At 59.9% G+C, this 115,343-nt stretch carries 92 protein-coding genes and 2 pseudogenes (1 of these 94 running past the window's edge); 58 read left to right on the top strand and 36 right to left on the bottom strand.

Annotated features, from left to right (window positions below; genetic code table 11):
- Positions 1–453, top strand: the 3' end of a protein-coding gene (locus tag ACERK3_13850; GenBank protein MFA9479369.1) for a reverse transcriptase domain-containing protein. The gene continues 618 nt to the left of window position 1, outside the view; the window shows 453 of its 1,071 coding nt (coding positions 619–1,071); its start codon lies beyond the left edge, outside the window; the stop codon is at positions 451–453.
- 233 nt (positions 454–686) lie between these two features.
- Positions 687–1,922, top strand: a complete 1,236-nt coding sequence (locus ACERK3_13845; protein MFA9479368.1) for a DUF4365 domain-containing protein — start codon at positions 687–689, stop codon at positions 1,920–1,922.
- A gap of 246 nt (positions 1,923–2,168) precedes the next feature.
- On the opposite strand, the gene ACERK3_13840 is transcribed toward ACERK3_13845, so the two are convergent.
- A complete protein-coding gene (locus ACERK3_13840; GenBank protein ID MFA9479367.1) occupies positions 2,169–3,398 on the bottom strand; it encodes a DNA polymerase in 1,230 nt (409 codons plus the stop codon).
- 365 nt (positions 3,399–3,763) lie between these two features.
- Here ACERK3_13840 and ACERK3_13835 point away from each other — a divergent pair, with 365 nt between their 5' ends.
- From ACERK3_13835 to ACERK3_13825, 3 genes are all read left to right on the top strand, one after another.
- Positions 3,764–5,014: an MBL fold metallo-hydrolase gene (locus tag ACERK3_13835; GenBank protein MFA9479366.1), complete on the top strand. Its 1,251-nt coding sequence runs from the start codon at positions 3,764–3,766 to the stop codon at positions 5,012–5,014.
- Positions 5,002–5,268 (top strand): DUF3006 domain-containing protein, encoded by a 267-nt coding sequence (locus ACERK3_13830; protein ID MFA9479365.1) that lies wholly within the window; start codon positions 5,002–5,004, stop codon positions 5,266–5,268. Before ACERK3_13835 ends, ACERK3_13830 begins: the two co-directional genes overlap by 13 nt.
- 777 nt (positions 5,269–6,045) lie before the next feature.
- Positions 6,046–6,879 (top strand): thermonuclease family protein, encoded by an 834-nt coding sequence (locus tag ACERK3_13825; protein ID MFA9479364.1) that lies wholly within the window; start codon positions 6,046–6,048, stop codon positions 6,877–6,879.
- Positions 6,880–6,940: 61 nt separating this feature from the next.
- Here ACERK3_13825 and ACERK3_13820 read toward each other — a convergent pair whose 3' ends face one another.
- Together ACERK3_13820 and ACERK3_13815 are read right to left on the bottom strand one after the other, a co-directional pair.
- Entirely contained in the window at positions 6,941–7,516 is a 576-nt protein-coding gene (locus ACERK3_13820; GenBank protein MFA9479363.1) for a hypothetical protein, read from the bottom strand.
- A 914-nt stretch (positions 7,517–8,430) separates the two neighbouring features.
- Positions 8,431–10,551 carry a recombinase family protein gene (locus ACERK3_13815; protein MFA9479362.1) on the bottom strand — a complete coding sequence of 707 codons (2,121 nt, stop codon included), beginning with the start codon at positions 10,549–10,551 and terminating at the stop codon, positions 8,431–8,433.
- A gap of 715 nt (positions 10,552–11,266) precedes the next feature.
- On the opposite strand from ACERK3_13815, the gene ACERK3_13810 reads away from it, so the two are divergent.
- The 8 genes from ACERK3_13810 to ACERK3_13775 all read left to right on the top strand — a co-directional run bounded on the left by ACERK3_13810 (position 11,267) and on the right by ACERK3_13775 (position 18,769).
- Entirely contained in the window at positions 11,267–11,833 is a 567-nt protein-coding gene (locus ACERK3_13810; protein MFA9479361.1) for a reverse transcriptase-like protein, read from the top strand.
- A gap of 2,479 nt (positions 11,834–14,312) precedes the next feature.
- Positions 14,313–14,705 (top strand): DUF6573 family protein, encoded by a 393-nt coding sequence (locus tag ACERK3_13805; GenBank protein MFA9479360.1) that lies wholly within the window; start codon positions 14,313–14,315, stop codon positions 14,703–14,705.
- Positions 14,706–14,709: 4 nt separating this feature from the next.
- Positions 14,710–15,762 (top strand): DEAD/DEAH box helicase, encoded by a 1,053-nt coding sequence (locus ACERK3_13800; GenBank protein MFA9479359.1) that lies wholly within the window; start codon positions 14,710–14,712, stop codon positions 15,760–15,762.
- 82 nt (positions 15,763–15,844) lie between these two features.
- The gene (locus tag ACERK3_13795) at positions 15,845–16,138 is read left to right on the top strand and encodes a hypothetical protein (GenBank protein MFA9479358.1); all 294 of its coding nucleotides are present in this window, start codon (positions 15,845–15,847) and stop codon (positions 16,136–16,138) included.
- Positions 16,139–16,233: 95 nt separating this feature from the next.
- Positions 16,234–17,430 carry a DUF932 domain-containing protein gene (locus ACERK3_13790; GenBank protein ID MFA9479357.1) on the top strand — a complete coding sequence of 399 codons (1,197 nt, stop codon included), beginning with the start codon at positions 16,234–16,236 and terminating at the stop codon, positions 17,428–17,430.
- Positions 17,427–18,038 carry a recombinase family protein gene (locus ACERK3_13785; protein ID MFA9479356.1) on the top strand — a complete coding sequence of 204 codons (612 nt, stop codon included), beginning with the start codon at positions 17,427–17,429 and terminating at the stop codon, positions 18,036–18,038. The genes ACERK3_13790 and ACERK3_13785 overlap by 4 nt, the downstream gene beginning before the upstream one ends.
- Positions 18,039–18,041: 3 nt before the next feature.
- On the top strand, positions 18,042–18,422 hold the full coding sequence (locus ACERK3_13780) for a hypothetical protein (GenBank protein ID MFA9479355.1): 381 nt from the start codon (positions 18,042–18,044) through the stop codon (positions 18,420–18,422).
- Positions 18,419–18,769 carry a hypothetical protein gene (locus tag ACERK3_13775; GenBank protein MFA9479354.1) on the top strand — a complete coding sequence of 117 codons (351 nt, stop codon included), beginning with the start codon at positions 18,419–18,421 and terminating at the stop codon, positions 18,767–18,769. Before ACERK3_13780 ends, ACERK3_13775 begins: the two co-directional genes overlap by 4 nt.
- A 384-nt stretch (positions 18,770–19,153) precedes the next feature.
- On the opposite strand, the gene ACERK3_13770 is transcribed toward ACERK3_13775, so the two are convergent.
- Together ACERK3_13770 and ACERK3_13765 are read right to left on the bottom strand one after the other, a co-directional pair.
- A complete protein-coding gene (locus ACERK3_13770; protein MFA9479353.1) occupies positions 19,154–20,011 on the bottom strand; it encodes a hypothetical protein in 858 nt (285 codons plus the stop codon).
- A 51-nt stretch (positions 20,012–20,062) separates the two neighbouring features.
- Positions 20,063–20,305, bottom strand: coding sequence for a helix-turn-helix domain-containing protein (locus ACERK3_13765; GenBank protein ID MFA9479352.1), 243 nt, complete (start codon positions 20,303–20,305; stop codon positions 20,063–20,065).
- A gap of 265 nt (positions 20,306–20,570) precedes the next feature.
- Between ACERK3_13765 and ACERK3_13760 the strand changes: the two genes are divergently transcribed.
- Complete coding sequence (locus tag ACERK3_13760) at positions 20,571–21,644, top strand: hypothetical protein (protein MFA9479351.1); 1,074 nt, start codon at positions 20,571–20,573, stop codon at positions 21,642–21,644.
- 206 nt (positions 21,645–21,850) lie between these two features.
- Positions 21,851–22,288, top strand: coding sequence for a hypothetical protein (locus ACERK3_13755; GenBank protein MFA9479350.1), 438 nt, complete (start codon positions 21,851–21,853; stop codon positions 22,286–22,288).
- 1,915 nt (positions 22,289–24,203) lie between these two features.
- Here the strand turns inward: ACERK3_13755 and ACERK3_13750 are convergent.
- The gene (locus tag ACERK3_13750) at positions 24,204–24,359 is read right to left on the bottom strand and encodes a hypothetical protein (protein ID MFA9479349.1); all 156 of its coding nucleotides are present in this window, start codon (positions 24,357–24,359) and stop codon (positions 24,204–24,206) included.
- A 1,001-nt stretch (positions 24,360–25,360) separates the two neighbouring features.
- Here ACERK3_13750 and ACERK3_13745 point away from each other — a divergent pair.
- The 5 genes from ACERK3_13745 (at position 25,361) to ACERK3_13725 (ending at position 35,854) form a co-directional block, all read left to right on the top strand.
- Positions 25,361–28,141 (top strand): type I restriction-modification enzyme R subunit C-terminal domain-containing protein, encoded by a 2,781-nt coding sequence (locus ACERK3_13745; GenBank protein ID MFA9479348.1) that lies wholly within the window; start codon positions 25,361–25,363, stop codon positions 28,139–28,141.
- Positions 28,138–29,655: a restriction endonuclease subunit S gene (locus tag ACERK3_13740; GenBank protein MFA9479347.1), complete on the top strand. Its 1,518-nt coding sequence runs from the start codon at positions 28,138–28,140 to the stop codon at positions 29,653–29,655. Before ACERK3_13745 ends, ACERK3_13740 begins: the two co-directional genes overlap by 4 nt.
- The gene (locus tag ACERK3_13735) at positions 29,652–30,980 is read left to right on the top strand and encodes a hypothetical protein (GenBank protein MFA9479346.1); all 1,329 of its coding nucleotides are present in this window, start codon (positions 29,652–29,654) and stop codon (positions 30,978–30,980) included. The genes ACERK3_13740 and ACERK3_13735 overlap by 4 nt, the downstream gene beginning before the upstream one ends.
- Positions 30,970–32,475, top strand: coding sequence for an N-6 DNA methylase (locus ACERK3_13730; protein ID MFA9479345.1), 1,506 nt, complete (start codon positions 30,970–30,972; stop codon positions 32,473–32,475). The genes ACERK3_13735 and ACERK3_13730 overlap by 11 nt, the downstream gene beginning before the upstream one ends.
- A 634-nt stretch (positions 32,476–33,109) precedes the next feature.
- A complete protein-coding gene (locus ACERK3_13725) occupies positions 33,110–35,854 on the top strand; it encodes a hypothetical protein (protein MFA9479344.1) in 2,745 nt (914 codons plus the stop codon).
- Here the strand turns inward: ACERK3_13725 and ACERK3_13720 are convergent.
- From ACERK3_13720 to ACERK3_13675, 10 genes are all read right to left on the bottom strand, one after another.
- Positions 35,832–36,668 (bottom strand): DUF6602 domain-containing protein, encoded by an 837-nt coding sequence (locus ACERK3_13720; protein MFA9479343.1) that lies wholly within the window; start codon positions 36,666–36,668, stop codon positions 35,832–35,834. The two genes, ACERK3_13725 and ACERK3_13720, sit on opposite strands and share 23 nt — an antisense overlap.
- Positions 36,669–36,734: 66 nt before the next feature.
- Positions 36,735–37,418, bottom strand: a complete 684-nt coding sequence (locus ACERK3_13715) for a magnesium chelatase domain-containing protein (GenBank protein ID MFA9479342.1) — start codon at positions 37,416–37,418, stop codon at positions 36,735–36,737.
- A gap of 35 nt (positions 37,419–37,453) precedes the next feature.
- Entirely contained in the window at positions 37,454–37,867 is a 414-nt protein-coding gene (locus tag ACERK3_13710) for a hypothetical protein (protein ID MFA9479341.1), read from the bottom strand.
- A 1,325-nt stretch (positions 37,868–39,192) separates the two neighbouring features.
- On the bottom strand, positions 39,193–39,564 hold the full coding sequence (locus ACERK3_13705; GenBank protein MFA9479340.1) for a hypothetical protein: 372 nt from the start codon (positions 39,562–39,564) through the stop codon (positions 39,193–39,195).
- Between the two features lie 191 nt (positions 39,565–39,755).
- Positions 39,756–39,833, bottom strand: coding sequence for a magnesium chelatase domain-containing protein (locus tag ACERK3_13700; GenBank protein ID MFA9479339.1), 78 nt, complete (start codon positions 39,831–39,833; stop codon positions 39,756–39,758).
- 214 nt (positions 39,834–40,047) lie between these two features.
- Positions 40,048–40,776 carry a PEP-CTERM sorting domain-containing protein gene (locus ACERK3_13695; GenBank protein ID MFA9479338.1) on the bottom strand — a complete coding sequence of 243 codons (729 nt, stop codon included), beginning with the start codon at positions 40,774–40,776 and terminating at the stop codon, positions 40,048–40,050.
- Positions 40,777–40,883: 107 nt separating this feature from the next.
- A complete protein-coding gene (locus tag ACERK3_13690) occupies positions 40,884–41,561 on the bottom strand; it encodes a type II secretion system protein (GenBank protein MFA9479337.1) in 678 nt (225 codons plus the stop codon).
- Positions 41,562–41,692: 131 nt separating this feature from the next.
- On the bottom strand, positions 41,693–44,191 hold the full coding sequence (locus ACERK3_13685) for a DUF4838 domain-containing protein (protein MFA9479336.1): 2,499 nt from the start codon (positions 44,189–44,191) through the stop codon (positions 41,693–41,695).
- Positions 44,192–44,310: 119 nt separating this feature from the next.
- On the bottom strand, positions 44,311–45,348 hold the full coding sequence (locus ACERK3_13680) for a LacI family DNA-binding transcriptional regulator (protein MFA9479335.1): 1,038 nt from the start codon (positions 45,346–45,348) through the stop codon (positions 44,311–44,313).
- Between the two features lie 170 nt (positions 45,349–45,518).
- The gene (locus tag ACERK3_13675) at positions 45,519–46,493 is read right to left on the bottom strand and encodes an alpha/beta hydrolase family protein (GenBank protein MFA9479334.1); all 975 of its coding nucleotides are present in this window, start codon (positions 46,491–46,493) and stop codon (positions 45,519–45,521) included.
- A gap of 339 nt (positions 46,494–46,832) precedes the next feature.
- Between ACERK3_13675 and ACERK3_13670 the strand changes: the two genes are divergently transcribed.
- Positions 46,833–47,135 (top strand): tyrosine/phenylalanine carboxypeptidase domain-containing protein, encoded by a 303-nt coding sequence (locus ACERK3_13670; GenBank protein MFA9479333.1) that lies wholly within the window; start codon positions 46,833–46,835, stop codon positions 47,133–47,135.
- Positions 47,136–47,247: 112 nt separating this feature from the next.
- On the opposite strand, the gene ACERK3_13665 is transcribed toward ACERK3_13670, so the two are convergent.
- A complete protein-coding gene (locus ACERK3_13665) occupies positions 47,248–47,304 on the bottom strand; it encodes a hypothetical protein (GenBank protein ID MFA9479332.1) in 57 nt (18 codons plus the stop codon).
- Positions 47,282–47,494, bottom strand: coding sequence for a hypothetical protein (locus ACERK3_13660; GenBank protein ID MFA9479331.1), 213 nt, complete (start codon positions 47,492–47,494; stop codon positions 47,282–47,284). The genes ACERK3_13665 and ACERK3_13660 overlap by 23 nt, the downstream gene beginning before the upstream one ends.
- A gap of 298 nt (positions 47,495–47,792) precedes the next feature.
- Here ACERK3_13660 and ACERK3_13655 point away from each other — a divergent pair, with 298 nt between their 5' ends.
- The gene (locus ACERK3_13655; protein MFA9479330.1) at positions 47,793–47,936 is read left to right on the top strand and encodes a hypothetical protein; all 144 of its coding nucleotides are present in this window, start codon (positions 47,793–47,795) and stop codon (positions 47,934–47,936) included.
- A 243-nt stretch (positions 47,937–48,179) separates the two neighbouring features.
- Here ACERK3_13655 and ACERK3_13650 read toward each other — a convergent pair whose 3' ends face one another.
- Positions 48,180–48,809, bottom strand: coding sequence for a helix-turn-helix domain-containing protein (locus ACERK3_13650; GenBank protein ID MFA9479329.1), 630 nt, complete (start codon positions 48,807–48,809; stop codon positions 48,180–48,182).
- A 186-nt stretch (positions 48,810–48,995) separates the two neighbouring features.
- Between ACERK3_13650 and tdh the strand changes: the two genes are divergently transcribed.
- Positions 48,996–50,030, top strand: a complete 1,035-nt coding sequence (tdh, locus tag ACERK3_13645) for an L-threonine 3-dehydrogenase (protein MFA9479328.1) — start codon at positions 48,996–48,998, stop codon at positions 50,028–50,030.
- 34 nt (positions 50,031–50,064) lie between these two features.
- Complete coding sequence (locus ACERK3_13640; GenBank protein MFA9479327.1) at positions 50,065–51,255, top strand: glycine C-acetyltransferase; 1,191 nt, start codon at positions 50,065–50,067, stop codon at positions 51,253–51,255.
- A gap of 715 nt (positions 51,256–51,970) precedes the next feature.
- Here the strand turns inward: ACERK3_13640 and ACERK3_13635 are convergent.
- Entirely contained in the window at positions 51,971–52,372 is a 402-nt protein-coding gene (locus ACERK3_13635) for a transposase DNA-binding-containing protein (GenBank protein MFA9479326.1), read from the bottom strand.
- Between the two features lie 251 nt (positions 52,373–52,623).
- Between ACERK3_13635 and ACERK3_13630 the strand changes: the two are divergent.
- The 17 genes and pseudogenes from ACERK3_13630 (at position 52,624) to ACERK3_13550 (ending at position 73,668) form a co-directional block, all read left to right on the top strand.
- Positions 52,624–52,803 (top strand): annotated as a pseudogene (locus ACERK3_13630) (LacI family DNA-binding transcriptional regulator).
- Between the two features lie 45 nt (positions 52,804–52,848).
- Entirely contained in the window at positions 52,849–53,772 is a 924-nt protein-coding gene (locus tag ACERK3_13625; protein ID MFA9479325.1) for a LacI family DNA-binding transcriptional regulator, read from the top strand.
- A gap of 69 nt (positions 53,773–53,841) precedes the next feature.
- A pseudogene (locus tag ACERK3_13620) lies at positions 53,842–53,916 on the top strand (type II secretion system protein).
- Positions 53,917–53,928: 12 nt separating this feature from the next.
- The gene (locus ACERK3_13615; protein ID MFA9479324.1) at positions 53,929–54,558 is read left to right on the top strand and encodes a DUF1559 domain-containing protein; all 630 of its coding nucleotides are present in this window, start codon (positions 53,929–53,931) and stop codon (positions 54,556–54,558) included.
- A 166-nt stretch (positions 54,559–54,724) separates the two neighbouring features.
- On the top strand, positions 54,725–56,605 hold the full coding sequence (locus tag ACERK3_13610) for a family 10 glycosylhydrolase (protein MFA9479323.1): 1,881 nt from the start codon (positions 54,725–54,727) through the stop codon (positions 56,603–56,605).
- A gap of 277 nt (positions 56,606–56,882) precedes the next feature.
- A complete protein-coding gene (locus ACERK3_13605) occupies positions 56,883–58,094 on the top strand; it encodes a Gfo/Idh/MocA family protein (GenBank protein MFA9479322.1) in 1,212 nt (403 codons plus the stop codon).
- Between the two features lie 125 nt (positions 58,095–58,219).
- Positions 58,220–58,426: a hypothetical protein gene (locus ACERK3_13600; GenBank protein MFA9479321.1), complete on the top strand. Its 207-nt coding sequence runs from the start codon at positions 58,220–58,222 to the stop codon at positions 58,424–58,426.
- A 51-nt stretch (positions 58,427–58,477) separates the two neighbouring features.
- Complete coding sequence (locus tag ACERK3_13595; protein MFA9479320.1) at positions 58,478–60,505, top strand: alpha-galactosidase; 2,028 nt, start codon at positions 58,478–58,480, stop codon at positions 60,503–60,505.
- Positions 60,506–60,579: 74 nt separating this feature from the next.
- Positions 60,580–61,503: a metallophosphoesterase gene (locus ACERK3_13590; protein MFA9479319.1), complete on the top strand. Its 924-nt coding sequence runs from the start codon at positions 60,580–60,582 to the stop codon at positions 61,501–61,503.
- Positions 61,504–62,237: 734 nt separating this feature from the next.
- Positions 62,238–64,733: a glycoside hydrolase domain-containing protein gene (locus tag ACERK3_13585; GenBank protein MFA9479318.1), complete on the top strand. Its 2,496-nt coding sequence runs from the start codon at positions 62,238–62,240 to the stop codon at positions 64,731–64,733.
- 59 nt (positions 64,734–64,792) lie between these two features.
- A complete protein-coding gene (locus ACERK3_13580; protein MFA9479317.1) occupies positions 64,793–65,623 on the top strand; it encodes a DUF1559 domain-containing protein in 831 nt (276 codons plus the stop codon).
- A 40-nt stretch (positions 65,624–65,663) separates the two neighbouring features.
- The gene (locus ACERK3_13575) at positions 65,664–66,521 is read left to right on the top strand and encodes a DNRLRE domain-containing protein (protein MFA9479316.1); all 858 of its coding nucleotides are present in this window, start codon (positions 65,664–65,666) and stop codon (positions 66,519–66,521) included.
- A gap of 188 nt (positions 66,522–66,709) precedes the next feature.
- Entirely contained in the window at positions 66,710–67,759 is a 1,050-nt protein-coding gene (locus tag ACERK3_13570; protein ID MFA9479315.1) for a glycoside hydrolase family 130 protein, read from the top strand.
- 74 nt (positions 67,760–67,833) lie between these two features.
- Positions 67,834–69,153 (top strand): DegT/DnrJ/EryC1/StrS family aminotransferase, encoded by a 1,320-nt coding sequence (locus ACERK3_13565; GenBank protein MFA9479314.1) that lies wholly within the window; start codon positions 67,834–67,836, stop codon positions 69,151–69,153.
- Positions 69,154–69,353: 200 nt separating this feature from the next.
- Positions 69,354–70,277 carry an amidohydrolase family protein gene (locus tag ACERK3_13560; GenBank protein ID MFA9479313.1) on the top strand — a complete coding sequence of 308 codons (924 nt, stop codon included), beginning with the start codon at positions 69,354–69,356 and terminating at the stop codon, positions 70,275–70,277.
- A gap of 218 nt (positions 70,278–70,495) precedes the next feature.
- Positions 70,496–71,605: a LacI family DNA-binding transcriptional regulator gene (locus tag ACERK3_13555; protein MFA9479312.1), complete on the top strand. Its 1,110-nt coding sequence runs from the start codon at positions 70,496–70,498 to the stop codon at positions 71,603–71,605.
- A gap of 788 nt (positions 71,606–72,393) precedes the next feature.
- Positions 72,394–73,668 carry a DUF2254 domain-containing protein gene (locus ACERK3_13550; GenBank protein MFA9479311.1) on the top strand — a complete coding sequence of 425 codons (1,275 nt, stop codon included), beginning with the start codon at positions 72,394–72,396 and terminating at the stop codon, positions 73,666–73,668.
- A 62-nt stretch (positions 73,669–73,730) separates the two neighbouring features.
- Here ACERK3_13550 and ACERK3_13545 read toward each other — a convergent pair whose 3' ends face one another.
- The gene (locus ACERK3_13545) at positions 73,731–74,858 is read right to left on the bottom strand and encodes a substrate-binding domain-containing protein (protein ID MFA9479310.1); all 1,128 of its coding nucleotides are present in this window, start codon (positions 74,856–74,858) and stop codon (positions 73,731–73,733) included.
- Positions 74,859–75,373: 515 nt separating this feature from the next.
- Here ACERK3_13545 and ACERK3_13540 point away from each other — a divergent pair.
- From ACERK3_13540 to ACERK3_13515, 6 genes are all read left to right on the top strand, one after another.
- Positions 75,374–76,183 (top strand): DUF1559 domain-containing protein, encoded by an 810-nt coding sequence (locus ACERK3_13540; GenBank protein ID MFA9479309.1) that lies wholly within the window; start codon positions 75,374–75,376, stop codon positions 76,181–76,183.
- A 194-nt stretch (positions 76,184–76,377) separates the two neighbouring features.
- On the top strand, positions 76,378–79,314 hold the full coding sequence (locus ACERK3_13535; protein ID MFA9479308.1) for a chondroitinase family polysaccharide lyase: 2,937 nt from the start codon (positions 76,378–76,380) through the stop codon (positions 79,312–79,314).
- Between the two features lie 141 nt (positions 79,315–79,455).
- The gene (locus tag ACERK3_13530; protein ID MFA9479307.1) at positions 79,456–81,078 is read left to right on the top strand and encodes an FAD-dependent oxidoreductase; all 1,623 of its coding nucleotides are present in this window, start codon (positions 79,456–79,458) and stop codon (positions 81,076–81,078) included.
- A 58-nt stretch (positions 81,079–81,136) separates the two neighbouring features.
- The gene (locus ACERK3_13525) at positions 81,137–82,174 is read left to right on the top strand and encodes a Gfo/Idh/MocA family protein (GenBank protein ID MFA9479306.1); all 1,038 of its coding nucleotides are present in this window, start codon (positions 81,137–81,139) and stop codon (positions 82,172–82,174) included.
- Positions 82,175–82,425: 251 nt separating this feature from the next.
- Positions 82,426–82,941, top strand: coding sequence for a hypothetical protein (locus tag ACERK3_13520; protein ID MFA9479305.1), 516 nt, complete (start codon positions 82,426–82,428; stop codon positions 82,939–82,941).
- Positions 82,942–83,027: 86 nt separating this feature from the next.
- Entirely contained in the window at positions 83,028–84,296 is a 1,269-nt protein-coding gene (locus tag ACERK3_13515; protein MFA9479304.1) for a CCA tRNA nucleotidyltransferase, read from the top strand.
- A 92-nt stretch (positions 84,297–84,388) separates the two neighbouring features.
- Here the strand turns inward: ACERK3_13515 and ACERK3_13510 are convergent, their stop codons facing one another.
- Complete coding sequence (locus ACERK3_13510; protein ID MFA9479303.1) at positions 84,389–86,911, bottom strand: cation:proton antiporter; 2,523 nt, start codon at positions 86,909–86,911, stop codon at positions 84,389–84,391.
- 92 nt (positions 86,912–87,003) lie between these two features.
- Entirely contained in the window at positions 87,004–88,056 is a 1,053-nt protein-coding gene (pdxA, locus tag ACERK3_13505) for a 4-hydroxythreonine-4-phosphate dehydrogenase PdxA (GenBank protein ID MFA9479302.1), read from the bottom strand.
- An 89-nt stretch (positions 88,057–88,145) separates the two neighbouring features.
- Between pdxA and ACERK3_13500 the strand changes: the two genes are divergently transcribed.
- From ACERK3_13500 to ACERK3_13490, 3 genes are read left to right on the top strand one after another with little or no spacing between them, the layout of a single operon-like run.
- The gene (locus ACERK3_13500) at positions 88,146–89,219 is read left to right on the top strand and encodes a Gfo/Idh/MocA family oxidoreductase (protein MFA9479301.1); all 1,074 of its coding nucleotides are present in this window, start codon (positions 88,146–88,148) and stop codon (positions 89,217–89,219) included.
- A 9-nt stretch (positions 89,220–89,228) separates the two neighbouring features.
- Positions 89,229–90,551 (top strand): hemolysin family protein, encoded by a 1,323-nt coding sequence (locus ACERK3_13495; GenBank protein ID MFA9479300.1) that lies wholly within the window; start codon positions 89,229–89,231, stop codon positions 90,549–90,551.
- Complete coding sequence (locus ACERK3_13490; protein MFA9479299.1) at positions 90,548–91,543, top strand: CNNM domain-containing protein; 996 nt, start codon at positions 90,548–90,550, stop codon at positions 91,541–91,543. Before ACERK3_13495 ends, ACERK3_13490 begins: the two co-directional genes overlap by 4 nt.
- 149 nt (positions 91,544–91,692) lie before the next feature.
- Here the strand turns inward: ACERK3_13490 and ACERK3_13485 are convergent, their stop codons facing one another.
- Positions 91,693–92,166 carry a hypothetical protein gene (locus ACERK3_13485; GenBank protein ID MFA9479298.1) on the bottom strand — a complete coding sequence of 158 codons (474 nt, stop codon included), beginning with the start codon at positions 92,164–92,166 and terminating at the stop codon, positions 91,693–91,695.
- A gap of 204 nt (positions 92,167–92,370) precedes the next feature.
- Between ACERK3_13485 and ACERK3_13480 the strand changes: the two genes are divergently transcribed.
- Positions 92,371–93,012, top strand: a complete 642-nt coding sequence (locus ACERK3_13480; protein MFA9479297.1) for a hypothetical protein — start codon at positions 92,371–92,373, stop codon at positions 93,010–93,012.
- Positions 93,013–93,022: 10 nt separating this feature from the next.
- Here ACERK3_13480 and metG read toward each other — a convergent pair whose 3' ends face one another.
- Together metG and ACERK3_13470 are read right to left on the bottom strand one after the other, a co-directional pair.
- Positions 93,023–93,373, bottom strand: coding sequence for a methionine--tRNA ligase subunit beta (gene metG, locus ACERK3_13475; GenBank protein ID MFA9479296.1), 351 nt, complete (start codon positions 93,371–93,373; stop codon positions 93,023–93,025).
- A gap of 87 nt (positions 93,374–93,460) precedes the next feature.
- A complete protein-coding gene (locus tag ACERK3_13470; GenBank protein MFA9479295.1) occupies positions 93,461–94,645 on the bottom strand; it encodes a tyrosine/phenylalanine carboxypeptidase domain-containing protein in 1,185 nt (394 codons plus the stop codon).
- Between the two features lie 469 nt (positions 94,646–95,114).
- Here ACERK3_13470 and ACERK3_13465 point away from each other — a divergent pair, with 469 nt between their 5' ends.
- Positions 95,115–98,429 (top strand): valine--tRNA ligase, encoded by a 3,315-nt coding sequence (locus tag ACERK3_13465; protein MFA9479294.1) that lies wholly within the window; start codon positions 95,115–95,117, stop codon positions 98,427–98,429.
- 186 nt (positions 98,430–98,615) lie between these two features.
- Here ACERK3_13465 and ACERK3_13460 read toward each other — a convergent pair whose 3' ends face one another.
- A complete protein-coding gene (locus tag ACERK3_13460; GenBank protein MFA9479293.1) occupies positions 98,616–99,896 on the bottom strand; it encodes a hypothetical protein in 1,281 nt (426 codons plus the stop codon).
- Positions 99,897–100,190: 294 nt separating this feature from the next.
- On the opposite strand from ACERK3_13460, the gene ACERK3_13455 reads away from it, so the two are divergent.
- Positions 100,191–101,021, top strand: coding sequence for a class I SAM-dependent methyltransferase (locus ACERK3_13455; protein MFA9479292.1), 831 nt, complete (start codon positions 100,191–100,193; stop codon positions 101,019–101,021).
- Positions 101,022–101,140: 119 nt separating this feature from the next.
- Here the strand turns inward: ACERK3_13455 and ACERK3_13450 are convergent, their stop codons facing one another.
- The 5 genes from ACERK3_13450 to ACERK3_13430 form a co-directional block, all read right to left on the bottom strand.
- Positions 101,141–102,244 carry an alpha/beta hydrolase family protein gene (locus tag ACERK3_13450; GenBank protein ID MFA9479291.1) on the bottom strand — a complete coding sequence of 368 codons (1,104 nt, stop codon included), beginning with the start codon at positions 102,242–102,244 and terminating at the stop codon, positions 101,141–101,143.
- 187 nt (positions 102,245–102,431) lie between these two features.
- Positions 102,432–102,905 (bottom strand): dUTP diphosphatase, encoded by a 474-nt coding sequence (gene dut, locus ACERK3_13445; GenBank protein ID MFA9479290.1) that lies wholly within the window; start codon positions 102,903–102,905, stop codon positions 102,432–102,434.
- Positions 102,906–103,061: 156 nt separating this feature from the next.
- The gene (locus ACERK3_13440) at positions 103,062–103,919 is read right to left on the bottom strand and encodes an HAD-IIB family hydrolase (protein MFA9479289.1); all 858 of its coding nucleotides are present in this window, start codon (positions 103,917–103,919) and stop codon (positions 103,062–103,064) included.
- A gap of 83 nt (positions 103,920–104,002) precedes the next feature.
- Positions 104,003–104,425, bottom strand: a complete 423-nt coding sequence (locus ACERK3_13435; protein ID MFA9479288.1) for a YraN family protein — start codon at positions 104,423–104,425, stop codon at positions 104,003–104,005.
- Positions 104,426–104,453: 28 nt separating this feature from the next.
- Positions 104,454–105,629: a peptidyl-prolyl cis-trans isomerase gene (locus ACERK3_13430; protein ID MFA9479287.1), complete on the bottom strand. Its 1,176-nt coding sequence runs from the start codon at positions 105,627–105,629 to the stop codon at positions 104,454–104,456.
- A 155-nt stretch (positions 105,630–105,784) separates the two neighbouring features.
- Here ACERK3_13430 and ACERK3_13425 point away from each other — a divergent pair, with 155 nt between their 5' ends.
- The 4 genes from ACERK3_13425 to ACERK3_13410 all read left to right on the top strand — a co-directional run bounded on the left by ACERK3_13425 (position 105,785) and on the right by ACERK3_13410 (position 109,579).
- Positions 105,785–107,101: a tagaturonate epimerase family protein gene (locus ACERK3_13425; protein MFA9479286.1), complete on the top strand. Its 1,317-nt coding sequence runs from the start codon at positions 105,785–105,787 to the stop codon at positions 107,099–107,101.
- A gap of 87 nt (positions 107,102–107,188) precedes the next feature.
- A complete protein-coding gene (locus tag ACERK3_13420) occupies positions 107,189–107,761 on the top strand; it encodes a 3-isopropylmalate dehydratase (GenBank protein ID MFA9479285.1) in 573 nt (190 codons plus the stop codon).
- A 67-nt stretch (positions 107,762–107,828) separates the two neighbouring features.
- Positions 107,829–108,434: a thioredoxin family protein gene (locus ACERK3_13415; protein ID MFA9479284.1), complete on the top strand. Its 606-nt coding sequence runs from the start codon at positions 107,829–107,831 to the stop codon at positions 108,432–108,434.
- Positions 108,435–108,748: 314 nt separating this feature from the next.
- The gene (locus ACERK3_13410) at positions 108,749–109,579 is read left to right on the top strand and encodes a TraR/DksA family transcriptional regulator (GenBank protein MFA9479283.1); all 831 of its coding nucleotides are present in this window, start codon (positions 108,749–108,751) and stop codon (positions 109,577–109,579) included.
- 79 nt (positions 109,580–109,658) lie between these two features.
- Here the strand turns inward: ACERK3_13410 and ACERK3_13405 are convergent, their stop codons facing one another.
- The 4 genes from ACERK3_13405 to dnaK form a co-directional block, all read right to left on the bottom strand.
- Complete coding sequence (locus tag ACERK3_13405) at positions 109,659–110,114, bottom strand: Rieske (2Fe-2S) protein (protein ID MFA9479282.1); 456 nt, start codon at positions 110,112–110,114, stop codon at positions 109,659–109,661.
- A 37-nt stretch (positions 110,115–110,151) separates the two neighbouring features.
- Positions 110,152–111,258 (bottom strand): amidohydrolase family protein, encoded by a 1,107-nt coding sequence (locus tag ACERK3_13400; GenBank protein ID MFA9479281.1) that lies wholly within the window; start codon positions 111,256–111,258, stop codon positions 110,152–110,154.
- A gap of 29 nt (positions 111,259–111,287) precedes the next feature.
- The gene (locus ACERK3_13395) at positions 111,288–112,046 is read right to left on the bottom strand and encodes an IclR family transcriptional regulator (GenBank protein MFA9479280.1); all 759 of its coding nucleotides are present in this window, start codon (positions 112,044–112,046) and stop codon (positions 111,288–111,290) included.
- 298 nt (positions 112,047–112,344) lie between these two features.
- Positions 112,345–114,243 (bottom strand): molecular chaperone DnaK, encoded by a 1,899-nt coding sequence (gene dnaK, locus ACERK3_13390; GenBank protein MFA9479279.1) that lies wholly within the window; start codon positions 114,241–114,243, stop codon positions 112,345–112,347.
- Positions 114,244–114,738: 495 nt separating this feature from the next.
- Here dnaK and ACERK3_13385 point away from each other — a divergent pair.
- Positions 114,739–115,343 (top strand): OsmC family protein (locus tag ACERK3_13385; GenBank protein ID MFA9479278.1); only part of this gene is annotated, 605 nt, incomplete at its 3' end.

The raw sequence follows: 115,343 nt of genomic DNA, 5'->3' as shown, positions 1-115,343 counted from the left end.
GTTGGTGTCGAGGTTAATTCAAACAAAAAACGCAAGCGCGGTTTTCAGGGATTGGAGAAAGTAAAGGTTGTCCATGGCTGCATGGTATCCGGCGATGACTATGTATTACTCGCTCCGAACCATGAGACGCGTCTTATTGCACTCGCAGAAAAGTACCCAAGAAGGGCCAAAAGTGTATCAAGCGAGGGACTTCGTCTGTTCTGGAAGAAGAGGTCGCAACTAGTCGGATTCGCTTGGTGCGCCAGCCAACTCGATGACCGTCAACTCGTAAAGCATGTTTGGCAGAAAATTTACTTGGGCGACCGCATACTAGATAATCGCCTCGTCCGTGACGGAGCCATCCGTGCGGGCGAACGATGGTTCATGATGGCTATCGATGGCGTAGTAAATCGGTGGATGAAAGTGAGGCGTGTGCATCGCCCGCGAGCGCTTGGATTAGAAAGCGTAAGCTAGTTTTCCTGAACAGGTCGGGTGCGCGGCGGGAATGCAAGGCTGACACAGTAATCCTGACCTGGTTCGCTGCGGTGTAGCCCACTTTGAAGCTGGTATACTCATTCTGTTATGATCCGGAGAGATTTTCCGGCGGCGTCATCGCTCACCGATCCATGGCATCACAACGAGTCATGGATTAGCGCCCTGATCGATAAACGATTCTATCGTTCACCGTAACTCTTATCGCACCAGCCATGAAAGCCAAGGAAACCGAACGCACAGATCGACGCGGTGTAGCATTAGTCATGAGCACATTCGAATCGTTGGGATTTGCCTTCCGTGAGCAATCGGAGAGCGATTACGGCATCGATGGCCATGCCGAGCTCATTGATGACGAGTGCCCGACGGGGCAGTTGCTCGGAATTCAAATCAAGACTGGGGCAAGCTATCTCTCCGAACGCAACGATACCACAATCGTCTTCCGCGCTGATGCAGACCACGTGGAATACTGGCTAAACCATGCTTTGCCCGTAATTATCTGTATTTGTGACCCAGACAATCGAACGATCTACTGGCAAGCCGTCACAAAGGAGACCGCGATATCGACTGGAAAAGGATATCGATTCGATCTCCCTATAACGCAAACCCTTGACGGATCGTCCATTCAGAAGGTGGCGGATCTACTGACGCCACTAGTGCCACCGGATCGATACACAATCTTCAAGACCGAGGACATCAGCCACGGACTCGCAAAAAGATACTCCTTCAAAGTAGTCATAAACGGATATGCGTCCAAAGCAGAAATAGCCTCAATTATTCGCCAAGTAACAATGGATGGGACAAAACGCCAGTATCACCGTAACCACTTGGTCGCAGGTCGATGGAGCGGTGCTGATGCGCATGTGGTATGGACCTTCGTATATCCCAGCGCTGAAGACGAAGCCCGTTGTAACCATATTTGTCGCAGCCTATGGATAGATGAATCACTCGATGGTACGGCACGTCCAGTGTCGATAAAAGGCGAAAACATTGGGGAGGGTATTATCGTTGAATGGCGTAAAGACTACAGCTTCCTTGCCCGTCACACGTCAACGAACACCATGACGAAGGAAGACTATTTCGGCGTCGTAATATCGAGGATTCATGAACTTAAGCAGCTACTTAGCGATATCGAATCGCACCTCCGTTCTCTCGAAGCTGGCAACATCACTGAAGGCGCGTTCATTGACGCCACTGACGGCTCAAGGGAGCAAATTAACGACATCTACATGTCGATTTCGGAAATGCCCCATGCGCCTTTCGAATGCAAGGAGATGGACAAATGTCTAGAATCCTTCATTGCATCCATGCATAACATTTATTTGCTTTACTCGGACAATGGGCGTCAAACGCGGACGGCACACAACCGTTTGGTATTGTCCCTGCAACAACGGACTTACGCCCGCGAGCAGCTTGGGGAGTTGGAATACGAAATGAGGAAGATCAGGTAAGGCCGGTAGTGACTCGTTAGTGCAACGCTACGACATGGGCGGAGAATGAAGTAGCTTAAACTGCGATTATGATGAATTGAGACATCAAGTTCACATATGCCAAACCGGCAGAGATCATCCACCATTCTCTTCCCACCCACATGATCGCACAACGAGCATCGACTTCGTCTGACGGCGTGCGATCTATTTGCTTTCATGGCAACTTCAGTGCGAATCACGATCGCGAATTCACGCGTTGTGTTGGTGTTAGCGATCCGTTTCGCCGAACTCCTCCAACGTTGGAATCTGCGTAAACGAAATTCGTGTCGGCGCTGCCTCCTGCGCCCCCCACATCGCGCCGAGGTAGAGCGTGTGCTTGCCATATTTGTGATCGATCGTGTCCATGCAGTCGGCCAACTTGTCCATGTGATTCTGCTCGGCGAACAGCGGCAGGGTCGCACCGCCGTCTGCCACCAGGTGCGTGAGCACCACGCCCACCTTCAGCGGCGTGCCTGGTGGCCGCTTTCGCCACATCGGCAACGCGACATGAATCATCGTCAGCGTATCCCGGCACAAACCCAATGACACTTGCTGCTCCCAACTGCGTCGTTCGATGTACGTCACCTGCATCGTCAGGTCGCCGGCACGATAGCCGAGCCGACGCATGCGGGCGGCGGCCTTGTGGATCATCCGCGCCAGCACCGCCCACGCCCGTTCGTCCGTGCGCTGGTCCGGCGGCAGTACATGCGAGTGGCTCACGGTCCGCCGGTGCGTCGGGCGGTATGGCAGGTCGATGCCACGCAACTGCTGCCACCAGATGCTGCCGAGCACGGTGCTGCCCCACGCCTGGCTGAGATCGGCTTCGGATGCCTGGCAAAGCTGCGCGATGCTGGTGATGTGCACCGCTGCTAGCCGGCGCTCCATGTTCTTCGCGATGCCCGGCAGGTCAGTGAGCTTGAGATGACAGATCACCTCGGGCAACTGCTCGGGTAGAAGCATGGTCAGCCCGTCGGGTTTGTTCATGTCGGACGCCACCTTGGCCAGCCACGGATTGGGTGCGAGGCCGATCGAGCAACGCACGCAGGGGCCTGCCGCCTGCCGAATGGCGTCTTTGACCAGGTAGGCGATCGTCGCAGCCTGTTCAGGTTGGCGTTCCTTGCCCAGCAGTTTGCCGTACATCTCATCGATCGAGCAGACTTGGTCCACATGCAGGCAGGATTCGACCGCTTCGATCACGCGGTGGTGATACTGCACATAGCACGCCGGCCGAGCTTCGATCAGGCGAATGTGCGGACAGCGCTGTTTCGCTTCGTGTACGGGCGTGCCGGTCTTGATGCCATAGCTTTTCGCCTCGTAGCTGGCGGCGATGCAGCAGGTGGTCTCGACCAGCGTCGGCACCACCGCGATGGGCAGGCCCCGCAGATCGGGTTGCTCCTGCTGCTCGACGGACGCGAAGAACGAGTTCATGTCGGCAAATAGATAGCGTACTCCCTCCACGGCAGTATCCTCCCTCCCGGCGAATAAGTACCCGATCAGATACCGAACAAGCGTAGCGGAAGATGAACTGCGCGCCAAGATGATCGAGATTAAATTCACCACTTCCCCACCGGGCACCGCTCACCCGACAGAAGGGCCCCTCGCTGCTCGATCGTCTCCTCGTCGGCCAGGCCCAAGTGTTTCACGCTATTGCAGCCGCAGCCCATGACTAGATGCCTTCCCCTGTTGATGGGCAATACTCCGTGGTAAGCTGAGGCTGTACCAGCATCAAGCACTGTCCTGTTAACTTATCAATCGGGGGCACCATGCAGAAACGGCTTTGGACTACTTGGGCCGGGGGTGGTCTGCTTGTCGCATTCATCGGAATGCTGCTGACAATCGGGGTCGCGGGGCAAGAGCCACAACCATCTAGCAAGTTACCACATGCAACAGTCGATACCGCACTTTCTGGCAGTGTGGTTCCCGTTGCTGTTGAGCTGGGTGAGGTGGCCGATAACACATTCTCGACCACCCACGATGATCCTCAGCCAAATGAGAGTTTGACGTCATCGGACGAGTCGCCACGAACCGGCACATCCTCGTCTAACCAGTCTCGTGGTCCACCGGAGGGCCAAGTCCTCCTGCGGCACCTGGATGTCGGGCAAGCCGACGCGACGCTCATCCAGAGTCCCGACGGCACCATTCTGATCGATGCGGGGCACTGGCAGCGGAACGACATCGTCCCGCACCTGCAACGGATCGGCATCGAGACGATTGACCTGATCATCCTCACACATCCCCATGCGGATCACATCGGTCAGGTGCCCCAGATACTAGAGGCCTTCCCGGTCACCGAGGTGTGGATGAGCGGGTGGGAACACACCTCGCAGACCTTTGAACGGGTTTTGGATGCAGTGCTTGCCAGCGAGGCGGGTTACCACGAGCCCCGGGCTGGTGAATCTGTGGAGTTCGGGGACCTGCGGGTTGAGGTCGTACATCCCGTCGATCCGCTTCGTGACATCCATGATAATCTGGCTGTTCGCATTGTCTTCGGTAACTTCGCGGCCTTGTACACCGGTGATGCCGAGGTTTCGCACGAGAGGGAAATGTTAGAGGGGGAACACGAGTTGCGCAGTCAAGTGCTGCAACTTGGTCATCACGGCTCCCGCACCTCCTCCAGCCGTCGATTTTTAGATGGAGTAGCCCCGGAGGTAGCTATCTACAGTGCCGGGACCGGCAACACCTACGGCCATCCCCACCGCGAGGTCGTCAACCGTGTCACCGGTTTGGGCATCACCCTCTACGGTACCGACATCCACGGCACGATCCTCGTGACCAGCGATGGCGAGGATTATCAAGTCGCTGTAGAGCGTCGGCCGGCGGAGAACCGCCTGCGTGAGGAGCAGCAGACTGCTACTTCTGACCACGGGCAGCAGTCACAGACTGACGACTGCGTGAACATCAACGAGGCCAGTGAGGAGGACCTACAGCAAATCATTCACATCGGCCCAGCCCGATCCAGTGAGATTGTGCAGTTGCGCCCGTTTGAGAGCGTCGATCAGCTCACCCGTGTAAGAGGGATCGGACCGGCTCGTCTACGTGATATCAAAGACCAGGGGATCGCATGCGTGAGGTAGCCGTTCTAGACCGGATCGTTGATGGCAAGCACGCGGTACTAATCGTGGGCGATCCGCCCGATCGGGAGGTGGCAGTACCGATCGAGACTTTGCCGGAAGGGGTACAGGAGGGGCATTGGCTCCGAGTCATTTTGGAAGGTGAGCATCTCGTTGATGCACAGATCGACCAGGTAGCCACGGATGCTGCGAAGCAACGGATCCACTCGAAGCTGGAGCAGCTGCGCCGCCGAGGACGCAGGCTGGGCGAATCATGACTGAAGACACAGGTTCCAACTCTGCGGAGAATACAAAGCCGAAACAGCCTTACCGGTGGCTAATCCCCTTAGCTGTCGCCTCGGTCTTGCTGGCGGGCATCATTGGTTTCGGGCTTGGGCGATCTACCGACACCGACAGTCCTACGACTCCGTCTCCACCAGCGGCGACATCACCCGGTACCGTAGCACCCCCGACATCGACATCGCCGCCCATCCAGGCGACGTACCTTGGCTCACGGAACAGTAATGTGTTCCACAGTCGTGGTTGCCACGCGGCGGATCGCATTCTGTCGTCAAACTTAGTTCGGTACGGGAGCCGATCTGATGCTGTCGCTGCTGGTCGTCGGCCGTGTCGTATCTGTAATCCTTAGCATTACTAATTACAATGGTGCCATGGATCCAGGTCTCGATCATCCAACATAACCTGCATGGAATGGTAAAAGTGGGTCAACTGTATTGATCCTAATGGCGATGAGGCTGCGCCTTTTTCCAATCGAAGCTTACGAACTTGCTTTAACACCACCAGAAGTTAGTTTTCCGGATTGGGCTAATCTGCATGAGTTGTTCCTCGTTCCTGAGAAGAGGCAATAACAGTTGAATTCAAACCATGATGCAAATGTCTGGGACCGAGGGACTGCCTGCGGCATCATCGTTGGTGCGATATTGTTCGTCGCACTCGGATTATCATGGATTAGTTACGCCCCATCATCGACCGCCGACGAGGCTCCGGCTGAACATATCTCGTTGGAGGATCGCAACCCTCTGCCCGAACCGGGAATGGCCGACACGGCTGGTGAGGATCACGATTCCGAAGATTCATACAGTCGGCGCGACCCCTTCACGGGACCGTACGTCAACGCCCAGCAGCCTGCTACTACTTCAGCCAATGCTGCACCGCCAGCATCCGACCCCAGGACTCAGGCGGATTGGCAGTTTCGCAGTGTCGTAGCGGGCCACCTGATTGAACTGGTAAATAGCAGGCGCTCCGTGGTCGTCCGGATCGAAGGTGTTATCGCTCCGCTGCCAGGTGAGGAAAATGCTGGAAGATCTCGTACAGCCCTAGCGCAGCTGGTTAACAACAAACGCATTACGTTTCGTGGAACGAGTCGCGACGAGGATGGACGAGTATCGGCGCGAGTCATCCTGCCCGATGGACGTGATGCTGGCGTTGAGATGGTGCGGAGCGGCTATGCTCGAATCGCCCGTTCGGAAGAGGCCACAGACGAACTGGTTCGTCTGGAACGAACGGCCCGTGAACGAGGTTTGGGATTATGGGCCGATTCGCAGTTCAGTTCCGCTTCGACCAACGAGAGCTCCATCGACATCGGCAGGGGAACCAGTCGCGAGGCAACACATCGGTTCCCGCATGGGGTCAACCGATCATCCCAAGAGTCGGTTCGGATATCGCGACCTGCTTACCACTCAGATCCTAATCGGTATGCATCACCGGAGTACAGGCAAGCCTCGCCATCGAGGGTTGCTGAGAACGGTAGCTACTACGGACAGCCGAATCAGAATGGCGTTCCCAAGACTGTGCGCGTCCGTGGCTACTATCGTGCCGACGGGACATATGTACGTGGTCACTATCGAAGTCCGCCGAACTCCAATTGACGGTGGTTGTTAAGGTCGTGAGGCATGTGGGCGATAGCCTGACGAGTCCGGTTTATAGTTGTCAGTCCAGCATCGAAGCGTAATGAGTGGCAAGAGCTTCGTGTGCTAGCGCTGCTACATCAGGTATGATAAACCATTCAGGGTAGTAGGAGAACGCGTACCCTTTGCTGTAGGGTGCACAGTCTGGTAGTAGGTAGCGATCGTTACCATGGTGTGGAGTCAAGTAGCCATTCTGGTGATACTCGAAGCGTTGGACTGGAGATATTGGGATATCGAATAAGTATTCAGTCACGATTGAAAAATGTACTTCACACAGTATACGTATCCGCCCATCTGTTTTAAATGACCACCATAATTGCAGGCCTGAAATTCCTCCGCGGAAGTTGGCGTCATACGTTTCGTCGTATCTGTCGTCAATAATGCGTTCTTTAAATACGCGGTTTGTAATAAATACCACTTGTGCGCGTGGATAGTCATGAACCTCAGAGGGCGGCAGTATAGTAATGCGTAGGCCGTCAAAAAATGGCAATATGAATTCATCATTATAGGATGGATGTAATCTGTTACTCATAGCCATATACTGGTTGTATCGTACATGGTGCAGTTTGTGGCGAATATTATTAAGGTCGTAAGGCATGTAGTCTCCTTTGTAAGCGTTATTGTGTGTTGTTGATCTGCGAAAGGTGTGAGGTGACACTGCCGCTGTATGACGATCAAGCCCACCTCGACGTGCTCGCGAATGCCATGGATCGTCTCGACCAAAAGTACGGGCGGCACTGCCTCTTCCTAGGCGGGATGTGGGGTGCACAGGCGACGTCCCGACACGGATCTCATTCACGCAGATTCCGGATCTGGGGGATTTCGAAGGGGAGGTAACTCGAACATAAATGGGTGATTGTATTTCGATGTAAAACATCGCTCCAATCGAATTGAGTATTTATATCGCTAATGTGTCATTTTTACCTTTCTCCGAGAAGGGAGGCATAGTGGTCCACGAGGGCTTCGTGCGCCAATGCTGCTGCATCAGGCATGATGAACCATTCTGGGCAAAAAGGGTACGCGTATCCGCTGCTATATGGCACGCATTCTGGTAAAAGGGGCCATTCTTCGTCAGGGCTTGGGGTCAAGTGCCCATCCAGATGGTACTCAAAGCGTTGGCATCGATCTGTTATAGGGTCGAAGGCGTGAAGTACCTCTATAGCGAAGTACACGTCGCACAGTATACGTATGTGGCCGTGAGCTTCGTGTGACCACCAGAGAATGAAATGTGAGATCGCGCCATCAATTCGGGGCTGGCCTATTTCCATATGGCACTTAATATGGGCGTATCGATCTAGTGCGTAAGTGCTATTGAAATACAATCTGGCGTAGGAATAGTCGCACGATGGATTAGGTTGTATTACTTCAAGCTTTATATTATCAAAGTCGGGAAGGATGAGTTCATTGTCGTCAAGGTCATCTAGTGGGTGGTCGGTTATGTGGTGGGTGTGGTATGCGCATAGCAGTTTGTAGCGTATTTCATCGAGGTTGTAAGCCATGTTTGCTCCTGTATTAGCTGGTTATTGCGTTGCTAAGTGAATCGATGCGTGGCGGCATGAGTCGGTCGATCGCCCTTCTGTCCCAAAGGGATAAGGAATTATCGACTACGATAGGCTTCGGGAGCTTGCCTGATTTCACCCATCGACTGACGGTTGTGCGGCCGATGCCGAGAAGTTTTGCCACCTCGTTTCCTGTGTAACCCTTCGGTCGTTGTTGTCGGCGTTGGACTGCGAGTTGCTGTGCCCAGCAGTGCTTGTGGTGTGTAGGCACGCCGCGCCAGTAATGTCGACGTTCTACCTGGATCGGTTTGTCGCAGATATGGCAGAAGTGTTTTCCCTGGTTGTCGTGGTGCCACTGAGTGATATTGTCGCTAGTTAGTCGCACTTCGACATCGAGAGGCGTCGTGTACGTGACGTCAGTTGTTGATGTTCCTGGTGGGGCAATGGCCAAGTGCACCTTCAGTGTATGTTCACTCGTCAACGTGACGGTTAGGCCATGATGATTAATCAGTGACGTGATCAGGTGTTTGCCCTGGTCCTCGCTGTTGTTTGCAAGTGTTGCGAGTGAAACCAGGTGGTGGGCCACCTGTTCTCGGGTGATGCGTAGGGGGTGGTCATTCTCGGGTGGTGTCTCCGGTGGTGAGTTGGCCACTTGCTCGTCTAGCTGCTTGATTCGGTTTGTAAGCTGGGTAATGCGTTGCCACGCAGCCTCGCGTTCAATGCCGGTGATTGCGTTGTCGTGGCGTTCATACCAGCGTTCGAGATTCAGGCGTACTCGCTCTAGCTCCTCGTCAGGAGTTGGCTTTATGTCGAGTAAATCCTCTTGTTGTGCAGCGGCGAGGCGCTCGGCGGCTTCGTAAACACGGTCCACCAGCGATTCAGAGCTTAAGAGCTGATTCAAAGCAGACCAGAATGTCTGGTCTGCGCGTTTGAGGTTAACACGTGGTCGATCGCAACCGCCTATTGCCTCGGGGCCGAAGGTGCGCCGTCGAATGCATGCGTAATAGGCATGGTCCGTCTTGTTGTGAGTGCTTGCGGCTCGCATTGGACTGCCGCAACTGCATTGCAAGACGCCAGAGAGGGCGTATCGGCGTGTTGCGGTGGAAGCGTTGCCGCGTCCGGATTTGTGCAGGATTCGTGACTCTCGGATGGCTTGGGCACGTTGCCACTCTGCTTCGGATATTAGGGCGTCGTGGCTTCCACGGTGACGCGATTGTTTCGGCCGGGCTGTATGTTGGCGGCCTCGTGTTTCAAAGTGCTTCGCATCGTGGGTAATGAAGCCTGCATACACGGGATGTTGAATCATACGGCGTAATTGGTCGGGCTGCCATAGTTTGCCGTTCCGGGTTCGCTGGCCTGCGGAGTTGAACTCGTTAGCAATTCGCCTCATACCCCATCCGCGACGCAGATAGGCCTCGAAAGCGAATCGAACTACATCGGCCTCGGTATTGTCCACATACAGGTGTCCCCGTAGGGGGTATTCACCCTCTGCCTGCTGGCGGGCAGCTTCCTCAGGAATTCCACTGTCTCGCAATTCTGCGGCCCGGCGAGCCTGCGTGATGTAGCCATAGGGGGGAGGGCCGCCTACATGCCGCCCCTTCCAGGCGACTTGGCGTTTGGCACGTCGGACGCGATCACCCACTTGTTTGCGTTCAAGTTGAGCTGCGGCGGCTCTAACCGTCCCGGCAAACTCATCCGTGGGGCTGTCCAGGGGCAAGGGGCCGGAAAGCGTGTGAACCTCGACACCGTTGTCTTGGCACGCCTCAACAAAGCGGAGCCACAAACGCACGTCGCGGGCGAGGCGGTCCATGTCACGCACCACGACGTGCCCAATATGCCCCGCTTGTAGATCCCCCAGTAACCGACGCCCCTCGATCCGTCGCTCAAACGCAACATCACCACCGACTGCCTCCGGTTCGTCGTAGAAGGTCAAATTCGGCAACTCGGCACGCGTGGCATATTCTTCGATATCCGCGCGTTGGGCGGCAGCCGACAACCCCTTCTTGAGAGATTCGTCGCGCGTCAAGCGTATATAGGCGGCCGTGGCTCGCGGTGCATTTTCAGTGCTGCCGTGGAGCGGTGCTGATGTTGCGGCCTGGCCTACCTCGTCAGGATGTACTGTTGCGGGTTTCAATGTTGAGTATCAAGTGGGCTAGTTGCTCGATTACGTCGGGAGCAATCTGGTGTGCCATGGGGATGTCCGTTTGGCCGTTATTGGAATCGTGCTGTCTCGACTGCGTAATTCTGTCGCCAGGCAGATTTCGTGACGGAGCGCGTGGCTCGTGTTGGTCTGGGATTGGTCGGGAAGGTGGTCGTTCATGACTGGCCATACCCCTTAAATACATCGGGCGCTCCGTACCCCCCCCCCCCTGACGTCGACAAATTTTGGATGTCGAATCCTGGGGCATGCCAAAACACCAGGGATTCGCATATCACGTAAGCCGGTCGAATTGTAGAAGGGAGGCCTGCGAGCGGGAACGTGTAAGGCCTCAAGCGTAGATCGGCGGAGCATTGAGCCGTGCGGTTCATGCTTTTGCAACATTCGTAAAAAGGGCGAAGGGGGGCATGGTTTTGGGCATTCACATGGCCTAAACCATATCGGTCTGGAGGGGTTGTAGCGAATAGGGATAGGCGAGGGAATTTAATCTTGGGAAATTAGGCCAACAGCCACGCGCGGAGGGGGGGTAGTGGCGCTTTGTTATTTATGGGAAGGCGATGATCTCGTCCTCAATCTCGTTGAACGAGCGGCGAATCGCACGCCCAAAAGCCGCTAGAAGAGGCATAGCCAAGCTCCGGCGTTGGAGTCTATGTAATTATGCATGGCGGCATAAAATTTAAGGAGATGCAGTATGAATCGTAATAAGTATGCAAAGGTAGTCGGGGATGTTCGGAAGCAACGGCGTAAAGGCGGTTGGCGTCAGGCAACAGCCAAATCCAAAGACCTGAACCAAGATCGTAAACCTCTATGGATTAGCCGGTCAAGCCCATCTGTGCAACCAAGCAATCTATATGAGATCTACGTGTCTGGGGTGTCGCAACGTGAATGGTGCAGTCGAGCCGCGGTTGCTTGGGGCCTGAAGGATCCCAACGAGTCTGGACAGCTGCATGTGGATTCCTGTGGGGTGGCCAAAGCGACGTGTATTACCGCAGAGTATGAGGCGTTGTGCAAAGGGCTGGAGGTATGTAGGACGCAAGGCATCAGGGAGGTCATGATGTACACGATGGCTCAGACCGTCATGTACCAGCTGTATCAAAAGTACGCAATTAGGAAGAAACGGCTGTACAAGTATGCGTTACGATTTGACGAGCTAGCGAATCAGTTTGATACGGTATCAATCAATCATGCTAGCTATAGTGATCAGAACATGAAAGATGTGTGCGATGATGCGTATGCGTTTATAGATGCTCTGACCTGATGATGGGACAAGAAGGGTCATGCGTGTTTACGCAGAAGTGAACGCAAACGAGTGGCTGCAAAGCTATAGCGGGCCTGCGTGGGTGCTCGTGTGGGTACCCATGCAGGTCCATTGCGTCGTACCGTATGGGCAGCGGGGGGAGGGGGCAAAATCTGTGGAACGTCGCGCGAGTCGGCGTGAGTATATAAAAGTATGGGAGTAGCCTCGAACATTGCAGCCTGGGTCGCCGACCTCTCCTCGTCCAGCGATGGGGAGTTTGATGAACGCCCCTTAATTCGGCACCTACTGCCGCGGCGACGGACCCATCGAGATGTGGTTGCCGATTCACGAGCCCGGTACGAACTGGCCTGGAGCCGTGCAGAACTACCCGAGTGGCAGATGCAAGCGGCCATCTGGCTGGCTGGACACATGGATGTGTCGAAGTGGGGTTTTTGGGGCCGTAGCGAACCATATGTCCGGCTGGGGAAAGTGGTGTACGCTACAGCTGGACCGCGGTTGCCGTACCATCTGACAAACATCTTGATTGACCCGACCGTATTCATTTCCCATTTTCAAGGTCGTGAAACAATTTACTACACCGCTTCGGACGACACACCGACATGTTTGGCCTGTATCGATCTTGATGATAAAGGGGGTAGCGACCCCGAGGGCGTGGCTAAGCTTGGGCAGATTGTTCGGCGTGTGTTCGCCGACTCCTCGTGTTACGAGGAGCCGTCTCGATCCGGCACCGGAACCCACTTCTATTTCCGCTGTCGTCACGATACTCAAACACTGCGGCAGCTGGGATGGTTGCTGGGGAATCTTGGGCACCGCCTCCATCCGGGTGAAGCGGGCATTGATGCAATATGCGGTACAGCATCTGCGTGTGTAAATGTGCCATTTTTACGGACTGAAGATGACTGGTGTCGGCTACGGCGATTAGGCGTGGTTGACTTGGACAAATTGATATTACGATTGTGTCGTAACCATCCTGCGGCAGCACGGGCGTACCTTCAGCAAACGGTGCAACGTGGAGGGGTGTGGGCTACGCCAATTGTGCAGCAGATGGGGTGGTCTACGGCGACTAACACTGTCGATCATGTACAAGGCCAACGGCAGGGGCAACAGAGAACGGACGAGCAGCACCGCACAGGTGAAGCTACAAAGGCTCCGGCACGATGCACGTACACCACAAGCATACGCGGATGTGCGACGTCTGAACCACGGCGATTGCCTGCCAGTTTCTACCGCTACGCCGATCACAGAGCATGTCCGGACCGTTGGGAGGCAATGCGGTGTACCGCATACATCGCTCAATGTTACGGTTGGGAAGTGGAATCGTATGTCGAACATTACCGCCGCACGATCAGTGATGATGCAGGGGCGGCGAAGGAGGATTTACGGCGGGCATGGGCACATGCGTCGGCACAGCCTAAACGTCGGGTCGTCACGAGAGGGCGAAGTGGCCCGAAGGGCGAATTCCGAATCCTGCCGGCCGCCTTTCATCGATTCTGGCGTGGTCTACGGCGAGAGCATCAGCTGAACCGCCGTGATGCCGAGCGGCTTGGCGCCTGGCTCTACATCGCGGCCTACTCAACAATTCACGGCGACGGGGGAGTAGGGCGAAGGCAATTTCTTCAAACAGCAGCGTTGGCCCACAGGGAAGGTCTAATTGCTTGGTCTCCGAGCCGCCGGGACTACGAGAGGGGGCGTGATCTAGCGACTCAACTCCAACTGCAGAGCATTGTGGCCGAATACCGATCGCCGGTAGGACGACTGCACGGACGGGCACGCTGTTACCAAGTTTTCAAACACGTGGTTGCCTTGTTTCGACGTTGTGTCGCAGGGGGCGGTTTGCTGTTGCAAACTCACGCAGCGGGGCGGCAAGCGCCCCGCCTAGGTGAACATGTGTCATCATCTTATCGCCACGCTAGTACGGTTAGCGTAGGGGTCCGGTCGGGACGGGGGCATTTATTATGTGATGTCGCTCCAGCCTCGTTTTGTCCTGCTATTTCCTCTCTCTCTCCCGCGCATTCTGTGGAGGTACACGATGGGAATCGAATTGGGGGGAGTTGCATTGGTATGGTGTTGAACAGGCTGCAAAGGACGCGTCCCCCGCCTTCAGACCCAGCAAAGCAAGCCAGAACAGCAACGAAACGACATATTGTACAGACGGTCGAGGGTGTCAGTCTGCGCTGATGGACAAGCGTGTATGCCATCTCTATCCCCGCGTCAGGTTAAGTTGGATCTTCACTATCCACGCCCTGCCCCACGGGAACTCCTGCTCTCGCCGAGAACCACATCGGCGGGGGCAGGGGGACAACCCCCGTGATTCCGCCATACTTCCCCCATCCCCTCCATCCCCCCAGGCAAGGCCCCGGCCTGCCTCTGCTGGCGACGCCCAGCAGCAACAACCACATTATCGCTGCCCCCACGTCGTGCCATGGATGGGTAAGCAGGCACCGGAGACCTGCGATTCTTCCCAACGACGGAGGGCCCCATGGCCGAGACGCACCCCGAACCCGATCCGATCATCTATCGCTACACCCGCCAGCAGGCCCTGAACGATGGCGTGCTCGTCGATCTCACCGAATGGGCGAAAGAGACCGGCTTCCACTGCCCGGTGGCCTGCACGGCAGCGGTGTGGCACGGCTACGTCGTCCCTCGCGAGGGGTTGCGGTCGCTGGGCCAATCCGAACGCGGGCGTGGGCATGACCTGTTGTGGATGCTCTACCACGCGATCCGCCGTTCCCGCCGCAAGGATCAGCTGCTGTTCCAGGTGATTTTCCTGATGGAGCCGGAACGCCAGGAGACCGTCACGCTCAAGGTCATCTGCGGCCCCGGCGACGAAGGCGAGCCGGTGCTCACCATCCTGCTGCCCAACGAGGATTGATGCCATGCTCGAACCACGCGACTATCAACAGCGAATCATCGAGCAGGCCCTGGCGGCGGTGGACGAGGGACACCGCAGCATCCTGATCGAGAGCCCCACCGGCAGCGGCAAGACGATCATGGCCCACCTGATCGCCCAGGCCCTGCACCGCCGCTACGGGTGGCGGTCGGGGTGGACGGCGATGCGGCGTCATCTGCTGCATCAGGCCGAGGCGGACAACCAGCGATTGATCGGCTTTGAGCCCATCCGCTACTTCAGCCTGTTTGAGCAGAACCCGCCCACCGATTTCGAGGTGCTCATCGAAGACGAGGGGCACCACGCCGCCAGCGACAGTTCCGCCTCGGTCTATGCCAAGGTCAAACCGAAGCTGCACCTGGCCACGACGGCCACGCCGTTTCGCACGGATCAGCTGGCGTTGTGTTTCAGCAAGGTCATCCGCGACGCGGGCTTGCCGCAGCTGATCGAAGCGGGCTATCTCTCGCCGTATCACCAGTACATCTTCGACGGGCCGTGGACGCCGGATCAGTTGGCCCGTCTCTACCTCGAACAGCGGCGACGGTGGGGTCAGAGCGTGGGCTATTTCCTCTCGCTCGATGAATGCTTCCGTTGTGCCCGGCTGCTTCGCGAAGGCGGCGTCCGCTGCGAGGTGGTGCACGGCCACAGCGAGCAGGATCGCCAGATCGACGCGTTCAACCGGGGCGAGGTCGATGTGCTGCTCAACGTGCAGGTGCTTACCGAGGGGTTTAACAGCCCGGCCCTGAAAACCGTCTTCGCCCGACCGGCCTCCAAAGGCCCCACCATTCAGATGGTGGGTCGGGCGTTGCGGCGTCACCGCGACAAGCCGCATGCCCAGGTGGTGCAGAACACCGCCAGCGTCTGGCCGTTCACACGAATCGCCGATCCGGCGGCGAAGTTCCGCTACACCGAAGGTCGCTGGCCGATCCTGCAGGATCGCACACCCCGGCTGCACGCCGCCCACGGCAACACGCTCTCGGCGATGGCGTCGCTGGATGTGGCGTTGCCGCGTTATCTCAAGCGGAAGCGTCGGCGACGGTAGCCCCCGGTTGCCCCCCGACCGCCCCCGCATACCCCTGGCTGTGCAATTGTGCCGCCGATTCGCCTGCCATCCAATGGCCATCATGATTCAACCACTGCATCCACCATCTGACGATTCGAACCCGGTGCGTCGCCTGTCGATCGTTCGCCTGACGCTGCACGGCATGCGAGGAGCGGTCACGCTCGAACGCGTGCATCGCGGCGTGATCCGTCTGATCGATCATCAGGGCGACCGCGAACAAAAGCACACGGTGGACCATCACCACGGCCAGGTCAACGCCGCCCGGCTGGCTTGTCACTGGCTGGATGGCGGAACGCCAGCGGGTAGCGAACTGGCGTTGCTGCTGGCCTACGTGCAGGTGGTCGCCGGTCTGTAGGGAAGAATCTCCCAGGGACATTATCTCGCTCGCGGGCTCGGGACATGGGTTGGTGGAGACCGATCAACCCCAACCTTATTTAGGAGAGCCGAATCATGGTCGCCAATCTTTCGAATCTGGAACTGGAATCGCAGACGCTACCGCTGAACGCCTTGCAGGTGGAATACGAAGGCGTGGGCCGATCGGCCAGCCGTCACGAACGGGATCGCCGCACGCGGGTCGTCCTGCCCGACGGCCGTCGCATGCAGGTCAGCGGTCGCTTCTGGAACTCGTTCTCGGCCCTGTACAACCTCAGCCGGAGCGTGTTCGACTACTTCGGCCACGACGAGGTGTTCGACCGCATCACCCGCACACGGCAGGACCGCGTCCGGCTTACCGCCCAGCTGGGCGAGCATGACGATGCCGAGGGTCGGCTGCTCAGTGCCACCAATCCCTCGCGGCCACTGTTGCAGGTCGGCGAAGTGCGGCAGCTGGTCGACGAGTTCGACGGCCAGCAGATCAGCTACGCCAACGGCGTCGCCTCGGCCACGTTCGAATGTCCGTATCCTGCCGCCTTCAACATCGGCGGCGATGCGTTCCGCACGCAGTTCAATGTGCAGATGCCCCTCGATGGCTATGGCATGCCGTCGGCTTACCTTTCGCTGCTGCGGCTGGTCTGCTCCAACGGCATGATCGGTCTGGCCCGCTCGTTTAAGACCACCTTCCCCTTGGGTCGGCAGGAGACGCGACTGCTGCCGGTGATGCAGCGAGCGATGGCGAGTTTTAACAACGAGGAAGGCTTCGCCGCCTACCGTCAGCGGGTCGAAGCGGCCAGCCGATCGTGGGCATCCTTATCTGAAGCCGGGCAGCTGCACCGCTTCATCGCCGACGCCTGCACGCGGGAAGGCATGGATCACGAGCAGCGGAACGGATTGCTCGATCGACTCGATCAGGTCTGCGGCAATCCGCTGCGGTTCTACGGCCTCGCGTCAGTCGACGAGTTGTCCAGCCGCCGCTCCCGCTCGGTGCCGGTGAAGGCGACGGTCTACGACCTGTTCAACTTCGCCAGCGAGGTGGCGACGCACCACCTCACCCATCGCCAGGCCCGCGAGACCTTGCAGGCGTGGATCGGCCAGAGCCTCGTGGACGAATACGACCTCGAAGGCACCGTCGAGAGTTTCCCCGACTATCAGGACTACTTCCTGCACACCCGCTCCGGCGAAGGCGGCGAGGGTGGCGAGCGGCTCACGGCGGACGCCGTGTCGGTCGACGGCGACGCCGCCCCCGGATCGGGAGAGGAAGGTGAAGCATGACCCGGCCTGTGCGGGTGGCCCTCTACGCTCGGGTCAGCACGGACGGGCAGTCCGTCGATCCCCAACTGGCCTGCCTGCGGGAGCATTGCCGCTCCCGTGGGTGGGAGCCGGTGGAGTTTATCGATGAAGGCATCTCCGGCACGCGGGACAGTCGACCGGGCTGGAACGCGTGCTGGGATGCCTTGAACAAGGGGCAGCTGCGGATACTGGTGGTCTACGCTCTTGACCGATTGGGCCGATCGCTGCCGCACCTGGTCCAGATCATCGAGTTCATGACGGCTCGGAACCTGGTGCTGGTCAGTTACCGGGAGAACATCGACCTGGCCAGTTCCACCGGCCGCATGCTCGCGGGCATCTTCTCAGTGCTGGCCGAGTACGAGCGGTCGATCATCAGCGAACGCACCAAGGCCGGGCTTCGCAACGCCAAGGCCAAGGGCAAGCGGGTGGGCAACGCCAAGCGGTATTTCGATAAGGGCAAAGCCACGCAGCTTCGCCAGGCTGGCTGGGGCCAGGTGCGGATCGCCAAAACGCTCGGCGTCGGCGTCGGCCGGGTCAATCAGTGGGTCCGGCAGGAATACAACCGCGACCATGCAACGGAAGGATCGTAGATCATGACACCATCGCGTAGTGCATCACCCCGCTCGTCGCTGCCCAACCCGCACGCCGTGCCGGTGCCCCGTAGCTATCGCGTGGCGACGCAGCTGTGGGAGCAGGCCAAGGCCAAGGCGAAAAGCCAGCAGCGTTCCGTCGCCGTACTGGTGCAGGAGGCGGTGGACGAGCAACTCGACGCCGTCGTGCAGGATTTAGAGCAGCTGGGCGTGTCCGACGTCACGCTGCCGGACAAGCGGGTACGAACGGCCCTCTCCCGACAACTGCTTCAAGCCTTGCAGCAGGCCCGCCGGCAAACCACCTTGCCCGGCAATCAGCTGCTGGGGTTGTGTCTCTACCGCCACCTTGATGGGCGTCGCCGACGCCGGAGCAAAGCCAAGTGACCCGCCGCTCGCGTTCACCGTTACCCATCGTCGTGCCCGGCATGCGGGTGTTCGATCATCGCCAGTGCGTCAAAGGCGTGGTGGTGGCAGTGACGCCGGACCGCTGCGTGTTCCGTGAGGCGGATCAACCTTCGCAGCTGATGGTCAGCCCCTGGTCGCACATCGCCCTGCTGGACGTCGGCCCCGACGAAGAAGCGTTGCCAGCGGCGTTGGAGGAACGGGACCGCCGCAACGCGTGGGCGTTCGTGCTTAAGGAACTGGTCTACCTTGAACAGTACGATCGCTCTTCGATCGTGAGAGGCATGAAGGATTACTTACTCAGCAAACTTCGGCGTCGACATACGTGAATTCATCGAAGGCACATACTCCGCCGCAAAGGCATGACGGTGTTCCGCCCCTAACCTCGGGAATCAGGAAAAGGTCGTGCGAGTCGATGCCCGCACGACCTGCTCTGCATCAGCAGCTACGTCTTCTTACTATTGCGATCGGCTGCACGCTGGGCACGGGTGACAAAACTCTTCGGTGGCGTGGTGCCACCATTCTGCTTGCAGGCATGGCGTTGAATAGCCGCCGCTCGTTTTGGGGTCATCGGCTTTTTGGACATAGTGGACTCCTTAAATAGTCTGGGCATCTCATTCGCCCATGATCGATCAAGCTGGCCAGACCACCTGGCCAGCGGAGCCCATTGTGTAACAAGCATGCCTCTGTTCCCCCGACAAAATTTACGAACATCAAGATTTTTCAATCTCGGGGCGTTTTCGGAGCAGCGACTGACTGTGGGTGTCGTTACGCTCGGGAAGTGTTGGATCGCTTTGAAACCCGAAACCTTGAACGAAGGCATCAAAAATGTCACGTAGCTCGGGTTCGTCCAAATCATGGCCCTGGTCAGCGAGAACTTGTTGCAACCGTGCGGTGAATTCTGTCTTCTTGGATCGGTAGGTGGCCACCTTCAACATCGGCCCGGTGTCGGTTCTCTCGATGGTTCGACGGATTCGTCGTTGCTTGGCATTCCACAAGGTATCGTAAAGAGGTGGGTTGACCTTCTTATGCTGCAGGACGGGCCAGCACACTTGCAAGCGGGGCATTCCCCAGATGGTTGCGTCGATCGTCAGCAGCCGCACCAAGGCATCTTCGTTACGGTTACACGCCAGGGTGTAATCGAGCCATGGTGTTCGCCCATACCAGAACATGTAGGGCGTGCACACCTGTCGTAAAAAACGACCCGCCAACGACGCGTGAAAGTCTTGAAGGGGTGCGAACGCAGCTGGATCATCCAAGGCCGTTACCTGGTCTATCAGATGTAGTTGTTCGCCATCCGCATTTGTGATTGGGGATGGCAGCTGCCGGGCGAATTGCTGCTTATCCGCGTAGAATCGCTCCCACTCTACCAGTTGCGATTCCGTTAGTGACGTCTCGTCGGCGGGTGCCAGTGTCGGATGCGTCATGAACGATGCATGCCAGAAAAGCAACAGGTCTTCCACGTCGCGAGCCAGCCGCGTATTGAATCCGATCTTGGTCAGCGTTTTACGGAGCGGCCCTGCATCAAAATTCTGTATTGGCGGCATGGCTTCATGGTAATGGCTATCCACCGCACTGCACGACGGCGAACCACCATGATCAACACGGGATTGGGGTCATCCCTAGCCTTGGATTTTGCGTTGACGTGAGGACGTGGTCAGGGTCGTAGCTTCAATCCGGCTTAACATCGCTCCCGCCGACGCATTCATCGCCTTACACAACCGCAGCAACGTGTCCACCGTGGGCGACTTCTGTCCACGTTCCAGCAGGCTCACATATTCGCGGGTGAGTTTGGCCTTGGCTGCGAGCTGCTCCTGCGTCAGCCCTGCCGCCAATCGAGCGTGTTTCAGTTCTTCGCCCAGCACGTCGCGACGGTAGAGCAGAAAACCGCCACCGTCTGTAAACTATAGTTCGCAATAAGCCGAAAACATCTACAGCGGAACGATCACACGCTTCCGCCACGATGTGGCCTGCACCGGGCAGCCACCGGCTTGTTTCTACTTCACGGGGAGACCCTTCACGATGACCACGACACCTGAACCCACACCGACGCCGGATTCGCATCCGGATGGCACGCCGTCGCCAACGCACGCCGTCAGGACGACCGCCGAGCCGCTGCCCAACGGTTCGATGGGGCTGCACATCGCCATCATGTTCGGCACCTGGATGATCGGCTCGATGTTTGCCATGGCCATCCCGACGCTGGGCTTGCTGGTGGCGTTGGGGATGCTGGGGTTGTGCGGGGCGTACCTGCTGAAACCCGCGATCCGCGAACGGCTGGACGACCTTTGGCACGGTCTTTCTCGCAATGGCCGATGGCCCACGCTCTCGTTCATCGGCGTATTCACCCTCATGCTCATGGCCGGTTGGGGCGTCCTGACAGGAGAGATATCCGATCAGCCACCTCGTGCCGCCAATGCCGCGTCGACGCCCGCCCCGACCGACCCACGGGAGTCGGCCCAGTACTTTCGTGCCTTGGATCAGCCGCTGAATTTCACCTTCACCGATCTGAAGGATGCTGCTCCGTTCTTTGATCGCGAGCCAAGCCTGACCCTGCCGGACTCGCCGGTGGGGCACCTGCGGGCATGGTTCGCCAGCGAGAGCTTGGAACCGACCAACGAGGACGCTTCGCTGATTGCCATTGCGATCGGCGAGGGAGAGACGTTGACGGGCATGATGGTGCTGATTCCGGACAAACGCAGCTTGGCGGCGATGACAGCGGCAAGCCGCGTCGCGGGACTCGCCATGAATGAAGAAATCACCGACATCGGCCAGTGGCTGATCCCAGGCATCGCGGCAGGCGACGAGGCGTTGCATCGCACGGCCGATGACATGGCCGTCGGCATCTACCAGCCGAGCAGGCAGCTTACGGCCGTCGTGATCGGTCACCGAGATCAGTTGACGTCATCCAAAGATACGCCGGTGCAGAATGCAATCGACACCCTGCACGGAGCAGCGGCAAACCAGGCGAAAGAAGCTGCCGCTGAGCGTCGGGTTGACGCCGCTCGCCAGCGATTCCTCGATATCGCCGAGGAAATGGGCGTGCCCGACCTGCCATTAGCCTACCGGGCCATTGAGATGGTCGAAGAAGAAGGCATCGGCTGGATGATCGTCGATGACATGATGGGACAGGCCGGTTGGGATACCCAGCGAGCTTATCACCGCTACCGACAAACACTCCGTGATTTCCGGGCTGCCCAGTAACCGGGGGGTCCGGCGGCGGATGATGCCGTCGGTCGATGCCGACATTCTCCCACGATCATCCGCCGTAACACCGCCGCCGGCCTGGCTTCCGCCAGGGCGGCGGTGGCATTGCAGGGCCAAACGTATCGGGATCACGTCCACGCGGACGGGATCGGGAAAGTCACGAGGGAGGAAGGAAGGCAAACATAGGGAAAGGAAGCACCACCATGGTTCGCAATTCTCGCCTGAACGATCTGCCTAGTCACCTGAACAACTACCGTCTTGGCTCGTGGTTTCGACAACAGAAGGTCAAAGCCAACCGCCATGGCGTCCTCGTGGACTGCACGTGGGAGCAGTTCCTTGACCTGATCATCGACCATCAAGGTCATTGTGCCTACTGCAACCGCCTGGCCGTGACCGCGTGCCGTCTGTTCCCCGCAACCGAGATGGCACCGCTGGTGCCAGCCAACATCGTCCCTGTCTGCCGGGCCTGCTCAATGTTGCACAACCCGGCCTACCAGCCTCGCTCGATTCTTGATCTCTACTGCGACGGCCAGGTGGAGAAAGCGGTCGTCTTCCGGATACTCAGCGGGGCGTTGAAGCGGCCCGGAGCGGATTTCCTGCTGCGTCGCATTCGCCTCAGTGCCAACCGCCGAATGCCTTGACCTGCTATTCCCGAACGTTCCCCGGCGACCCGCATTCCTGGCCTCGTCAAACGCCTTTCGGCGTCGGCGGGGCTGGTATTCTCAGACGGTCATTTGGGAATCTATGCGAACATCGTTCATAATCACCTGCAGTGCGGACGACGAATCGACATCACATAACATATGTGAATCGTATAGTGGGGCTCTTGGGCTAGGTCAGCCAACTGTGGTGGTTGTATGGGCGAAATCAATCACTCGAAATCGGCAGCAACATAATAAGACCACACATGTAGTAACGCGGCGACAATGTCGTCACACTGTATTCTGGACCATAATAGCTCACTCACGAGCCGCCCATAGATAGGGGATGAGGCTTTTGAAGGATGTAGTCTTGTGTGCTCGGTCAGAACTAACACACAAATAGTATCTGCGCATGTTTCAATCCATGAATCACGCATGTTAACTGCATGTCGGTCACTAGGATATCGATATGCCAAATGAATGGGCCAACCTTGGCGAGCTTGTGTGACTGTATCCTCTACGGCGTGGCGAACTTTGAGGGGAAACTGTCCCAGGTGAGTTGGGACTAGTGTCTTAGGGCGGTGATCGTGAAACGCGATTTCACCAGTCGCCGCAATCTGACACCATTTGCCTGTCAGTTGTTGAAAGTAGATAGGAGGGGCGGTGTTGTTGGTCGTTGAGTACAGTTGTGTATCGCACATAATTGGGTTCCATGGTGATAGTTGAGCCAGTAAAACCGTGCCCGTGCATTTGTAAGTATGCATGGGCACGATAGTGGCGGAAATCATCGTGTAGTGAAAGCCCGTCAGTTTCTGAAATTAAACCTATCGCCAATTGTCGCCCTAGGGGGTGTTTCGCCACTCCACAGCAAATATAGTGCAGTGGCGGCATCGGCTGATGAAAGGGCCGAAAAAAGGATCCTGTGCGTGGCGAACATGTACAAATCGGATCGGGCAACGTCCGTAACCAAGTTGGGGTCACGTGTTAAAAGGATGCCGTCGGATGCGCGTTGGCTCAAGGATAGAAGCAGGCGGGCGCAATCCATATCCTTCTGATGATCTTTGCCAAGCATATTTTTCATGTCCCGAACAATATATAATCGAAGTGTCTCAACAATCATTCGGTCTGCATGAGTTATTTGGCCGGCAAAATTACTGGTGTCTACGGGGGGTCCTACAGATGGGCGATTTGGAACACAGGTTATCGTACATCTGCGATCAATATGGCACCACTCGCCACTCGTGAGTTGAAATAAGAGTCCCGTAATTCCGTTTAGTTTGTCAAAGTAAAGGTTGTCGTCGAGCATCGTTGCGCGCTCCTATAGCGGGGTGGTAGCAAAGGGCAAGTCTGCGGCATTGCATGCCGCCTCGCCTCTATGGGTAGCTAGGTGTAGAATGAGTGCCGAGGTGTTGGTAGAGCGCCAACACATCGTATCAGCAGAGCATCAACATGATTGCTGACTATTCGATAGCGAGCCCCGCGTCACGGCATTTACGACTGAACTCAGCGTTGGATTTGCTGGCATCTTTGACGTTCCGATACCATTGGCCGGAAATATGATTGACTCTCGTGGGCACCTTTAGGCCCCGTTGCTTGTACATATCTGTGACAACGTCCTTTCGGGTCTCGCCAGACATGATGCGGATGACTGCAGTGAGACGCTCGTCGATAGTAAACGGGCAGGCTGAGGATCTCTGCGTACCTGGTAGAGGTTTCCAATTCATCGCAACGAACTCCTTGTAAGAGCGGCATTGGCTAGAACGTCTAGCCGGACCAATTGGTGTGCCGCTCGATTCGTCACGAAGAGTAGTCGCGAATGAACACAGTGCGAGAAGGAAGTGCGACAATGAACCCCCGCCGTCCAAAGACCAAACAAGAGGAAACTGAGATACGGTCTCTTATACAGACGGTAAAATTATCCCATATTAAGGTCGCTATTTTGCCCTAGCTGCGCAGAACAGCGGTGCGCGGCTTGCAGCACGAAAAAAATAATTTCAGCGCGCACCTGAAAAATCTCAGATTTAGTTGCAAAAACCATTGAAATGGCCTCGGACCCTCCTTTGCCGTCCATGTGAAGGTCAGTGATCAGGGGAGGCGTGTCTGTCTTATCGCGATGTTCGGTAGCGTCTGCGAAGGAAGGTGAAAATGGTCGTGGCGAGGGGGGCGGGAGGGCGGCGCAGGGCAGCCGGAGCTATGTATGTTAAGTATGCAAGTCGATGGGTACGCGAAGTCGGGATAGAGCGTGATCGACGGTTACTCGTGTGTAGCCATGGTACTCACGCACACGGATATTGTGGTAAAGTCCACTGAGTGGGGCTTTGCCTAAGTTATCATCGTATGCTGGCCAGAAGACTTTTTGCTGGTTTGCAACATCAATAAAAACCCAATAAACACAAATTCGTGTGTTCTGGCCAGTTGCGTTGCGAACGTGAAGAGGTACAACATGAGTCTGCTCCGAGAACAAAACTTCATCTATTTGCCGCAATGGAATGTCTTTGCGATGTAGGGGACGCGTCGATCGTGGCATGTTCGTGATGTCGGTATGCTGCGTCCATAGCTTTAGGAGATAATAGATTGCGATGAACAAAATGTGCGGTCGTCTGGAGGGTTACCCATAGCTTCAAAAATGGCAGAAACGTACATAATGGCAAGCAGGCAGGTGACGATAGAGGCTGTATGAACACCCCTAAGTCGATGAAGGTCGCAACTGGGTTAAGTCTCGCATGGTTGGTCATAATGGCGTTTATCGGGTCCATTGTGGTCGCGAAGGGGATTGCCTCCGATAATGCCTGGGCTGAGCTGCTGTTGATCTTGACGTTCTTTCTGCCGTTTGGAACGGTGGTAGCATTTGTGATGATGAGGCAGGTGTAGCGGGACCCAATCCCACCTGTGACAATGGTGCCGGGTACTGGGTGCCATGCACGTTCGGCAGAATGCGTGTGTCACATCAAGTGGCCTGTGGAGGCTTAAGCACTTGCCTCATGTTCGGAGGTGTGCCATTCTCGGCTTCGCGGTACACTATGTGGTCGCAGTTCTTGGGCCATCATTGTTTAGCTGACGCCGGGGACGCCTATGCCGACGCCTGAGGGGGCAGCCCGCCAACAGATCGACCGCCAGCTCGAAGCCGCCGGCTGGCGGGTGCAGGACCACGGCGCGATGAACCTCTCCGCCGGGCCGGGCGTGGCCGTGCGTGAGTTTCCGCTCAAAACCGGGTTCGCCGACTACCTGCTCTATGCCGACGGTCGGGCCATCGGCGTTGTTGAGGCCAAACCCGAGGGGCACACGCTCACCGGCGTCGAAACCCAGTCACTCAAATACACCACCAACCTGCCCGACGGCCTGCCGCATTATCACCTGCCGCTGCCGTTCAGCTACGAATCCACCGGCGTGGAGACGCAGTTCACCAACGCCCTGGAGCCCGACGCCCGCAGCCGTGGCGTGTTCACATTCCATCGGCCCGACGAACTGATCCGCCTCGCCCAGCTCGACCAGCAGGTGCGCCACCACCTGCGTCAGATGCCGACGCTCGACACCACCCAGCTCTGGTCCTCGCAGATCACCGCCATCGAGAATCTCGAACGCTCCCTCGCCCTCGGCAAACCCCGCGCTCTGATCCAGATGGCCACCGGGGCCGGCAAGACCTTCACCGCCTGCAACTTCACCTACCGCCTGATCAAGTTCGCCAAGGCCAAGCGCATCCTTTTCCTCGTTGATCGCGGCAACCTCGGCCGACAGGCGCACAACGAGTTCCAGCAGTTCGCCAGCCCGCACACGCAGTACAACTTCACCGAGGAGTTCAACGTCCAGCACCTGCGGTCGAACAAGATCGACCCGGCCAGCAAGGTCGTCATCACCACCATCCAGCGGCTCTACTCCATCCTCCAAGGCGAGGAAGTATTCGACGAAGAGGCCGAGGAACACTCGGCCTTCGAGTCGGTCAACCAGCTGAACAAACAGCCGGCCCCCGTCGCGTACAACCCGGCCCTGCCGATCGAGACGTTCGATTTCATCGTCATCGACGAGTGCCACCGCAGCATCTACAACCTCTGGCGGCAGGTGATCGAATACTTCGACGCATTTCTCGTCGGCCTCACCGCCACGCCCACCGCCCAGACCATCGGCTTCTTCGGCGGCAACCTCGTGCAGGACTACTCCCACGAAAAGGCTGTCGCCGACGGCGTCAACGTCGGCTACGACGTGTACCGCATCCAGACGCAGATCACCGAAGGCGGCGCGAAGCTCCAGCGCGAGCCTGGCCTGTTCGTGCCCCACCGCGACCGCCGCACACGCGCCGGCCGGCTCAAGGAACTAGATGACGACCTGACTTATACCGCCAACCAGCTCGACCGCGACGTGGTCGCCAAGGACCAGATTCGACTGGTTGTCCAGACGTTCCGCGATCGTCTATTCACCGACATCTTCCCTGGCCGCACCGAGGTGCCCAAGACCCTCGTCTTCGCCAAGAACGATCTGCACGCCGACGACATCGTCCGCGTCATCCGTGACGAGTTCGGCAAGGGCAACGCGTTCTGCCAGAAGATCACCAGCAAGACCACCGGCCGCAAGCCCGACGACCTGCTCAATGACTTCCGCAACAGCTATCACCCGCGCATCGCCGTCACCGTCGACATGATCGCCACCGGCACCGACGTAAAGCCGCTGGAGTGCCTGCTGTTCATGCGGAACATCAAGTCCGCCAGCTACTTTGAGCAGATGAAAGGCCGCGGCTGCCGGATCATCAAGCCCGACGACCTCCAGTCCGTCACGCCCGACGCGAAGGTGAAAGATCGCTTCGTCATCGTCGACGCCATCGGCGTCTGCGAGCAGGACAAGACCCACTCCAAGCCGCTGGACCGCCAGCCCACCGTCCCGCTCGACCGCCTGCTCAAGGCCGTCGCCGAGGGCCACGCCTCCGCCGACCTCGCCACCACGCTCGCCTCCCGCCTCGCCCGGCTGGAGCAGCGCGTCACCGACGAACAGCACGCGCCCATCATTCAGCACGCCGACGGGAAGGACCTGACCAAGCTCACGCACGACCTGCTGCACGCCGTCGATCCCGACGCGGTGCGTGAGCAGGCCGTGCAGCGGTTCGAGTTGGGGCCTGATGACGAACCCAGCACGCAGCAGTTGGAGGAAGTCGAACGCGACTCGGCCCGCCAGGCCCTCAAGCCGTTCCACAACCCCCGCCTGCGGGAAGCGGTGCTCACCGCCAGCCAGCAGTCCACCGAGCAGGTCATCGACGAGATCAGCCGCGACCAACTGCTCGACGCCGGCTACAGCGCCGCCGCGAAGGAGAAGGCCCAGACGCTGGTCAGCCACTTCCGCCAGTTCATCGACGAGCATAAGGATGAGATCGAGGCTCTGAAGCTGCTCTACAGCCAGCCGCACCGCGCCGGCCTGCGCTACCGCCAGGTCAAGGAACTCGCCCGCGCCCTCCGCCAGCCGCCGCTGTCGCTGAACACCGACCACCCCGAGCAGCCGCTCTGGCAGGCCTACCACGCCCTGGAGCCGGACAAGGTCAAGGGGCAGAACAAGGCCCTGGTCGACCTGATCGCCCTGGTTCGCCACGCCATCGAGCCCGCCACGCCGTTGGTCCCCGTGCACGTGCAGGTGCAGGAGCGGTTCGAGCAATGGCTGGCCGAGCGCGCCGCCGCCGGCGTCACCTTCACGCCCGAGCAGCGCCGCTGGCTCGAAGCCATCCGCGACCACATTGCCACGAGCCTGGCCATCGAGCCCGACGACTTCGAGGACGTGCCCTTCAGCCAGCTCGGCGGGTGGGGCAAGGCTCATCAGCTCTTTGGTGATAAGCTGTCCGACTTGCTGGATGAATTGAACGGGAGATTGGTGGCGTGATTGGCTGGCCTAACTCGAAATTGAAGAACCTCACCACCAAGGTGGGAAGTGGTGCAACGCCCAAGGGCGGAAAGGATGCTTATCACGCCAAGGGCACCCCGCTGATCCGGTCGCTTAATGTGCATATGGCTGGCTTTCGCAGTGACGGCCTCGTGTTCCTCAATGAGGAACAGGCGGAGGGATTGCGTAACGTGGCTGTCGAGGATGGCGATGTCCTCTTGAACATCACCGGGGCGTCGATCGGCCGAGTCGCACAAGCGCCGCCAGCCATGGCAGGTGCCCGGGTAAATCAGCATGTCTGCATCGTTCGCACCACACCCGACCTCGTGCCGGCTTTCCTGCGGTGGTATTTGGCCTCACCCAGCCAGCAGGCTCGCATCATGCGGGAGCAGTCTGGCGCGACGCGGCAAGGACTGCCCAAGGGAAAGATTCTAGATTTTGATGTGCCAGTGCCTTCAGTGGACGAGCAGCGTTGTATCGTCGCGAAGATTGAGGAGTTGTTTTCCGACCTTGATGCGGGCGTGGCGGCGCTGGAGCGGGTGCGGGCGAACCTCAAGCGGTACCGCGCCGCCGTGCTCAAGGCCGCTATCGAGGGGAAGCTGACCGAGCAGTGGCGGGCCGAGCACCCCGATGTCGAGCCCGCCAGCGAACTGCTCCATCGCATCCTCACCGAACGCCGCCGCCAGTGGGAACAGGACCAGCTCGCCAAGTACGAAGCCAAGGGCAAGAAGCCGCCGAAGGGGTGGAAGGATAAATACAAGGTGCCGGCGGAGCCGGATACGGCAAACTTGCCAAGCTTGCCAGCTGGCTGGTGTTGGTCAACGATCGACCAGTTAATTTCATATCTACGAAACGGCCTATCAAAGAAACCTGCGACCACACCACCGGGCCATGCAATTCTGCGCATCAACGCAGTCCGTCCGATGGAGGTACGGTTGGATGAAGTCCGCTTTTACGATCGACCGAACGATGAGGTAGAAGGATATTTCATCTGTAATGGGGACCTTCTGTTCACACGCTACAACGGCTCGGTGGAACTGTTGGGGGTAGCGGGCCTGGTACGTGGCTGCAAACGCCCGACGCTTCATCCTGACAAGCTGATTCGTGTCCAGACAGTATTACCCGCGCCTTTGCCGGAATATGTCGAGATCGCCAGCAACGTGGGTATAGCCCGAACCCACATGGCAAGTCGGGCGAGAACAACGGCAGGCCAAACGGGAATTTCAGGGATAGACGTTCGTGAAATGCCGATTCCGCTGTGCCCCAGTAGCGAACAAACTGAAATCATATTGCGTATACAGGAACAGTTGAGGCAGGAGACACGTGCATTGAATCAGGTGGATGTGAACATCCGACGCGCCGCCCGCCTCCGCCAAGCCATCCTGAAGCGGGCGTTTGAGGGCAGACTGGTACCGCAGAGGACCGAAAACCGGGGTGTGTCGTCCACTCCTCCTGCCCGCCGCCGAGGCGGTAGACCCACTATGTCGATATCTTCTCGTGGGGTGTCGTCATGAACAAACGCTACGCATTCTGGCGAATGCCAAACGGCGGTCCCTACCGAGGTGTAGATGGTAAGCATGCTCCGCATGATGTATTAGCAGGCCTTTCCAAGCATGCTTCTGTGACTGGCAAGGGCTCCCTCGGCATTTCCTCGTTTGCATTCTGGCAATATGAGTCTGCGATACAAAATGCCATAGTAATTCTCAATCCCGACGGTGTTGAGTTGAACGAGAACGACACAGGCACGATTTTGCGTGCAGCAATCCTTGATTCATTGTCCGATCTATCCGCTGACGAGGCGGTCAAATCATCGAAGTTCATGACAAAAACCAATGCGCAGGCAAGCCGCCATTTTCGCAAGACCGTGAAAGACTTTGTGCTCATATCCCGCTTATCAATTGATACATTCCCAAGACAGAGGCTCACCATCAATGGCCGTGAGGTGGCCCCCTTAACCGATAATCAAACCTATTATGCGTTTCCTGATGTGGTCAATAAGCAGTGGGTGCAAGATAGTGTTGGCTTTAGATCGGACGCCTCCGAATGGCAGCAGATTAGAGTGAAGACTTCAGGGCGAACAATTCACGAAGCGACAGATAATGCCCTAGAAGCGTTGCATCTACTGCGGGGGCTATGGACGCTCATTGCATCCTTCGGATCGTGGTCCATCAATATCGGTGTTCCAGAGCGCAAGGCTGTTGGCATTATCCATGCAGGCCCCATCCACACTCTGCATCACCCGGGCGGACAATCTGTCAAAGATATTTATTGGTACGAAAGAGAATCCTACGGCCCGCGTAAGCTGTTTCGACCCAAAAATGGCTGGGATGGGTTGGAGCGGCAACGGCGCTGGGCGGCTCGCCGGTTACGGCAACTGCCATATCAGTCAGAACTTGAAGAACTAATCGTTAGATATGTACAAGCCTTGGACCACTCAGATCTAGAGGTTGCCTTCCTTCAACTCTGGAGCATTCTTGAAAAGATAACTGCTACGATCGGGGGAAATTACGATCAGACAATACGTAGGTGTACATGGATATTCCGAGATAGCGGGGTAGCCGCAGAAGTGCTAAATGGCTTACGAGCCCGCCGGAATCGTTATGTTCATGCGGCCAAGTCTGATGGCGAGTGGGGGCAAAATGTTTACGCCGCCAAATCTTTCGTGGAGCATCATCTTTTCCATCTGCTACGGAACCGCTTTGGCGTGGACACTATCGACGAGTACGGAGAGCAATTGTCCCTCCCCAGGCAGATGAATGCGTTGAAGAAACGCAGGCATCAAGTAAAACATGCAATTCAGATGGTAAAGAAGCAACTGGGGATGTCAGATGAGCACTAATAACGGCAACGGCAGTCAGCACATCGTCAACAAGGCCTGGAGTTACGCGCACGTGCTGCGCGACGACGGACTGTCGTACATGGCGTACACGGAGCAGATCACGTTCCTGCTGTTCCTGAAGATGGCGCACGAGCAGACGCAGCCGCCGTACAACCGCAAGCCGATCGTGCCGGCGAAGCTGGGCTGGGCGAGCCTGCTGGCGAAAGACGGCGACGAGTTGGAGGTGCACTACCGTCACGTGCTCGAAGAGTTGGGCCGGCAGAGCGGGATGCTGGGGGAAATCTTCAAAAAGGCCCGGCAGGAGATTCAGAACCCGGCCACGCTCAAGCGGTTGATCGTGGACCTGATCGGGGCCGAGCAGTGGCTGCCGATGGACGCGGATGTGAAAGGCGACATCTACGAGGGGCTGCTGGCCCGCAGCGCCGCCGAGTCGCCCAAGGGGGCGGGGCAGTATTTCACGCCGCGACCGCTGATCCAGGCGATTGTGGACGTGATGCAGCCGGGGCCGGACGACACGGTCTGCGATCCAGCTTGCGGCACGGGCGGCTTTCTGCTGGCGGCGCACGATTACGTCGTGAAGCAACACGGCAGCGACCTCGACCCGGATCAGAAGAAACACCTGCGCCGTGATTTCGTGCACGGCTGGGAGCTGGTGCCCAATACGGCCCGCCTCGGGGTGATGAACCTGTACCTGCACGGCATCAACGCCGACCCGTGCCCGCTGCGCTCTGGCGTCGACGCGCTGGCCAGCGATCCTGGCGACCGGTTCAGCATGGTGCTGACCAACCCACCGTTCGGCAAAAAGAGTAGCGTCAGCTTCGTCAATGAGGTAGGCGACGTGGAGAAAGAAGACCACGCCTACGAACGGCAGGACTTCTGGGTGACGACGAAGAACAAGCAGTTGAACTTTCTCCAGCACGTGCACACGCTGCTCAAGCAGCATGGGCGGTGTGCCATCGTCGTGCCGGACAACGTGCTGTTCGAGGGTGGGGCCGGCGAGACCGTGCGGCGGAACCTGCTGCAGCAGTGCGACGTGCACACGCTGCTGCGCCTGCCCACCGGCATCTTCTACGCCCAGGGCGTGAAGGCCAACGTGCTGTTTTTCGACAAGAAGCCAGCCCAGGAGCAGGCGTGGACGAACAAGCTGTGGGTGTACGATCTGCGGACGAACATGCACTTCACGCAGAAGACCAACCCGCTTCGCCGCGAGCACATCGACAAATTCGTCAAATGCTTCAACCCCGCGAATCGCCACAAGCGAAAGGCGACGTGGAGCGAGAAAACACCCGAGGGCCGATGGCGCAGCTACAGCTATGATGAGCTGATCAAGCGGGACAAGGCGAACCTGGACATCTTCTGGCTGCGCGACAGGAGCCTGGAAGACAGCGAGGATCTACCCGAGCCGGATGTGCTGGCGCAGGAGATCGCCGACGACCTGCAGACGGCGCTGGAGCAATTCTCCAGCATTTCGGGAGAATTGAATAGCCGGAAGTAGATGCTGTGGCCTTGAACAAACGGTAACATTAGGCTCGCAACATGGCATAGAAAGTTAAGCCGCGATTGGAAAGTATAACAATCTAATGGTCTTACTAGATTCAACAACACGTCAGGCGGATGGGTTTTACCATATCGGTGGGGAACAGCTTCAGCACTTGATCTTAAGCAGGCCAGGGCTACTTGTGGGGCCAGATGTGGTTCATTACCCCAGTTGGGACACCGATGTTGTGGGGAAGTTAGCCGCCGCTTTCGATGTCGAGCCAGGAACGACTGACGTATTCGGATTTGTCGATCAAGTGATTTCGGAGGGCGTGAGTCCGCTTAAGGTCCGGCAGCAACTCGAATCTATTCTGCGTGACTGCTCTGTAGCACCTCAGTTAACCACTTTGGCAAACATTAGGTGGTCTGGGGTATTATCGCTTGTGCCGAGTCGAGCGTTGGATGCTGCATTATTGAATGCTTGTTCAGGTAGACATGCGAGGCGGCTTCCAAGCATCGTGGAACAGCCGGTTTCTGCTACCGAGCCAAGAACATTCCCTGTGTGCAAGCTTTTGGGAAGTATAAATGATCCTTCGCTTGTTTGCACGCACGCTGACTACACTCGCCGTAAAGTACAGACTTGGCGGCGGTTCATGCCGCTATATTTCGATTCTGTGAAAGATGGCCCTATTATATGCGTTGGTCTGGCGTCGTTGTCACAAATCGCGATGGAGGTGTTTGCGGAGTTTTCAGCGCACGCGAAGACGTTACCTAGGGCAATTGCATTCTTTTCTGACGATCCGATCTGCCAGTATGCGGATATGCAATCCTATGTGCCGGAAGGTGTCCCTCTAGTCAAAATACATGCAGGCTTAGTCGAACTAAAGGAGGCAGTTGGTAAAGCGTCAAGTACATTGTACAGTCTTCCGTTGCCTTTCGATAGTTCCGGCACTACAAGCTATGGGTCATTGTCGAAATATTCGGATGTAGCAACTGTCGTAAATCACAAGCTGGTAACCACGGTGTCGAAAGGCGAACACAATCTCCTTACTGACATACTATTCCAGCCAGCGGTTCCGAAATGGGACCCTTTTATGCATGCAATGGACTTCCAGAGGACATCGACAACCACACTATTGAATGGTGTCAAGGATCTAGTCCAAAGCAAACGATTTGCAAGTAGTTCAGTCGTTATTGAAGGTGGGGCTGGCACAGGGAAGACAACGGCGGCAAAGCGTGTTGCCTATGATTTGGCAAAGCTGGGTTATCTAACGGTCTGGATTCGGACATCTCTTTCACAAGATACTCCTCGACGGATTCATGAATTTTTGGGGGCAATTAAAGATGAAGGCCAGGCGTCGGGGCCGGTGATCATTTTTCTGGATGACCCGTTCGAATTGAACACGATATCAGCAAAGGACATAGTATCCGCCGCTAATGCTCACAGGTTGCGTATATTACTGGTGATTACAGGTCGTTCGAGTGATTGGCACACGTATACCGATTACACTGATGTTTCTGGAGGGCTTCCGGTCAACGAGATTCATAAAGTGCCAGACGACCTTGATGAGGATGAAGTATCACGTCTTGCGGAGTATCTGGTTCTTCTTGACATTGCGTCGGATAACGATGATGGTGTACGGCAGGTTGAGTCGGCACGTTCCAAGTATGCTCGCGATATATTCGGGCTTCTTTACTTTCTGTTGCCTCGGACGCGGGCAAGTCTTGAACAAGCGGTTACGGGTGAATACTTTAGACTGGGGGAGCGTCCAGCATTTGACGAGGTTGTGAAGGATGCTGCAATGGGAGCCGGGGGTCATCTTCGGAAAGCATACGAATACGTGGCTGTAGCGGACCATCTAAAGACTCCGTTGCCTACGGAAGTGTTAGTGTCGGCGCTAGATATTAGCTACGGGGAGTGGGTGCTAGCGTTCCAGCCTGACGAGCCGATCGCCGGACTCTTATATGCAGAAGTCAATGAAGAAGCTGAGACCGTGTGTTATCGCACACGCAATGCATTGGTTAGCGATATCATCGTTAAGGCGGTGAATGGAGGAAGTCTCGGGACTGCCGGTGAGTTTCGTATTCTGCGTGATTTATTGTCAGCATGCGGCGGGGCGGCTCCTGCATACCACTACTTCGCCCAAGGTGTATTGATTCCGTATAAAAAGATGCAGCGATATGAGCATGAGCAGGGCGTACAGCTATATGACGCTGCTTTGCTGGCACTCCCTGCCCAAGATCGAGCGATAATGCACCACAAGGGCATTTATGTGCATAAGGTAGGGCACAACCCGGAGGAAGCATATCGGATTTTAGGTCAGGCACTGGATGTGCCCAATTATCCGTATGAAACCAAAGTGGAAATCGATGAGCATATTCACACGTCGTCCGCAGCGTGTATACTTAGTCAGCTGAAAAGCGGAGTGATTGACCGAGAGGAAGGCAAAAAGCGGATCGTTGAGCATCTAAACAATGCTCAATCTGCGTCATTTATTAGTGCTAGGGCTGTACATGTTCAAGGCAGGTTTATTGCCGAATGTTTGACTGAGTTCGACCATGAGTCGGATCGGGTGGATTCACTCGGGTTGGCGGCTAAGGCGCTAGCGGATGTTGATCGGACCTTGATCATGCTTGAGACTGACTCGCGAATGCATGAAGATATTGCAACTGATCGATCCTATTTGGAGCAGGTGCGAGAAGAGGTGCTGGATTCGATGCCAGTCGAGGCGGCTCCACTTACCGAAGCCATGGAACTCTGGGAGAAATATGGTCGACAAGATGGGATCGTACTGGCCGCACGACGGATGTACGGAATTGCGCAGAAACGCAATAAGGGGAAAGACTTCTCAGAGGCATATAATATGTGCCAAAAGGCTATTGCTACGATTCATGATCGCGATGAGGTGCCAGTATGCGGGTTGTATGAAGTGATGATGCATATTTACTATCACTGGCGCGTTCGACGAGGGATATATCATGAAGGTGCAGAGCCGATCGACTGGGAGCAGATGGAGAGGATGGGGAAGGAAGTGTTGCGATCAGGGGATGTTCATGTGCAGGCGTTCAATGAATATCTTGTGGGTCTTGCGTTGGCCCATCAGATGTTATGGTCCGAAGCCCATGTGTATTTTAAGAAGATCAGAGATCGACGGCTCCCGAGTCGCGTAGCCGCAGAACCGCGCGACCTCCTATTGAACGAGAATGGTGGAGCTAGGCTAATACAAGGGGTTGTGAAATCTGGTGTTGGTAGGCGATATCTCTGGGTTTCGGAACTGGATCACGATTTCATTATATTTAATCCAAATGGGTGGCCGGAAGAGGGATTGAGCACCCATGGGTATATCGAATTCTCTTTCAATGGACCGCGTGCAATCAAGGATTTGAGTTTAGAGTGATGGACTGAGGGGTTAATGGGGGGAAGTCCATATTGTCGATGAACTCCGCGAAATGTGCCATTGGAAGACCACGTGATGATGCTAAGTGATCGAGCAGGACGCCCAGGAATACAGCAGGGCTTAGATTTGCACAACGTGAACCACTGAGTTCGGCTATGCCATTGCCGGTGCGGATGGACCTGACGGTTCCAATCTGCCCTGCGCAGATGAAATCTGGCAAATCTTCGCAGGTGATACGGCGATTTGGGGCTGATGGATGGTTGTTGTTAAGGCTGTTTGCTACATACTTATACATCAATGAAGGTGTGTTATCGACAGTCTTGCTAGTGTCGAAGAAGAATGCGGCAGTCCATATGTGATTGAGATTCGAAGCTGATCGGTTTGAAATAAAACGTGCCGTGGATAGTCCCTCTATGGCATCCTTAAGTGAACTGCTGTTTAATGATGCTTTGACTGAGATGGCTGCAATTACTTGGCGTGGGAAGGCTATTGCTAGATCATTTTGTTGAAAAAATGGTGACTCATGGCGTTCGTCAATTATAAGTATGTCCTGTTCTCGACTGCAAAGATTAATATCGACTGGATCAATGACAAATCCTCTAGTTGCCGTGCACGAATGGCCGATATGCCGCCGAATTAGATCCCGAAGGAGAGCTTCGTGATGATGGCCATCAGAAAGCCAGTGTTTGTCTCCAATTAGATCTCGTACGCGAGTGGCTTGAGCTGATAGTTCATAGGCGACCGACGCGAGATATTGAGATGAGTTTGATGTCATTGCGTGTCTTCTTGTTGTGATTGCGATGGCTGGAAACATGCAAGTCTCTAAAACGACCATGCATAATGGTAGCATACTCGTGCCGAATTTCGGCATGTTCACAGGTCAGCCTGTGCCAGCGGGCCCGACCATCAACAGATTATGCGAACCGCTGGCACTGATGGTCGCGGCGCGTTTGACGGCTTCCTGTCCGCGGATGTCGCCGAAGTCGACGCCGGTGGTGAGGGCTTCGAGTTCGCCGTTGGTGTTCACATCACAGGTCGGCTCGATGTCGTGGTTGCCATTGAGAAAGCCGACCACGCTCGCAAGCGAGTCGGCCGGGTAGACGTTAATGCCATCGACGGCCGCGGCTTCGTCCGCGTTGTCCACCGGCACGACGACGCCGTCGAGCCCGGCACGCTTGGCCAGCAGCGCCAGGTTGATCACCCCATTGATCGGCCGAAGCCGACCGTCCAACGCCAACTCGCCCGCGAAGACCAGCCGTTTATGCACCTGCGTCTGAATCACCTGCTCGGCAAGCAACATGCCCACCGCGATCGGCAGGTCATACACGGGCCCGACTTTTTGCAGGTCCGCCGGCGCAAGGTTGATCAGCAGGCGAGCGAGTGGAAAGGGAAACCCACTATTCGCCATCGCCGCCCGCACGCGTTCGACGGACTCTTTCACCGCAGCGTCGGGCAAACCGACGATGGTCGTCTTGATCATCCCCACCTCCGCAACATCAACCTCCACTTCACACGGAAGCGGGTCGATGCCTTGGAGGACGAAGCTATGGACCTGGGCGAGCATGCGGGGATTGTACCGACAGGTGAGTGATTCGGGTTCTACGGCACGTGAAACTCGAAGTACCAGAGGCCCGGGCGAAGCTCGGTCACGTTGTGCCGCCAGTCGATTTCGCTCGGGACTTGTGACGTGTCCTGCTCGATTGCCCACAAGCCGAACTCGCGATGAAAAGTGATGAGGACGCCCTCCGAAAAGACCAGGATGCTACTGGATTCAAGCGAATCGAGGTATAGCGGAAGGTTGTCCGGATAAGCACGACCGCTTGGTTGAGGATACTGAGCCGGATTGCCGAGCATTAGCCGGCATTCCCTGAGAATCCGGTCGTGATCTGCGTGATTCAGCAGATACTGCTGTTTTTGATGAAGACAGGCGTCACTTCCACCGAGCGCGAACCAGTGGATGGCGCTCGCGGCAATCATGACGACAGGGATGGCGATCACGAGGCCGATCAGCAAACATCCAACGGCGATGATCTTCGTTCGGTGGGTGTATCGTTGGGGCGTCGGACCGGTCGTAGGCATGGCAAAGATTCCGGAATTACGGTTCGGCGCAGGTTGTCATTAATGCCCCCACGACCGTTGTTTTGATAAGACCTTGCTCAGCAACATCGACCTCGACTTCACACGGAAGCGGGTCGATGCCTTGGAGGACGAAGCTGTGGACCTGGGCGAGCATGGGGCGAGTATCGTGGCGGGGGTCCCGAAACGCCTGATGAGTGGCGGTGGAGCGTTAGTACAACTCCCGTGATTGCGCCTCGGTCATCAATACCGGCTCCCGGCTCAAAAGCTCATGAACTGTCATTGGTGCCCATTCCTTGACCCCGGGTAAAATTTCGTAGATGCGCCATCCGTCCCCTGTCCAACTCAGACGTAGATAGGAAATTGCAAAACGGCCTTGGCTCTGCCAGTCATCGGCCCAGTCCGCAGCCGACGACCAGGACAATATACCGCCAACAGCGAATGGAATGCGTTTTCTCGCAAGGGCTTGGCAGTGCTCCAGTGCCTCGTCCTCGGAACCGCACTTGATCCGTCGTCGCCACCACGACCCGTGACCTCCGAACCGGATAATCCACCAATCTCGACGGTAGCTGATGCAGCGTACGTGCAGTGGCGGCGTCGCACGCCCCTCAGCGTAGTGTAATTTGATCGCCGCCATCGAAATTCTCCGCGCAGATGGGTCTTTTACTCCCCACGACCGTCGTTTTTATAAGTCCCTGCTCAGCGACATCAACCTCGACTTCACACGGAAGCGGGTCGATGCCTTGGAGGACGAAGCTGTGGACCTGGGCGAGCATGGGTCTGGAGTATACCGCAGGGTTGGCCATGGGGGATGCTGTGTGGCATCCGTCGACAGCTACTGGCCACTCGGCGAGCCGTTGGAAAAATCACCCGCCGCCCGGCTGCTTTGTGCGCGGCCGGGCTGGCGGGTGAGTCAGACATCTTTCAGGCGAGGCCGGTGTCTGCCGGGCCTTTGCGGGAGATCGTGAGGTCGTGGTGTACTGTTCCCGGGCAGCCAGGTCAACACGCACATGCGATGGAAGGCCGAGCCGTGGGGACGGCTTGGCATTCCGGGTCGCATCCCGCGGGTGGCCGACCTTTCGTGTCGTTTCCGATTGGTCCGTCGCGTGGCTGCCCATCCATGTTCACGCGTCTGACCGGAAGCGGACACCGTTGGCCGGGCACTCGCCGGCGGCTTGCCGAAGCAAGCCTCCGGTGTGGGGCGGGGCGTCGGCCGGGTGCGCATGAAGGGGTGAATTCGCATTGGCAGGGCATGCCCAGCCCTACGGACTGTGCACCTCCCCGCTTTTATCAGAGGGGAAGAAATAGAGCCGGATGTCGGCCTTCTCCAACGGGATGCCGCCGGACGCCTGACGGAACCCCTCGCGGACGTCTTCGTCGGTGGGGTCGAGTTGTACGTCGAACAGATCTCCCTCTTTGAGGGACTCGGTCGCGATGATCCGGCCGCCGGTGCGATCCAACATCACGGCGGTGCCGGCTTCCGGAGCGCGATACTTGAGCATGACGCCACCGCCGACAAGGTAGTCGTTGGGATTCTCCCCTGCTCGTACCAGGTCGCGGGCCGGGTCAGGACCGGCGTATGTACAACCCCAGGCAAACGTCATCAGCAGGCACAGCAGAATGGTTCTCGTCATGACATGGTTCCCGCGCCCGCCCCCGAGGCGAGTGTGATTTGTGCTTCGGTTTATACCGACGTCATCTTGCCGACACAAACTGACATTTTCACTTTCTGTGTTAGACGGCGGGCGACCCGAATCGGGTGTGCCGATCGCCGTGAGATTGAGGCGGGTGGCCCGAGTTGGCATCGGATTGATGGGCGTCGCACTCATGAGCAGTGGATAATGGGCAGATCATACATCGGCCCGTCCTTTCGGAGATCAGCCGGGGCAATGTTGATCAGCAGGCGAGCGAGGATGTCGTTGCGGAACTTCTACCACGGTGACGGTGACGTCGATGTCTGAGGTGTCCGAGGTGTCAGCGGTGCCTGCATGTGTCGTGGTTATCGACGTCGTTGCATGCTTGGGCGAAACGGTTGCGACCCTAATAACAGCCCTCGGCCATGAACTTCATGACCGAGGGCAGTTCGTGTGATCCGAATGGATAAGCACTGGACCGACTCAGCGGCGGCGCAGGAGATACAGGGCGCCGAGGCCCATCAGTCCCAGGGAGCCGGGCTCGGGGACAGCGATCACGGAGACATCGTCCAGCAGGCCGACGACGGCGCCGTCGTGGTCGTGGTTGGCGACGCATGAGATCCAGAGCATCTGGCGAGCGGTGGCGACGTTGCCTTCGTCGAGTTGGCCTTCCACCGAGCCGACGCCGTCGATGTCGATCTTGAACGCGTCGGTCACGGGGTTGAGCGTGAAGCGCACGGTGTACCAAGTGTCCGCTTCGTAAGTGCCGATGGTTTCACCGTCATAGACGAACACGCGTTGGCGATCGAAAGTCGATCCCTGTTGCATGTACAGTGAGAGATGGCCGTCGTCGAACAACACCGCATGTCGCGATCGGAGTCGTCCTTCGAGTGGCGTCTGATACTTGTACTCGATAACGATCGGTTGCTCTTCGACATTCTCCGCCCCCCATACCGCGTTGAATCGAACGGGGCTGTTGGCATCCTGGGTGAACGCCAGGACCTTGCCTTCGCCATGACCAACCGCTCCGATGTCGCCTCGGCTCGGCACAAACTCCGTGTAAAACGGCCCGGTCGGAACCTCTCCCTCGGGAACCGCGCCATCTGCCAGATCGTTGAAGTCTTCTTCAATCCACGTGATCGGGGTCGCGTGAAGGTCCGCACCACCTAAGACAATTCCGGTGAGGCAAGCCGCAGCAAAAGTCCATCGCATCTCGTTTCTCCTTCTGATGAATAACATGAAAAAACAGGTCTTTGTTATGCTTGAATCGGTTCGTGCACATCGCTTGATCCGTCTGCCGCGTTTCAGCGGCTTGTGACTCAGTCGCCCATCCAGTTGAGGTTGTTACTGATGCTTCCGGGCGTTGAGGCCTGGTAGCGGTCGATATGTCCGTCGGCGAAGAGGATGTTCGCGGCGGCCTGGTGGCGTTGAACATGGACGTAGGATCGCAAGGCTAGCAGGTGCGGCTCCATGCCATTGGAGTTGCCGCGACCGTCGGCGACCATCACGGTGCTGCTGGGCTGGCGGATATCACGATAGGGCCTGCCAGTGCCGGGGTAGTTGGCATCGAGGTAATCAAGGCCGTTGACATCGGGATTCCAGATGCGACCGCTGATGTGGGGATTGATGCCGTAGTAGGGGATGTTTCGGCCGGTCTGAGCGGGCTCGTTGGGGCAATCCAGAATCATGACGCGCTGCTCATAATCAGGACGTGACGAATAGCTCGTGCCGAAGTAGCTGCCTTTCATGAGTGATTCGTGCCAGTAGCCGGGGAAGTTCCAGTTGCGGTTTTCGCCGGGCGGCAGGTGGCCGTGATGATCGTCGGCGTACATGATCAGCGCGATGCCGACTTGGCGCAGGTTCGAGCCGCATTGAATGGTTTTCGCCGACTCCCTGGCTGCTCCCAAGGCCGGGAGCAGGATGGCGATCAGCAAAGCGATGATAGATATCACCACCAAAAGCTCGATCAGGGTGAATCCGTGGCAGTGCGGCCGCATGCGTGACTGGGATGTTGGTGCGGTGGTCCGGCGGAGAGGGTTAAGGGCGTGGTTGGTGGGATGATGGTGCATGGCAGATTCCTCTCAAAAGTGCGTTGCATGGTGCAAGGTCGTTCTTAATCGTCACACGGCTAATTGTCGACCGGTGCGTAAACGTGCACGGGTCGCCAGATGCCGGCGGCGTTCTGCGAGGCATGAACGCGCACGATGAGTTGATTCGTTTGGCCGACGTTCAACACGGCAGCAGGGACTTTGACTTCGAAGGGGCGATCCCACAACTGGCTGATGGGCTTATCTTCGGAGGCGGCTGTGTGTTCGCCGACCTGCTGGCCGTTGACCCAGACCCAGGCCTGTTCGTCGACGCCGTTGAACAGCATCGTCAACGTTTCGTTCGGCCAGTCGGTGGGGACGGTGAAGGTGGTGCGGTACCAGCCGTAACCCAGATAGTCGCCCACGTGGGTGCTATGCCAAGGCGCTGGGGTTTCGATCGGCTGCCAGTCGGCGGCATCATCGCTGCGGTACCAGCGCTGTTGGACGCCGCGGTTTTGCGGGTCTTTTCGGAACAGCCAGACGCCCCAAGGGTCGGGGAGCATGTCGCGGTCGGGCGCGACTTCATCCGGGGCCTGCAGGATCTGGTCGGCGTCGGTGCGGCGACGTTCGCGACGTGCAGCGTCGATGTAGTCGGCGATGTAAAGGTGCTCGTGCTCGCGACGGAACGCGATGAGCTCGAGCAGCGCCTCGCGGGCGGCGACGAACTGCTGCGCGTCGGACGGGGCTCGGCCGCCTTCGAGAAGGCTCATGAAGCGGGCGGCGAGGCGGGCGTGCTCCAGGCCGGCCTGAAGAAACCGGACACGCTGGGCATATTCGTCCTGCGCGTGATGGCGGACGAGCGAGAGCGCGTCTTCGAGCATTTGAGCCGGCTCCTCGAACGCCTGCTCCGGGTAGACCAGGTGGGCTTCGTGCGGGTTGCTGTAGCGTACCTGGCGGTTGGGGGGGTGGTTTTCGGAATAGGTTTCCCAGTGGTCGAAGTAGGCTTCGATGTGTTGCGCGGCGGGCCCGAAGGCGGAAAAGTACTCGCGCCGAAGCTGCTCGATTTCGAGTTCGGGCTTGGCGGCGAGGCGCATATGGATGTAGAGCATGGGGCCCTTGACGGCCCAGTGGCCGATGAGCGCGTCGTGATCGACGCCGATGGCGCCGTGCTGATAGGTGAAGCGAAGGAAGTCGCCGACCTGCCAGGTGCTCAAGTGTGGCATGACGTAGCCGCCGTGGAGGTGGTTGGGGCGGTAGGCCATGATAATGCCGGTCTTCTTCCAGCCGAGCCATTGCTCTTTCAGCCAGTCGTAGGCGTCGCTTTGCAGGGGGAAGTAGGTCATCTCGGCCTGGTCCCACGGGACGAACTCGCCATAGATGTTGCTGTTGAGCGTGATGTCCGTCGGGGCAGGCATATAGTTCCAGTAGAGGAAGGAAGTGACCTGCACGTCGGGGTTGCGCTGGACGGCCAGCTCGTAGACCTGCTTCCAGAACCGCGCGTAGCGATCGGACATCAGCGGCTGGTAGAGGCGCCGTGCGAAGTGGGGCGGGTCGTCGACCGGCTTGTCCCAGGCGAGGCAGTTTTCGCAGTGGCAGAACACGGCGCGGTCGACTTCGCCGAGCGCCAGCACGTCGCCGCCGTCCCAGTGCTCTTCGACGAGGAAGCGGTGCAGGTCGGGATTGGAAACGCACATGGCGACGTGGCGGAGGCGGAAGGAGGAGGTTTCATTTGCTCCCGGGCCGCGTGTGCCGTCTTCGCGCATCATGAACCATTCGGGGTGCTCGTTGCCGTATTGCTGCCACAGGCCGGCGGCGACGTGGCCGACGGTCGGCTTGGGCGTGGAATCGCCGATGCGATGGCGACGGACAAACGTGGCGAGATCGCGGGCATAGGCCTGGAGGCCGTCTTCGCTGAATGCCAGAGCGCCGAGCTCGGCGTCGTACTCGCGTGCCGCGCTCTGGATGCGGTTCCATCGCGTGCGACGGAAACTCAAAGCCGGCTCGACGATCTCGTCCAGGGCCTGGTCAATAACGAGCGTGTCGGTGCGTGGTACGTAGGTGCCTAACTCGCCCGGCCAGAGCCAGCGCACGTCGGCGAAGCGTTCAAGGATTTCGTAGACCCCGTACAGCGTACCGCGATGCGCCACGTCGGCATCGGAGGCAGTCCAAGGCGCGCCGGAATGCTGAGGCGGCAGGGTGCCCCGGCCTTCGTTGCCCCAGATGTAAAGCGCGCTGTCTGTCGCGTGCAGGAGGAACGCATCGGGCTCGAGCGTCGTGGCATCGAGGCCTTGGCGGCGCGAGGATTGCGTATCGCCGAGGTAGATGTGGTGCAGGCTGGTGTCCGCGAGGTCCGATTCGCGGCGGATTTCCAACGTGACGCCGGTGGCTAACTTCACGTGATCCACCAGTTCCTGCGCGGCGAAGGCGGATACTTCGGTGGGCTCGTCAGCCGTCACGATGATGGCGTTGGGATGGCCATGGGATACGACGGTGACCGCTTCGGCCACGGGGCAGGCGCAGGCGAGCAGGGTGATGGCCACCGCGAGTAGCGCAGCCCGGTGCGAGACGTGGATAGATGGCTTGAAAACATTCGACAGCATGAAACCAACCTTATTTGTGATGAGAACTGTTCACGATCGAGTTAGCCGTGAGTGCGATCGGCTCGAGCGAACACGAAGCCGCGTCTGACGGCCGCGGCGCGATGAGCGAGCCTGTCGGCTCATTGGCATTTCGGCGGCGCGCATGAATCTCGTTCGATGATTCTCGGAACCGAGACGGACATAATCGGATCGAGATCGGGTTTCCGGACACGTTCAAGCAGACGCGACATAGCGGCGATGCGAAACTCATCGAGTTGCCAGTCGACCGTGGTCAACGGCTTTCGCAGGTAGGGGCCGATGTTCAGGTTCATCATGCCCATGACCGAGATGTCCTCGGGCACGGCATAGCCGGAGCGCTCGAGGGCGACCATCATGCCGCCGGCGACGTCATCGGCGTTGGCCAAGAGGGCCGTGGGACGGTTATCCGGTGTCCACGAGGCGACCACGTTGGCGATCGTTCTGTCGCCATGTTGCGTCTTTTTGCCCTCGTCGTTGCCCTGGAAAAGCGGCAGCATCATGTCCGGTTTAAAAGCGATGCCATGGTTTTGCAGAGCCTCGCGGAACCCTTCGTATCGCATGCGGGTGGTCGGGTGATCGAACGTTTTGGCGCTGGTGCAGGCGTAGGCGATGCGGCGGTGGCCCAGCTGGATCAGATACTCGGTGGCGAGACGTGTTCCCTCCTGAAGGGGCGTCACGAACGAGTCAAGTTGGGGGATCGGATGGTTGCCGACGATGACCATCGGCGTGGTCGGCGCGATCTCCTTCACCGCATCGAATGCTTCCGGCAGCGGCGCGATCAGCAGGATGCCGTCGGGGCGATGCAGGAGCAGGTTGCTCAGTGCATTTTTGAAGTCCTCCAGTTTGCCGTGATGGGCGGTAATCTGCACGCTGTAGCCGGCCTCGGCGGAGAGCTTTTCGATCGGGTCGAGCATGCTGAAGAAGTAGGGCACGACAATGCCCAGCACCGACGTCGCCCGGCCCTTGAGGCCGCGGGCGTGCGGGTTAGGGCGGTAACCCAAGCGTTGGGCGGCTTGGAGGATGCGGTCCCGCGTGCCCTCGCTGACGCGAATGGAGCCTTGGCCGGTGCCGAGCAGCACGCGTGCTGCCGCGGATCGGGAAACGCCCACTTCATTAGCAATGTCGATCAGTCGGGCCACGGAAAGAACTCCGGCGAGCAGGTGATATCTCGTGATATTAACTTGAAATTAACCATCTTTTGAGGATGTGTCAAGCATCACTTCAAGGATTATCCGGTGGACGTGGGCTCGCCGCGCAGGGGCCGGTTGGTCGGGGGATTTGGGGGGCCCGGGCCGCGGCCGGCTACCTGTCAGGCCGGGTCGAGCTGCTGAAGCATCAGTGGCCAGGCCAGACTGGCATAGAACCGGTGGCCTTCGGGGCCGATGACCAGGCGGCAGGCTTCCGCCGCGCCGGACGCGGCATAGCGGGTCTGCAGGTCGGCGAAGGCGGGCCGAAGCGCTTTGCCCGGGGCGTGGTAATCTTGTTCACCGCCCACCACGATCACGGGATTGGGCGCGTGCAGGGCCAGCACGTCGGGCAGGTCGAGGGTGTTGAGCAGGCGCGGGACGTAGCCGCACACACACCGTCGGCCGGCGAACCACGTGTCTCTCAGTCGGCCGAACGAGCAGGAGGGGACGGCCAGCCAGAAGTTGTCCATCAAGGCCGCGGCGTACATGGCGGTCGTGCCGCCGGCGGAGTTGCCCATGATGCCGACGCGATGCGCGTTGACGGTCGGCTGCTGCAGCGCCCAGCGCAAGGCCAGTTGCGCGTCGGCGACACGCTCGCCCACAAGCGTACGGCCCAGCAGCAGCGCCCGCATGGCCATGTGCTGGCAGTCGGTCTTGAGGTCACAATTTTCGCGTCGTTCGCCGAAGCCGCGCTGTTCCACGCACAGAGCGTTGAAGCCGTGGGCGAGGCATTGCAGAGCGTAGTCGCGATCGTTGGGCGGGGCTTCGTCGATGAAGGGGTCGGCCTGGCTGGCGCCGATGGAGCAGTGCATGCCGGTGGTGTGGCCCTGGAGGCAGATCATGGTCGGGTTGGATTCGTGCGGCCGGGCGGGTCGGCACCAGTAGATGGGCACATCAATGCCGGGCTCGGCGCGCAAGAGCCACTTCTCGATGTGGCCGAGGCAGTGCGAGCGCTGCCAGAGGCGCACTGTAGTGAACGCGGGACGCCGGTCGGGATCAAAACCGACTAACTCGGCGAGGACCGCGCGGGCCTGCAACTGCCACCGTTTGAAATCGCTGCCGGCGAAACCTGCATTGAAACGGGCGCTTGCCAGCAACCGGCGATGTTCGTCGATAGGCTGATGCAGTTCGGGGACGGTTTCGATGGCGAGGCTCCGTGCAAGGAAACGACGCGATGTTTCGGCGGGCCGCGGTGAAGCTGGGTCGTCCGAGTATACCGTGGCGGATCGGGTTCGCATGCGGAGGAGGGGGGCGGGTGCGACTGGCTATGATCGGTCATGAGGTTTCGCGATGGGTTCGAAAGGTTCGACGAGACAGGTGTATGGTCGCCCGGACTTTGGTGAGGGGGAGATTGATGCGGAAGCGTTCGCGGCACGGGCGCGGGAGGTTGCGGCGCAGTATCGCGCGACGGGGAACACTTCCAGGGCTTGGTTGAGGTGCGGGATGTTGTGTCAACGTTGATCACGTCGCACGATAGGTTGTTGATCGCCAAGCACCTGATGACGTCGAGCGATCGGCTGGAGGCGCTGGTGCATCATGAGATCAGCGTGCACCTGCGGACGTACTTCTATGGGCGGATGCAGCCGATGCGGCAGTTCTGCAAGGGCTTCGCGGCCTATGAGCTGTTGCAGGAAGGGCTCGCGGTGTTGTTCGAGTATCTCGTGGATGGAATAAATAAGAAGCGGCGGGTGTTGGTGGCGCGGGTGGTGGGAACCCACTACGTCCCACGAATCGAGTGAGCAAGACAGCGGTGAGCCTGGTACACAGCCGCTGGTCTCTACGCAATGTGCTTCGAATGCCCTTCATCATGGGCGGTAGGGTATTAAGGCGTAGATTCGGCCCATTCACAGGTCAGCCTGTACCGGCGGGCCCGACCATCAACAGATTATGCGAACCGCTGGCACTGATGGTCGCGGCGCGTTTGACCGCCGCGTTCCAGCGTAAGCTCCATCGTCATGGGACCCCACTCTGTCTGGGGCATTTCCTGCACCCATGTGCCGACGAGCAGGTCCTCCTGGCTTGGCTCATGGATGCCGCAAGCGACCAGTAGGGTCATCGTGCCGACCAACATGGCCGTAGCCAAATGCCGCAAACTCATGGTTATGGTTCCAAATGGAAACATCGGTGTAGCAGGTCGGCGCAGATTGTCAGTATTGCCCCCACGACTGTCGTTTTGATAAGACCTTGCTCAGCGACATCGACCTCCACCTCACACGGAAGCGGATCAATGCCTTGCAGGACGAAGCTGTGCACCTGGGCGAGCATGGGGCGAGTATACCGCAGGGTTGACGATTGGGAGCGTGCCACCCGCCGTGGGTGATGGGGCGGCCTATCATCGGCCATGAAGTTGCAGGACTGGTTTCGGCTCATCAGTCGACCGCGCGGGCGGCACGATCATGCCCGGCAAGGCGATGACGATTCCGATGAGCATCCAGGTCAAACGCGGTCGGCCGACGTGTGTACGTGTGCGTTTCAATACCGTTCACTCCGGCAAGGGAGCCTCGCTTCGCTACAGTGAACGATGCGTGGGCAGCGGCTAATGCAGTTGGTCCCATGCGTCATGGATCGCCAGGATCATATCGCGGCCGAGCGTATGGTAAGGGGATTGCCTCCGATAATACATGGGCTGAGCTGTTGGTGATCTTGATGTTCTTTCTGCCGTTTGGAACGGTGGTAGCATTTGTGATGATGAGGCAGGTGTAGGGGGACCTGTGTCGCCTGTCGCGGCCATCAACACCGGCGTGTACGGTGAATTGATTCGCGGCCAAGCTCGGGCAATCGGGCTATGTGTACAAAACCACAAGGTAGGCTTTAGCCTCGCTTTCACCAAGGTTTTCGATAACGTGGGGCGTGTCGGCCGGGTAGTGGGCCGAGTCGCCTGGCTTCAACTCGGTCGAGTCGTTGTCGGCCGTGACGCGCATCTTGCCCGCCTGCACGGTCAGTAATTCGCGGGCGCCGCGGAAGTGCGCCTCGCTGCGTAGTGCCGCGCCAGACCGAAGCACCAGTTCGTAAAACTCGACCTCCTTTTCCATGGCCAACGGCGAGAGCGTGCGGATGCGGCAGTGGCGATCGGAGCGGAACAGGCAGGATCGGTCGTTGCCCCGTACGGTCTGGATGCGCGGGCCTGCCGGCGCGTCGATCAGCCGACTCAGTGGCGTGCCGAACGCCTGGGCGATGCGGTGCGCCACGGCCAGCGTGGGGTTCACCTCGGCCCGCTCGATCTGGCTGAGCATCGAGCGGCTGACGCCGCAAGCGGTCGACAACTCCGCCAGCGACCAACCCCGTTCGCGGCGCAGCGCCCGCACCCGGTCACACAGCGCGCGGGTCACCGGGTCGATATCGTCCCGGTGAGCATCGCCTTCCGGTGCGCAGTCGGCCTCATAAGAAGGGGGGGCGGGGGGCTTTCGTGGCATGTCAAATTTCCATTAAATAAGAAATTATTCTTGCATGAAGGACGTACGGCCGCTATCATGTCGGACGGTATTTTACGATATCGAACGGCGGTGTGGCTAGCCGATTGATGTGCGGCCGTGGCGGCGGGGGGGCTAAAGTAGGCGGCAAGCCGGTTTCTATATGGGAGAGCGATACAGATGGAGACCATGCAGGCCTTGGTCAAGCGACACGCCAAGCCCGGCTTGTGGCTGGAGAACGTGCCACCTCCGAAGATGGACATCAACGATGTACTCGTTCGCGTTGAACAGACGGGTATCTGCGGCACGGACGTGCATATTTACAACTGGGACGCGTGGGCTCAAGGGACCGTGCCCGTGCCAATGGTCGTAGGGCATGAGTTTGTCGGCCGTATCGTTGACAAGGGCTCGAACGTACACGACTTTGAAATCGGCATGCTCGTCTCCGGCGAGGGGCATGTGGTGTGCGGCACATGCCGTAACTGCATGGCAGGTCGTCGGCACCTGTGTGCTCACACCCGCGGCGTCGGGGTCAATCGGCCTGGCGCGTTTGCCGAGTACATCGCACTGCCACAAACCAATATCTGGCATCACGACCCGGATGTCCCAGAGGACGTCGCCGCCATCTTCGACCCCTTCGGCAATGCTGTGCACACAGCTCTGACTTTCGACGTGCTCGGCGAAGACGTGTTGATTTCTGGGGCGGGCCCCATCGGTATCATGGCCGCCGCAGTGGTGCGTTACGCCGGGGCACGCCATGTCGTCATCACGGATATCAATCCCGATCGCCTCAAGCTGGCGAAGCAGATGGGCGTGACCCTTGCCGTCGATATCCGCGAGCGCAATCTCGCCGACGTGCAGAAAGAGCTGGGCATGGTTGAAGGCTTTGACGTGGGCCTGGAGATGTCCGGCAGCGGCGATGCGCTACGCGACATGATTGAAAACATGTGTCACGGCGGCAAGATCGCCATGCTCGGCATCCCTGACAAGGAGTTGGCTGTCGATTGGAACACGGTGGTGTTTAACATGCTCACCATCAAAGGCATCTACGGCCGACAGATGTACGAGACCTGGTACAAGATGACTGTGATGATTCAATCGGGTCTGGACATCCGCCCGGTGATCACACACCGCTTCAACCACGCCGACTTCGAAAAAGGCTTCGAGGCGATGCGCTCCGGTAAGTCGGGGAAAGTTCTGCTGGACTGGCGCGACGCCTCGTAGCCTCGTAACGGGAACACTGGAAGGAGTCTCGCCTGTGTCCAATGCATTCTGCAAACACCTTGCGACGGAACTCGAACGCCTTGCCGAACAGGGACTGCGTAAAAGCGAACGCGTCATCGCCTCGCCTCAGCAGGCGAACGTCACCGTCGATCAGCACGACAACATTCTCAACCTTTGTGCCAACAACTATCTTGGCCTGGCTAACAATGCACGTCTGATCCAGGCGGCGCACGATGCACTCGACCAGCGCGGGTTCGGCCTCGCCTCGGTTCGTTTCATCTGCGGCACGCAGGACATCCATCACCAGCTAGAGAGCAAATTGTCCGCATTTTTTGGCACGGACGATACGATTCTTTACAGCTCCTGTTTCGACGCGAACGGCGGGCTGTTCGAAACGCTTCTCACCGACGAAGACGCGGTTATCAGTGATGAATTGAATCATGCGTCCATTATCGACGGCATCCGTCTGTGCAAAGCTCGTCGATTCCGCTATCGCAACAACAACATGGCCGACTTGGAGACGAAGCTGCGCGAGGCTCGCGACGCAGGCAGTCGGTTTCGTTTGATTGCCACCGACGGCGTGTTCTCCATGGACGGCTATCTCGCCAACCTGCCCGCAATCTGCGAGTTGGCCGACCGTTACGATGCCCTGGTCATGGTGGATGATTCGCATGCCGTGGGATTCATGGGTGCCACCGGTGCCGGCACGCCGGAGCACTTCGGCGTCCGAGACCGCGTCGACATCGTCACCGGCACGTTGGGCAAGGCCTTGGGCGGCGCCAGTGGTGGCTATACATCGGGTCGGCAGGAGATCATCGACTATCTGCGGCAGCGTTCCCGGCCGTATCTTTTCTCCAATACGATAGCTCCGCCGATCGTCGCTGCGTCGATCAAGGCGCTGGAGCTGGTACGCGAGTCGAACGATCTGCGCCTTCGACTGCATGAAAACACACGGTATTTCCGCCAGCAGATCAGCGGGCTTGGCTACGAGGTGTTGCCAGGTGAACATCCGATCGTGCCCATCATGCTCCACGACGCGGGGATGGCGGGTCGGGTGGCGGCGAGGATGTTCGAGCTGGGCGTTTACGTGGTGGCGTTTTCGTATCCGGTCGTGCCGATGGGCAAGGCCCGGATTCGTACACAAATTTCCGCCGGTCATACACGCGAACATTTGCAATCCGCCATTGATGCGTTCGCACGGGTCAAGGACGAGTTCGCGTTATAGGCTACTGGGGGGAGTGCCGGCAGATCTCGTACGGCCCTCTGGCAGTTAGTTGACAACAAACGCATCACGTTTCGTGGAACGAGCCGCGACGAGCAGGGGCGCATGCCGGCACGAATCATCCTGCCGGATGGGCGTGATGCCGGCGTTGAGATGGTGCGGCGTGGCTATGCCTAGATTACCCATCCGGAAGAGGTCGAAGCCGACCTGGTTCGTCTGGAACGAACGGCACGCGAACAAGGCTTGGGATTATGGGCCGATTTGCAGTCCGGTTCCGCCTCGACCAGCAAGGGTTTCATCGACAGCGGCACGGGGACCAGTCGCCAAGTAACACATCCGCGCCCGTTTGGCGTCAACCGATCGTCCCAGGGATCGGTTCGGATATCGCGACCAGCGTACCATTCAGAACCTAATCAGCATGCTTCATCGGAGTACAGGCAAACCTCGCTATCGAGGGTTGCTGAGAATGGCAGCTACTACGGCAGCCAAATCAGAATGGCGTGCCCCAAAATTGTGCGCGTCCGTGGTTACTGTCGCAATGACGGGACATGCGTGCGAGGTCATTACCGAAGCCAGCCGTACTCCATTTGACGGTAATGGTTGAGGTCGCAAGGTATGTGGGTCTTACTGCCTGAGAACTATGTACCAGCCTCAATGAGAGTGGTTGAGTGATGGCTGATTCTATCGCTAGGCATGCCCAGCGGCAGTCCCGTGGCCGTCACCACGAGGCTTGAGTGCAGCAACAATCCGCAGACCGTGTGCATGCGGGGACGCTCCTTCCGGTCTTTGCCGGTACAGGTTTCGTGAGTCTTACCAATCGGCTTGAAGTGTGTCCGCTGATACGACAGATCGGTCGTATCGTGCAGCACCAGGGGCAAGCCTGTGGCATCGTCGACCGTGCCCGCGTGGCCTGAAAATGGCCGGCCAGAATCGCGCTCTCATCCACCCGCGGATTGTCCAGAAAGCGGTAAGCGGCTTTGGTGGCCGCCCAGTCCTGGCAAGCCAAGCGGCAGGGGCTGGTCGATTCCCTTGGAAAGATCTTCAAGCTATTGGCCGAACCTTCTGCCCAACCGTCGATCGGGAAAACGGCAGCCGTCGAGCTCCGCTTCAATCCAGGCATTCATGCCGAGACACTCCTTGGGCATGGGGCCACTGCCGCAGGTGATGGGGATGCCCGGAGATAATAGAAAGCAGAACGGGCCCCCGCCTCCATGACCCGTCGGATTTGTGGGTAATTGAAAGCATCGCCGTGCGCTTAAGGTTGTCCTTTAATTCAGATTGACAGAGTGGGTGGTAAAAGATAGAGTGTTGCAAGCGTTTGCGTTCCAGTGTCGGCCTGACCCATTGAATCCTTATCCCGCGGCTGATCAAATGGCTTCAGACGTCTCCATCTCTCCTGATTCCGGCAGCGCAACCCTAGCTCAAGTCGCGCGAGCGGCAGGTGTTTCGGCCAGCACCGTTTCACGCGTGCTCAGTGGCACCATCAAAGGCTCCCACCCGCGATCGGCTCGCCGAGCGGAACAGATCCGAAAAATCGCTCAGGAGATGAACTACGTAGCCAATCCTATCGGCCGAGCCCTTGTAGGCGGCTCGAGCATGAGCATTGCTCTGGTCGGCGTGGCGCTAAACACGCCCATTCAGCTCATGGACATCAGCGAAATTGAGTCGCTCGCCAGTGCCGACGGTTACCAACTCTTCCTCGTCGCTCGCGATATCGCCTTGGATCAAAACGTCACCCAGCGCATTCTCCGCGATCTCGTCGGTCGACGTGTCGATGGTCTGATCCTTCACCGACCTGTTCCCGTTCCCCCCGCCACTGTGCGCATGCTTCTCGACTTGCCGGTCCCGGTCGTCTTTACCCAGTATGCTGAACCCTTGGCACACATGAGTGTCGGCGTCAATCGACTGCTTGCCATTCGGGAACTTGCTCGCCACATGGCTGGACTCGGTCACCGTCAAGCCCTGTTTATCGGCGCCCAGTGGGACTGGGATCAGCCTTCGGGCAAACTTGATCATTATCGCAAGGCTTGGCACGAACATCATATGCAGCTTTTCAATGTTCGCCGTTGGGTTCTTGGCGATAAGAGCCGCCTTGGCCATGGCCCTCAAGGCTACGCGGTTGTCAAGGATCTGCTTCAACATATTCAACCCACTGCTTTGATCATGACGGATGATGATGCGGCCATCGGCGCGATGACCGCCATCCACGAAGCAGGGCTACAGGTTCCCAAAGATATCAGTGTGGTCGGCTTCGATGACGTGCCCAACGCCTCTATCGCGAGGCCAGCTTTGACGACCATTCACCAGCCCCGCGGAGAAACCGGTCGGGCCGCCTACCGCCTGTTACTTCAGCATTTGCAAGAACCCAGCGATACACCCCAGCACATTGTAATCAACAGTCGTCTGGTCCTTCGCGATTCCGTCGGGCCGGCGCGTACCAAACAGCGGTTACTTTCAGATCAACTCCTGATCGATGACCACACGGATCACCTTGTAACTCACCTTGAGGAGGATTGTTGATTGCTCCAACTGGCAATTTCTGGAATCAATCGTTCTCGTTCTTTCATTTACCCTTTAGAAGGGATAACAATGTTAAGCGCCCCCTCGACTCGATCATGCCGTTGTCGTTCCGGTTTTACGCTAATCGAACTTCTTGTAGTCATCTCGATCATTGCAATGCTGATCGCTATTTTACTGCCGGCGCTCAGCGCAGCGAGAGACAGTGCCCGAAGAATACAGTGCCAGAGCAATCAGCGCCAGATCGGCCTTGCCCTGCATCTGTACGCCAATGACCACAGGGATTTTCTGCCCAGCATGGAAGGCCAATTCAACCATTACCCACCTCTGACCGTCATCCGTGCCCTGGTCGTCGATGGTGATTACCTGCAACGTGATAATGCGGCCTGGGGTCACTCCGCGGCCTTTCAATGCCCCAACGACCCCAACGACTACACCACCCTGATCCCCAGCGGCAGTTATCCCAACAGCTATTGGTACCGCCAATCCCACAATGGCAACGCCATCGGTACATCCACCGGCCAACCGCTGAGCCTGGCGGTGAAAGACGACAGCCGCGCCCACCTCACCCGTTGGCTTATCGTACATCGCTCTGCGATTTCCATTGTCGACGGAGCGCAACTGGTCACCACCAGCGAAGGCGGCATCATGACCGTTGCCGGCGCCCCGTATCCTTGGCCGGACAGCAATTCCTTCAACAGCTTCTGGCACGACGACGGTGCTCATGCCCTGTACGAAGACGGGCATGTGTCCTGGGTGCCTTACGGAGAACCGATCGGCGCTTACTGATTTTCACCGCCCACGTTTCTCAACAAGGAAGACCGGCAGCCGACTTTTTTCAACGTCATTTGTGTGCTTCGTATCCGATCGCCCCGGGGGGGGACACATGAACGCCGTGGTACCGCACGCCTCGCAGTTAACAGGCTTATCTTTGTCACTTACGCAGGAGCAGAATATGTCAGATAAAACTCGAAACCACCACAACATCAGGCGGCTTGTATGGACGGCCAGCATCCTGTTCGCAATGATGCTGACCGGGACGGCCCCCACACCGGTCCATGCGGAAGATTGGCGGCCGGTCCTGCTTCCCGCTTCCATCAATCAGGATCGCACGGTGCACATGGTTGGTGGCCACATTCAACCTGTGTTCCTGATGTTTCAGGCTTCGGATGCCGTACGGCAACAAGCTGAAGAGCACAAGGTGGAGGTCTACGTCAGTCTGCCCATTGAGGTCAAACTTCTGGACCACGCTGGGCAATTTCACGAATATGATCAGCCGTCACACGAACAGCAGGGCGAGCGTGTGGTGCATCGCCTGCCTCTGCGAGTCTCGAACCACCTCTTGGCTGGGCATCCGGGCGCCAATTTCATCTCCGAATGGACGAGCCAGGCGCTGTACCTCGATATTCCCGAACAACTGCCTGCCGAACAACGCTTCATCGAGATCGAGCTTCGGGTGGATGGTACGGCCGTTCAGCAACGTTGGCCCATGGTTTTGCACGCTTTCGATCAGCCTGGTATTCAGAACCGACTGACCCGGATCGGCATGTGGAGCTATGGCTACACCCGCGCCGGCGAAGCCAGCGGCCCCGGCCTGGCCGCTTTTCTCCAGCAGGCTGGCATCGGCCACACGCAACTAGCAAGCGAAGCCATGCATTCCGCCCTCGTCGAACGTAATATCATCAACGGCGGCGACGTGCATCACGATCACTTCTTCAGCAGCCAATACCCTGACGTCACCGCCACTGGCGCGGTTTTTGCCGGTGGCTTCGCCTGTCCCGTCAGCGCCGTGGAACATTACCACCCCGCCGACCTGCCCGGCGTTTCGGTCATGGCCGAAGCCGCCCGAAGGTTTGATGGCATCGCGACTGTCGACTATGAACCCGAGGCCAGGTTCGGCTTCTCCGACCACTCAATCGAACGCTTCAAGCAGGACATGGACGTTTCCGATGAGGCATTCGATCGGCTCCGCGCATACATCGCCGAGCACGGCCTACGCACTTACATCACTGAAGATTCCGAAATCGCCGAGCTTTACAAGCGATGGGTCGATTGGCGCACCAAGCAGGTTGCACGCTATGTACGCCACATGGCAGAAGGCTTCAAGGAACTCAAGCCTGACGGACGCTTCGAGCTTACACCCAATCCCGGCTATGATGACACCGGATTGGCCACCCTTGGCTATGGCTACAACGCGGTGGAAATGGCCCGTTATGTCGACGCGATCCAGCCCCAGATTTATGTCGGCTATGGCGGTGCCGGAGCCAAACTCGCCATGCAATACGTACGCAATTGGCGTCAAAACATGAAGGAACAAAACGCCGAAGCTGAGCTCCATCCGATTTTGCTCGTTCGCTACGCAGGCGCTTCGGTCTTCAACAACCCCAATCGCTTGCATCAGCAGATCATCGGCGCCATTGCTGAAGGAGCAGATGGCATCCTGCTTTATTATCCGGACCAGATGGACGCGCCTTACTGGATCAAGCTCAGTAAAACAACACGGACCTTGGATCGTGTTGAGCAGTTTTATCATGAAGGCGAGCGTGTCGATGAAGAATTTCCGCCACAGAATATGCTCGAAGGCACCGCCAGCGTGAGTCGTTGGCCCGCCCATAAACTCGTCGTCGAAAATCCGGAGTGGCATATGACCGCCCACCGTTTGAACGATCGCGTCTTGCTGACACTCTTCAATCTGCACGAGGCCAACGACGTGATCTTTAGCGTTCAAACCCCCGACAACTGGCATGTGACCGAAACCATGGAAGCAGACGAAACAGGCGATGATTGGCTGGTCGCACCCCAATCCATCGGCTTCGTCGTGCTGGAGTATCAGTAAGCCAGCTGCCAGCCAGCCTGCTCGACGACAAGCTGGAGGCGTCCCGATCGCAGTTGGACGGCACCATCGGTCTCTCCACCGATGGTGCCGTCCAACATAAGTGGATGTCTCTCCGGACCTGCGCGGTGATCTTGAACGGCCACAAACCGACGGCCAGCAGGCGTGCTACATACGTGTCGCGTTCCAGGCTGACAATGCGAACTTGGCCCATTGCAGATAACGTACAGTTTGTTTCGCTTTTTCCAACAGATGCTTCAATGATTAAGGATGCTCGAACATGATTCGTCTTGGTGTGATTGGCGCGGGAGGGCGTGGCCGGATTGCAAAGCTGGCCCATCGTCCGGAAGCTGGTGTGGAAATCGCGGTCGCCTGCGATACCAACGAGGCGGTGTTCGACGAGTACCGGCAACTGTGTGGCAGCGGTCTCGTGACAACCCATGACTGGCTTGAAGTGGTCGATCGGGACGATCTTGATGCCATCTTTATCGCCACACCTGACTTCCTGCATGAAGCGCAGGCCATCGCGGCACTCGATGCGGGCAAAATCGTCTATCTCGAAAAGCCGCTGGCGATCACGATTGAAGGCTGCGATCGCGTGCTCGCCGCCGCGGACCGTGGATCGGGTCGGCTGTACGTCGGTCACAACATGCGATTCTTCCCGGTCATGCAGAAGATGAAACAGATCATCGACGCGGGGACGATCGGCGATGTCCAGGCGATCTGGTGTCGCCACTTTGTCGACTATGGCGGCGACGCCTACTTTAAAGACTGGCACTCCGAACAACGCTACAGCACCGGACTGCTGCTGCAGAAGGGCGCTCATGACATCGACATGATTCACTGGTTCGCTGGCGGCTATACGCAGCGAACGGTGGGCATGGGAAAGCTGAGCGTCTACAACCGGGTCCAGAATCGCCGCAAGGCCGACGAATACGTGTCGGCGGTCGCGAACGAAGCACACTGGCCGCCCCTGTCTCAGGCAGGTTTCAGCCCGATCATTGACGTCGAAGACCATAGCATGATGCTGATGCAACTGGACAATGGTGTGCAAGCGAGCTATCAGCAATGCCACTATACCCCCGATGGCCATCGCAACTACACCATCATCGGCACGCAAGGTCGGATCGAGAATATCGGCTGCAATTCAACAGATGAGCACCCGGCTCACATCCAACTTTGGACCAAGCGGTGCGGTGCCAGTATCAACAACTACGAAACCATCACCGTGCCGCCTGTGCCCGGATCGCACGGCGGTGCCGACCCTCAGATCATCGACGATTTCCTGAACTTCATCCGGACTGGCCAGTCACGTGGCGCCTGCCCGCTTGATGCCCGCATGAGCGTGGCAGCAGGTGTGATGGCGACATGTTCACTGCGCCAGAACAATCAGCCTTACGATGTCCCCCGCTCGCCATGCCTGCAACAAAACGAGCGTGCTTCCGCTACGCTTTTTCCATCAAGGGCGAGCATCAGCCGTGCGAAGCTGTGAGGCTTGCTTGCCGATTTGATTGATGACCCCACGGCGTTTCAATGGCCCGCGTTTCATCAATCATCTGGTGATACGCCCCGCAATGGACTGAAATAATCTGCGAAGGCGGGGGCTCGGAACTGGAGGTGATCGGCAAGCGAATGGAGGAGAACAGAGAACGCCAGGCCGCACTGGAACAGTCGCTCTCCGAGTTGGAGATGGCGGAACTTGATTCAAAGTATTATGACGACATAATGGCTGCGGACATCAGTTTCAGCGGCCAGATGAGGCGACTCGGCCCCCACCCCGAAATCATGCAGTACATCGAAAGCGTCGAGGGCATCTTTCCCTAACCACCAGCCCACCTCCTCCACTCACGGCGAAGCAACATTGAGGGCCGTCCCATGTCTCAGAATGCAACCAAACCTGTCAGTGGCCGACCAGCCTGCACCGCGGTACTGAAGGATGAGATTCTCACACTCAGTACAGGCCGACTTGAGCGCCGCTACCGTTGGAACGGCGGGGCGCTCATTGGCGAACAACTGATGGATGTGAATACGGGCGACTGTTGGTCGTTGCAGGCCGACGGGCCGGACCTTGTGTTGCCCGGGCTTGCTGGCGAACCCGAGGAGGGAACGCTTGATGTGGAGCAGGTGCCCGGCGGCCCTGTGGACACGGCGCACGTGCGGGCGGTGGTGACAGTTCGGCTGGGCCGCCTGGCGGTGCGGCGAACGTTTCGGCTATACCCCGACTGTCCGGCGATCGCCTGCGATCTGGCGCTGCGGGGCCGGGGGGACGGCCCTTGGCGCAGCACCGCTGTCGGTGCGATGGATCGAAGCGATATCGAATCGACCGCGCGTGCACGTCGGCCCGACTTCTTCGCGCCGGTCACCGAACGCCTGCCCCTGCACCATCGCCACACCCGCCTGACATGCGTGGCGTTGCGTGATGCCACCGACTGGCACAACAACCTTGTGCATGCTGAGACGCGGATGCCGTGGGCCCGAATCGAAATGGCCCGCGGCAACCTCGTGCTTATCGAAGCTTTGATCGAAAACACAGGCGTGTTCCTGCTGAAGGAAGCGCCACTTGCCGAGGCCCAGCTTGCTTATCCCGACTGTGATGTGCGCTTTGACAATAAGAGCGTGCAAATGGTCGGGTTGGGTCTGGACCCGGCGGACTTGCGCGAGGATGTTTGGGTCGAGGGCTATGGCACGGTGATCGGCATGGCACGCGGCGGCGAGACGGGTCTGCTGAGGGCGCTGCGCGACTACCAGCACCGCCTGCGTGCCCGGCGTCCGGATCGCGATGCGTCGGTGCTGGTCAACACGTGGGGCGATCGAAACAAGGACAACCGCATCAGCGAATCGTTCGCGCTGGCCGAACTGGCGTCTTGCGCCAGGCTCGGAGCAAGTCACCTGCAACTGGACGATGGATGGCAGACGGGGCAGACGTATGTCGCTCCCGACGAATCCTATTGGCAGCGCAGCGACCATTGGGCGGTCCACCCCGAACGCTTTCCCAACGGCCTGGAGCCGGTGATCCAGCGGGGCAAGGAACTGGGGGTGGAGGTCGCGCTGTGGTTCGCGCCTTCGCGCGCCAACGGTTACGCCGACTGGGAGAAGGACGCGCAGCGGTTGGTCGAACTGCACCGCACGCTTGGTGTGCGAATGTTCAAGATCGATCTTGTCGAGATCCCCGACCGGGCGGCCGACCGCCGATTCCGCGCGATGCTCGACCGCGTGCTTGCAGAAACCGATGGCCAGGTGGTGTTCAACCTCGATGCCACCGCAGGCCGGCGGTTGGGCTACTTCGACGGCAATCGGTATGGGCTCGTTTTTCTTGAGAATCGCTACACCGACTGGCAGAACTACTACCCGCACTGGACACTGCGGAATCTCTGGCAGCTCGCGCGCTACGTTCCGCCGCAGCGGTTTCAGATCGAATGGCTCAACATCTGGCGCAATGCGAACCAGTACCCGCAGGACGACCCGCTGGCACCGCGGCAGGTGGGCTTCGAGTACGCCTTCGCCACGACGCTGGCGGCACATCCGCTGGGATGGTTTGAAGCGTGCAACCTGCCTGAAGCCGCATTCGAGATCGTTCCGCTGGTGAAGGCGTACCGTGCGCATCAGGCAGCATTGCATGCCTCGCCCGTGCTGCCCATTGGGGAAGAGCCCACCGGTACGAGTTGGCCCGGCTTCCAGTCGGTCGGCGACCACGGCGGATACCTGCTGGTCTATCGTGAATTGAACGCACGGCCCAAGGCGCAACTTGCCACCTGGCTTGATCCCGGCACGGCCATCATGGCCAGGCCTGTCATCGGTCACGGCGCGTCGTTCGAAGCCGTCGTCGACGAGGCCAGCCAACTGCCATTCTCCCTCGCGCAGCCGATGAGCTGGTGTCTATATCAGTATGAGATTCGAAAATAGCCATCGTCGGCTCGGAAGCCGGACGAATAGCGCGTTATCTCTTCCCGCCACACCCCCGCGAGTTCAACCACCCGATGCGAATTCTTTATGCGAATGACCTGCACGCCTTTGAACCCTTTGAGCCTCATTACCCCAAAGCGGCGATTGCTGTGCCGCGATTCTTTGAGTACCTGCACCAGCACAAGTCGACCATTGACCTGGTGGTGATCGGCGGCGATTGCGTTAACCGCGGATCGGCCCAAATCGCCGAACTTGAATGGGTGCATGAGCAACTATGTGCAACGGGCATTCCGTTTCAGGTCGTGGCCGGCAATCACGACATTGCACCGTCCAGAGCTTTCGCCGAGCGCTATCCGGGTATGGAAGACATGGAAGAATGTCCGCTGGAGCAAACCAACTTCGGGCGATTGTTCGGCGAAAAGGGCATTCGCCATACGATGGACCTGGCGGGATACAAAGGCGTCTTTCTATCCGTCCGCGATGAAGATACGGACGGACAGGTCGCTTGGCTTGCGCGTCAACTTGAGGATCAGACGCCGACGCTTTTATTCTGTCACTATCCACTGGTGCCCTCGCGTAGCGATGGATTTTGTCACACATGGGATTATGGCCGGATCAGCGCGGTGATCCCACAGCTTGTCGACCTGATCCAGTGCCACACTGACCACATCCGCGCCTACTTTTGCGGCCATCAGCACATCAACAGTGTGATGCCGATCGCCCGAACGCCACAGATCGTCACCGGATCGGTGGGCGTGGGGCCATGCTGCTTTCGGATGTTGGACATTACACCAGCCGGCATCAATGTCACGACGCATCGCTTGCCCGACATTCCCAACTGGCTGGAGGACGCGATGAATCCCGACCGATCCTCGGATCACGAGCACCCGACGCTGATCGCCTACCACTGGGGCAATGAGGCGGAGCGCACGTTCACGATTCCCGGGCCCTCCTGTTCACAAACTCTGACCCAGGCAAATGGCCGGTCGGCTACATGATGGCGAATCATTCCGTAGCCGGCTCATCACCCCGCATCCCCTGCTGGATCTCAGTAACAATGCTGGGGACATGAACGAACACCATGAGTGGTCGGCAAGTCATCGATCGAACCAGTCCACCCCCGCCCTCATCGTCAGCGATGTGATGTATCGCGTGGCGTGTCCTTGCTGGTTGAGCCGCAGCGCGAGAGCAGCCCGTCGGTCCGCACCCTTCCGCCCTGCAATACCGGATGCGTCCTCGGCGTCCAGCATCACGCCCATGGCCCAGGTTCGGCGACAGTGTTGCGTGCCCCAGGGGCGACAGCGCTGCACCATTTTGGTGCGGACGTCCCAGGGAGCCCGCGATCAACCGGCTGGGGAAAGGCAGGGGCAAATCCAGTTCCTGACGCGCCGCCATGAGCGACGTTCACCTGGTGTAACCTTAGATTTCAAGCTGTTAATCGAGGTATATCGCATCCTGGCCCGAGTCCGGAGCATTACGAACCCGGGATGCTTCTACTACGAAATTTTCTGCAAAACCTTGACAAGCAAAATCGACGTGCTAATTTGGTGTAGATATTTGAATGAAATATTCTGCACCAGATGAGTTTGGTGCAGACCCAATAATCGGTGGCAGCGTCGATTTCATTCTCGCTTGCGTACGCGCAAATTTGTCTTGTCTGGCCGCGGTCGATTCTGAAGAAGCATGGTGACCATGGCTGAGGCCGTGGCCGTCAACACGAATATTTTGATGAATGCACACGTCAAAGGGGCAGGAAATGATTGAGCGACGGGTAGAACTCTTCAATACCGCGTTAACTTTGGGGGTGGTGGTTGTAGTAACTGCTTCGCTTTTCGCAATGATTAGCGTCAGCCATGCCGAGTCATCGGTTGACGTTCACATCGCTGATTTTGAGGAGGGGATGGGTGGCGCGAAAGCTTTCTCCGATCCGTTTGAAAGTCTGCCGAACGCTAGACCCGTTCGCTACGGACGGACCCGCCAATGGGCGACTTCTGGAAGCTACTCGCTTCGCATTGACGCTCCCGCGCACCGTCCCGGAAAAACCACAGCATGGCCCGGGGTGACGCTGAATGCCGCAGCCCTTCCGGTGCGTGACTGGCGACCCTATCAATACCTGACTCTGGATGTAAAGGTTACCCAGCCGAACACGCCGGTGTTTGTTCTCGTGCAACGGTCCAGCAGGAGAATGGATCGAGTACGGTGGCATCGGCATAATATGGGACCTGGGGAATATCGAATTTGGATGAGCATTCCCGGATTTGTCTCGGGTGGGGACGTCGAGAGTGTTGCCGATGTCATCGGCCTGCAGCTCTTGTTAAGAATGCCCGATGCCGACAAGACAGTCTTCTTTGACAACATTCAACTACGATCCGAATTTACACCGCGTCGTAGTACTGAAGACCTGTTGGGTATAGACTCGGAACATGTCGACGAAGTGGAGCAGCTTCTCGGTGTACCAGAGCTTCTACCTCCAGTGGTTGATTACGTCGAAACGCTGACCCAGACCGACGTCGATCGTACGCGAAGCGTCGTTGATCGACTCAAGCGTATCCGCACCAGGACGGAGACGCTTACCGCGTCAGCGGAGACGGAGGCCAGGCTGGCTTCGGATTTTCCATCACGTCCTTTCGGAGCCTATGTCGCGCCGATCGATGAGCGTGTTGCTTTCGATGGACATCGGATTGGCGATCGATGGCGAACTGCGCTTGATACAGTGATGGCGCGTGGTGAAACACGATCGCATCAGTTATGTCTCGTTCGTCGTCGGGATGCGGATCCCGGGCGTCTCACCGTTGACATCTCTGACTTTGTAGATAGAGCGTCGGGCGAAACGCTTCCAGACGAGCTACTTGAAATAGGCCTTGATCTGGTTGGATATGTGTATCTGGGACCCAATTCAGATCGGGAACGTAGCGGTTTTGAGCGGCCGGGCTGGTATGCGGACCCGTTATTGTCATGGGATGGTTCCATCGATATCGAAGCGCCTCGCGTGATTCAGCCGCTTCTGCTTACGCTGAAGGCCTCCCATGACGCGCCTCCTGGACGATACATTGGCACGGTAACGGTTAGTCAGGAGAACTCGGACTCCAGCATCGACGACAATTCTGTTCAGGTGCCCGTGGAGCTAGAGATCGTCGCTGTGGATATGCCGGTGCAGCCTAGTCTCAATACGCTGGTGGCTGTGGGGTATTACGGCCAAAACAATCCTGATTTCTTTCTCGATTACCGCATCAGCCCAAACTCGCGACCATACGGTTCGATCTATCTCAGGCAGAGCGAGCCTGCGGTTGACTTGGAAAAAATAAGTGAACTCGTCAAGAAAGGAATGACCACTTTCAACCTTCATCAAGCGTATGAAATGGAAATTTTCGAATGGCGAAACCAGCACGGAATCGATGGCGCGGCTGAGCGTTTCGTCGAACGGATTGACGCAAGATATCCGTCACAAGCTTGGGACAGGATGGCTGAGAGTGGGCTTCTCGATCACGCCGTGATTTATGGATTCGACGAAACCTATCTCAATACCAGCGAGAACCGACAGACGATCAAAGCCGTGTTTGGATCTGTGAAAGAACGCTATCCGCAGATTCGAACAGCTTCTACAGCACAGAAAATGGAAATAGAGTATCTGGACCTACCCATTGACATCTGGATTCCGTCGCTGGACCACTTTGATGTCGATGTGGCCCGCGAGGCACAAGCCCGCGGTCGCGAAGTATGGACCTATACGATCGACTGGGAAATCTGGCGACCGCTTGTGTGGTCGCGCGCCCTCCCTTGGGGGATTCACCAGCAGGGTTCGCAAGGCTGGCTGTATTACAATTTCAGTGACTGGTCGCGTCACCATGAGCGGGAAGGGCTCGGGGAAGACCCGCTGACCTCCTGGGATCCGATCAGTTGGCCAAGTGCTGGTCGATATGGCACGGGCGGGCTCGTCTACCGTGATCGTTCAGGCGATCTTCGGGGTTCACTTAGACTGGTCAATTTCCGAGAAGGGATGTTTGACCACGATCTCATCACCGCAATCAAGCGTCTCGCCGAAGATGAAGATACCGGCACGATTGGCGAAAAGGCGCAACGTTTACTCGATCACAGTCGCACGGGTCTGATCCTCGACTTTGTGGAGGCCTATGGTGGCGTTCACACGCCTATGCAGGATTCGATTGGCCGCTCGATGGATCAATGGCGAGATCAGGCGCTTCGCCTTCTAGCGGAGGAAACGAATTAGTACCGCGCAGCCACTGGGCATTTTGTCTCATAGCTCAGATAATTAGGAGAGTATCCTCGATGGCCGTCAATTCATATTGTATCCATGAGCTCGACCCGCATCTTGCAGCCGCACGAGGCCGCACCGGAACAACTCTTGCTGGTTTCACACTCATCGAACTTCTCGTGGTAATATCGATCATTGCGCTACTTATCGCGATCTTGCTCCCGGCATTGAGTAACGCGCGGCAGGCCGCTCGAGAGACAGCATGTGGCTCAAACCAGCGTCAGCTTGGTATTGCCTTGATCTCCTACGCGGTCGACAATCGCGATGAGCTGCCCCATTCGCGAGCAAACTTTTCCGGCAGCAATCCCTATTTTTTCGCCATATGGCCGAATCAGACGTCAAGTGAAATCAGCCAATTAGTCGGAACGTTCAACCCGGGGGCAACGGCAAGCCAGGAACGGTACGGGGAACTTTTTTTCTGCCCTGCTGCCGAACAGAGGATCAGCTACAACCCCGCCAACACATTGGTGTCAGATTACTGGCTTACCACTTACACGCCGCTGTACGACTGGATGAAAACGGTCGGACTGGAGCCGCAGTGGACGTTTGGCATGGTGCCGCCGCGGTACCTGTCGCGCGATACGGATCCGTCCTCAATCCGAAGGCAATCCCAAGTCATGCTAAGCGACATCGCTTACGCAGTGGGGGGGGCATTCCCCGGCAACTGGTTACCAACACCTCTTGGAACATGGGGTTCTAACCACACCCCTGGCCCACTCGGCTCGCTGGCTGATGGACCGAGAGGTCGCGTCAACACGCTTTACACCGACGGGCATGTCAGCAGAAGAAGTGACGAGCAACTCCAACGCTACATTATCCGATCCAATGAACAGTACGCGTTTTAAACCAAAGCGTACACCCGTACACCTTTTGAGGAGAATTGAAATGTCGCATCTGCAGAAATCATCATTTGAAATGTTCCGTCAGCCCATGTCGTTCATCACCAAGGGGGGATCTCGAAGACTACACTTCGCGATGGCAGCAGCCATTGTTGCAGCCGCAGTTCCCTGTAATCCCTTGATCGCAGACATTGTGCATTTCGTCGATTCGGATATGACCTACCTCAATCAAGAGGCTCCTAACAACAACTATGGGTATGATCCCGCGGTTGCCGCAACCCATAACATGGAAGTCGGCGCCCGCAGCGGCTACCTCCGTAAGGGGCTGATCCGCTTTGACGTCACCAGTCTTGCTGGGCAGGAGAACCTCGTCGAGAACATCACGCTCACGCTGTATGCTCGAGACAACTCGCTCAGCAATGTACTTGACATGACGCTAGGCCTGTTCGCGGTATCGGACGCGAATAGTGCGTGGACAGAGGAGGGTGCATCGTGGAACAATCTGTACCGCCATTCCCCCACCGTCTCCTGGGCAGGCTCGGCGGGGGCTCATACTCCCGGTGTTGATTACTCGCAGACGCTGCTTGCGACTGCCGTCGACCATCATAATTCGTCGAACCCGGAGGCGCTGGTCTTTGATCTGACTGGAATCAAAGACAGCTTGTTCATTGATTGGATCAATGGGGACAATAACGGACTCATGATCATGAACATCGACCCGGTCACCCATGAGCCGGTGACAGCTTGGACCCGCAGCAGAATCGTGACGAGTCATGATGCTGGCAGTGCAGCTTACCATCCGGACTTGGCGGTGACGCTGATTCCCGAACCCGGTTCGATTGCATTGCTGGGCCTCGGCACGACGATGCTTCTTTTGCGTCGCCGACGTGCTCTGGAAGCGTGAGGATTGAGCTGGGTATGAAGTAGTCCGCTGCCCTCGATGATGAAATGATTTTCGACCTGCCAAGTCGGTGCCTCGGGCGTGATTTGTCCAATGTATCGTGGTCCGTGGTAGCTTGTTCGAACCGATCATCGAGGACAGCGTGATTTTGATCCAACTGTTTCTGTGAAGCGAATGAAGAACTCAAACCCATGATCCAACGACACCCCCAAAACCCAGTCCTGACACATGAACAAGTGCCCTATGCTGCCACCTTGATTTTCAATGCCGGAGTCTGCAAGTACCAGGGCAAATACGTTATGGTGTTTCGTAACGACTTCGGTCGATGGGGTGACGTTGATTTCGATGGTACAAATCTCGGCTTGGCGTTCAGCGATGACGGGCTTGAATGGGACGTAGCGCCTCAGCCATGTATTGACAGAAATAAAGCAGTTGAGTTGATCGCTCCGTTTTATCCTCACCGCGATGCGGACAAGGAACTTCACCGATTTTATGATCCGCGACTCACCGTGATCGATGGTCAAGTGGTCATGTGTTTTGCTGTAGATACCACGCATGGCCTGCGTGGAGGCATTGCGGTAACCGATGATTTCGAAAACTGGAAGGTCGTTCATCTGACAGCGCCGGACAATCGGAATATGGTCTTGTTTCCTGAAAAAATCCGAGGCGATTATGTCCGTCTGGAACGACCGTTCAATGAGTATGGTGGCCCGAAAATGGGGGCGGGGCTCTATGGCATGTGGCTCAGTCGATCTTCAGACATGCGTCGCTGGGGCGATACGAGTTTGGTGATGACCAATGAGTCAGTGCCCTATGCCAATGATAAAATCGGGCCTGGTGCTCCGCCGATTCGAACCGAAAAAGGTTGGCTCTGCATTTTTCATGCTGTGCACTGTGATACGACTCGTAGCAAGAATGGATGGGAAAAGCAGTGGCCGAAAGTGTATTACGCAGGGCTCGCGCTCTTGGATATCGATGATCCCACAAAGGTAATCGGAGTGCATGCTGAACCTCTGATATCACCTGAAGCCGACTATGAAACCGGCGAGGGTAAAGCGGCAGAGGAGATGGGGTTCAGGAATCACGTTATTTTTCCTGGGGGCGCTATTCTCGAAGATAGTGGAGAAGTCAAGATCTATTATGGTGCGGCCGATTCAGTTGAGTGTGTCGCGATCGGTAATGTTTGTGAAATGCTTTCAGCGCTTACGAGTGCTTCTGCCCAGGCGCTAGTACTGGCCTGACCGCCTGTGCTAGAAGTCTGCTTCCGATCCGACGGATTACACCCCGAAACCCGCCTCTGTCACAGAGAGCAGTAATGACCTCGCATCAAACAATACGCAAGAGTAGGCTCGCCATCCACAATGGCACCCCGGCCTTAATCGCGACCGAGAATGAACGGCAGCTGTTTCACTGGCCGATCGTCACCGACGAGGATGTGCAGGCGGTGGCGGCGGTGATGCGCTCGGGTCAGATGTCCGGTACGGAATTGACTAAGCAGTTCGAAGCGGAGTATGCCGCCTGGCAGGGCTCGCGGTACGCACTGGCGACCTGCAACGGCACGGCGGGTCTGCTGGCGGCGATGTGGGCCTGCGGTGTTGGCGCGGGTGATGAGATCATTTGCCCCAGCATCACCTACTGGGCCAGCGCAGCACAGGCGCTGACGCTGGGGGCGACGGTCAACTTTGCCGAGATTGACCCGATCACGCTGTGCATTGATCCGGATGACATCGAGCACCGTATCGGGCCGAAGACCAAGGCGATCGTCGTGGTGAACTACGCCGGCCATCCGGCCGACTACGACCGCATCCAGCCGATCGCCCGCAAGCATGGCGTGAAGGTTATTGAAGACAACTCCCACGCCCACGGCTCGATGTACAAGGGCCGAATGTGCGGTACGCTCGGCGACATCGCCGCGGCGAGCCTGATGGGTGCCAAGAGCTTTGCTATCGGTGAAGGCGGGATCATCACCACCGACGATCCGACGCTCTACGAACGCTGTGTTGCATTCGGCCACTACGAACGCACCGGCGTGGCGAGCAACTACAACCCCGTGGATCAGCAGGTGCACGACGAAGCGCTGCTCAAGTTCAAGGGCCTGCCGCTGGGAGCCACCAAGCACCGCTTGAACCAGATGTGCTCCGCGATGGGGCGGGTGCAGTTGAGGCATTACCCGGCTCGCATCGCCGAGATTCAAAAGGCGATCAATCGGTTCTGGTCGTTGCTCGAGGGCGTGCCGGGTCTGCGGCCGCACCGGATTGACGAGCCGGACTCAACGATGGGCGGCTGGTACCACGCCCGCGGCCTGTATGTGCCGGAGGAACTGGGCGGGTTGTCGATCGATCGCTTTTGTGAAGCGGTGCAGGCCGAGGGGGTGCCCATGTGTAGGCCGGGCCTCAACGCACCGTTGCATGCATACGCGTTCTTCCACGACGCGGATATCTTCAACCATGGACGACCCACCGCGCTGGCCTTCGGCCAGCGCGACGTACGGCAGTCGGCCGGGGCATTGCCGATCAGCGAAGGGCTGGCTCAGCGTGTGATGGGCATTCCCTGGTTCAAGCACGACGTGCCCGAGCGAATTGAGCAGTATGCGGCCGCCTTTCGCAAGGTCGCGGAGTACGCTCACGAACTTTAAGGTGAGGCCATGCCCACTAGCAACGCGAAAGTTGTAATGCTTGCAACTGTTGGCGAACTGGAGGAGGCGGCTTACTGGAAGCTGTTCACTGAGTAGTTTGGTGGCGCTGGATCTTGAGCCGGGCAGCGAGTTGACTGTGCCACCGATCAACGATGCTGGCGACGATCTGCAAGGACGTACTGGCTTATGGAAATGACGGAATGATTATTGACGCCCATCAGCACGTGTTCTGGCATGGTCGAGATGATACTGGCCTCATTGCCGACCTCGACGAGCATGACATCGATCTCGCGTGGCTGCTCACCTGGGAAATCGCCCCTGCAGAAGATTCGCCAGCGTATCACCGGGTGCTCAACCCCGAACACCTGCGGCCGGACGGTACACATGCAGGCATCGTGCTCTCGGATCTGATCAAGGTACGCAATCGTGCCCCGGACCGCTTCATCCTCGGCTACTGCCCGCACCCATGTCTTGGCGACGCGCCATCGCTGCTGGAAGCGGCCCATCGCATGCACGGCGTGCGCGTGTGCGGCGAGTGGAAGTTCCGCATTCTCTTCGACGATCCACGTTGCCTGAACCTCTACCGCAAGGCCGGTGAGTTGGGTATGCCGGTGGTGCTGCACCTGGACGTACCTTATCTGCCCGAAAAGATGACCGGCCGGCAGGTCTACCAGTCCGCTTGGTACGGCGGCACAGTGGCCAACCTGGAGCGAGCGTTGCAGGTCTGCCCCGAGACGACCTTCATCGGTCACGCGCCCGGCTTCTGGCGCGAGATCAGCGGCGACGCAGACGAGGCCCCCTCCAACTATCCGGAAGGGCCAATCGCCCCCGGCAACCGGATCGAACAACTTTTGGAGCGCTATCCCAACCTGTACGCCGACCTCTCTGCCGGTTCGGCACTGCGGGCGCTGAAGCGCGATGTCGCGTTCAGCCGCGATCTGCTGGAACGGTTTCAGGATCGCATTCTGTTTGCCCGCGATTACTACGGTGGGGAGTTGCTGGCATTTCTTCGTCAACTGGGGCTGAGTGATGCAGCATGGTCCGCGATCATCCAAGGCAACGCGCAGCGACTGGTACCGCTGGACGCATCGCCGGAGCCGGCGTCGACATTCGCCCTGTCCTGAACCGTTACAATCGAAAGCAAGACGAAAGCACGCAAGTATGAATGGCAAAGCCCGCATCAGATTCCTTGATCCGGCTGAAAGGGGCACTTCTACTTCAGTCCGAGGGGGGGCGGGGCAGTTCTGCCTGAGTCTTTATTGAAGATTGTGTAGTGTTGACAGGGAGCTTGGAAAAGGTAGGTTTGGTGCAGAACCGGGGTGTTTGGTGCAGGAGCAGCGAGGTGCAGACTAAAGTGCAAGCGACCGACCTTCGTAGCATCGCCAAGTTAGCGGGCGTCTCGCATAGCACGGTCTCCCGCGTCATCAACGGTAAGGCTCATATCGCCGACGATACTCGGGAACGGGTGTTGGCGGTGCTGCGTGAGTCAGGCTACCTCTCGCGACGACGGGCGTCGCGGCGTTTACGTCACGAAAAGCGGCGGCCGTTCTCGGTAGAGGTAGTGTTATGCCAGTTTTCGCGGCACAACGAGACGCTTCCCGGCGGCTTCCAGATGCAGGTGTTGGCCGGGATTCAGGATTTCGTCGAGGACTATGGACCGGTTGAGCAGCATCTTTCCTACTGGAATGAAACGCAACATCGCGGGGACGTAGACACCGCATCGCTGTTGCGGACCTGCGAACAGCGTGATGGCGTTCTTCTGACAGGCAATCCCACGCCGGAATTGGTCTTTGCTTTACGCAAGATTGGCAAGGCGGTGGTGTTGGCGGATTCGGAGGTTGAAGGTACTGCGGTCGACTCCGTCCTTTCCGACAATGTTTGGGGGGGCCGTCTTGCAGCGCAGCAGCTGATAGCTGCAGGCGTCGAGCGGATTGGCTGTCTGGTAACGACACCTCAATACATCCCGTGTAAGCAGCGCCTTTGGGGCATCCAGATGGAACTGATGATGCATGGCTTGGCGATGCGGCCAGGTGACTTTCCCCAAGTCATTGAGCATGACGAGCAGACGATCCGTGACACCCTGGAGCAGTGGGAAACGAGCGGCGATGGGTTCCCCGTCGGAATCATCGCCTTGAGCGGGTTCAGTACGATGTATCTCATGCATTATCTGGTTTCGCATGGTATCTCATGCCCCGACGATATCAGCGTCGTCGGGTTCGACAACCTGGACGCATTGCGGTTAATGGTTCCCTCGCCGACTCGGGTTGCGACCTTTCCTCGAACGATTGGACGCAAGGCGATGAAGCGTCTGGTTGAAAAGTTAAACAGTCAGGACGTTGATGATGTGCCACACAAGGTTGTTATTCCGGTCGAGTTGATGGCGGGTAGTACTGTGCGAACAAGTCATTTGTCGAGTGACGAGTCGAAAGTGGATGCTGCGAATTCAGATTGAACGGTACAACTAATTCATTCGGCGAGAGGCAAAGGTTTTGGCCATCTGCTATTCCAAGATATTCTGAAAATGGCACGCAATCGCGGATGCAGCCGTATCCGTACTCGAGCATTCTGGGGGGAAGCGAGCAAGGGTATTTCTGAACCGGCTCGGCTTTCAGCCGATCGAGAGCGACGCGTTCAGTTGTCAAATGGAGATGAAGCTTTCCGATGTAAAGTAGCCGGTATTGGGTGCTACATGACGCCCATCAAGATAGGCATGGACCGGCCGTTGGGCCGGGTACTTGGCGATCATTGGAAAAATCACCCGCCGCCCGGCTGCTTTGTGCGCGGCCGGGCTGGCGGATGAGTTACACATCTTTCAGACGAGGCCGGTGTCTGCCGGGCCTTTGCGGGAGATCGTGAGGTCGTGGTGTACTGTTCCCGGGCAGCCAGGTCAACACGCAAATGCGCCGGATGGCCGAGCCTTAGGTGGCTGGGGTTTCCGGGTCGCATCCCGCTGGTTGCCGACCTTTTTTGTCGTTTCCGATTGGTCAGTCGCGTGGCTGCCCATCCATGTTCACGCGTCTGACCGGGAGCGGACACCGTTGGCCGGGCACTCGCCGGTGGCTTGCCGAAGCGAGCCTCCGGTGTGGGCCGGCGCGTCGGCCTGGTGCGCATGAAGGGGTGAATTCACGTTGGCATGGGAGGGCTTGCCCTGCCGCATGATGGACGTACGCCATGGCAGGGCAAGCTCTGCTCTACGTGAGGTGCGAAAGCCGCCGGTGGTGGGGCGGCATATCATCGGCCATGAAGTTGCAGGACTGGTTTCGGATCATCAGTCGGCCGCGCGGCCGGTTGTGGGTCGCGCCAACGGTGGGGGCGCTGGCGGCGGTGGTGTTGGCGGGCGTGACGCTGGGGGTGGACACGGTCGTGGAATGGCGTGACCTGCCCGTGCCGGTGTTCAAGGGCGAAGCCGACACGGCGCGGAGCGTGCTGGGGGCGATCGCCACGGCGGCGGCGACGTTGATCGCGCTGATCTTCAATGTCATCGCCGTGGTGATTCAACTGTCGAGTCAGCAGTATTCGCCGCGTGCGCTGTCGCTGCTGGTGCAGGATCGGCCGAGCTACTGGACGATCGGCGTGTTCGTGGCGACGTTCACCTATGCGTTGACGGTGATGTTGAGTTTGCGGTTGACCATCGCCGAGGAAGATCGCGAGGCACTGGCGAGCCTGGCCGTGACGGTGGCGTTTGTGATGGCGGTGGTGAGTCTGGGCGCGTTTGCGGCTTACAGCAATCACATCATTCATACGACGCGTGTGAGTTCGATCGTCAAGTTGATCAGCGATAAGACACGGCTGACGATTGCGCAGTATTACACGGAGCCGTACGTGGACGCGCCGGAAGCGGCGACGCCGAGCGGGCCGGCGGATGTGGTGATCGACTCGCCGCGCGAGGGGGCGTTTTCGGATTGGAACGACCGTGACCTGTCGGAAGCGGCGGCGCGGTATGAATGCACCATTGTCGTCTTGCCGACGCTCGGTGCGTTTGTGCCCGCCGACGCCCCGCTGCTTGAGTTGCGCGGCGGTCGGCCGCCGGGTGTGGAGCAGCATGTCAGCATCACGTCGCAGCGCACGTTTGAGCGCGATGTCGCGTATGGGATGCGACTGTTGGTGGACGTGGCCACACGCGGGTTGGCCACCGGGGCGAACGATGCGACGACGGCAGTGCAGGCGATCGATCAACTGCACGACCTGTTGCGTCGACTGGTGACGCGGGCGCTGCCTCGTGTTCATGTGCTGAAGGTTGAGGGTCAGCCGCGGGTCTGGCTGCACATGTCGACGTGGGAAGATCTGTTGCACCTGGCGGTGGACGAGATTCGGCAGGACGGCAGCGATTCGTTGCAGGTCGTGCGTCGGTTGCGCAGCATGCTGGATGATTTGGCAGGTGTGGCGCCGGCCAGCCGACGGCCGTCGATCGAGCATCAGCTTGAGTTGCTTGACACGGCCGTGGCCGAGTCGTTTACAGACGAGCGTGTGCGTCAGTTTGCCCGGCAGCCGGATGCGCGGGGGCTGGGGTTTTGATGCGGGGGTTTGACGAACGGACATTGCGGTCGCGAGGCGTCGGCGCGATGGCGGCCGAGACGTCAGATAGATGAGACTTGCGGTTGCGCTTGCGTCCGCGGAACGCTCGTGGGGGCGCGGCCGGTCGAAGCGCGTTCAATCAGCGAGACGGCTACGTTGCGGTTGGGCGTGGTGGCGTCGCTGCTGTGCAGAATGGTTTCGAGCATTTCGAGCCCGATTTTGACCGCCTGGCCTCGCGGGATGCGGAGCGTGGTGGCAGGGGGGGAGACGGCGGTGACTTCCGGGCCATCGTTCGCGCCGATGACGCTGAGATCATGGCCGATGCGCAGGTTGAAGTGTTCCGCGGCTTTGTACAACTCGGGCAAGTGGGCGTCGTTGCAGATGATCGCGGTGGGCGGGTTGGGTTTGTCGAGCAGTGCGTGAATGCCCTCAATCTGATCGGCGCTTTCAAGGCCCGCGTATTGCACGTCTGAGTCGTCGATCGGCAGGCGATGCTTCAACGCCATGCGATAAAACGCTTCGCGCTGAAAGTACTCGCTTCGGCGGAAGGTATGGTCGCGCACCTTGTAGAGGTAGCCGATGTGCCGATGACCGCGATCAAGCAGATGCTGAAGCTGGGAGGCGACGATGTGCGTGTGGTCGACGGTCACGCAGTTATGCGCGGGCACTTCGGGACTTTCGGGGTAGATCGCGACGTAAGGCACGTGTGCGTCCTGCAACGGCTGCAAGTGGGCGAGCGATGAGAGGTTGATGACGAGACACGCTTCGCATTCGGGGTCTTCCGCGACCTGCTCGATTTCGGCGATGCCGCTGGGGTCGGCGTGGATGCCGTGAAATCGCACGCTGTAGCCGAGCTGTGAAGGCTGCTGGCCGAGATGCCAGAGCATGTCCTGCCGGAACGCGATGTGCGAAACCACCTGCGGGTCCGCGCCGACATACAGCACGTCCAGCAGTTCGACGCGGGTTCGCTCAGCCGGGATGGTCGGCGGGGTGTAGACGCCCTGTTTCGAACGAACGACCAACAGGCCACGCTTTTCAAACTGGCGAATGACGCTCGACAGCGTGGTCGCACTGACCTTGCAATCCTGGCTGATCGAGCGAAACGATGGCAGGGACTGCCCGGGCCCGTGCGTGCGGATCTGGCGCATGAGGTAACGGGCAACACGGGCTGAACCACCAACTTTACGCATCGAATGAAGTTCTCCCGGGCACTGCGGCCACTTAAGGGCCGACGACTGAAAGCGGACGCTCAACTGTTACTAAATGACCATACGGAATCAAGGCTGTGTTATCACTATAAACCCAATGGAATTCTAACTCAAGTATCTTCTTATAAATCGCTTTGTGGGGGATGCCTGCGGCTGTGTACGGCGGATAAAGCCGAAATCGCAGCGTTTGGCGATGTTTTCCGCAGGCGATCCAGTCCAGGCCGAGCCGCAACAAATCTCGTTGAAATCGTGCGCGAAGTCTTGACGGTCGTTCGATATTCGGTAGGATGTGTAATCGAAGAGTATTATGATATCAATGGGGTCGTGCTCTGATTTTTCTACGTGTTGGATCTTTGACTTGTCTTCTAAACCTCATCCGCTTGAGGGACCCCGTTAAGGCGCCGCGTCCGTTATGAAAACACCAGTTGTGAGTTGCGGCACGTTGTAACGGTATGGCGGCACAACTCGTGGCAGTCTCACCGAACAAGGAGCGCATCATGATTCAGAATGCACGTCGTTCATTTCCACCTCGAATCAAAACACGCTTGGGCTTTACGTTAATTGAGCTTCTGGTTGTCATCTCCATTATTGCGATGCTGATCAGCATTCTGCTGCCGGCGTTGGGCGCCGCACGCGAGTCGGCTCGAGGTATTCAGTGTGCAAGTCAGGTTCGGCAGATCGGACTGGGCTTCCATATGTACTTCGGGGACAACAGCGATACGTTCCCAACGACCTTCTTTGATATCGGCGGCGGCAACTCCGTAGATTGGTCCTCCGAACTGTGGCGTCAGGAATACGTTGCAACGGCAGTGCTGTATGGTTGTCCTTCCTTTGGCGAAGCCACCTATCCGTATGGTGGATCGTGGGATGAAGTGCAGTCACGGCTGGATCCGACCAATACGAACAATCGGACACATGACCTTTGGAGAACGGTCCAGTACGGCTACAACATTCAGCACCTCGGCAGTGACGCCCGCGGTCTCTATGGTGGTGGAGTTGATTCACCGGCCAGGCTGGACGAACTCACGTCGGCTTCGAAGACGCTGGTGTTGGCGGATTCCTATCACCAGCCTAGCCGTGTGACCGGTGAACATCGAGGTCGTTTTGACTTGCGAGACTTCTACGCTGAGGGTACTGCAATGGGCCTGATTCACGGTCGGCACAGCCAAGGCGCCAACATTTTCTGGGCGGACGGCCACACATCGCGTGTGCCGCTCGAAGATGAATGGAATGCGTACACTGCCACCGCCATCCCGAACGTCTGGCAGCCGACCAATCCGTGGACCCGACATGGGAACAACATGTAAGCGGCCTTGCTGTTGTCCCTTGTGACGGTTGAATTGCAGACGATCTCATAGAACGAGGGCAACCTAGCCGGGCGGGAGCCAGTTGCTCATCGCCCGACTGGGTTGCCCTCCATCCGTTCGTTTGCGACTGTTTTCTGGTCGCTGCGCGGTCGGTCTGTTTTTTGCAAACAACTGAATTTGAAGGTTTGTGATTTATGTTCAAGCCATGGTTTCACTGCACCGCTGCTGTTTGTTTTTCTTCACTGGTTCTGCAGTCGACTCTGACGGTGTCGGCTTCGGATGATTGGCATTTCCCGGCCGAGACGTTTGTGGATGGCGTGCCGTCGCATTGGCAGGCCACTCGGCCGGACAGCCTTTCGCTGACACGGCATCACTACAAGTACGGCGAGCAGTCGCTGCAATGGGACTGGCGCAGCGGCGAAACCATCGACATCGAGCAGGAGCTGGGCGACCTGCACCAGACCGCCGGCTATGGCGGGTATGAGAAGGCGACCTTCGGCCTCTGGGTGTACAACGACGAGCCGGGCGAGCATGAACTGCGCTTCGACTTCATGGAAGGCGACGAAGTCACCGGCTGGTTCAGTCTGCCGCTGGACTATCGAGGCTGGCGGCATGCGTCGTTCAAGTACACGTTCCGCAGCGACTTTGAAGGTGAGGTGACATCCGATACGGATCGCATTGTCATTCATGCTCCGGAAGAGGTTGATTCGGGGACCGTGCGGTTTGACCTGGTGGTATACAACAATCCGCTGGACTTTCGGCAGCAGCATGTGCCGGCGCATTATGACTGGCAGCCGGTGAGTGACGAGCAGGTTGAGGCGAAGTTTCCGTCGCGGGACAAGGTGACGGAGCATCAGCTTGAGAGCCTTGAGCAGTTGCGTGCGCGGTTACACCCGGCGAACCGTGGGAATCCGGACCGCCATGACTTTGATGATCTGCGGCAGCGCTTCGAGGGGTTTGGGATCGAGCGTGATGAGCATGGCATTCGCGGGCTGCCGGTGGTGCACTCGCGTCGCGCGTCGTTTTATGAATATTCGGGGCTGGAGGTTGCCGCCGCGGCGGATATTCACGACGTGATGTTTGACGTCGCGGAGTTGTGGTATCTGACGGATGACGCTGAGCACGAGCAGGCGTTGGCCGAGATGTACCTGGACATGTTCGATCACTTGTTTGATCAGGGCATGCAGCCGGGGTCGGGGTTTCAGTATGGCTGGTACAACGGTCGGCGGCTGTGCGATTCGATATGGATGATGGCGGAGGTGTTGCGGGACCACGATCGGCTTCGCGAGGCGCGGGATTATCTCGACTACGCGTACGGCTGGAGCAAGGTGGTGACGGAGGCGAATCCGGCGCCGAACCTGGACCATTATCATCTGGATGCCCGTTACCAGTTGCTTGGCCAGTTCATGTTTGATGATCCGGTGGATCAGGCGCGTGGGATTCAAGCGTTCATGGATTTTATTTCGCGCGGGATTATGAACCCGGCGCACAATGCGTTTAAGAATGACGGTTCGATGTGGCATCATGAAGCGCACTACTGGGCGTATGCCGAGTATGCGATTCCGACGCTGATCTATCTGATCGAGCCGTTGGCGGAGGCGGGGTTCACTTTGACGCCGAGTGCATATGACCGGTTCAAGTATTCGATGCTGAATCTTCGTTTTCATGCGAACCTGCTTGAGTTGCCCATACCGTTTCACGGGCGTCATCCGATGGCGAACAAGCCGATTCGGCCGGATATCTATCGCGCGTTGGCGGTGTCGCGGCCTGGCGATGGCGAGCGGTCAGTGACGATTGATGAGCAACTGGCGGCGGCGTACTTGCGGCTGCACGCGGACGCGGATGCGGAGGAGGCGTTTGGCGGGGCGGTGACGGAGGCCGAGCCGCATCCGGAAGGGACGCTGTCGATGCCTTATGCGGGCATGCTGGCGCAGCGGCGTGATGACTGGCTTGTGGCGGTGAAGGGTTATAACAGCCAGTTCTGGGGCACGGAAATTTACGATCAGGAAAACGCGCACGGCGGCTGGATCGGCAGCGGCGACCTTTACTACCTGGTCGCAGGCGATCCGATCTCACTGGCAGGGAGCGGCTACGAGCACGACGGCTGGGACTGGAACCGCTTCGACGGAACGACAGTGATCCACCTGCCGTTGGAAGAGCTTGAAAACCCGACGGGCGGCACGGCCTCGACGCGTACGGACCATGACTTTGTCGGCGGATTGGCGCATCGCGATCAACATGGCATTTTCGTGATGCAGATTCAGGGACCGCAGTGGCTTCGGCCGGACCATCGCGGCAAGGCGACGTACTTTTTCTTCGACGATCGTCTGGTCGCGTTGGGGTCGAACATCCGTAACGATGACGAGACGTATCCGACGCATACGAACCTGTTTCAGCGACACCTACCCGAACGCGATACCGCGATCACCCTCAACGGCGATACGCTCGATGCGTTCCCGTTGGATGAGGAAGCGGTCACTGGGCCTGCCTGGCTGATGGATATGCATGGCACGGGCTTTTACGTGCCCGATGGCCAGCGCATCGGCATCTCGCGAAAGGAGCAGCATTCGCGCGATCGGCATAACACGGAGGACACGGTCGGCGACTTTGCCGCGGCGTGGATTGACCACGGCCAGGCACCGGACGATGCGAGCTACCAGTACATGGTGCAACTGCGGACGAGCGAACGGGCGATGGCGGAGCTTGCGGAGCGGATGGCCTCGGCGGAGCCGCCTTATCGCGTGATCGCGCAGGATGAACGGGCGCATATTGTGGCCGACGATGAGACGAGCCTCATCGCGGGCGTGTTGTTTGAATCGCAGGATGTGGACGAGATCGGGCCGATCACTCATGTGAGTTCGCCTTGCCTGGTGATGCTGGAGTCGGAAGACGAGGGGCAGTATTTCCTGACGGTGGCGGACCCGGACCTGCGGCTGGATGATGATTATTTGAGTCAGCCTCATGAGTGGTCGATCACGCTGGCGGGCTATTGGGATGTGACGGCTGAGGCATTGTCGCAAAAGCCCGCTTCGGAGGTCGTCAACGTGGAGGCGGACGCACAGCAGACACGTGTGCATGTTCGAACGATTGACGGCCAGAGCCTCGGGATGCAGTTGCGTTTGCAGGAGTGAAACTCGGGCGATGATCCACAGGTATGCAAAGGCACCCACGGATTGCAATCCGTGGGCTTTGTACGCATGAGCATGCCAGGGTCCGTCGTGATTCGCATGACGGTTGGAACCGAATGACAGCTGGAAGTTGAGCAAGGCGGCATGGTGAAATCGGATTGCGAGTGTGAGCTGCTGGTGGTCGGCGGCGGTTTGGGCGGATGTGCGGCGGCGCTCGCGGCGTTGGAGGCGGGCCGACGTGTGGTGCTCACCGAGCCGACGGACTGGATTGGCGGGCAGGTGAGTCAGCAGGGCGTGCCGCCGGATGAGAATCGGTGGATCGAATCATGCGGGGCGGCGCGCAGTTATGCGCGGTATCGCTCGCTGGTTCGAGGTTACTATCGCGAGCATTTTCCGTTGACGCGGTCGGCGTTTGAAGATGCATGTCTGAATCCGGGTGGGGCGTGGGTAAGTCGAATTGGTCATCTGCCTTGGGTCAGCGTGGCGGTGTTGCAGGCGATGCTGGCGCGGTATGTGGCGTCGGGGCGGTTGCGGTTGTGGCATGAGGTTGAGCCGACGGGCGCGGAAGTGGACGGCGACGCGGTGCGGGCAGTGACGTTTCGCCAGGTGAACGGTGGCGAGCCGTTTGTCGTGCAAGCGAAGTTTGTGATTGACGCGAGCGAATGCGGCGACCTGCTGCCGTTGGCCGGGTGTGAGTATGTCACGGGTTTTGAAAGTCAGTCGGAGCATGGTGAACCGCATGCGCCGGCTGCGGCGCAGCCGACGAACATGCAGGCGGTGACGTGGTGCTTCGCGATGGATTGCGCGGCGGGGGATCACGTGATCGATCGGCCGAGCGATTACGATCATTGGCGAGAGTACGTGCCGGCGGTTACACCGGCCTGGCCGGGGCGGATGCTGAGTTGGGTTTATAGCAATCCGCGAACGCTTGAGCCTTGTAAGGGCACGGTGGAGGCGGGCGAACGCGGCGGCGAAGCGGGTGTGCGGTTGTGGGAATATCGACAAGTGCTCGACCCGCGCATCTTCGATCCGGCGATGCGGACGGGCCTGGACGAGGTGGCGGATGCGTTGCATCCGGGCATTACGATCGTCAACTGGCCACAGAACGATTACATCGTCGGGCCGGTGTTTGAATGTAAGGATGCGGCGCATCACATGCGGCAGGCGAAGCGATTGTCGTTGTCGTTGTTTTACTGGATGCAGACTGAGGCGCCGCGGTCGGACGGCGGCGTGGGTTATCCAAACCTGCGCCTTCGGCCGGACGTCATGGGAACTTGCGACGGGTTTGCGAAGCGGCCTTACATTCGCGAGGCCCGGCGGATTCGTGCCCAACTCACCGTGACGGAAAATCATGTTGCCCGCCATGCAAGGGGCAGCGATGCGGAGGCGGCGCGGTTTGATGATTCGGTCGGCATTGGCGCGTATCACCTTGATCTGCATCCGTCCACGGGGGGCGACAACTATATCGATATGCCAAGCTATCCCTTTCAGATTCCGCTTCGTGCACTCGTGCCCGTGCGGTTGCGGAACCTGCTGCCCGCGGCGAAGAATATCGGCACGACCCATATCGCCAACGGTTGCTATCGGCTGCACCCGGTGGAGTGGAGCATCGGCGAGGCGGCGGGTCAGCTTGCAGCGATGTGTGTGGATGAAGGCGTTTCGCCACAGGCGGTGGCGGCGTCGGCGGAGCGGGTTGAAGCATTGCAACGGGCGTTGACGGCGCGGGGTGTGCCGTTGGACTGGCCGGCGATCCGCGTGCCGGGTTGATGAGCTGCATGCGTGCGTGGTCGGCAAGGCGGCGGCGTACGTTGAAGGAGTTGTCGTGATGGCAGAGAGTCGAGTTGGCGGTGCGTATCGTGTTGGGGTGGTTGGTTGCGGGATGGTTGCGCAGCGACATATGAGCGCGATTTCGTCGTCGCCGAGGCGTTGGACGCTGGCGGCGGTGGCGGATGTGGATCGCTCGCGTGCGGAGGCGTCGGCGAAGCAGTGGGGGGCCGACCGGGTGTTTGAAGACTACCGCGAACTGCTTGACGAGGTAGAGCTTGATGCGTTGGTGGTTGCGACGCATGCGGAGACGCATGCGGCGATTGCGATGTCGGCGATGGAGCGCGATGTGCATGTGCTTTGCGAAAAGCCGATGGCGAGCAACGCGGAGCAATGTCGGGAAATGGTGACAGCGGCGGAGCGGTCGAAAGGCTTGCTGGCGGTGAATTTCAACACGCGCAGCGGCGAGGCGTATCGGTTGATCAAGCGGGAGATTGACGCCGGCCGACTGGGGACGGTCCGCGTGGTTCGGTTTGTGTATGACTGGTCGAATCACCAGTGGACGCCGACGGAGCGGTTGGAGCACTTTATGAATAATGGCGGGCCGATCACGGATTCGGGCGTTCATTTTTTTGAAGGGATTCGGTGGTACACCGGTGCGGAGTTTGCGAGTATTGATGCGCATGGCGTCGTGCTTCCGCCTTACGAACATCCGCAGCACGTTGTGGCTTCGTGCAGCATGACGGACGGGGCGGTGGGGCTGGTGGAAGTTGGCTGGCTGTATTGCAAGCGAACGAAAGATATGGGCTCGTTGTTTCAGATTACAGTGATCGGCGACGAAGGCACGGCCGACTTTGACGCCGACCGCGGTACGCTCAAGGTGTACGATCAGCAAGGCAGCTACGAGTCGAAGAAGATGGGTATGGATAAACAGTTTGATCGCATCTTCGAGTGGTTCGCTCAGAGTATTCAAGCGGGGCGACTGATTGAGTTGGCCTCCGCGGAAGATGGCTTGCGGGCGACGGAGGCTGCGTATGCGGCGCTTGCGTCGGCTCATCGTCATACGTCGGCTCGACCCGCTGCAACGGGGTTGGGGTGAGCGCGGATGAGTTGCCATCGTGCTGTTGATACGCACCGACGGATTTACATCCGTGGGCTTTAACCGCCGAGGGTGTGGCCGAGCGATGAACCGCAGGGGCGTCGATTGGCTGGCGGCTTCAGGTCGGCTTATGATCTGGCTTGATTGAATGGGCGGCGGGCGACGTTGTGGCGGTTGATGAACCGGCGTGGCTGGGCGTGCGTACGCTGATTGTTGCCCGATTTTTCTCTTTGCCTTTGAGGATATGAACCATGACTGACTCCCGCTGCCTTGGCCTGTTGCCTGTTTCGATGAACTTCAGCCGCTGCATGGGGGTGGTGCTGCCTGCGGGGCTGTTGGGGTTGGCCCTGGTGCTGACCGGCTGCGGGGAAGAGGAGACGGGGCCGGGCGTTGAGGCGGGCGCGGAGTGGCGTGTGGATGCTGAGGCGGAGGCCGAGGCGGCTGCCGCCGATGCGGAAGCGGACGACGTGCGTGTGCTCATGGGCGACGAGGCTGTCGCGGCGGTGGAGGCCGGCGAAGCGACGGCGTATCCGCTGGATGAGTGCATCGTCGCGGGCACGCAACTGGGCTCGATGGGCACACCGGTGTCGATGGTGTACGGCGATCAGGAGGTCAAGTTCTGCTGTGCCGGCTGCGACACGGTTTTCCTTCAGGACCCGGCGAGCTACCTGGCCAAGCTCAATGGCGATGATGCGGCCGAGGAATCTGCCGAGGACCATGACCACGATCACCATCACGATCATGGCCATGACCACGATCATGGTTGATTGGCTGGCGACGGCGTCGGCGGTACTTCGGCGCGATTCCTGCGATACACTTGGCGGACATGGCCAGGCCCTCACGTTCCAGACGGATGGCAGCCCGCGATGCGGCGATGCTGATCGTGCGCGAGCTGCGCGATGCGGGGCATGTCGCCTACTTCGCCGGCGGTTGTGTGCGCGATGCGTTGCTTGGGCATGAGCCGAAGGATTACGACATTGCCACCGACGCGACGCCGGAGCAGGTTCGTGCGTTGCTGCCGCGTAGCCGAGCGGTGGGGGAGGCGTTCGGCGTGGTGCTGGTTCGTCTTGGCGGGAACAACGTGGAAGTGGCGACCTTTCGCAGCGAGTGGGGTTACACCGACAAGCGTCGGCCGGACCATGTCATCTTCACCGACGCGGAGCACGACGCGAAGCGGCGCGATTTCACCATCAACGGCCTGTTTGCCGACCCGTTCGAGCGTGACGCGGACACGGGGGGCGATCGGATCATCGACTACGTCGGCGGCCGGGCGGACCTTGCTGCGCGTGTTGTTCGCGCGATCGGCGATCCGTCGGAGCGGTTCAGTGAAGATTACCTGCGCATGTTGCGTGCGCCGCGCTTCGCCGCTCGGCTGAACTTTGACATCGAGCCGAGGACCGCCGCGGCGATTCGTCCGCTGGCCAAGCATCTGGGGCAGATCAGCCGGGAGCGCATCGGCATGGAGGTGCAGGCGATGCTTGCCGGGCCGCGGCCGGCGCTGGCGGTGAGGATGGTGCACGCGCTTCGCCTCGATGGGCCGGTGCTTAATGAGGATCATGTTGACGTGCCGCTGCATACGCTTGAGGCGTTGACGCGCGACGCGTCGGCGTTGCCGTATGCGACGCTGTTGGTGGGGTGGCTGATTGATCGGCAGTTTGCGGGCGAGCTTAGCTTTGAGCGGGTGGTCAACTTTGCGGGGCATGAGGCGCCGGCTCGTTTAAGGCGATGGCGGAAGGCGCTTTGCCTGAGCAATCAGCATCACGATCAGGCGAAGGCGATGCTGGCGCTGTTGCCGGTGGCGTATCGTTGGTCGGCGTTGGATGTGGCGAGGCGAAAGCGATTGCTTGCAGCGTCGGCGTGGCCTGAAGCGCTGCGGCTGCTGCGTGCGTTGCCGGCAGCGCGGGAGGTGGCGGCGTTGGAGCGCGAAGCGCAGCCGTTGATTGAGGAGGGCGTCGCACCGCCGCCGCTGGTGGATGGCAATGATCTGATCAAGCTTGGCCTGACGCCCGGCCCGGCGTTCGGACGGCTGCTTGAAGAGGTGTATGACGCCCAACTCGACGGGCGGGTGCGTGATCGCGAGGGGGCGCTTGCCTGGGTGCGGGAGCGTGCTCGGGGGGTGTGAGGGGGGTGCGATGCATCTTTGTATGCGGGGCAGACGCCCACGGCGTGACGCTGTGGGCGTCGATGGTGCCCGAAGGTCATGTACTAGCCGTGTTACTTTTCGTTAGCGGGTTCGAGCGATTGTCGCAGGTCGTCGGCAGATCGCGCGTTGCGCAGTCGTTTGACGGTTGTTTCCTGTCGTACGAGCTTGGCGATCTCGGCAAGCGCTTTGAGGTGCTGCTCCGGCGAGCGGTTGGCGGGGCTCAGCAGCACGAAGACGAGGTTGGCCGGCCGCTGCACCAGGGGGAATCGCAGGCCTGCCGGTGAGATGCCCAGCAGCACGGTAGGCTCGGTCACAGCCGAGACGTGGGCGTGCACCAGCACGACGCCGGGCGTGACCTCGGCGGAGAATTCGCGGCTGTTGCGCACGAGCACTTCGGTGAGGATGCTTCGCGTCGCGTCGTCATCGCTGAACACCACGTCGACAATCTGCTTCAGCGCGGCTTCGTGGTTCTGCTCGTCGAGATCGAAGGCGGTTCGGCCGTCGGCGAGGGCTTCGATCAATGGCAGTTCATCAAGGTGCGACGCCATGGCGGACGACGTCTCGACCACGACTTCCGATGGGTAGACCACGAGCAGGTTCTGTTCGTCGAACCGGCGGGCGAATGTTGAGGGCAGGCGGTCGAGCATCGGCTGCCATGCCAGGCGACCCTTGCGGGCGCTGAACAGCGCGAGAATGTCATGCTCTTCAACCGTCTTGTCCAGCACGGGCAGCAGGTTTGACCAGATGCTCACGGGCTCGAAGTTGACGGTGACTTCGGGTCTGCCTTTTTCGAACACGCGTCGAACCGCGGTCCACGTTTCTTCGGTGGTCACCACGCGCAGCTTGGCGCTGATGTGGTGCGCCATGAGCTTGAGCATCCGCACCATGACATCAAAGCCCGGCTGACGGTCGGTCAACGGCGGGACGACGATGACGATTTGCTCGGTCGTGTTGAGCAACCGCTGCATGCGGCAGATCATCACGGCCTGCTGCGTCTGCTGGAGCACCTGGTCGAGGATGCCGCCGAAGATGCGTTGCCTGCCGCCGCCGTAGCCGTTCCAGCCGACGACGATGTTGGAGATGCGCAGTTCGGTGACGGCGCGGGTGATGCCGTTGGCGACGTTGATGTCGACGCGGGTGACGGGGATGACGGGCACGCTGGCGCCGGCGGCGTGGATGACGGCGTGGCCTAGCATCTTTTCGCCGGCGGCGACGTGGGCTTCAACCTGGCCGTCGTCACGGGCGACGGTGAGCGGGTAGACCGGCTCGTGGCTGTCCTGGTCGCGGATGGAGAAGGCGAGGTCCATCAGTGCGTCGGCGGTGGCGGGATTGCCCAGCGGCACGAGCATGCGCTGCGGCGCGTCGGTGGGGCGGTAGGGGGCTTTTTCTTCCTGCAACGCAACCTGTCGGCCGAAGCGTTCGACCAGCCAGGGTCCGACGAGGCAGGTCAGCAGCATCATCACGACGACGGCGTTGACCACCTCGCTGGTGAACAGTTCCAGGCGATAGCCCACCAGCGTCACGGCGAGCGTGGCGGCGGCCTGGGGGATGCTCAGGCCGGCGATGGCCCAGCCTTCTTCGCGAGTGTTTTTGAACAGCCGGGCGACCAGCAGTGCCGAGCCGCCCTTGCCCACGAAGACGAGGGAGGTGAACACGAGCGCCAGCCACCACACGTTCCAACTGACGAGCACGCGAAAGTCGACCAGCATGCCGACCGCCAGCAGGAAGAAGGGGATGAACAGGGCTTCGCCGACGAAGTGCACCCGGTTCATCAGTGGGCCGGTGTCCGGCACGAGGCGGTTCATCACCAGCCCGGCGAGGAAGGCCCCGACGATGGGCGCGAGGCCCACCGCGTCGCTGAGCGCGGCGGAGATGAACAGCACGACGAGCAGGAAGACGAATTCGGTGTTCGCTTCGCGTTGGACGCTGCGGTAAAACCATCGGCCGATGATCGGCAGGCCGATGATGATGGACGCGGCATACGCGCCGACCATCAGCGGGAAGGTGATCCAGAACATGGCGGTCATCTCGCCGGCGGCGAGGGCGGCGACGACGGCGAGCACGGTGAGCGAGAGCGCGTCGGTGACGATCGTGCCGCCGGTGGCCATGGTGATGGCGGTGTTGCGGGCGATGCCGATGCGTTTGGCGATGGGCAGGGCGAGCAGCGTGTGCGAGCCGACGATCGAGCCCAGCAGCACAGCGGGGATCAGGTCGAAGCCGAGCAGGTAGACGCCGGCGAGGACGCCCATGATCTGCGGGATGAAGAACGAGACGAGGCCGAAGATGACGCTGCGGTTTCGCTGTCGGCTGAACTGCGCGAGGTCGAGCCCGAGGCCGGCGGCGAACATGAGGTAGAGCAGGCCGACCGTGCCGAGCAGCTCCATCGTGCCGGGGCGTGCGATGAGGCCCAGGCCCGCCTCGCCGACGATCGCGCCGCCGATGATGAGCCCGACGAGTCCGGGCATGCCCAGGCGTCGCGCGGCGGCGGGGCCGAGGAGGATGAGGATCATCACCAGCGCAAAGATGAGCACCGGGTCGGTGATCGGCAGATGCGCGTCGCTGACGTCTTGATACCAGTTGCGGATGGCGTTCAAAGAAGGCCTGTTTCGTGTCGCGGAAAATGCCCCTGCCCCGCGCAGGTTGCGGCATAGTGTAGCGGAAGTGTTTCACGGCCGCCCGGCGGGGGCTACGGCGTGTTGTTGGCGATTTCGCCCGAGGCGAGGTTGGCGGCGAGGCGGATGGCGGCCTGCATGCTGCCGGGGTTGGCCTGGTTTTTGCCGACGATGTCGAAGGCCGTGCCGTGGTCCGGGCTGGTGCGGACGATGGGCAGGCCGAGCGTGACGTTGACGGCTTTGTCGAAGGCGAGCATTTTGACGGGGATCAGGCCCTGGTCGTGATACATCGCGACGACGAGGTCATACTTGCCGGCGATGGCGGGGCCGAACACGGTGTCGGCGGGGAGGGGGCCTTGCACGTCGATGCCCAGTTCGCGTGCCATGTCGATGGCGGGTTTGATGATGCGGCTTTCCTCGTCGCCGAACTGTCCGTTTTCGGAGGCGTGGGGGTTGAGGCCGCAGACGGCGATGCGCGGGTTGGGCACGCCGATCTGCTGCATGGCGGCGTGGCCGAGCTCGATCGGGTCGAACACGCGGCCGATGGTCAGCAGGTTGCGAATGTCCATCAGCGCGACGTGCACGGTGGCGAGCACGACATTGAGCTTGGGCGCCTGGAACATCATGGCGACGCGCTTGGCTTTCATGCGATGCTGGAGAAACTCGGTGTGGCCGGGGAAGCGGCAGCCGGCCATCTGCCACGACTCTTTGCACACCGGCGCGGTGACGAGGGCGTCGATGCCGCCTTCTTCGATGGGCTTTCGCGTCGCGGCGACGGCGTCGTCGAGAAAGCGCAGGCTCGCCTGGCCGCCTGGCTTGGTGGGCTTGTGCACGGACGTGCCGAGCATGGAGTATTCGTCGTAGTCGAGCACGACCACGTCGTGCACCAGGTCGAAGCCGGCCCGCGGCGAGTCGTGTTGCAGCCGCCACCAGAACGTGTCCAGCTCGGCAAGGTCGGCGGCGTAGGCCAGCAGCTCGTTCATGCCGTAGATCACGAACCGGCCGAGCTTGCGGATGCTCGGGTCGGCCAGCGCCTTGACGACCACCTCCGGGCCGACGCCGGCGGGCTCGCCCATGGTGATGCCGATGATCGGCTTGCGTGTTGTCTTGTCAGCCCCGTCAGTCATACCACCATCGTAGCAGGCTTGCCTGATGGTTTTGGGAGCGACCCCCTGCCTTTGCGAACGGCCGGCCGAATCCCGCTACCATAGTGGCCATGACCAGTGATACCGCAACGCAGCAGGTGGCCGTCGTCGGCGTCGGCCGAATGGGACGCCACCACGCGCGCATTTACCGCCAGAACTTGCCTCAGGCCAACCTCGTCGCCGTGGTCGACCCCGACACCGAGCGTGCCGCGACGATTGCCGACGAGCACGGCTGCGCCGCCCTCGCGTCGGTTGACGAACTGCTGGCGAAGTTTCCAAACGTCAGCGCGGTCAGTGTGGCGGTGCCGACGAAGTACCACATGGCCGCCGCCCGCCCGCTGCTTGAACGGCGGATCGCCTGCCTTATTGAAAAGCCGCTGGCGCCCAGCGTCGAAGAGGCGAAGCAGATCGCGGCGCTCGCGGCCGAGCATGGCACGGCGTTGCAGGTCGGCCACACCGAACGGTTCAACCCGGCGGTGCAGGCTGTGGCGAAGATGGGCATCACGCCGCGCTTCATTGAGATCGACAGGGTGAGCCCGATGACGTTCCGCTCGCTGGACGTGAGCGTGGTGATGGACATGATGATCCACGACCTGGACATCGTGCTGATGCTTGTCGGCTCGCCGATCCGCAAGGTCGACGCGGCGGGCGTGGCGGTGCTGGGGCAGCATGAGGACGTGGCGTCGGCTCGAATCGTCTTCGAGACCGGCTGCCTGGCGAACATTACCGCCTCCCGCCTCGCGCTGAAGACCGAACGCAAGATGCGGCTGTTCAGCGAAGACGCGTACGTCAGCCTCGACTATCAGCAACGGTCGGGCGTCGTGCTGCGGACGTCGCGCAACCGCGACGCGCTGGCCAAGGTTCGCGAGCAGCTTGTGGCTGGCATGGACCTGACCGACATGGACTACTCCGACATCGTCCAGGTCGATGAGCTGCGGATGGACGTGGACGAAAACGAGTACGACCCGCTTACGTCTGAGCTGGCCAGCTTTCTCGACGCCGCCCGCACGGGCAAAGCGCCGAGTGTGGATGCCCGCGCCGGCTATGAGGCTGTCGACGCCGCCGAGCGCGTCGCCGCTGCGATGCGCGAGCACAAGTGGGAAGGCCTCGAAGGAATGTCGCTGCGCATCGACGAACATCGCTGATCAGCACCTATGGGATTCGCTTACCTGCTCATGCTCGGATCGCTGCCGCTGCTGCTGGTGTGCAGCGCGTTTTTCAGTGGCAGTGAGACGGCATTGTTCAGCCTTTCACCGCACCAACGGCTGCGCTTCGCGCGGTCGGGCACGTTGGCCAGCGAAGCAATTACAAAACTGCTCGCCGAGACGCGTGGGCTGCTGATTACGCTGCTGCTGAGCAACATGACGATCAACGTGCTGTTTTTCGTCACGAGTTCCGTGCTGCTGATTCATTTGGGGCGTGAGGGGCTGCTCGGGCCGGTGCTGCTGGGGTTGGCGACGCTTGCGCCGTTGCTGGGAATCATTTTGCTGGGCGAGGTGTTGCCGAAGCTTGTCGCGGCGCGGCTGCCGATGACGTGGGCGCGGGTGGTGGCGTTGCCGTTGTATCTGGTGCATCGGTTGCTTGCGCCGGTGCGGGTGGGGGCGTCGGTGGCGATTATTACGCCGTTGGCTCGGCTGATCGCGCCGCCGGACAAGCCGCCCGCGCTTTCGCCGGAGGAGTTGGAGTCGTTGCTGAATCTGAGTCAGCGGCAGGGTGTGATCGATTCGGACGAGGAGCAGTTGCTTCGGCAGGTGCTTGAGCTGAATCAGTTGAAGGTGCGCGACCTGATGGTGCCGCGCGTGGATATTGAGGCGTTTGACCTCGCGAACGATCCGAGCGAGATGGTCGAACTGATCGCTCGTACAAAGCTGCGCCACCTGCCGGTGTATCGCGACAGCCTGGACGAGATCGTCGGCATGGTTTACGCGCGGCAGGTTCTGCTGCATCGGCCGACGACGCGCGAGGCGCTGGAGAAATACATTCGGCAGGTGAAGTTCGTGCCCGAGCAGCAGCGGGCCGACCAATTGTTGCTTGAGTTGCGCAAGACGGGGACGACGTTCGCCATTGTCGTTGATGAGTATGGCGGCACGGCCGGCCTGGTGACGATCGAAGACGTGGTCGAGCATATGGTGGGCGACCTGCCCGGCGAGTTTGAGCCGGCGGGGGAGCCGGAGGTCGAGCATGTTTCGCCGGGCGTGTGGCGGGTCGATGCGCAGTTGTCGGTGCACGATTGGGCGGATGTGTTCGGCCACAACCCGGCGGTGGCGGGCCTGGCCGAGCTGGAAGCGGTGCGCACCGTGGGCGGACTGGTGATGGCCCGGCTGGGCAGAGTGCCGCAAGTCGGCGATCGGACGACGCTCGGAAACGTGCAGATCACCGTCGAACGCATGGCCGGCCGACGCGTCGACACGGTGCTCATCGAGTTGCAATCAGCTGGCCGCCCCCCACAACCCAGCGACAAGGAGCCGACGCCATGACCGGCTTCGAGTTCGCTTTCTGGTGCGGCATCATGCTTGTAGGCTTCGCCTTCAGTGCGCTCTACTCCGGCATGGAGACCGGCGCGTACAGCCTCAACCGCGTTCGCTTGCAAATCTACGCGCATCAACATCACCGCCCGGCCCGCCTGCTGCGACGCATGGCGGACGACCCCGTTCGGCTGCTGACCACACTGCTGATCGGCAACAACATCGCCAACTACATGGGCACCGCCGGCCTCGCGGTGCTGCTGGAAGGCTGGGGCATCGGCCAGTGGCAGGCGATCGTCCTCAACACGATCATCGTGACACCCATCCTCTTCATCTTCGGCGAAACGCTGCCCAAAGACCTCTTCGCCGCGTACGCCGACCGGCTGATGTATCGCCTTGCCTGGCTGCTGGAAGGCTCGCGCCACCTGTTCACCTGGCTTGGCCTCGTACCATTGATCGCGGTGGCGACGAAGCTCGTCATGGTCGGCCTGGGGCAGAAGGCACAGATTCAGCCGTTCCACCCACGTCGACAGGTCCAGGCGCTTGTCCGCGAAGGCGTGGGCTACGGCCTGCTCAGCGATGACCAGTCCGCGATCGCCGAGCGCGTGTTGCAACTCGCCACCCGCACCGTGGCCGACGAGATGGTGCCCTGGTCCGAGGTCATCACGGTGAACGTTGACGACGAGCCGGCGGTGCTCTGGACGCTGGCCGACCGCACGAGTCGGTCGCGCTTCCCGGTCATGGATGGTTCGGGCAACGTGGCGGGCGAGGTCGCTGTGACCGAAGCGCTGCTGCACACGCCTGAAGCCTGCCCGGCCATCCGCGAGTTGATGCGTACGCCATTGCTCGTGCCCGCGCACATGCCGCTTCGCCGCGGCCTGGCGGAGTTGCAGCATCACAAGGCAGCGCTGGCGATCGTCATCGACGACCGCCAGCAGCCCGTGGGCATCCTCACCATTAAAGACTGCGTTGAAACCATTACCGGTGAGCTGGCAAGCTGGTAATACGGATGACCGTCAAGCTCGGGCATTTCGATCAACGGTCGAAGCCCACGGCGTGACGCCGTGGGCTTCTTCCCGCGCACGAAAAACCCGGGCGCGTGGCGCGTCGCCCGGGTTGGTCGGTTCCGATGAATGTGTTCAAGGGAACCGGTTCAGTTAAAGGCTGCTTTCACCTGCGGGTTCGCCAGCACGATGATCGCCCAGATACCAAACGGGAGCCCGAGCAGGCAGCAGGGCGATACGCAAGGGATCATCGCCAGGATCGACGCGACGATGGCCAACGGCCACAATTGCAACTGCATCATCTTGATCGCGCCGAAGATGATGACCAGCCCGAAGGCGATGCCGACCATACTCATGACAATCCCCGCGCCGCCGCTGACCACGGTCGCGGCGACGTTTGCCGGGTCATTCGCCCCGGCCACCGTGCCGGCAGTCATGCCCAGCGCGTTGAGAAGGATCATAAGCAAGCCATACGCCATCCCGATCCCCGCCGCGACGATCAGCGCAATCGCCGGTGGCTTGACTTTCGCCATCGCCTGCTCCTGCGTCAGCGGGGTTGGCTCGGGCGGCGGCGAGGCCGGGGGTGGTGTTGGCGGTGTGCTTGGACCTTGAGGTGTTTCCATCGACGAGTTCCTTGCCGATCGTTAGTGCAGTTGACTCGCGAACGCGACGCCGCTTTCAACGTTCAACCCCCACGTGCTGATGTGAAAGGTAACGTCGCGCATCCTCACAAGCAAAGGTAACGCGACGGCGGGCGTAACTCAATAGTTTCCTGTTGTGACTTTTTGCATCAGCCTGCGCGCGACGAAAGGCTTTACAATCGTCGCATGCTTTGGAGCTCGGCCGACATTGCCGACGCCGTCGCCGCCGCGCTGCAACGTCGCGCTCATGCCGACGATGCGGAACAGGCGGTGTATGGCTTTGACACACTCGACGAACTTCGCCTGCACCCGCTGATCCGCGAGGCGCTCACGCAACAAGGCTACGGCGCCTGGCCCGAGCAGCGCTACCCCGGCGCGTGGAAACGGCGAAGCAAAGCGGAGGGCAAGCGCTGCGATCTTGTGCTCACCCACGACGGCCGACCGCTGCGCGACCCGGAGGTGCGCGGCACGATTTTCGACGCGCTGGGCGAAGCGGCCGACCCTGAAGCCGCTTACTGGCTTGAAATCAAGACGGTCGCGCAGTTTGAAACGACCGGCCCGTTCCGCCGATATGCGGCCGAGCTGCTTGCGCCGGTGGCGGAAGATGTGAAGAAGCTCAAGAGCGACCGCGTGATTCAGCACGCCGGCCTGCTGCTCGTGTTGTTCACCGCCGATCGCGAGACGGCTGAGCATGACATCGCCGCCTGGCACAAACGCTGCCTCGACCGCGGCCACCTGATGGGCGCCCCCGCCACGCGCGGCTTTGCCATCACCGACCGTACGGGCAACCAGTGGTGCGCCGTCGCGGTGTTCAACGTCCGCGGTTAACGCAGCCGTATCATCCCACGCTTGAGCCCGGCGGTACGGGTCGCGTCGGCTGCAACACCACCACATCCTGCACGGCGTCGCCATCTTCCGACGTCGCCGCGAGCAACATGCCGTTGGACTCTTCGCCACGAATCTTCCGCGGCGCGAGGTTCGCCACGACGATGATCTGCTGACCCACCAGCGACGCTGGCTCCTGGTACTGGCGGATGCCGGCACAGATCTGGCGCTGCTCGCCGCCGAGGTCGATCTGCAGTTTCAGCAGCCGGTCGGCGTTCGGATGCGCCTCCGCCGCCGTCACCGTGGCGACGCGCAAATCCAGCTTCGTAAAATCATCGAACTCGATCGTAGGCTTGAACTCCATCGCGGTAGCTCCGTCTGTTGGTTGTGCAAAACAGCCAAGCATACCGCATCCCCTCATTAGCCGCGAAGCGTCAGCGGAGCGCGCCCGCTACCGAGGCCCGATCTCATCCACCAGCGACAGCACGTCCGCACCGCCGCGCACACGGCTCAGCCGAGCCTGCACGTCGGCATCGTTCAACGGCGAGGGCAGCAGCCAACTTTCCGCCAGCACGCCACGTTCGCGCAGGTCTTCGACCATCGGCAACTGCTCCAGCCCGAATCGGCCGAGGAACAGCACATCCATCGTGCCCACCTCCTGCAGGTGGGCCAGCAACTCGCGAAAGCCCAGCAGGTAGATGATGTCCTTGGTCAGCCCGCCGCTGCGATAGACGCGCATCGTCGTGCGGAACGCGGTGTGAGCTTCGACGTCCAACTCATCATGCAGCCGATGAAACGTCGCGACGAACGACGCTTCGCGCAGCATCATCGCCACCGCCACCACCCGTGCCGCCAACACCCGCCACCGCTTCTCGTTCATCCCGTTCACGAGGTATTCCAGCAGCACCGCGAGCCCTTCCTGCAACAGCTCATACCCCGCGAACCCCGTGCAGAACTGGCGCATCGGCTGCAGTCGGCCGTTGAAGTACGTCAGCAGATGCACGCTGATTTCATGATGCACCAACGCATCAACCCGATCGCTGGGCGTCAACAGGTGCTTGTCGATCAGCAGCTTGCCATGCGACGTGATCAGCGTTGACACATCGTCGCGCACCTCCACCGTCCCCTCGAAATGGTCGCTCGCGTCGCGGTACGCCGCCGCCACCTCGCGGGCGCGGGTGGCGAATGTTTCCGCGTCGATATCGCCTTCGCCGAAGTCCGGCCGACCTTGCGGCAAGCGATTGAGCACCGCTTCCGCCAACTCGACCAGCGCGTCGTCCGGCCGACCGTAGACCTGCTCGCTCTCGAGCACGAATCGCGGCGTGTTGCGATAGGTCAGCAGGTTTAACTGCATCTCAAGCTCGACCTGCCGTGCACGCATGAGCGCCGCCAGCGATTCGTCGTTGACTTCGTCGACCGGCGCGGTGAACAGCCGACCCTTGAGCACCGCCGGGTCCGCGGAAAGCTTGCGATACTTCAGCTCCGGCTCAACCTCGAACCGCGACGCCTTGAACGCCTGCCACGCCGCGTGCTCGTTCGTCGGCGTCACGTCCATGAGTGCGTCAAACGACTCGGCGACCTCCGCCAACCGCTCGTCGCATGCCACCGCTGCTTCGTCCAGATTCGCCTGTGTCATCGTGTGTCTCCTGTCCACGGTTGTCGTCGTCGCTGGCTCTCAATCTTATCGCACCGCGTCGCGATGGCCGACGAGGCCCCTGCGCGAGATGAGCATTCGGGCAATCGCATCTGCTGCCGTACGGCTGTTCCCATGTAGGGCAGGGCTTGCCCTGCCAAGGTCTTCGACGATGCCCCGGCAGGGCAAGCCCTGCCCTACGCTTAGTCGCGATCAGACTGATGGCCCTGCTGCCGCCTTTGACCGGCGCAAGCGAAGCCCGATATACTGCTGGGATCATGACCGCGCTGCGACATTGCCCCCTGACTCACCCATGCGACGCCCCCGGAAGCTGCACGCCCGGCGTCGTGGTTAGCTGAGCGGCCGACCCGCACTTGCCGCTCACCGCGCCGTCTACTTTTTGTGACTTTGATCTGACCGAAGGCTTGTCCCCGGCCGAACCAGGCCGATGAGCAACCTTGGAAATTTTCCCATGGCTCCCGAACTGCCCAAGACGTACCAGCCCGCCGACATTGAGCAGCAGGTCATCGCTCGATGGTCCGCCGCGAACGCCTTTCACGCCGACCCCGCCGACTCCGCGCCGACCGCGGAGGGTAAGCGTGGCCAAGAGCCTTACAGCATCCTCATCCCGCCGCCGAACGTCACGGCCGCGCTGCACCTCGGCCACGCGCTGAACAACACATTGCAAGATGTGTTGACGCGCTACCACCGCATGCTCGGCCGAAATGCCATGTGGATGCCCGGCACGGACCACGCGGGCATCGCCACGCAGACCGTGGTGGACAAGCGTCTGCAAGCCGAGGGTCAGCCATCGCTCAAGGACTACAAGAAGCAGGAGGCCGAGGGCAAGCCGGGCCGTGAGCAGTTCATCGGCAAGGTGCAGGCGTGGAAGGACGAGTACGAGGCCCGCATCCTCGCGCAGCTCAAGGCGATGGGCTGCTCCTGCGACTTCGACCGCACACGTTTTACGATGGACGAGGTGTGCGCCGCCGCGGTGCGCGAAGCGTTCTTCCGGATGTTCAAGGACGGGCTGATCTATCGCGGCAAACGGCTGGTCAACTGGGACCCGGTGACGCAGACGGCGCTGGCGGACGATGAGGTGGAGATGCAGGAGGTCGACGGGAACTTCTATTACATGAAGTACCCGGTGGTTGATGCCGAAACCAAATCCGAAATCCGAAATTCGAAATCCGAGATTCAGTACGTCACCGTGGCGACGACGCGGCCGGAGACGATGTTGGGTGATACCGCGGTGGCGATCAATCCGAAAGACCCGCGTGCTGCGGAGCTGCGCGGGAAGTTCGTCAAGCTGCCGATTGTGAATCGCATCATTCCGATTGTTGAAGATGACTACGTCGTGCTGCCGAACGCGGACAGCGACGACGCGAAGGCGAAGTATGCGTCTGGCTTTTTGAAAGTGACGCCGGCTCACGATCCGAACGACTACGAGATCGGCCAGCGGCATGGGCTGGAGATCATCAACGTGATGGCGCCGGACGCGTCGATCAGCCTCGACCATGGTTGGCCGGAGGAAGACGCGGCGAAGGCGGACGCGTTTTTGGCCGAGTCGCTGGTTGGCCGTTCGCGTGAGGAATCGCGCAAGGCGATCGTGCGATGGTTCAAGGAGCAGGGGCTGCTTGAGGAGGTTCGGCCGTACCGTCACAGCGTGGGGCATAGCTACCGTTCGCACGTGCCGGTGGAGCCTTACCTGAGCGATCAGTGGTACGTGGCGGTGAAGAAGCAGATCGAACGTTTGCCGGACGAGGGGCCGATGGCGGGCACGGACGTGCCGGCGAACTCGCTGGCCGGGCTGGCGCTGCGTGCGATGGCGGAGGACCAGCGCACCACGGCGGGCAAGCCGGCGGAACGCATCGCCCGCGACATGCCGGCGGAGCGATTGCGCGTCGGTGAGAAGACGTGGGAAGGGCACTTGCGCTTTTACCCGGAGCGATACGCGAAGTCGTTCCAGCAATGGCACGAAGGCATCCGCGACTGGTGCATCTCAAGGCAGCTGTGGTGGGGGCATCGGATTCCGGTGTGGAGTGCGACGGATATACACATTCAGTTTGAAGTGACAGCGGAATTCTTCGAGAAGGCTTCGGTTCGGGAGATTGATGGCAAGCAATATGTCTGCTTGCGCGAAGATGATGCCGAGTTGATTGAGTTACTGGAGGAATCAGGCTTCAAGCAAGACCCCGACGTGCTGGACACGTGGTTTTCCAGTGCTTTGTGGCCGTTGTCGACGATGGGGTGGCCGGACCCGTCGCGATTTCCGAAGGAGATCCCCGAAGACGATGCCGTGCTGGTGACGTGGAATCCGACGAATACGCTCACCACGGCGCGCGAGATCATCACGCTGTGGGTGTCGCGGATGGTGATGTTCAATCTTTACTTTTCCGATCCGGAACTCGATCCGAAGTCCGGCTTCCAACGGCTGCCGTTCTATGACGTGTTTGTGCACGCGATGATTCAGGACGGCCATGGGCAGAAGATGTCCAAGTCGCTGGGCAACGGCGTCGACCCGATGGACATCCTGCACACGCATGGCGGCGATGCGATGCGCTTCACGCTCACGCAGATGACCACACATACGCAGGACGTTCGGTTGCCCGTGGACCTGGTCTGCCCGCACACGGGCGAGCTGTTCGAGCCGAAGTTCATCACGGCGAAGAACGGCTACAAGGTGATGGCGCCGATTCAGCCGTGCCCGAGCGATCCGTCGAAGAAAGTGGTGACGAGCTATGGCGTGGCGTCGGGCGAGGCGCAGCCGAGTGATGAGATGCCGCTTGCGAGGAATACGAGCAGTAAGTTTGATCTTGGGCGCAACTTTGCCAACAAGCTTTGGAACGCGGTGCGGTTTGCGCTGACGAATCTTGACGGGAATGTGGGCAATGAGGACAAAGCCCAGGGATTGACATCCCTGGGCGTTACGTCGTCGGACTTGACGTTGCCGGATCGTTGGATTTTGTCGCGGTTGGTGCGGGTGACGCAGAGTGCGAGTCAGTCGGTGGCGCATTATGAGTTCAATCAGTATGCACAGACGTTGTATGACTTTTTCTGGCGCGATTTGTGTGACTGGTACATCGAGGCGGTGAAGCCGACGGTGGCGGAGAATGCGTTGCAGCGGCAGGTGTTGGCGACGTGTCTGGATGCGTCGCTGCGGCTGCTGCATCCGGTGATGCCGTTTATCACCGAGCGATTGTGGGAGCACTTGAATGCGACGGTGGCGGAGCGCGGGGTGGCGGGCGTGACGTTGCCGAGCAGTGAGTTGCTCGCGCAGGCGGCTTGGCCGAAGGTTTCGCGGGACTGCATTGATGAGTCAGCGGAGAAGACGTTCGGGCTGGTGCAGCAGGTGGTGTCGGCGGTGCGTCAGGTGCGTACGCAGCACACCGTGCCGCCGCGTCAGACGGTGGAGCTGAGCGCGGCAGCACCGCCGGCGATTGCGCAGCGGTTGCTCGAACTTAAAGGGTTAATTGAAGTACTGGCCAACGCGCACTGCCGGGAGGTCGGGCCTCGCGTGGATCGGCCTGCGGATGCGGCGGCGGCGGTGACGGGCGATATCGAAATCTACCTACATGGCTTGATCGATGTCGAGACCGAGCGGCCGCGTCTGGAGAAGCGGGCGGCTGAGCTTGAGAAGCAGATCAAGACGCTGCGCGGTCGGCTGTCGAACGCGAGCTATGTGGAGAAGGCGCCTGCGAAGCTGGTGGACCAGTCGCGCGAGCAACTCGCGGCGGCGGAGCGGGAGGCGGAAGCGGTGCAGGAACAGTTGGCGGCGTTGAAGTGAGTTGGGGGCCCAGGGATTGCCATCCCTGGGCTTTACCATTATGGGTTTTTGCATTCTTGGGCTCTATGGTGGTAGGGTGAAATAATAAGGCCGACGGTGGTGACCCATCGTCGGCCTTTCTATGTGCTCAAGTCATGGGGAGCAGCGCTGCGTTTAGCCATGTCCCGATGACTTGTCAGGCGTGGGTTAAATCTGTTCCACGTCGTCGGCTTCGTGCTCCATTTCCTGTTGCTCTTCCAGTTCGTCCTGTTCAAGCTCGTCGGCCTGGTCGTCGGGCGCTTCCATCGGGTCTTCAAGGCCGTTGCGCTCGATGCCGTATTCATCGATCACGATGCCGCGGAGTCCGCCGCGTTCGTGGACTTCGCCGGTGAGGGTGAACTGCTGGCCGACTTCGAGTTGTTCGTAGACGCGCGAGGGCTGCTGCGCTTGCGCGGGCTCGACCTCTTCCGGCTCGTCGAGCATCATTTCTTCCTGCACAGCGGGGTCTTCGTCGACCCATTCACCGGGGTGACGTTCCCATTGGCGTTCCTGTTCGCGCTGGGCGATGCCGTGACGCATGCCGAAGTCGGCACGCGGGGCAAGGCGATCGCGGACGGGCGAGCGGATGCCGGTTCGCCGTTCGACTTCCTCTTCCTGCTGCTCGAACTGCTCATCCTGAAGCTGCTCATCTTCGAACTGGCCGGGCTCTTCGAGCGGCTGCTGGAGGCCGGGCTCCATCTCATCCGCCGGCCGTTCGACGATGAGGTAGGCTTCGCCCTCGTCGGTGATCAGCACCAGTGGCTGTTGCTGTTGTTGCTGCTGTTCGCCGAGTTGCTGGGGCTGCTGTTCCTGTTGCTCCTGTTCTTCGAACTGCTGCTGTTCCTGCTGCTGTTCGACTTCCTGTTGTTCCTGAATCGCCTCTTCGCCATGGACGAGGAAGGTTGCGGCGTCGATGATCGTGCCCTGGATTGACTGCTCCTGAGCTTCGTCGTCGATGAACTGCTCTTCTTCCTGGAGCTGTTCGTCTTCCACTTCGGCGGGCTGCTGCACGCCGACGTCGGTCAAGTGCTGGGCGATCTCCTGGCTGATGCGCTCGGACTCCTGCTGGGCCTGTTGCTCATCGAGCTGGGCGTGTTCCTGCAGGGTCTGCTGGATTCGCTGCTGAACGTCCTGGGTATATTGCTCGACTTCGCCGGCAATTTCCTCGGCCTGTTGCTGAGCCTGTTGCTCGTCGAGGCCGTGCTCCTGGTAGGACTGTTTCAGGGTCTGGGTAATCTGCTCGCGCAGTTGCTGCATGTCCTGCTGCTCGTCCGCGGCCTGCGGGTCGGCCAACTGTTCCTGTTCCCGCTCTTGCTCTTGCTCGACCTGTTCCTGTTGTTGAACGTCGAGGGCGTCTTCGTCCTCCGGCTGGTACTGGGCCAACGCCGCGCTGGACCCAAGGCCAATCGCGCCCGCGGCAAGCCAGGCAAACACTTTATTTGAATACATCTGGCACACTCCTTCGTCGCCATATGAATGACATGATCGTCCGATCGCGGCGAACACCGCCGAACCGTTCGAATCAAAGCTCTCATTAATCAGGGTATGAGTGGGGTATGAAGGTCTTCTAAAAAGCGGATAAAACCAAACTCATGAGCGCGGTCAACAGGATGTGGTTTGAGTGTGCGGGGGTGTGATGCCGGGGGGTGGCGTGGGGGATGGCTTCACGGATTCGTGGGATGGATTCGTGATGTTTGGAGGTGGCTAACTTGCTCTTGTTCACGGTTTCGCTAGATTCCCCCCATGGCAAAACGTAAGAAGCAGAAGAAAACCCGTAACGGCACACTCACCGCGAAGACGGCGGACAAGTACAAGCTCTACCAACGAGCGGTGCAGGAGCCGGAGCATGAGGTGGCGTTTTTCGATCGTGTGTACCGCTCGATCTTCGGCCGAACGCCTACTTTGTTGCGTGAAGACTTCTGCGGCACGTTCGCGATCTGCTGCTCATGGGCGAAGAAGCGCGGCCGAACGGCCATCGGCGTCGACCTCGACCCCGAGCCGCTGGCGTGGGGGCGAGAGCACAATCTCGCCAAGCTGCCCGAAGCGGCGAGAGAGCGGGTGACGATCTACGAGCAGGACGTACGCAAGGTCAACGGCTTCAAGGCCGAGGTGCTCTCGGCTCAGAACTTCTCGTTCTGGATCTTCCACACGCGCAAGGAACTACTGGAGTATTTCAAAGCGGCGTATCGCAATATTGCGAAAGAGGGCATTCTCGTCATGGACATGATGGGCGGCCCGGAGTGCATGGAAGAGGATCATACGGACGAACGCCGATTCAGCGACTTCACCTACGTCTGGGAGCAGGCCCGCTACAACCCGATCACGCACAGCGGGACGTGGAACATTCACTTCGACTTTGACGATGGCACGCGACTGAACAAGGCGTTCACCTACGACTGGCGGTTCTGGTCGATTCCGGAAGTACGCGAGCTGCTGGAGGAAGCGGGCTTCAGCCAGAGCTTCGTCTACTGGGAAGGCGAAGGCGAAAAGGGCGAAGGCGACGGCGTGTGGCGGAAGACGACCAATGCGCCGTCCGACCCGGCGTGGATCGCGTACATCGTGGCGACGAAGTGAGTTTGGGGTTCGTTTGCGGTTGGTGGTTGTGAGCGCGACTGGCGAGCGCGCCGAGGGTTGACGCCCACGGCGTGACGCCGTGGGCGTCGATGGAGGGGGGTGGGTTTTTTGTCGGGCGGTTATTGCGTGATGTTTCGCGCCACGTCTGCCTCGGCGACCTTCTGGTCGGGGTCGTTGGGATCGAGCCAGAGGCTGAGCCAGTTGAGGATTTCTTCGCGCAGTTGCATGAGCGAGTGGCGCGGCCGCATGGCCAGCGACTCGTGGTCTTCATGTTCGAGCACGACGAGCTTGGCGGGGCCGCGCGCGGCGTGGAGCAGTTGTCGGCTGTGGCGGAGGGGGACGTGGCGATCGCGCTGGCCGTGGAGCAGGAGGACGGCGGCGTTGGTGCGGGCGATGGCTTCGAGCGGGCTGGCAGCGATGGGGGGCGTGCCGTTGTGGTGCTGGGTGTAGCGGATGGCGTTGTGGGTGGTGGTGGGTGAGACCAGCCAGGCGAAGGGGCCGAGGATGGCCCGGCCGAAGTCGGGGACGACGGACTCGAAGGTGGCGAACGGTGCGAAGGCGACAACGGCTTCGACGCGTGGGTCGATGGCGGCGAGCTGGATGGCGGTGGCCCCGCCGTAGGAGATGCCGATGACGCCGACGGGCCCGGCGAGCAGTTCGCGTCGTTCGAGTTCGTCGAGGACCTGGACGAGGTCTCTGGATTCGAGGACGCCGTAGGTCAGCCAGTCGCCGGTGGAGTGGCCCTGGCCGCGGAGGTCGACGAGGACGGAGCGGTAGCCCGCGCCGGCGGCGACGCGTCCCCACATGGCGGGGAGGGTGTCTTTCGAGCCGAAGATGCCGTGGAGGACGATGATCGTGCCGCGCGGCTCGGTGGGCACGGGCTCGACGACCTGGTCTTCTTTGGCGTAGACGAGTGCGAACTGATAGCGGTCGCGGGAGGCGACGGGTTCGAGCTTTACGCCGAGCATGGGCACGGGCGATGGGTCGAGCACGCGGACCGCCAGCGACGCGTCGGAGACGCCGGGCGTGCCGACATCGACGCGAAAGCGTGACTCGGTCTCACGGCCGAACCTTGCTCGACTGGGCTTGCGCTCCACGTCGGCCACGCTCAACCCCTGGTTGGGGGCTTTGACCATGACCTCCGCCAACTGCATGGCACAGCCGGGGCTGAACAGCAGGTGGACAAGCAGTACGACCAGACAACAGCGTGAAACTGTGCGCATCGATAAAGAACCTCACGATGCCCCCAAGTGCGTCCGTCACGTTATCACGTGGTACCCGACCCCTCGGCCACGTTCAAGAATCGCTAATTTCTGATTCCTGATTGATGATTGAAACGGCTGATCTTCTTATCGACCAGCGCCGCCCGTTTCTTTCAATCCGCAATTAGAAATCATCGCTTAGCGATTTCTATCGCCCCGTGTGTCCAAAGCCGCCTTCGCCGCGATCGGTCTCGGGCAGCTCGTCGACTTCGAGCCATGCGGTGCGGGGGACCGGCTTGATGAGCATCTGGGCGATGCGCATATGCCGTGTGATCTGCACCGGCTCGGAGCCATGGTTGATTATCGGCACTTTCACCTCGCCACGATAATCTGAATCGATCGTCCCCGGCGTATTGGGCATGGACAGGCCATGCTTGACCGCCAGGCCCGATCGTGGGCGGATCTGGGCCTCATAGCCTACCGGAACCGCCATGGCGAATCCACAGGGGATCAACGCAATCTGGCCCGGTTTGATTGCAACGGGTTGCTCGGCGGGCACGGCGGCGTGCAGGTCCATGCCGGCCGCGTGAGCCGACTGGTAGCTCGGCAGGGCCACGTCCTCGGCGCCCGGCAGCCGACGGATGGGGACGGGGATGGTTTCCTGCTGAAGCTCAGTGTCCATGAGGGAAGATGATACCGGAGTCGGCGGGGGCGTGGGGATTTCGAATTTCGGATTTCGGATTTGGGATTTGTTAAAAATTGCTATCAGTGATCACACGCCAGTGAAGCCGCGATCCCAAATCCGAAATCCGAAATTCGAAATTCGAAATCCCAGTACTCACCATGTTCCGTCGATCATCCGCTGAATGGCCTCGGCGACGCCGTGCTCGGCGTTGGTGGCGGTGACGCGGTTGGCGGCGGCCTTGGCGGGGGCGATGGCGTTGCCCATCGCGACGCCGCAGCCGGCGGCTTCGAGCATGGACAGGTCGTTGATCTCGTCGCCGATCGCGGCCACTTCGTGCGGGGCGATGCCGTACTGGTCGGCGATCCACGACAGGCCGCGCCACTTGTCGACGCCGCGGGCGAAGATCTCCAGGATGTGCACCGTCTCGTCCGGGTCGGGCTTCTGCACCGCCGCGAAGTGGTGCATGAACACCCGGTCGCCGAACGCCGCGCGCAGTCGCTGCTCAAGCTCGGGTAGCCGACGCCCCTCGGCGGCGAGGCCCACGCGGAGGCTGTGGTGCAGGTCGTCCACGGTGACGTTCTGCTGGAAGTGGACGGTCATCTCGCCCACCTCGAACCACCATTGCGTCGTCGGCGTCAGCGAGCCGGCGCCGGTGATGAGGTAGTCATGCCCGGCCAGGTCGGCTTCGCGGTAGACGAGCACCGACTCCGGCTCGTGGTAGAGGCTTTGCACCAGTTCGTGAACGAGGTGGGGTTCGATGACGGCAAAGTCGAGGCTTTCGCCCGTGTCGAGGCGGACGATTGACGCGCCGGTGATGAAAACGCCCAGTTCCAGTTCCGGTATGCCGGTCAGCAGCGAGCGGGCCTCGCACCAGCCCCGGCCGGTGCAGGGGACGACGATCGCCCCGGCGTCGCGGGCGGCGGCGATGGCGCGGCGGTTCTCGTCGCTGACCTGACCGCCGGGGTCCAGCAGTGTGCCGTCGAGATCGATGCCGATGAGTCGGTACTTCATGGTGCGCCAAGTGTCGGCAGGTGGCAGTTCAAGTGCAACTCACCCGAAGCCCACAACGTGACGTTGTGGGCTTCAGCCCCCACTCACACGCGCGATTCAAACGCTCCGACATGATGGCGAATCGTCGGCTTGCCGCGATCCGGCAGGTCGACGCCGACCACATCGAAACGCATCGGCCGATCGTGCAGCCGATACCGCCGAATGAGTCGCACCGCCAGTTGCGTGAGCTTTCGCTGCTTCGCTGCGCCGACGCGGATCTCCGGCGGCAGCGCACCGCCACGCCCGGCTTTCACTTCGACCACCACCACGGTGCGCCCGTCCGGCGCTTCGGCCAGCAGGTCGATCTCACCCACTTTGCAGCGCAGGTTGCGTGCCACCACGCGGTAGCCGACGCGTTTGAGATGCTTCGCCGCGGCGCGTTCGCCGCGTCGGCCGAGCGATAGCTGAGGGTTGCCCCCGCAGAGCCAGCCGAGCCCGGCGAGCCAGTTCTGTAGTACCCGGTGCATGATGGTGCGCCCCCGGCGTGGCGTGGCGTCATTCGCTCGGAGCGTATCGGCTCATCGCGATCTCAAGCAGCGACGCGGTCATCTCGTCGATCGGGTTGTAGCTGCCCTCCGCGAACAGGTCGCGACGATACTGCTCCGACAGCGTGCGGAACTGTTGGCCACGCAGCAGATTCTCAATCTCCAACTGCGCGTCGCGCAGCGAGCGGGCGCCCTGCTGATCGACCTCGGCCACGCGAATGAACCAATACGCGTCGCCCGCCTCGATCGGCCCGGCGTGCTCGCCTTGCGCCAGCTCGGCGAGCGCTTCGTTCAACGCGTCATGCGCCAGCGGCGCTTCGCCCGGTGCCGCGAGTTGGCGTACTTCGTCGCTCGCGTCCGCGAAGAGAACGCCTTCGGCCAAGGCGTCGGCGATCCGCTGAGACTCGTCGGCCTCGCCGGTGCGGATCAGCTCGATCATCCGCTCGCCCTGCGGGTTGAACTGCTCGTAGCGATCCTGGTAGTACCGCCGAATGTCACGGCGGGTGACGTTGATCTGTGGAAACAGCCGACGGTGCAGGTAACGCTGCACGATTACTTCTTGTCGATACGCCTCCAGCGTGTCATCCAGCCCCATGCCGGTCGTATCTTGAAGCTGACGCTCGGCCACAGCCAGCGAGCCTTGCCCGTGTTGGCGAAGCAACTGCTCGCGACGCTGGCGGACCATGTGGCGAAGGCCCATGCGCTCCTGCTCGGTCAGGTCGCGCTCGGCAGCGCCGAGCACCAGCGCGTCGGTGACGATCTGGTCGAGCTGGCCGGCGATCAACCGCGCGGCGTCCTGGCGGAACTCGTTGCGCGAGAGCTGTCGGCTCATCGCGGTAAGCTGGTCGCGCACCGGTTCGAGCACCCGCCGGGCGTAGATCGGTCGGCCGTTGACCTGGCCGATCATGCCGTCCATTGTGTGCCTCGTGCGGTCGCCCGGATCGTCCGCCACCGCCGCGGCCGCCCGCTCCGCCGCCTCTTCAGCAACCGCCGAGGGCGGCATGTCCTCAACCGGCACGTCGGCAGCATCGGGTGGCACGTCGGCCGGCACGTCCGCAGCCGGGGCATCCTCTGCTGGCGGCACCGGCTCCAACAGCCCCTGCGCCAAAGCCATCGACGTCGGCCAAGCCAACACCGCCACCATGCACCACCGGCCCATCATTCGCGTTCCATGCGTCATAGCCATCAGTGTATGACCCCGTCGGCCGTTAGAAAAGCCCGGCAGGGCCACACGCGCCCCCTCTCGCCCCGCCACCCGCGGCTTTGACGCCGCCAGCCTTGCCAGCTACGTTGCGAAGCTTGATTCAGCCTCACCAACCGACCAGAAAGGGCAGCTCTCTTATGTCCGGTACGCAGCAATCCAAACCGCTCGGCCTCAAACCCACCTTCGGCTTCGGCGACCGCCTCGGCCTCGCGACGCCCGGCCACTTCGAGGCCTGCCGACAGCAGGCGGGGCCCATCCGCGGCATCTTCGCACAGCAGTCCATCCGCGAAATGCAGCGGACCAACCGCACGCCCGACGACGTCATGAACGCCGCCATCAATGACCTCAAAGCCGTCGGCTACACCGGCGAATGGGGCTCCGACGCCGACCACCTCAAGACTGAAAAAGACGTCGACTACACCGCCGCCGCCGGCTTCGTCTTCTTCACCATCGACCCCTCCGACGACGTCGACGAGCAGGCCGACGACTACGACGCCGCCACCCTCGACCAGCGCTTTGCCGCCGTCAAGGGCGAAGTCGCCTGGCTTGACCGTTACAAGGGGCAGACGATCCAGGTCCCCGACGGGCCGGAGATCCATTTCGACGACACGACGCTCAAGCGTGCCGCCGTGAAGTACGGCCGCGCGATCACGCATACCATCAAGCTCGCCAGCTATATCCACAAGGTCATGACGGAGCGCGGCGCTGACTATGAAATCGAGCTCAGCGTCGACGAAACCGCTCAGCCGACCACGGTTGCCGAGCATTACATCATCGCCGACCAGTGCCGCGAAAACCTGCCCGACCCGAGCAAGCTCGTCAGCCTCGCGCCGCGCTACGTGGGTGACTTCGAGAAGGGCATCGACTTCAAGGGCGACATCAAGCTCTTCGAAGCTTCGCTCGCCGAGCACGTCGCGATCGCTGAGCACCTTGGCCCGTATAAGCTGAGCCTGCACTCGGGCTCGGACAAGTTGTCGGTGTATCGCTCGTTCGCCCGGATCACGCGTGGGCGATTCCACGTGAAGACGGCCGGCACGAGCTATCTCGAAGCGTTGCGGGCGGTGGCGAGGCATGAGCCCGATCTGTTCCGCCGAATCATCGACTTCTCGCGCGGCCGATTCGCAGTAGACAAGGCGACCTACCACATCTCCGCCGACCCGGACAAAGTGCCCGTGCCCGCGGCGGTCGCGGACGCGGCGTCGCTGGAGCGGATTTACCTGGATGAGAACGACGGCCGACAGATCCTGCACGTGACCTTCGGCTCCGTGCTGACCGACGACTACCTCAAGGCCGAGATGCTCCGCGTCCTCAAAGCACACCCCGACACGCACAAACAGGTGCTCGCCCACCACCTCGGCAAGCACCTTGAGCTGTTGCGCGAGGGCATGATGGAAGCCCGTGACGCGCATGCCACGGACGAGCGTCACACCTGGGAAACCGCCAGCGAGACGTAAAACGTGCGTTTCACCCGAAGCCCACGGCGTCACGCCGTGGGCGTCTGCTAGAATGTCGTTTTTCCCCGATCCCCTGGAACCAGCACCATGGCCAGCGAAATCATCACCGGCAAGGCCTTCGTCCTCGGCGACGATATCGACACCGACCAGATCATCCCCGCCGAGTACTTGGCCTACAACCCCTCCGACCCGGAGGAACGCAAGTACTTCGGCATGTACGCCATGGTCGGCGTGCCCGAGACCAAGTGCGGCCTGCCCAAGGGTGGCATGAAGTTCGTCCCCGAAGGCGAGTTCAAGACCGAGTACACCGTCGTGATCGGTGGCAAGAACTTCGGCTGCGGCTCGTCGCGCGAACACGCGCCGCTCGCCATCGCCGAGGCCGGCGCTCGCGTCGTCGTCGCCGAGTTCTACGCACGCATCTTCTTCCGAAACTGCGTCAACGGCGGCTACCTGCTGCCCTGCGAAACCACGCAGCGCCTTATCGAGGAAATCAGCACCGGCGACGAGGTCGAAGTCGACATCGACAACGCAAAGCTGACCAACAAGACCAACGGCAAGACGTACGAGCTCAAGCCGCTCGGCGACGTCAAGCCCATCGTCGACGCAGGCGGCGTCTTCGACTACGCCCGGCAGACCGGCATGCTGGGAAAGAAGGAATAGTTCCGTTCGTTGCGCTGTTCAGCGGGTCGCCCCGCAAGGGCCCAACACGGATCGCATTGGAGGCGACATGACCCAAGGCAACATTGAACAGGGCTCCGCTGACCTGACCAGCGCCGCGTACCTGCAACAGAAGCACGAAGCGGGCCTGAGCTACGAGGCGTACCTCGCCGCCGGCACTGCCGCGCAGCGTGACAACTGGCAGCGGATCTACGAGCAGGCCACCCTCACCGACGCTCAGCTGAAGCTGCTGGGCTCGTTCGAGCGTGAGATCAAGGTGCTCGGGCTTTCGGGCATCTGGTGTGGCGACTGCGTGCAGCAGGGGCCTCTGATCCAGAAGATCGCCGAGGCCAGCGACGCCATCGACCTCCGCTGGCTCGACCGTGACGAGCACATGGACCTGCAGGAGCAGGTGATGATCAACGCCGGCCATCGCGTGCCGGTGCTGGTCTTCTGTGCCGAGGACTACGAGCCGGTGGGCTGGTTCGGCGACCGGACGCTGAATCGCTATCGAGCACTTGCTGCCAAGCAGCTTGGCGGCGCTTGTCCGCTGCCCGGCGCACCGGTGGACCGCGACGAACTCGCCGCGACGATGCAGGACTGGCTCGATCAATTTGAGCGGGTGCATCTGCTGCTGCGTCTGAGCGGCCGACTGCGTCAGAAACATGGCGACTGACGCGTAATTCAAGTGACCATAAACGCATTCAAAACCCTGCGTTAAGGCGTATTTGCAGGTGGCGGCGGTATGCTGCGCGGAATCGGGGGGCTGTCGTCCGATAAGTGTGTCAGGAGGGGTGCTCAACCTTCGAAGTTAGATGGTCGAATGAACCTTTGTGCTTGCCGAGCGTAATGGAGCACGATAAACTCCCGCGTTCCGATCGGGATCGCTCCCGCCGGGCCTTGCGTATTTTCGGGGTCCGGGGTCGCGTCAGACGGTCGGGATTGAGAGGTCGAGCCGATTGCTCGGCTGGCTTCTCGGGATCCTTGTGAGTGGAGACGCCGCACGTGGCCCGAAAGAAGACGTCCAAGAAAAAAACGACCCAAACCCGGCAGAGCAAGGCGACTACGTCCTCAAAGGCGAAAGCGTCCAAGTCAAAAGCATCCAAGTCAAAAGTCGTCAAGAAAAAGTCGACTCCGGCCGGGAAGGTGACTAAAAAATCTGCCAAGCGGCCGGCGCGGAAAAAAAGCGCCGCCAAGACCACCACACGGACCACCGACCGGGCGGTGAAGTCCAGCGGCAGTAAGTCCGCCAAAGCGAAGTCAACCCCCCAAAGTACGGCAGCCAGTTCGTCCAGCACCGGGCGGACGAAAAAGGCTGACACCAAACGCGCCAAGGCAGGCGCGAAGGCAGGGAAGGAAGTTATGGGCAAGGAAGCGAACGGCCGGAGTCATGTGCAGTACGACGCGGCCGACAACAGGGACCTGTCCCGCGAGGAACTGCGCAAAATCAAAACCGGGCTGACCAAGAAGGAACTCACGTTCTTCCGTCAGTTGCTGCTGGAAAAACGCGGTGAGCTCATCGGCGACGTGGAGTCGCTGCAAAGCGACGCCCGCAACGGCGGCGGCGGCATCAGCTACGAACACATGGCCGACGTCGGCACGGACAGCTACGAGCAGGAGTTCGCGCTCGGCCTGGCCGAGACCGAGCGAAAGATCCTCCACGAGATCGACGACGCCCTCGAGCGCATGAGCGAAGGCTACTACGGCGTCTGTGTCGCCTCGGGACAGCCCATCGGCAAGCCACGCCTGGAAATCAAGCCCTGGGCCAAGTATTGCATCGAGGTCGCTCGCGAACGCGAGAAGCGCGGCCTCATGAGCTGATCGGTTTTACGTATAAAGAACAAAGCCCACGGATGGCCATCCGTGGGCTTTATCTTGCGCGCTCGTATTGATGTCGAGCTTATACGTGCAGCACGACCAGGCCGTCTTCGACGCTGACGGGGAAGGTTTCGACGCTGGGGTCTTCGCCACTTTCGCTGGCGGGGCACGCGCCGCTGCGGGCCTGGGCGTCGTCCTGTTCGATGGTGACCTTGTACGTTTTCACGCGCAGTTTGTGCGGGTTGAACACGCTCTTGCCGGTGAGGATGTCAAACTCCCAGCCGTGCCATGGGCAGCGGACGATTTCGCCTTCGCGGTCCCACTGATATTCGTTGGGCTTGGAGGGTAATGTCGTGCCGGTGACTTTGCCCTGGCATAGCGGGGCCATCTGATGCGGGCAGATGTTCCGCAGCGCGTGGTAGTTGCCGTGCACGTTGAACACGCCGATGGATCGGCCGTTGATTTCAACGATCTTTCGCTCGCCTGGCGGCAATTCGCTTGCACGGCAGACGGTGTGACGTTGCGTGGTTTGTGGCATGGCTTGGTTTCGGGTTAGTGGTTTGGGGTTGGCGGGGTCACCGTGGCTTGAGGTTGTAGAGCTCTGCGGCGTTTTGCCACATGATGCGCTGCTTCAGGGGCTCGGGCAGCTTGGGCAAGCCATGCACGGGGCAGTCGTTGTCCCAGTGCGGGTAGTCGCTGGAGAACATGACAGTCTTCTCCGCGTGCACCATGTCGAGTATCTGCAGCAGGTGGTCTTTCTTCTCCGGCTCTTCGATCGGCTGCGTGGTGAAGCGGATGTGCTCGACGAGGTATTCGCTCGGCGGCCGGGTGAGCCAGGGGGTGGTGGCGCGGAGGGACTTCCAGTTTTTGTCCAGCCGCCACATCAGGTGCGGCGCCCAACCGATGCCGCCTTCGATGCAGACGAACTTGAGCTGGGGAAACTCACAGAACACGCCGCGGCTGATGAGGCTGCTGACTTGGCCCATGTAGTTCTGGCTGAGGTTGGAATGCCACTCGAAATAGCTGGCGGGGAAACCGGGGGCGAACGTGTTGGCGATGCCCGTCGACTCCGCGCCGGGGTGCACCGCGACGGGCATGCCCATCTCGCAGGCGGCTTCGTAGATCGGCCAGTAGAAGCGGTCGCCCAGCGCGGTGCGCGTCGCGCTGGTCATGATGACCTGCACGAGGCGTTCGTGTCCGCCGATGCGTCGGATCTCTTTCACGGCTTCGGCGGGGTTGTTCGGCGCGACGAGCAGCGAGCCGAGCATGCGCGGGTCTGCGTCGAGCCATTTCTCGGCGAACCACTCGTTATACGCGCGGGCGACGGCGGCGCCGTAGTCGGCCTCGGCATGCACGCCGCAGGAGAGAATCCCGCCGCCGGTGAGAATCACGTAGTCCATGTTGTACGCGTCGATCAACTGCTCGCGCATCTTCGCGATCGACGAGCCGGGCTTGCCGCCTTCGTCCGGCACGGCATCGGCGCGAGCGACGCCCAGCGGGCTGCTGAAACCCGCTCGGCCGGGCAGGGAAAGCCCGCGCTGACGGAAGTACTTCGGCAAGTAGCGGGCGATCTCGTCGGGGCTGCTGAATGCGTTGTGGACGTCGCAGTCGATGAGGCTCAACTGCTTGCCGCTGTCCGCGGCGTCCGCGGAAGCGGCTGTCGGGGCGGTCGTCGTGGTCATGGGGTTTCAACTCCTGGGTAGAGGATTCGTCAGGTTTGTTCGGTGGATTGAGTCAACTCGGCGGCGCTGGTTGTGATGGTGTCGATGCATGTCTGCTCGGCTTCGTCGGTCGGTGCGATGTCGGCGCTGCGGTACGCGCCCAGCGCGCCGGCGAGCTGGCCGTCCGCGCCGAACACCGGGGCCGCCATCCGCCAGCTCCGACTCGAACTCGGCGGCACGGCGTAGCCAAGCTGCCGCACCTGCGCAAGGTACGCGTCCAACGCCGACACGCTCGGCCACAAGGCGTTGGCGGACTCCTCAAACGGATACCGCCGACGGTGCGCGTCGCGCTGCTCGGCCGGCCAGTAGGCATGGAACACCAGCCCCGACGCGCTGCCATAGGCTGACAGCGTGCTGTGCGGCCGCTGCATCCGCTCCGGCTGCACACGGTCCACGCGAAGCACGGTGAGCACTTCGCCACCCACCGCCTCGGCGTACTGCACCTGGTCGACCATCGGCAGCGCCTGCACGAGCCTCGGCAGCATCGCCTCCACCCGCCTGAGCAGCCCGCGACGCGACTGCCGCTGCACCAGCGCCTGCGGCCCCGAGCCGAGGCGATAACGCACCGGCCGACGCGTCTTGTCCACGTAGCCCCGCGTCGCCAGCGTCCGCAGCAGGTTGTGCATCGTCGGCGGCTTCATAGTCAGTCGGTCACATAACTCCTGCAACGACAGGCCATTCTCCGCTTGCGACAGTAGTTCAAGCACGAGCAGACCCCGGTCGAGCGATTGTAGAGTGCCATTTGACAAGTTCAGATATCCTGAATAAATGTTCCAAATATATGATGACTTGACGGGTCGTGTATGTCAACCCTTTTTGCCTGGGCTGCTCTGCATGCAATTGTGCTGGTCGCCCGCGGCGGGTCCGCTGGCGCGGAGCGAGGCGCATGCGGTGTTCGTCGTGTCGATGCATGCCCATAAAAAAAACCGCCCCACCCATGCGACTGGGTGGGGCGGTTGATCTATGAAAACCGGCGACCTGCCGGGCTTGTCAGCGACTGCCGGGCGTGCCGGGGGTGCCGGGGGGTACCCGGGGGCCGGGGTTTGATCAGTCTTTGACTTCGTACTCGGCGTCGATGACGTCTTCGTCGGGCTTCTTGCCGGCGTCGCCTTCGCTGGGTTGCTCACCTTCAGCGCCGGGCTGCTGGCCGGACTTTTCGTAGACGGCTTTGCCGAGTTCCTGGGCTTCCTTGTTGAGCTCTTCGAGGGCTTTCTTGATGGCGTCGACGTCGTCGCCCTTGACCTTGTCTTCGACGCTGGACAGGGCGGACTCGATACGGCCGCGGACGTCGGCGTCAACCTTCTCGCCGTGCTCTTCAAGCTGCTTGCGGATCTGATAGACGAGGTTCTCCGCCTGGTTGCGGGTGTCGATCAGTTCGCGCTTCTGCTTGTCTTCGTCGGCGTGGGCCTCGGCGTCTTTCTTCATCCGCTCGACCTCTTCTTCGCTGAGGCCGGTCGAGCCTTTGATTTCGATCGACTGCTCCTTGTTGGTCGCCTTGTCGGTGGCGGAGACGTTGAGGATGCCGTTCGCGTCGATCTTGAACTTCACTTCAATCTGCGGCATGCCGCGCGGGGCGGGGGCGATGCCGGCGAGGTTGAATCGGCCGAGCGTGCGATTGCCTTCCGCCATGTCGCGCTCGCCCTGGAGCACGTGGATGGTCACCTCGGACTGGTTGTCCGCCGCGGTGGAGAAGACTTCGCTTTTCTCGGTGGGGATGGTGGTGTTGCGTTCGATGAGCTTGGTCATCACGCCGCCGAGCGTTTCGATGCCGAGGCTCAGCGGGGTGACGTCGAGCAGCAGCACGTCTTTGACGTCGCCTTCGAGGACGCCGCCCTGGATGGCAGCACCGATGGCGACCACTTCGTCGGGGTTGATGCTCTTGTTCGGTTCTTTGCCGAACAGCTCTTTGACGATGGCCTGCACCTTGGGCATGCGCGTCGAGCCGCCGACGAGCACGACTTCGTCGATATCGCCTGCCTTGAGGCCGGCGTCGGTCATGGCCTTGGTCACCGGCTCGCGGATGCGGTCGAACAACTCGGAGCAGACCTGCTCGAACTTCGCGCGGGTGAGGCTGATCTGCAGGTGCTTCGGGCCTTCCTGCGTTGCGGTGATGAACGGCAGGTTGACGCTGGTTTCCTGCGCGGTGGACAGCTCCATCTTGGCTTTTTCAGCGGCTTCCTTAAGTCGCTGCAACGCCATGGCGTCCTTGCGGAGGTCGATGCCTTCCTGCTTTTTGAATTCGTCCGCGAGGTAGTCGATGAGGCGCTGGTCCCAGTCGTCGCCGCCGAGGTGTCCGTCGCCGTTGGTCGAGAGCACTTCGAACACGCCGTCGCCGATGTCGAGGATGGAGATATCGAACGTACCGCCGCCGAGGTCGAACACGGCGACTTTTTCGTTGGCCTTTTTGTCCAGGCCGTAGGCGAGCGCTGCCGCGGTGGGCTCGTTGATGATGCGTTCGACCTTGAGGCCCGCGATTTCGCCGGCTTCCTTGGTGGCTTGGCGTTGGGAGTCGTTGAAGTAGGCGGGCACGGTGATGACAGCCTTGTCGACCTTGTCGCCGAGGTATTCTTCGGCGGTTTTCTTGAGGTCGCCGAGGATCATGGCGCTGACTTCCTGGGGCGTGTAGTCCTTGTTGCGGACCTTGACGCGCACGAGTTCCTCTTCACCGCCGGTGACTTCGTAGGGGACGTTCTTCTCCTCGGCGTGGACTTCCTTGTGGCGTCGGCCCATGAAGCGTTTGATGGAGAAGACGGTGTTCTTGGGGTTGGTCACCTGCTGATGCTTCGCCGGCTGGCCGACGAGGCGTTCGTCCTTGTCGGTGAAGGCGACGATGGACGGGGTGACGCGGTTGCCGGAGGCGTTGATCAGCACTTTGGGCTGACCCGCTTCCATGACGGCGACCACGGAGTTGGTGGTGCCCAGATCGATGCCGATGGTTTTGGCCATGATGGCTACCTCGCTTCCTTTTGGCGGTCCTGCTGAATCGTGTTATGTCTGCTGCGGCCCAAATGGCTGCACAGGCGCGGTGCGCCCGCTCTAGGTTTTGCAAACGCGATGCCACGCTTCCAGCCGAATGAGGGCCGTTTTCGGGCATACAAGCCTGCCATCGGGCGGTTGGAGTGATGGGAGACTGCCAAATTGACCGGCGGAGGGGCGGTGTTTCGAGTTTCAAGTTTCGAGTTGAGGCAAGTGTTGCCCATTTTTCAGCGATTCCCTGATTGCATTGCCGATGGCCTGCGGGAACATATTGATAGGCATGCATTTAGGCCGGCGAAGATACGCCCCGCGCGTAACGGGACGGCCTGACCGCCCGCTCGACATGAGCCTCGACACCAGACCTCGCGGTCTACGGCTCGATCGGTCGTCAATGCGATGCTTCACACAACCATGCTAATGCCCGCCGCAGGGCTCTGGTGACGACGGGCCGGCAAGAAGGCCACCATGTCCGCAGACCCCACACCCACCGCAGACCCCACACCCACCAGGCACACCCTCAACGGCGTCAACCTCAATCAGCTTCACGCCACCCTCGACATGCTCAGGCAAAGCGATGACGAAGCGTCGCACTTCGTCTTCCGCGCCCGCAATCAATGGATCGACGGCGGACACAACCAGACCCGCATCAAGGACTTCTCCCTCGCCGGCGAAGAAGACAGCAGCCGTGCCGCCATCGACGGCTGGACGTACGACGCCGACGAACCGCCCGTCCTGCTCGGTGAAAATCACGGCCCCAACCCGGTCGAGTACCTTCTCGCCGCGCTGGCGAGCTGCCTGACCACGAGCATGATCGTCCATGCCGCGGCGCAGGGCATCGAGTTGGAGCAGGTCGAAGCCCACCTCGACGGCGACCTGGACATCCGCGGATTCCTCGGCCTGAACTCGAACATCCGCAACGGCTACCAGCAGATCCGCGTCCGCTTCGACATCAAGGCCCCCGCCGCCACGCCGGAGCAGCTCGATGAACTGGTGCAGATGGCGCAGGCGCGCTCGCCGGTGTACGACATGGTCACGCATGGCGTGCCGGTCGATGTGCAACGGAGCCATTG

This window comes from Phycisphaerales bacterium AB-hyl4, from assembly GCA_041821185.1.
In the GTDB taxonomy this organism is placed as follows: domain Bacteria; phylum Planctomycetota; class Phycisphaerae; order Phycisphaerales; family Phycisphaeraceae; genus Natronomicrosphaera; species Natronomicrosphaera hydrolytica.
The sequence above is the reverse complement of the archived record's forward strand: the minus strand, read 5'-3'. Positions and strand labels throughout refer to the sequence as shown.

Excerpts from the sequence above, each read along its gene's own strand:
- ACERK3_13845 (MFA9479368.1), top strand. The coding sequence starts at position 687 with ATGAAAGCCAAGGAAACCGAACGCACAGATCGACGCGGTGTAGCATTA.
- ACERK3_13835 (MFA9479366.1), top strand. The coding sequence starts at position 3,764 with ATGCTGCTGACAATCGGGGTCGCGGGGCAAGAGCCACAACCATCTAGC.
- ACERK3_13830 (MFA9479365.1), top strand. The coding sequence starts at position 5,002 with ATGCGTGAGGTAGCCGTTCTAGACCGGATCGTTGATGGCAAGCACGCG.
- ACERK3_13825 (MFA9479364.1), top strand. The coding sequence starts at position 6,046 with ATGGCCGACACGGCTGGTGAGGATCACGATTCCGAAGATTCATACAGT.
- ACERK3_13820 (MFA9479363.1), bottom strand. The coding sequence starts at position 7,516 with ATGCCTTACGACCTTAATAATATTCGCCACAAACTGCACCATGTACGA.
- ACERK3_13810 (MFA9479361.1), top strand. The coding sequence starts at position 11,267 with ATGAATCGTAATAAGTATGCAAAGGTAGTCGGGGATGTTCGGAAGCAA.
- ACERK3_13805 (MFA9479360.1), top strand. The coding sequence starts at position 14,313 with ATGGCCGAGACGCACCCCGAACCCGATCCGATCATCTATCGCTACACC.
- ACERK3_13800 (MFA9479359.1), top strand. The coding sequence starts at position 14,710 with ATGCTCGAACCACGCGACTATCAACAGCGAATCATCGAGCAGGCCCTG.
- ACERK3_13795 (MFA9479358.1), top strand. The coding sequence starts at position 15,845 with ATGATTCAACCACTGCATCCACCATCTGACGATTCGAACCCGGTGCGT.
- ACERK3_13790 (MFA9479357.1), top strand. The coding sequence starts at position 16,234 with ATGGTCGCCAATCTTTCGAATCTGGAACTGGAATCGCAGACGCTACCG.
- ACERK3_13785 (MFA9479356.1), top strand. The coding sequence starts at position 17,427 with ATGACCCGGCCTGTGCGGGTGGCCCTCTACGCTCGGGTCAGCACGGAC.
- ACERK3_13780 (MFA9479355.1), top strand. The coding sequence starts at position 18,042 with ATGACACCATCGCGTAGTGCATCACCCCGCTCGTCGCTGCCCAACCCG.
- ACERK3_13760 (MFA9479351.1), top strand. The coding sequence starts at position 20,571 with ATGGGGCTGCACATCGCCATCATGTTCGGCACCTGGATGATCGGCTCG.
- ACERK3_13755 (MFA9479350.1), top strand. The coding sequence starts at position 21,851 with ATGGTTCGCAATTCTCGCCTGAACGATCTGCCTAGTCACCTGAACAAC.
- ACERK3_13750 (MFA9479349.1), bottom strand. The coding sequence starts at position 24,359 with ATGGACGGCAAAGGAGGGTCCGAGGCCATTTCAATGGTTTTTGCAACT.
- ACERK3_13745 (MFA9479348.1), top strand. The coding sequence starts at position 25,361 with ATGCCGACGCCTGAGGGGGCAGCCCGCCAACAGATCGACCGCCAGCTC.
- ACERK3_13735 (MFA9479346.1), top strand. The coding sequence starts at position 29,652 with ATGAACAAACGCTACGCATTCTGGCGAATGCCAAACGGCGGTCCCTAC.
- ACERK3_13730 (MFA9479345.1), top strand. The coding sequence starts at position 30,970 with ATGAGCACTAATAACGGCAACGGCAGTCAGCACATCGTCAACAAGGCC.
- ACERK3_13725 (MFA9479344.1), top strand. The coding sequence starts at position 33,110 with ATGCCGCTATATTTCGATTCTGTGAAAGATGGCCCTATTATATGCGTT.
- ACERK3_13720 (MFA9479343.1), bottom strand. The coding sequence starts at position 36,668 with ATGTTTCCAGCCATCGCAATCACAACAAGAAGACACGCAATGACATCA.
- ACERK3_13715 (MFA9479342.1), bottom strand. The coding sequence starts at position 37,418 with ATGCTCGCCCAGGTCCATAGCTTCGTCCTCCAAGGCATCGACCCGCTT.
- ACERK3_13705 (MFA9479340.1), bottom strand. The coding sequence starts at position 39,564 with ATGACGAGAACCATTCTGCTGTGCCTGCTGATGACGTTTGCCTGGGGT.
- ACERK3_13695 (MFA9479338.1), bottom strand. The coding sequence starts at position 40,776 with ATGCGATGGACTTTTGCTGCGGCTTGCCTCACCGGAATTGTCTTAGGT.
- ACERK3_13690 (MFA9479337.1), bottom strand. The coding sequence starts at position 41,561 with ATGCGGCCGCACTGCCACGGATTCACCCTGATCGAGCTTTTGGTGGTG.
- ACERK3_13685 (MFA9479336.1), bottom strand. The coding sequence starts at position 44,191 with ATGCTGTCGAATGTTTTCAAGCCATCTATCCACGTCTCGCACCGGGCT.
- ACERK3_13660 (MFA9479331.1), bottom strand. The coding sequence starts at position 47,494 with ATGAGTTTGCGGCATTTGGCTACGGCCATGTTGGTCGGCACGATGACC.
- ACERK3_13655 (MFA9479330.1), top strand. The coding sequence starts at position 47,793 with ATGCCCGGCAAGGCGATGACGATTCCGATGAGCATCCAGGTCAAACGC.
- ACERK3_13650 (MFA9479329.1), bottom strand. The coding sequence starts at position 48,809 with ATGCCACGAAAGCCCCCCGCCCCCCCTTCTTATGAGGCCGACTGCGCA.
- tdh (MFA9479328.1), top strand. The coding sequence starts at position 48,996 with ATGCAGGCCTTGGTCAAGCGACACGCCAAGCCCGGCTTGTGGCTGGAG.
- ACERK3_13635 (MFA9479326.1), bottom strand. The coding sequence starts at position 52,372 with ATGCCTGGATTGAAGCGGAGCTCGACGGCTGCCGTTTTCCCGATCGAC.
- ACERK3_13625 (MFA9479325.1), top strand. The coding sequence starts at position 52,849 with ATGAGCATTGCTCTGGTCGGCGTGGCGCTAAACACGCCCATTCAGCTC.
- ACERK3_13615 (MFA9479324.1), top strand. The coding sequence starts at position 53,929 with ATGCTGATCGCTATTTTACTGCCGGCGCTCAGCGCAGCGAGAGACAGT.
- ACERK3_13610 (MFA9479323.1), top strand. The coding sequence starts at position 54,725 with ATGTCAGATAAAACTCGAAACCACCACAACATCAGGCGGCTTGTATGG.
- ACERK3_13605 (MFA9479322.1), top strand. The coding sequence starts at position 56,883 with ATGATTCGTCTTGGTGTGATTGGCGCGGGAGGGCGTGGCCGGATTGCA.
- ACERK3_13595 (MFA9479320.1), top strand. The coding sequence starts at position 58,478 with ATGTCTCAGAATGCAACCAAACCTGTCAGTGGCCGACCAGCCTGCACC.
- ACERK3_13590 (MFA9479319.1), top strand. The coding sequence starts at position 60,580 with ATGCGAATTCTTTATGCGAATGACCTGCACGCCTTTGAACCCTTTGAG.
- ACERK3_13585 (MFA9479318.1), top strand. The coding sequence starts at position 62,238 with ATGCACACGTCAAAGGGGCAGGAAATGATTGAGCGACGGGTAGAACTC.
- ACERK3_13580 (MFA9479317.1), top strand. The coding sequence starts at position 64,793 with ATGGCCGTCAATTCATATTGTATCCATGAGCTCGACCCGCATCTTGCA.
- ACERK3_13575 (MFA9479316.1), top strand. The coding sequence starts at position 65,664 with ATGTCGCATCTGCAGAAATCATCATTTGAAATGTTCCGTCAGCCCATG.
- ACERK3_13570 (MFA9479315.1), top strand. The coding sequence starts at position 66,710 with ATGATCCAACGACACCCCCAAAACCCAGTCCTGACACATGAACAAGTG.
- ACERK3_13565 (MFA9479314.1), top strand. The coding sequence starts at position 67,834 with ATGACCTCGCATCAAACAATACGCAAGAGTAGGCTCGCCATCCACAAT.
- ACERK3_13560 (MFA9479313.1), top strand. The coding sequence starts at position 69,354 with ATGATTATTGACGCCCATCAGCACGTGTTCTGGCATGGTCGAGATGAT.
- ACERK3_13550 (MFA9479311.1), top strand. The coding sequence starts at position 72,394 with ATGAAGTTGCAGGACTGGTTTCGGATCATCAGTCGGCCGCGCGGCCGG.
- ACERK3_13545 (MFA9479310.1), bottom strand. The coding sequence starts at position 74,858 with ATGCGTAAAGTTGGTGGTTCAGCCCGTGTTGCCCGTTACCTCATGCGC.
- ACERK3_13540 (MFA9479309.1), top strand. The coding sequence starts at position 75,374 with ATGATTCAGAATGCACGTCGTTCATTTCCACCTCGAATCAAAACACGC.
- ACERK3_13535 (MFA9479308.1), top strand. The coding sequence starts at position 76,378 with ATGTTCAAGCCATGGTTTCACTGCACCGCTGCTGTTTGTTTTTCTTCA.
- ACERK3_13530 (MFA9479307.1), top strand. The coding sequence starts at position 79,456 with ATGGTGAAATCGGATTGCGAGTGTGAGCTGCTGGTGGTCGGCGGCGGT.
- ACERK3_13525 (MFA9479306.1), top strand. The coding sequence starts at position 81,137 with ATGGCAGAGAGTCGAGTTGGCGGTGCGTATCGTGTTGGGGTGGTTGGT.
- ACERK3_13520 (MFA9479305.1), top strand. The coding sequence starts at position 82,426 with ATGACTGACTCCCGCTGCCTTGGCCTGTTGCCTGTTTCGATGAACTTC.
- ACERK3_13515 (MFA9479304.1), top strand. The coding sequence starts at position 83,028 with ATGGCAGCCCGCGATGCGGCGATGCTGATCGTGCGCGAGCTGCGCGAT.
- pdxA (MFA9479302.1), bottom strand. The coding sequence starts at position 88,056 with ATGACTGACGGGGCTGACAAGACAACACGCAAGCCGATCATCGGCATC.
- ACERK3_13500 (MFA9479301.1), top strand. The coding sequence starts at position 88,146 with ATGACCAGTGATACCGCAACGCAGCAGGTGGCCGTCGTCGGCGTCGGC.
- ACERK3_13495 (MFA9479300.1), top strand. The coding sequence starts at position 89,229 with ATGGGATTCGCTTACCTGCTCATGCTCGGATCGCTGCCGCTGCTGCTG.
- ACERK3_13490 (MFA9479299.1), top strand. The coding sequence starts at position 90,548 with ATGACCGGCTTCGAGTTCGCTTTCTGGTGCGGCATCATGCTTGTAGGC.
- ACERK3_13485 (MFA9479298.1), bottom strand. The coding sequence starts at position 92,166 with ATGGAAACACCTCAAGGTCCAAGCACACCGCCAACACCACCCCCGGCC.
- ACERK3_13480 (MFA9479297.1), top strand. The coding sequence starts at position 92,371 with ATGCTTTGGAGCTCGGCCGACATTGCCGACGCCGTCGCCGCCGCGCTG.
- metG (MFA9479296.1), bottom strand. The coding sequence starts at position 93,373 with ATGGAGTTCAAGCCTACGATCGAGTTCGATGATTTTACGAAGCTGGAT.
- ACERK3_13470 (MFA9479295.1), bottom strand. The coding sequence starts at position 94,645 with ATGACACAGGCGAATCTGGACGAAGCAGCGGTGGCATGCGACGAGCGG.
- ACERK3_13465 (MFA9479294.1), top strand. The coding sequence starts at position 95,115 with ATGGCTCCCGAACTGCCCAAGACGTACCAGCCCGCCGACATTGAGCAG.
- ACERK3_13460 (MFA9479293.1), bottom strand. The coding sequence starts at position 99,896 with ATGTATTCAAATAAAGTGTTTGCCTGGCTTGCCGCGGGCGCGATTGGC.
- ACERK3_13455 (MFA9479292.1), top strand. The coding sequence starts at position 100,191 with ATGGCAAAACGTAAGAAGCAGAAGAAAACCCGTAACGGCACACTCACC.
- ACERK3_13450 (MFA9479291.1), bottom strand. The coding sequence starts at position 102,244 with ATGCGCACAGTTTCACGCTGTTGTCTGGTCGTACTGCTTGTCCACCTG.
- dut (MFA9479290.1), bottom strand. The coding sequence starts at position 102,905 with ATGGACACTGAGCTTCAGCAGGAAACCATCCCCGTCCCCATCCGTCGG.
- ACERK3_13440 (MFA9479289.1), bottom strand. The coding sequence starts at position 103,919 with ATGAAGTACCGACTCATCGGCATCGATCTCGACGGCACACTGCTGGAC.
- ACERK3_13435 (MFA9479288.1), bottom strand. The coding sequence starts at position 104,425 with ATGCACCGGGTACTACAGAACTGGCTCGCCGGGCTCGGCTGGCTCTGC.
- ACERK3_13430 (MFA9479287.1), bottom strand. The coding sequence starts at position 105,629 with ATGGCTATGACGCATGGAACGCGAATGATGGGCCGGTGGTGCATGGTG.
- ACERK3_13425 (MFA9479286.1), top strand. The coding sequence starts at position 105,785 with ATGTCCGGTACGCAGCAATCCAAACCGCTCGGCCTCAAACCCACCTTC.
- ACERK3_13420 (MFA9479285.1), top strand. The coding sequence starts at position 107,189 with ATGGCCAGCGAAATCATCACCGGCAAGGCCTTCGTCCTCGGCGACGAT.
- ACERK3_13415 (MFA9479284.1), top strand. The coding sequence starts at position 107,829 with ATGACCCAAGGCAACATTGAACAGGGCTCCGCTGACCTGACCAGCGCC.
- ACERK3_13405 (MFA9479282.1), bottom strand. The coding sequence starts at position 110,114 with ATGCCACAAACCACGCAACGTCACACCGTCTGCCGTGCAAGCGAATTG.
- ACERK3_13400 (MFA9479281.1), bottom strand. The coding sequence starts at position 111,258 with ATGACCACGACGACCGCCCCGACAGCCGCTTCCGCGGACGCCGCGGAC.
- dnaK (MFA9479279.1), bottom strand. The coding sequence starts at position 114,243 with ATGGCCAAAACCATCGGCATCGATCTGGGCACCACCAACTCCGTGGTC.